Origin of the sequence: Pseudomonas sp. Marseille-Q1929, from assembly GCF_017316265.1 — a bacterium.
Taxonomy (GTDB): Bacteria; Pseudomonadota; Gammaproteobacteria; order Pseudomonadales; family Pseudomonadaceae; genus Aquipseudomonas.
Window position 1 is genome coordinate 1 of record NZ_JAFLWU010000007.1, and the last position, 111,281, is coordinate 111,281.

111 protein-coding genes and 1 pseudogene (1 of these 112 running past the window's edge) are annotated in these 111,281 nt (G+C 60.9%); 56 read left to right on the forward strand and 56 right to left on the reverse strand.

Annotated elements, in window-relative coordinates:
* Positions 1 to 103: 103 nt before the first annotated feature.
* On the reverse strand, positions 104 to 1,072 hold the full coding sequence (locus tag J1G37_RS10595) for a polyprenyl synthetase family protein (protein ID WP_192300610.1): 969 nt from the start codon (positions 1,070 to 1,072) through the stop codon (positions 104 to 106).
* Positions 1,073 to 1,311: 239 nt separating this feature from the next.
* On the opposite strand from J1G37_RS10595, the gene rplU reads away from it, so the two are divergent.
* The 7 genes from rplU to J1G37_RS10630 all read left to right on the forward strand — a co-directional run bounded on the left by rplU (position 1,312) and on the right by J1G37_RS10630 (position 6,890).
* Positions 1,312 to 1,626, forward strand: a complete 315-nt coding sequence (gene rplU / locus J1G37_RS10600; protein WP_003176051.1) for a 50S ribosomal protein L21 — start codon at positions 1,312 to 1,314, stop codon at positions 1,624 to 1,626.
* 34 nt (positions 1,627 to 1,660) lie between these two features.
* Complete coding sequence (rpmA, locus tag J1G37_RS10605) at positions 1,661 to 1,918, forward strand: 50S ribosomal protein L27 (RefSeq protein ID WP_003176049.1); 258 nt, start codon at positions 1,661 to 1,663, stop codon at positions 1,916 to 1,918.
* A gap of 193 nt (positions 1,919 to 2,111) precedes the next feature.
* Positions 2,112 to 3,335 (forward strand): Obg family GTPase CgtA, encoded by a 1,224-nt coding sequence (gene cgtA / locus J1G37_RS10610; RefSeq protein WP_017735024.1) that lies wholly within the window; start codon positions 2,112 to 2,114, stop codon positions 3,333 to 3,335.
* Between the two features lie 110 nt (positions 3,336 to 3,445).
* Positions 3,446 to 4,564 (forward strand): glutamate 5-kinase, encoded by a 1,119-nt coding sequence (gene proB / locus J1G37_RS10615; RefSeq protein ID WP_207041818.1) that lies wholly within the window; start codon positions 3,446 to 3,448, stop codon positions 4,562 to 4,564.
* Positions 4,565 to 4,580: 16 nt separating this feature from the next.
* On the forward strand, positions 4,581 to 5,045 hold the full coding sequence (locus J1G37_RS10620) for a CreA family protein (protein ID WP_015885841.1): 465 nt from the start codon (positions 4,581 to 4,583) through the stop codon (positions 5,043 to 5,045).
* A 101-nt stretch (positions 5,046 to 5,146) separates the two neighbouring features.
* On the forward strand, positions 5,147 to 5,629 hold the full coding sequence (locus tag J1G37_RS10625; RefSeq protein WP_017735027.1) for a glutathione peroxidase: 483 nt from the start codon (positions 5,147 to 5,149) through the stop codon (positions 5,627 to 5,629).
* 157 nt (positions 5,630 to 5,786) lie between these two features.
* A complete protein-coding gene (locus tag J1G37_RS10630; RefSeq protein WP_207041574.1) occupies positions 5,787 to 6,890 on the forward strand; it encodes an NADH:flavin oxidoreductase in 1,104 nt (367 codons plus the stop codon).
* 41 nt (positions 6,891 to 6,931) lie between these two features.
* Here J1G37_RS10630 and J1G37_RS10635 read toward each other — a convergent pair whose 3' ends face one another.
* The 3 genes from J1G37_RS10635 to cysZ all read right to left on the reverse strand — a co-directional run bounded on the left by J1G37_RS10635 (position 6,932) and on the right by cysZ (position 9,200).
* Complete coding sequence (locus J1G37_RS10635) at positions 6,932 to 7,111, reverse strand: hypothetical protein (RefSeq protein WP_207041576.1); 180 nt, start codon at positions 7,109 to 7,111, stop codon at positions 6,932 to 6,934.
* A gap of 106 nt (positions 7,112 to 7,217) precedes the next feature.
* On the reverse strand, positions 7,218 to 8,396 hold the full coding sequence (locus J1G37_RS10640; RefSeq protein ID WP_207041578.1) for a glycosyltransferase family 1 protein: 1,179 nt from the start codon (positions 8,394 to 8,396) through the stop codon (positions 7,218 to 7,220).
* Between the two features lie 54 nt (positions 8,397 to 8,450).
* Positions 8,451 to 9,200, reverse strand: a complete 750-nt coding sequence (gene cysZ / locus J1G37_RS10645; protein WP_207041580.1) for a sulfate transporter CysZ — start codon at positions 9,198 to 9,200, stop codon at positions 8,451 to 8,453.
* On the opposite strand from cysZ, the gene J1G37_RS10650 reads away from it, so the two are divergent.
* Both J1G37_RS10650 and trxB read left to right on the forward strand, forming a co-directional pair.
* On the forward strand, positions 9,199 to 9,354 hold the full coding sequence (locus tag J1G37_RS10650) for a hypothetical protein (protein ID WP_207041582.1): 156 nt from the start codon (positions 9,199 to 9,201) through the stop codon (positions 9,352 to 9,354). The two genes, cysZ and J1G37_RS10650, sit on opposite strands and share 2 nt — an antisense overlap.
* Before the next feature lie 128 nt (positions 9,355 to 9,482).
* Complete coding sequence (trxB, locus tag J1G37_RS10655; RefSeq protein WP_207041584.1) at positions 9,483 to 10,427, forward strand: thioredoxin-disulfide reductase; 945 nt, start codon at positions 9,483 to 9,485, stop codon at positions 10,425 to 10,427.
* 189 nt (positions 10,428 to 10,616) lie between these two features.
* Here the strand turns inward: trxB and J1G37_RS10660 are convergent, their stop codons facing one another.
* The 6 genes from J1G37_RS10660 to J1G37_RS10685 are packed head-to-tail and all read right to left on the reverse strand — an operon-like array spanning position 10,617 to position 13,550.
* Entirely contained in the window at positions 10,617 to 10,955 is a 339-nt protein-coding gene (locus J1G37_RS10660) for a HopJ type III effector protein (protein ID WP_207041586.1), read from the reverse strand.
* Entirely contained in the window at positions 10,948 to 11,244 is a 297-nt protein-coding gene (locus J1G37_RS10665) for a DUF1244 domain-containing protein (protein ID WP_010206472.1), read from the reverse strand. The genes J1G37_RS10660 and J1G37_RS10665 overlap by 8 nt, the downstream gene beginning before the upstream one ends.
* A gap of 23 nt (positions 11,245 to 11,267) precedes the next feature.
* Positions 11,268 to 11,639 carry a dihydroneopterin triphosphate 2'-epimerase gene (gene folX / locus J1G37_RS10670; RefSeq protein WP_003176029.1) on the reverse strand — a complete coding sequence of 124 codons (372 nt, stop codon included), beginning with the start codon at positions 11,637 to 11,639 and terminating at the stop codon, positions 11,268 to 11,270.
* A gap of 2 nt (positions 11,640 to 11,641) precedes the next feature.
* Positions 11,642 to 12,202 carry a GTP cyclohydrolase I FolE gene (gene folE / locus J1G37_RS10675; protein ID WP_207041588.1) on the reverse strand — a complete coding sequence of 187 codons (561 nt, stop codon included), beginning with the start codon at positions 12,200 to 12,202 and terminating at the stop codon, positions 11,642 to 11,644.
* Between the two features lie 20 nt (positions 12,203 to 12,222).
* Entirely contained in the window at positions 12,223 to 12,933 is a 711-nt protein-coding gene (folM, locus tag J1G37_RS10680; RefSeq protein ID WP_207041590.1) for a dihydromonapterin reductase, read from the reverse strand.
* A gap of 56 nt (positions 12,934 to 12,989) precedes the next feature.
* The gene (locus J1G37_RS10685; RefSeq protein ID WP_207041592.1) at positions 12,990 to 13,550 is read right to left on the reverse strand and encodes an antibiotic biosynthesis monooxygenase; all 561 of its coding nucleotides are present in this window, start codon (positions 13,548 to 13,550) and stop codon (positions 12,990 to 12,992) included.
* A 212-nt stretch (positions 13,551 to 13,762) separates the two neighbouring features.
* Between J1G37_RS10685 and J1G37_RS10690 the strand changes: the two genes are divergently transcribed.
* Entirely contained in the window at positions 13,763 to 14,722 is a 960-nt protein-coding gene (locus J1G37_RS10690; protein ID WP_207041594.1) for a MerR family transcriptional regulator, read from the forward strand.
* 2 nt (positions 14,723 to 14,724) lie between these two features.
* Here J1G37_RS10690 and J1G37_RS10695 read toward each other — a convergent pair whose 3' ends face one another.
* Positions 14,725 to 15,330 (reverse strand): hypothetical protein, encoded by a 606-nt coding sequence (locus tag J1G37_RS10695; RefSeq protein ID WP_207041596.1) that lies wholly within the window; start codon positions 15,328 to 15,330, stop codon positions 14,725 to 14,727.
* A gap of 60 nt (positions 15,331 to 15,390) precedes the next feature.
* Entirely contained in the window at positions 15,391 to 15,858 is a 468-nt protein-coding gene (locus J1G37_RS10700; RefSeq protein WP_207041598.1) for a PAS domain-containing protein, read from the reverse strand.
* 129 nt (positions 15,859 to 15,987) lie between these two features.
* On the opposite strand from J1G37_RS10700, the gene J1G37_RS10705 reads away from it, so the two are divergent.
* Positions 15,988 to 16,443 carry a flavodoxin gene (locus tag J1G37_RS10705; RefSeq protein WP_207041600.1) on the forward strand — a complete coding sequence of 152 codons (456 nt, stop codon included), beginning with the start codon at positions 15,988 to 15,990 and terminating at the stop codon, positions 16,441 to 16,443.
* Here J1G37_RS10705 and J1G37_RS10710 read toward each other — a convergent pair.
* Positions 16,424 to 17,320, reverse strand: a complete 897-nt coding sequence (locus J1G37_RS10710) for a LysR family transcriptional regulator (RefSeq protein WP_207041602.1) — start codon at positions 17,318 to 17,320, stop codon at positions 16,424 to 16,426. The two genes, J1G37_RS10705 and J1G37_RS10710, sit on opposite strands and share 20 nt — an antisense overlap.
* A gap of 98 nt (positions 17,321 to 17,418) precedes the next feature.
* Here J1G37_RS10710 and J1G37_RS10715 point away from each other — a divergent pair, with 98 nt between their 5' ends.
* From J1G37_RS10715 to J1G37_RS10750, 8 genes are all read left to right on the forward strand, one after another.
* Entirely contained in the window at positions 17,419 to 17,790 is a 372-nt protein-coding gene (locus J1G37_RS10715; RefSeq protein WP_124526449.1) for a CidA/LrgA family protein, read from the forward strand.
* On the forward strand, positions 17,780 to 18,466 hold the full coding sequence (locus tag J1G37_RS10720; protein ID WP_207041604.1) for an LrgB family protein: 687 nt from the start codon (positions 17,780 to 17,782) through the stop codon (positions 18,464 to 18,466). Before J1G37_RS10715 ends, J1G37_RS10720 begins: the two co-directional genes overlap by 11 nt.
* Before the next feature lie 151 nt (positions 18,467 to 18,617).
* Complete coding sequence (locus J1G37_RS10725) at positions 18,618 to 19,400, forward strand: class II aldolase/adducin family protein (RefSeq protein WP_207041606.1); 783 nt, start codon at positions 18,618 to 18,620, stop codon at positions 19,398 to 19,400.
* A complete protein-coding gene (locus J1G37_RS10730; RefSeq protein WP_207041608.1) occupies positions 19,400 to 20,302 on the forward strand; it encodes an alpha/beta hydrolase in 903 nt (300 codons plus the stop codon). The genes J1G37_RS10725 and J1G37_RS10730 overlap by 1 nt, the downstream gene beginning before the upstream one ends.
* A gap of 255 nt (positions 20,303 to 20,557) precedes the next feature.
* Entirely contained in the window at positions 20,558 to 21,469 is a 912-nt protein-coding gene (locus tag J1G37_RS10735; RefSeq protein WP_207041610.1) for an SDR family oxidoreductase, read from the forward strand.
* A 484-nt stretch (positions 21,470 to 21,953) separates the two neighbouring features.
* On the forward strand, positions 21,954 to 23,744 hold the full coding sequence (locus J1G37_RS10740) for a DUF1302 domain-containing protein (RefSeq protein ID WP_207041612.1): 1,791 nt from the start codon (positions 21,954 to 21,956) through the stop codon (positions 23,742 to 23,744).
* Between the two features lie 26 nt (positions 23,745 to 23,770).
* The gene (locus tag J1G37_RS10745; protein ID WP_207041613.1) at positions 23,771 to 25,129 is read left to right on the forward strand and encodes a DUF1329 domain-containing protein; all 1,359 of its coding nucleotides are present in this window, start codon (positions 23,771 to 23,773) and stop codon (positions 25,127 to 25,129) included.
* A gap of 255 nt (positions 25,130 to 25,384) precedes the next feature.
* On the forward strand, positions 25,385 to 27,886 hold the full coding sequence (locus tag J1G37_RS10750; RefSeq protein WP_207041615.1) for a LuxR C-terminal-related transcriptional regulator: 2,502 nt from the start codon (positions 25,385 to 25,387) through the stop codon (positions 27,884 to 27,886).
* Here the strand turns inward: J1G37_RS10750 and J1G37_RS10755 are convergent.
* A complete protein-coding gene (locus tag J1G37_RS10755) occupies positions 27,883 to 28,758 on the reverse strand; it encodes an AraC family transcriptional regulator (protein WP_207041616.1) in 876 nt (291 codons plus the stop codon). The two genes, J1G37_RS10750 and J1G37_RS10755, sit on opposite strands and share 4 nt — an antisense overlap.
* 138 nt (positions 28,759 to 28,896) lie before the next feature.
* On the opposite strand from J1G37_RS10755, the gene J1G37_RS10760 reads away from it, so the two are divergent.
* Positions 28,897 to 29,799 (forward strand): DMT family transporter, encoded by a 903-nt coding sequence (locus tag J1G37_RS10760; RefSeq protein WP_207041617.1) that lies wholly within the window; start codon positions 28,897 to 28,899, stop codon positions 29,797 to 29,799.
* A gap of 101 nt (positions 29,800 to 29,900) precedes the next feature.
* Here the strand turns inward: J1G37_RS10760 and norR are convergent, their stop codons facing one another.
* Positions 29,901 to 31,424, reverse strand: coding sequence for a nitric oxide reductase transcriptional regulator NorR (gene norR, locus J1G37_RS10765; RefSeq protein WP_207041618.1), 1,524 nt, complete (start codon positions 31,422 to 31,424; stop codon positions 29,901 to 29,903).
* Positions 31,425 to 31,571: 147 nt separating this feature from the next.
* Between norR and hmpA the strand changes: the two genes are divergently transcribed.
* Positions 31,572 to 32,753: an NO-inducible flavohemoprotein gene (gene hmpA / locus J1G37_RS10770; RefSeq protein ID WP_207041619.1), complete on the forward strand. Its 1,182-nt coding sequence runs from the start codon at positions 31,572 to 31,574 to the stop codon at positions 32,751 to 32,753.
* Positions 32,754 to 32,979: 226 nt separating this feature from the next.
* Positions 32,980 to 33,486 carry a disulfide bond formation protein B gene (locus tag J1G37_RS10775; protein ID WP_124526437.1) on the forward strand — a complete coding sequence of 169 codons (507 nt, stop codon included), beginning with the start codon at positions 32,980 to 32,982 and terminating at the stop codon, positions 33,484 to 33,486.
* Between the two features lie 473 nt (positions 33,487 to 33,959).
* Here J1G37_RS10775 and J1G37_RS29175 read toward each other — a convergent pair.
* Positions 33,960 to 34,251: pseudogene (locus J1G37_RS29175) on the reverse strand (hypothetical protein).
* A gap of 27 nt (positions 34,252 to 34,278) precedes the next feature.
* On the opposite strand from J1G37_RS29175, the gene cyoA reads away from it, so the two are divergent.
* The 8 genes from cyoA (at position 34,279) to J1G37_RS10815 (ending at position 41,104) form a co-directional block, all read left to right on the forward strand.
* On the forward strand, positions 34,279 to 35,220 hold the full coding sequence (gene cyoA, locus J1G37_RS10780; RefSeq protein ID WP_026136523.1) for a ubiquinol oxidase subunit II: 942 nt from the start codon (positions 34,279 to 34,281) through the stop codon (positions 35,218 to 35,220).
* Between the two features lie 3 nt (positions 35,221 to 35,223).
* Positions 35,224 to 37,242, forward strand: a complete 2,019-nt coding sequence (gene cyoB / locus J1G37_RS10785; RefSeq protein ID WP_207041620.1) for a cytochrome o ubiquinol oxidase subunit I — start codon at positions 35,224 to 35,226, stop codon at positions 37,240 to 37,242.
* A gap of 3 nt (positions 37,243 to 37,245) precedes the next feature.
* A complete protein-coding gene (locus J1G37_RS10790; RefSeq protein WP_017734786.1) occupies positions 37,246 to 37,872 on the forward strand; it encodes a cytochrome o ubiquinol oxidase subunit III in 627 nt (208 codons plus the stop codon).
* Entirely contained in the window at positions 37,872 to 38,213 is a 342-nt protein-coding gene (gene cyoD / locus J1G37_RS10795) for a cytochrome o ubiquinol oxidase subunit IV (protein WP_010206434.1), read from the forward strand. Before J1G37_RS10790 ends, cyoD begins: the two co-directional genes overlap by 1 nt.
* Before the next feature lie 11 nt (positions 38,214 to 38,224).
* Positions 38,225 to 39,112: a heme o synthase gene (gene cyoE / locus J1G37_RS10800; RefSeq protein ID WP_003194050.1), complete on the forward strand. Its 888-nt coding sequence runs from the start codon at positions 38,225 to 38,227 to the stop codon at positions 39,110 to 39,112.
* A 146-nt stretch (positions 39,113 to 39,258) separates the two neighbouring features.
* Positions 39,259 to 40,353 carry a pyridoxal phosphate-dependent aminotransferase gene (locus J1G37_RS10805; protein WP_207041621.1) on the forward strand — a complete coding sequence of 365 codons (1,095 nt, stop codon included), beginning with the start codon at positions 39,259 to 39,261 and terminating at the stop codon, positions 40,351 to 40,353.
* Between the two features lie 95 nt (positions 40,354 to 40,448).
* Positions 40,449 to 40,793, forward strand: coding sequence for a toxin (locus tag J1G37_RS10810; protein WP_207041622.1), 345 nt, complete (start codon positions 40,449 to 40,451; stop codon positions 40,791 to 40,793).
* Positions 40,790 to 41,104, forward strand: coding sequence for a helix-turn-helix domain-containing protein (locus J1G37_RS10815; RefSeq protein ID WP_207041623.1), 315 nt, complete (start codon positions 40,790 to 40,792; stop codon positions 41,102 to 41,104). Before J1G37_RS10810 ends, J1G37_RS10815 begins: the two co-directional genes overlap by 4 nt.
* Before the next feature lie 58 nt (positions 41,105 to 41,162).
* On the opposite strand, the gene J1G37_RS10820 is transcribed toward J1G37_RS10815, so the two are convergent.
* The 4 genes from J1G37_RS10820 to J1G37_RS10835 all read right to left on the reverse strand — a co-directional run bounded on the left by J1G37_RS10820 (position 41,163) and on the right by J1G37_RS10835 (position 42,985).
* The gene (locus J1G37_RS10820; protein ID WP_017734783.1) at positions 41,163 to 41,867 is read right to left on the reverse strand and encodes a hypothetical protein; all 705 of its coding nucleotides are present in this window, start codon (positions 41,865 to 41,867) and stop codon (positions 41,163 to 41,165) included.
* A gap of 71 nt (positions 41,868 to 41,938) precedes the next feature.
* Entirely contained in the window at positions 41,939 to 42,442 is a 504-nt protein-coding gene (locus tag J1G37_RS10825) for a hypothetical protein (protein ID WP_207041625.1), read from the reverse strand.
* A gap of 37 nt (positions 42,443 to 42,479) precedes the next feature.
* The gene (locus J1G37_RS10830; RefSeq protein WP_135309690.1) at positions 42,480 to 42,734 is read right to left on the reverse strand and encodes a Txe/YoeB family addiction module toxin; all 255 of its coding nucleotides are present in this window, start codon (positions 42,732 to 42,734) and stop codon (positions 42,480 to 42,482) included.
* Positions 42,731 to 42,985, reverse strand: a complete 255-nt coding sequence (locus J1G37_RS10835; protein WP_207041627.1) for a type II toxin-antitoxin system prevent-host-death family antitoxin — start codon at positions 42,983 to 42,985, stop codon at positions 42,731 to 42,733. Before J1G37_RS10835 ends, J1G37_RS10830 begins: the two co-directional genes overlap by 4 nt.
* A 230-nt stretch (positions 42,986 to 43,215) precedes the next feature.
* Here J1G37_RS10835 and J1G37_RS10840 point away from each other — a divergent pair, with 230 nt between their 5' ends.
* Positions 43,216 to 45,240, forward strand: a complete 2,025-nt coding sequence (locus tag J1G37_RS10840; protein WP_207041629.1) for a c-type cytochrome — start codon at positions 43,216 to 43,218, stop codon at positions 45,238 to 45,240.
* Here the strand turns inward: J1G37_RS10840 and J1G37_RS10845 are convergent.
* Entirely contained in the window at positions 45,237 to 46,487 is a 1,251-nt protein-coding gene (locus J1G37_RS10845; protein ID WP_207041631.1) for an aspartate aminotransferase family protein, read from the reverse strand. The two genes, J1G37_RS10840 and J1G37_RS10845, sit on opposite strands and share 4 nt — an antisense overlap.
* 186 nt (positions 46,488 to 46,673) lie before the next feature.
* Between J1G37_RS10845 and J1G37_RS10850 the strand changes: the two genes are divergently transcribed.
* Positions 46,674 to 47,690 (forward strand): amino acid ABC transporter substrate-binding protein, encoded by a 1,017-nt coding sequence (locus J1G37_RS10850; protein WP_207041633.1) that lies wholly within the window; start codon positions 46,674 to 46,676, stop codon positions 47,688 to 47,690.
* A 64-nt stretch (positions 47,691 to 47,754) separates the two neighbouring features.
* On the opposite strand, the gene J1G37_RS10855 is transcribed toward J1G37_RS10850, so the two are convergent.
* The 8 genes from J1G37_RS10855 to J1G37_RS10890 all read right to left on the reverse strand — a co-directional run bounded on the left by J1G37_RS10855 (position 47,755) and on the right by J1G37_RS10890 (position 55,482).
* Entirely contained in the window at positions 47,755 to 48,768 is a 1,014-nt protein-coding gene (locus J1G37_RS10855; protein ID WP_207041643.1) for a sensor domain-containing diguanylate cyclase, read from the reverse strand.
* Positions 48,769 to 48,885: 117 nt separating this feature from the next.
* Positions 48,886 to 49,209 carry a helix-turn-helix transcriptional regulator gene (locus J1G37_RS10860; protein WP_207041645.1) on the reverse strand — a complete coding sequence of 108 codons (324 nt, stop codon included), beginning with the start codon at positions 49,207 to 49,209 and terminating at the stop codon, positions 48,886 to 48,888.
* Between the two features lie 10 nt (positions 49,210 to 49,219).
* Positions 49,220 to 49,561: a type II toxin-antitoxin system RelE/ParE family toxin gene (locus tag J1G37_RS10865; RefSeq protein ID WP_207041647.1), complete on the reverse strand. Its 342-nt coding sequence runs from the start codon at positions 49,559 to 49,561 to the stop codon at positions 49,220 to 49,222.
* A gap of 191 nt (positions 49,562 to 49,752) precedes the next feature.
* Complete coding sequence (locus J1G37_RS10870; protein ID WP_207041648.1) at positions 49,753 to 51,630, reverse strand: alkaline phosphatase D family protein; 1,878 nt, start codon at positions 51,628 to 51,630, stop codon at positions 49,753 to 49,755.
* 114 nt (positions 51,631 to 51,744) lie between these two features.
* A complete protein-coding gene (locus J1G37_RS10875) occupies positions 51,745 to 51,930 on the reverse strand; it encodes a hypothetical protein (protein ID WP_207041650.1) in 186 nt (61 codons plus the stop codon).
* 121 nt (positions 51,931 to 52,051) lie between these two features.
* Positions 52,052 to 54,295: an ATP-binding protein gene (locus J1G37_RS10880; RefSeq protein WP_207041658.1), complete on the reverse strand. Its 2,244-nt coding sequence runs from the start codon at positions 54,293 to 54,295 to the stop codon at positions 52,052 to 52,054.
* Positions 54,292 to 54,906, reverse strand: coding sequence for a biliverdin-producing heme oxygenase (locus J1G37_RS10885; RefSeq protein WP_207041660.1), 615 nt, complete (start codon positions 54,904 to 54,906; stop codon positions 54,292 to 54,294). The genes J1G37_RS10880 and J1G37_RS10885 overlap by 4 nt, the downstream gene beginning before the upstream one ends.
* Positions 54,907 to 55,101: 195 nt before the next feature.
* On the reverse strand, positions 55,102 to 55,482 hold the full coding sequence (locus J1G37_RS10890) for a response regulator (protein WP_207041663.1): 381 nt from the start codon (positions 55,480 to 55,482) through the stop codon (positions 55,102 to 55,104).
* Positions 55,483 to 55,691: 209 nt separating this feature from the next.
* Between J1G37_RS10890 and J1G37_RS10895 the strand changes: the two genes are divergently transcribed.
* Complete coding sequence (locus J1G37_RS10895; protein ID WP_207041664.1) at positions 55,692 to 56,066, forward strand: cytochrome c family protein; 375 nt, start codon at positions 55,692 to 55,694, stop codon at positions 56,064 to 56,066.
* A gap of 255 nt (positions 56,067 to 56,321) precedes the next feature.
* Here the strand turns inward: J1G37_RS10895 and J1G37_RS10900 are convergent, their stop codons facing one another.
* From J1G37_RS10900 to J1G37_RS10910, 3 genes are read right to left on the reverse strand one after another with little or no spacing between them, the layout of a single operon-like run.
* Positions 56,322 to 56,861, reverse strand: a complete 540-nt coding sequence (locus tag J1G37_RS10900) for a hypothetical protein (RefSeq protein WP_242551529.1) — start codon at positions 56,859 to 56,861, stop codon at positions 56,322 to 56,324.
* A gap of 8 nt (positions 56,862 to 56,869) precedes the next feature.
* Positions 56,870 to 57,154 (reverse strand): colicin E3-like toxin immunity protein, encoded by a 285-nt coding sequence (locus tag J1G37_RS10905; protein ID WP_207041665.1) that lies wholly within the window; start codon positions 57,152 to 57,154, stop codon positions 56,870 to 56,872.
* Between the two features lie 15 nt (positions 57,155 to 57,169).
* Positions 57,170 to 58,333: an S-type pyocin domain-containing protein gene (locus J1G37_RS10910; RefSeq protein WP_207041666.1), complete on the reverse strand. Its 1,164-nt coding sequence runs from the start codon at positions 58,331 to 58,333 to the stop codon at positions 57,170 to 57,172.
* 334 nt (positions 58,334 to 58,667) lie between these two features.
* On the opposite strand from J1G37_RS10910, the gene J1G37_RS10915 reads away from it, so the two are divergent.
* Positions 58,668 to 58,883 (forward strand): hypothetical protein, encoded by a 216-nt coding sequence (locus J1G37_RS10915; RefSeq protein WP_207041667.1) that lies wholly within the window; start codon positions 58,668 to 58,670, stop codon positions 58,881 to 58,883.
* 575 nt (positions 58,884 to 59,458) lie between these two features.
* Positions 59,459 to 59,764: a DUF3077 domain-containing protein gene (locus J1G37_RS10920; RefSeq protein WP_207041668.1), complete on the forward strand. Its 306-nt coding sequence runs from the start codon at positions 59,459 to 59,461 to the stop codon at positions 59,762 to 59,764.
* Between the two features lie 136 nt (positions 59,765 to 59,900).
* Here the strand turns inward: J1G37_RS10920 and J1G37_RS10925 are convergent, their stop codons facing one another.
* Both J1G37_RS10925 and J1G37_RS10930 read right to left on the reverse strand, forming a co-directional pair.
* Positions 59,901 to 60,272: a PH domain-containing protein gene (locus J1G37_RS10925; protein WP_124526406.1), complete on the reverse strand. Its 372-nt coding sequence runs from the start codon at positions 60,270 to 60,272 to the stop codon at positions 59,901 to 59,903.
* 27 nt (positions 60,273 to 60,299) lie between these two features.
* Entirely contained in the window at positions 60,300 to 60,980 is a 681-nt protein-coding gene (locus J1G37_RS10930) for an NBR1-Ig-like domain-containing protein (protein ID WP_207041669.1), read from the reverse strand.
* A 152-nt stretch (positions 60,981 to 61,132) separates the two neighbouring features.
* On the opposite strand from J1G37_RS10930, the gene J1G37_RS10935 reads away from it, so the two are divergent.
* A complete protein-coding gene (locus J1G37_RS10935) occupies positions 61,133 to 61,768 on the forward strand; it encodes a LysE family transporter (protein ID WP_207041670.1) in 636 nt (211 codons plus the stop codon).
* Here J1G37_RS10935 and J1G37_RS10940 read toward each other — a convergent pair.
* From J1G37_RS10940 to J1G37_RS10950, 3 genes are all read right to left on the reverse strand, one after another.
* Positions 61,730 to 62,059, reverse strand: coding sequence for a hypothetical protein (locus J1G37_RS10940; RefSeq protein WP_207041672.1), 330 nt, complete (start codon positions 62,057 to 62,059; stop codon positions 61,730 to 61,732). The two genes, J1G37_RS10935 and J1G37_RS10940, sit on opposite strands and share 39 nt — an antisense overlap.
* Before the next feature lie 72 nt (positions 62,060 to 62,131).
* Entirely contained in the window at positions 62,132 to 62,887 is a 756-nt protein-coding gene (locus tag J1G37_RS10945; RefSeq protein WP_207041673.1) for an OmpA family protein, read from the reverse strand.
* Positions 62,884 to 63,699, reverse strand: a complete 816-nt coding sequence (locus tag J1G37_RS10950) for a MotA/TolQ/ExbB proton channel family protein (RefSeq protein WP_207041674.1) — start codon at positions 63,697 to 63,699, stop codon at positions 62,884 to 62,886. Before J1G37_RS10950 ends, J1G37_RS10945 begins: the two co-directional genes overlap by 4 nt.
* Before the next feature lie 242 nt (positions 63,700 to 63,941).
* Here J1G37_RS10950 and J1G37_RS10955 point away from each other — a divergent pair, with 242 nt between their 5' ends.
* A complete protein-coding gene (locus J1G37_RS10955; protein ID WP_207041675.1) occupies positions 63,942 to 64,994 on the forward strand; it encodes a flagellin in 1,053 nt (350 codons plus the stop codon).
* A gap of 164 nt (positions 64,995 to 65,158) precedes the next feature.
* Positions 65,159 to 68,401 (forward strand): tetratricopeptide repeat protein, encoded by a 3,243-nt coding sequence (locus J1G37_RS10960; protein ID WP_207041676.1) that lies wholly within the window; start codon positions 65,159 to 65,161, stop codon positions 68,399 to 68,401.
* Between the two features lie 146 nt (positions 68,402 to 68,547).
* Here the strand turns inward: J1G37_RS10960 and J1G37_RS10965 are convergent, their stop codons facing one another.
* The 7 genes from J1G37_RS10965 to motA form a co-directional block, all read right to left on the reverse strand.
* Positions 68,548 to 69,240, reverse strand: coding sequence for an RNA polymerase sigma factor FliA (locus tag J1G37_RS10965; RefSeq protein ID WP_207041677.1), 693 nt, complete (start codon positions 69,238 to 69,240; stop codon positions 68,548 to 68,550).
* 221 nt (positions 69,241 to 69,461) lie between these two features.
* Positions 69,462 to 69,863, reverse strand: coding sequence for a hypothetical protein (locus J1G37_RS10970; protein WP_207041678.1), 402 nt, complete (start codon positions 69,861 to 69,863; stop codon positions 69,462 to 69,464).
* Complete coding sequence (locus J1G37_RS10975) at positions 69,856 to 71,568, reverse strand: flagellar biosynthesis protein FlhF (RefSeq protein WP_207041679.1); 1,713 nt, start codon at positions 71,566 to 71,568, stop codon at positions 69,856 to 69,858. Before J1G37_RS10975 ends, J1G37_RS10970 begins: the two co-directional genes overlap by 8 nt.
* On the reverse strand, positions 71,565 to 73,661 hold the full coding sequence (gene flhA, locus J1G37_RS10980; RefSeq protein ID WP_207041681.1) for a flagellar biosynthesis protein FlhA: 2,097 nt from the start codon (positions 73,659 to 73,661) through the stop codon (positions 71,565 to 71,567). The genes J1G37_RS10975 and flhA overlap by 4 nt, the downstream gene beginning before the upstream one ends.
* Positions 73,658 to 74,827, reverse strand: a complete 1,170-nt coding sequence (gene flhB, locus J1G37_RS10985; protein ID WP_207041683.1) for a flagellar biosynthesis protein FlhB — start codon at positions 74,825 to 74,827, stop codon at positions 73,658 to 73,660. Before flhB ends, flhA begins: the two co-directional genes overlap by 4 nt.
* 61 nt (positions 74,828 to 74,888) lie before the next feature.
* Positions 74,889 to 75,746 (reverse strand): flagellar motor protein MotB, encoded by an 858-nt coding sequence (gene motB, locus J1G37_RS10990; RefSeq protein WP_207041685.1) that lies wholly within the window; start codon positions 75,744 to 75,746, stop codon positions 74,889 to 74,891.
* Complete coding sequence (motA, locus tag J1G37_RS10995) at positions 75,743 to 76,603, reverse strand: flagellar motor stator protein MotA (RefSeq protein WP_207041687.1); 861 nt, start codon at positions 76,601 to 76,603, stop codon at positions 75,743 to 75,745. Before motA ends, motB begins: the two co-directional genes overlap by 4 nt.
* A gap of 250 nt (positions 76,604 to 76,853) precedes the next feature.
* Here motA and J1G37_RS28965 point away from each other — a divergent pair, with 250 nt between their 5' ends.
* A complete protein-coding gene (locus J1G37_RS28965; protein ID WP_242551530.1) occupies positions 76,854 to 77,159 on the forward strand; it encodes a transposase in 306 nt (101 codons plus the stop codon).
* Between the two features lie 26 nt (positions 77,160 to 77,185).
* Positions 77,186 to 77,992 carry an IS3 family transposase gene (locus tag J1G37_RS11000; protein ID WP_347402340.1) on the forward strand — a complete coding sequence of 269 codons (807 nt, stop codon included), beginning with the start codon at positions 77,186 to 77,188 and terminating at the stop codon, positions 77,990 to 77,992.
* 133 nt (positions 77,993 to 78,125) lie between these two features.
* Here the strand turns inward: J1G37_RS11000 and J1G37_RS11005 are convergent, their stop codons facing one another.
* A complete protein-coding gene (locus tag J1G37_RS11005) occupies positions 78,126 to 78,944 on the reverse strand; it encodes a pyruvate, water dikinase regulatory protein (protein ID WP_017739558.1) in 819 nt (272 codons plus the stop codon).
* A gap of 178 nt (positions 78,945 to 79,122) precedes the next feature.
* On the opposite strand from J1G37_RS11005, the gene ppsA reads away from it, so the two are divergent.
* The 8 genes from ppsA to J1G37_RS11045 all read left to right on the forward strand — a co-directional run bounded on the left by ppsA (position 79,123) and on the right by J1G37_RS11045 (position 87,218).
* Positions 79,123 to 81,498 carry a phosphoenolpyruvate synthase gene (gene ppsA / locus J1G37_RS11010; protein ID WP_124526656.1) on the forward strand — a complete coding sequence of 792 codons (2,376 nt, stop codon included), beginning with the start codon at positions 79,123 to 79,125 and terminating at the stop codon, positions 81,496 to 81,498.
* A gap of 106 nt (positions 81,499 to 81,604) precedes the next feature.
* On the forward strand, positions 81,605 to 82,594 hold the full coding sequence (locus J1G37_RS11015) for an alpha/beta fold hydrolase (RefSeq protein ID WP_207041689.1): 990 nt from the start codon (positions 81,605 to 81,607) through the stop codon (positions 82,592 to 82,594).
* A gap of 187 nt (positions 82,595 to 82,781) precedes the next feature.
* Positions 82,782 to 83,273, forward strand: coding sequence for a ribonuclease E activity regulator RraA (gene rraA, locus J1G37_RS11020; protein ID WP_207041691.1), 492 nt, complete (start codon positions 82,782 to 82,784; stop codon positions 83,271 to 83,273).
* Positions 83,274 to 83,297: 24 nt separating this feature from the next.
* Positions 83,298 to 84,293, forward strand: a complete 996-nt coding sequence (locus J1G37_RS11025; protein WP_207041693.1) for a zinc transporter ZntB — start codon at positions 83,298 to 83,300, stop codon at positions 84,291 to 84,293.
* Positions 84,294 to 84,379: 86 nt separating this feature from the next.
* Positions 84,380 to 84,625, forward strand: a complete 246-nt coding sequence (locus J1G37_RS11030) for a hypothetical protein (RefSeq protein ID WP_005790375.1) — start codon at positions 84,380 to 84,382, stop codon at positions 84,623 to 84,625.
* 2 nt (positions 84,626 to 84,627) lie between these two features.
* Positions 84,628 to 85,452: a mechanosensitive ion channel domain-containing protein gene (locus J1G37_RS11035; protein WP_207041695.1), complete on the forward strand. Its 825-nt coding sequence runs from the start codon at positions 84,628 to 84,630 to the stop codon at positions 85,450 to 85,452.
* Positions 85,453 to 85,539: 87 nt separating this feature from the next.
* Entirely contained in the window at positions 85,540 to 86,130 is a 591-nt protein-coding gene (sigX, locus tag J1G37_RS11040; protein ID WP_124526653.1) for an RNA polymerase sigma factor SigX, read from the forward strand.
* Between the two features lie 107 nt (positions 86,131 to 86,237).
* Positions 86,238 to 87,218, forward strand: coding sequence for an OmpA family protein (locus J1G37_RS11045; protein ID WP_207041697.1), 981 nt, complete (start codon positions 86,238 to 86,240; stop codon positions 87,216 to 87,218).
* A 60-nt stretch (positions 87,219 to 87,278) separates the two neighbouring features.
* On the opposite strand, the gene cobA is transcribed toward J1G37_RS11045, so the two are convergent.
* The 8 genes from cobA to J1G37_RS11085 form a co-directional block, all read right to left on the reverse strand.
* Positions 87,279 to 88,022 carry a uroporphyrinogen-III C-methyltransferase gene (gene cobA / locus J1G37_RS11050; protein WP_207041698.1) on the reverse strand — a complete coding sequence of 248 codons (744 nt, stop codon included), beginning with the start codon at positions 88,020 to 88,022 and terminating at the stop codon, positions 87,279 to 87,281.
* A gap of 10 nt (positions 88,023 to 88,032) precedes the next feature.
* Entirely contained in the window at positions 88,033 to 90,741 is a 2,709-nt protein-coding gene (locus J1G37_RS11055; protein ID WP_207041699.1) for a nitrate reductase, read from the reverse strand.
* Positions 90,741 to 91,058 carry a nitrite reductase small subunit NirD gene (gene nirD, locus J1G37_RS11060; RefSeq protein WP_017739567.1) on the reverse strand — a complete coding sequence of 106 codons (318 nt, stop codon included), beginning with the start codon at positions 91,056 to 91,058 and terminating at the stop codon, positions 90,741 to 90,743. Before nirD ends, J1G37_RS11055 begins: the two co-directional genes overlap by 1 nt.
* Positions 91,055 to 93,508 (reverse strand): nitrite reductase large subunit NirB, encoded by a 2,454-nt coding sequence (nirB, locus tag J1G37_RS11065; RefSeq protein WP_207041700.1) that lies wholly within the window; start codon positions 93,506 to 93,508, stop codon positions 91,055 to 91,057. Before nirB ends, nirD begins: the two co-directional genes overlap by 4 nt.
* Before the next feature lie 233 nt (positions 93,509 to 93,741).
* Complete coding sequence (locus tag J1G37_RS11070; protein ID WP_207041701.1) at positions 93,742 to 95,412, reverse strand: bifunctional protein-serine/threonine kinase/phosphatase; 1,671 nt, start codon at positions 95,410 to 95,412, stop codon at positions 93,742 to 93,744.
* Positions 95,412 to 96,623: a nitrate/nitrite transporter gene (locus J1G37_RS11075; protein ID WP_207041702.1), complete on the reverse strand. Its 1,212-nt coding sequence runs from the start codon at positions 96,621 to 96,623 to the stop codon at positions 95,412 to 95,414. The genes J1G37_RS11070 and J1G37_RS11075 overlap by 1 nt, the downstream gene beginning before the upstream one ends.
* Before the next feature lie 211 nt (positions 96,624 to 96,834).
* A complete protein-coding gene (locus J1G37_RS11080) occupies positions 96,835 to 97,410 on the reverse strand; it encodes an ANTAR domain-containing protein (protein WP_207041703.1) in 576 nt (191 codons plus the stop codon).
* Positions 97,411 to 97,423: 13 nt separating this feature from the next.
* A complete protein-coding gene (locus J1G37_RS11085) occupies positions 97,424 to 98,650 on the reverse strand; it encodes a CmpA/NrtA family ABC transporter substrate-binding protein (RefSeq protein WP_207041704.1) in 1,227 nt (408 codons plus the stop codon).
* A 270-nt stretch (positions 98,651 to 98,920) separates the two neighbouring features.
* Between J1G37_RS11085 and J1G37_RS11090 the strand changes: the two genes are divergently transcribed.
* The 5 genes from J1G37_RS11090 to J1G37_RS11110 all read left to right on the forward strand — a co-directional run bounded on the left by J1G37_RS11090 (position 98,921) and on the right by J1G37_RS11110 (position 102,180).
* Positions 98,921 to 99,832 carry a secretin N-terminal domain-containing protein gene (locus J1G37_RS11090; RefSeq protein ID WP_207041706.1) on the forward strand — a complete coding sequence of 304 codons (912 nt, stop codon included), beginning with the start codon at positions 98,921 to 98,923 and terminating at the stop codon, positions 99,830 to 99,832.
* Between the two features lie 15 nt (positions 99,833 to 99,847).
* Positions 99,848 to 100,063, forward strand: a complete 216-nt coding sequence (locus J1G37_RS11095; protein WP_124526644.1) for a FliM/FliN family flagellar motor switch protein — start codon at positions 99,848 to 99,850, stop codon at positions 100,061 to 100,063.
* Positions 100,064 to 100,228: 165 nt separating this feature from the next.
* Positions 100,229 to 100,615, forward strand: coding sequence for a winged helix-turn-helix domain-containing protein (locus tag J1G37_RS11100; RefSeq protein ID WP_207041708.1), 387 nt, complete (start codon positions 100,229 to 100,231; stop codon positions 100,613 to 100,615).
* Positions 100,608 to 101,069: a transglycosylase SLT domain-containing protein gene (locus tag J1G37_RS11105; protein ID WP_207041710.1), complete on the forward strand. Its 462-nt coding sequence runs from the start codon at positions 100,608 to 100,610 to the stop codon at positions 101,067 to 101,069. The genes J1G37_RS11100 and J1G37_RS11105 overlap by 8 nt, the downstream gene beginning before the upstream one ends.
* 85 nt (positions 101,070 to 101,154) lie before the next feature.
* Positions 101,155 to 102,180 carry a quinone-dependent dihydroorotate dehydrogenase gene (locus J1G37_RS11110; protein ID WP_207041712.1) on the forward strand — a complete coding sequence of 342 codons (1,026 nt, stop codon included), beginning with the start codon at positions 101,155 to 101,157 and terminating at the stop codon, positions 102,178 to 102,180.
* Between the two features lie 122 nt (positions 102,181 to 102,302).
* Here the strand turns inward: J1G37_RS11110 and J1G37_RS11115 are convergent, their stop codons facing one another.
* On the reverse strand, positions 102,303 to 102,518 hold the full coding sequence (locus J1G37_RS11115) for a ribosome modulation factor (RefSeq protein WP_002553055.1): 216 nt from the start codon (positions 102,516 to 102,518) through the stop codon (positions 102,303 to 102,305).
* 532 nt (positions 102,519 to 103,050) lie between these two features.
* Between J1G37_RS11115 and rlmKL the strand changes: the two genes are divergently transcribed.
* Positions 103,051 to 105,315, forward strand: a complete 2,265-nt coding sequence (rlmKL, locus tag J1G37_RS11120) for a bifunctional 23S rRNA (guanine(2069)-N(7))-methyltransferase RlmK/23S rRNA (guanine(2445)-N(2))-methyltransferase RlmL (protein WP_207041714.1) — start codon at positions 103,051 to 103,053, stop codon at positions 105,313 to 105,315.
* 140 nt (positions 105,316 to 105,455) lie between these two features.
* Complete coding sequence (locus J1G37_RS11125; protein WP_207041716.1) at positions 105,456 to 107,882, forward strand: diguanylate cyclase; 2,427 nt, start codon at positions 105,456 to 105,458, stop codon at positions 107,880 to 107,882.
* Between the two features lie 148 nt (positions 107,883 to 108,030).
* Here J1G37_RS11125 and dacB read toward each other — a convergent pair whose 3' ends face one another.
* Entirely contained in the window at positions 108,031 to 109,491 is a 1,461-nt protein-coding gene (gene dacB / locus J1G37_RS11130) for a D-alanyl-D-alanine carboxypeptidase/D-alanyl-D-alanine-endopeptidase (protein ID WP_207041718.1), read from the reverse strand.
* A 237-nt stretch (positions 109,492 to 109,728) separates the two neighbouring features.
* Between dacB and J1G37_RS11135 the strand changes: the two genes are divergently transcribed.
* On the forward strand, positions 109,729 to 110,073 hold the full coding sequence (locus tag J1G37_RS11135; protein ID WP_124526637.1) for a YggL family protein: 345 nt from the start codon (positions 109,729 to 109,731) through the stop codon (positions 110,071 to 110,073).
* A 37-nt stretch (positions 110,074 to 110,110) separates the two neighbouring features.
* On the opposite strand, the gene J1G37_RS11140 is transcribed toward J1G37_RS11135, so the two are convergent.
* Positions 110,111 to 111,281, reverse strand: the 3' portion of a protein-coding gene (locus tag J1G37_RS11140) for a benzoate/H(+) symporter BenE family transporter (RefSeq protein WP_207041719.1). Its footprint extends 20 nt past the window's final position; only the last 1,171 of its 1,191 coding nucleotides appear in the window; its start codon lies off the right edge, out of view; its stop codon occupies positions 110,111 to 110,113.

Sequence of the window (111,281 nt, forward strand, 5' to 3'; positions counted from 1 at the left end):
GCTTGGCTCGGTCTAATGTGGGAGCTGGCTTGCCTGCGATAGCTTTAGTGAATTCACTAAAGCTATCGCAGGCAAGCCAGCTCCCACATTAATCAATGCTGAATCAGTGCGTACGCGCCACCGCAAACTCACTCAGCTCAACCAGGGCATCCCGGTATTCACTGGCTGGCAGGGCTTCCAGGCACTGGATGGCGCGGGCCACGTAGTCACGGGCCAACTGCGCGGTGTAGTCCAGCGAGCCCGAGGCTTCCACGGCTTCGCGGATGCTTTCCAGGTCTTCGATCCCGCCTTTCTGGATCGCCTTGCGCACCAGGGCAGCCTGTTCTGGCGTGCCTTCGCGCATGGTGTAGATCAGCGGCAGGGTCGGCTTGCCTTCGGCCAGGTCGTCACCGACGTTCTTGCCCAGGGTTTCGGCGTCGCCACGGTAGTCGAGCAGGTCGTCGACCAATTGGAACGCCACGCCCAGGTGATCGCCAAAGGTGCGCAGGGCTTCGGCCTGTTCGGCGGTGGCGCCACACAACGCGGCAGCACTGTGGGTGGAGGCTTCGAAGAGCATCGCGGTTTTGCCGCGAATCACTTCCATATAGGTTTCTTCGGTGGTGCTGGCGTCGCGCACCTTGGACAGCTGCAACACTTCGCCTTCGGCGATGATGCGCGTGGCCTGCGACAGAATCTTCATCACCGGCATCGAGCCCAGTTCGACCATCATTTCGAACGAGCGCGAATACAGGAAGTCGCCGACCAGTACGCTCGGGGCGTTGCCCCACATGGCGTTGGCGGTCTCGCGGCCACGGCGCATGCCGGACATGTCGACCACGTCGTCATGCAGCAGGGTAGCGGTGTGCAGGAATTCGATGGTGGCGGCCAGCAGGCGCAGGTCATCGCCTTCGCGGCCCAGGGCCTTGCCACACAGCAACACTAATAAAGGACGCAGACGTTTGCCGCCGGCCGACGTAATGTAGTCGCCAATTTTGGAGACCAGCGGCACTTTAGAAGTCAGCTGCTTCTTGATGATGCCATCGACGGCGCTAAAATCGTCCGCGACCGCGCGGTAGAAGGCTTGGGGTTGCATCAGCGACAGTCGCTCCAGAAGGGTTGCGCGGCATGCTAGGACCCTCACCCCCGGGTGTCAAGGCGCGATGGACGGCCCCTTGCAAGCCTTCTTTAGCTTGCGTACAATCGCGCACCCTGAACTTCCTGGGCAGCACCTGCCTTACGCAATTGCATTCGGGACGTCCATCCCATGCAGCCATGCCAGCCAATACCTCTTCTTATAAAGAGCTGGGTGAGCAGGATTATCGGAGAAATACCATGTCGTACGCAGTAATTGTTACTGGTGGCAAGCAATACAAGGTCGCCCCAGGTGAATACCTGAAGATCGAAAAACTGGAAATCGCTACCGGCGAATCCGTTACTTTTGATCGCGTTCTGTTGGTCGCCAATGGCGATGACGTGAACATCGGCGCTCCAGTTGTTGCTGGCGCTACCGTTGTGGCTGAAGTGATCTCCCAAGGTCGTCACGATAAAGTCCGCATCATCAAGTTCCGTCGTCGTAAGCACCACATGAAGCGTATGGGCCACCGCCAGTGGTACACCGAGATCAAAATCACCGGTATTCAGGCTTAATTTCAGCCTAATTCCTCACTAGGAGAATTGACTCATGGCACACAAAAAAGCTGGTGGTAGTACCCGTAACGGTCGCGATTCAGAAGCCAAACGCCTTGGCGTCAAGATGTATGGCGGCCAGAAAATCATTCCGGGCAACATCATCGTGCGTCAGCGCGGCACCCAATTCCACGCCGGTTACGGTGTAGGCATGGGTAAAGATCACACTCTCTTCGCGAAAATCGAAGGCGTGATCAAGTTTGAAGTAAAAGGCGCGTTCAACCGCCGTTACGTGAGCGTTGTCGCAGCTTAATTGCGAGATCGCTGGAAAAGCCCTGTCTTGCGACGGGGCTTTTTCGTTTGTGGAGTGAGTCTCTTGCAAAGCTGTTTGTAATGAGCTCAAGCGCTGGATATGCGGTCGCTGATTGAGGTCGCTGCGCTCATTTTTGCAAGAGTCTTATGTCTTGGTTTCTTAAGCTCGTCCGTGCGGCGAGAGGCGTTTTGTTATGAAGTTCGTTGATGAAGTTTCCATCCGAGTAAAAGCAGGCGACGGCGGTAACGGTTGCATGAGTTTCCGTCGCGAAAAGTTCATCGAAAACGGTGGCCCAAACGGCGGTGACGGCGGTGACGGCGGTTCCATCTACATGATGGCCGACGAAAACCTCAACACCCTGGTCGACTACCGTTACACCCGGCACTTCGATGCCGAGCGTGGCTCCAACGGCGGCAGCACCGACTGCACCGGTAAAAAAGGCGAAGACCTGGTACTGCGTGTACCGGTCGGCACCACCATCATCGACTCGGCCACCCAGGAAGTGATTGGCGACCTGACCAAGGCCGGCCAGAAACTGATGGTTGTGCAGGGCGGCTGGCACGGTCTGGGTAACACCCGATTCAAGTCCAGTACCAACCGTGCACCACGCCAGACCACGCCGGGCAAGCCGGGCGAGCAGCGTGACCTCAAGCTGGAAATGAAAGTACTGGCTGACGTTGGCCTGCTGGGCTTGCCTAACGCCGGTAAAAGTACCTTCATCCGCTCGGTGTCGGCCGCCAAGCCGAAAGTCGCCGACTACCCGTTCACCACCCTGGTGCCAAACCTGGGCGTGGTCAGCGTCGACCGCTGGAAAAGCTTCGTGGTCGCCGACATTCCAGGCCTGATCGAAGGTGCTTCCGACGGCGCGGGCCTGGGCATTCGCTTCCTCAAGCACTTGTCCCGCACCCGTTTGCTGCTGCACCTCGTCGACATGGCGCCGCTGGATGACACCAGCGCACCGGACGCCGCCGAAGTGATCGTCAGCGAGCTGACCAAGTTCAGTCCGGCCCTGGCCGAGCGTGATCGTTGGTTGGTCCTGAACAAGTGCGACCAGATCCTCGAAGAAGAGCACGAAGAGCGCGTCAAGGAAATCGTCGATCGCCTGGAGTGGGAAGGTCCGGTCTACGTGATCTCGGCCATCGCCAAAGAAGGCACCGAGCGCCTGACCCGCGACATCATGCGCTACCTCGAAGACCGCGCCGACCGCCTGGCGGCCGACCCTGTGTTCAAGGCTGAGCTGGCCGAACTCGATCAGCAGATCGAAGACGAAGCCCGCGCCCAGTTGCAGGCCCTGGATGACCAGCGTGCCCTGCGCCGCAGTGGCGTGAAGTCGGTCCATGATATCGGCGACGACGATTGGGACGAAGAAGACGTGGATGATGAAGACGGTCCGGAAATCATTTACGTGCGCGACTGATCCGTTGCGATAAACTTGAACGCCGCTCCTTAAGAGCGGCGTTTTAGTATCCGGGTTTAACGTTATGGGCCGCGCTGGGTCGCGCAGCCCTCAATCTAAGGTTGAAGATGATGCGGAGCAAAGTGACAGGTGCGCAGCGCTGGGTCGTAAAGATCGGAAGTGCGCTGCTGACGGCGGATGGCAAGGGGCTCGATCGTGCAGCCATGAGCGTCTGGGTCGAGCAGATGGTGGCCTTGCATGAGGCTGGCGTCGAGTTGGTGTTGGTGTCGTCCGGGGCCGTTGCCGCCGGGATGAGCCGCCTCGGCTGGACCGCGCGACCCAGCGCGATGCACGAACTGCAAGCCGCCGCCGCCATCGGCCAGATGGGCCTGGTGCAAGCCTGGGAATCCAGCTTTGCCGAGCACGGCCGCCACACGGCGCAGATCCTGCTGACCCACGACGACCTGTCCGACCGCAAGCGCTACCTCAACGCCCGCAGCACCTTGCGCGCGCTGGTGGAGCTGAAAGTCATCCCGGTGATCAACGAAAACGACACCGTGGTCACCGACGAAATCCGCTTCGGCGACAACGACACCCTGGCCGCCCTGGTGGCCAACCTGGTGGAGGCCGACCTGTTGGTAATCCTCACCGACCGCGACGGCATGTTCGACGCCGACCCGCGCAACAACCCCGACGCCCAGTTGATCTATGAAGCGCGCGCCGATGACCCGGCGCTGGATGCCGTGGCCGGCAGCGTCGGCGGTGCCCTGGGCCGTGGCGGCATGCAGACCAAGTTGCGCGCTGCGCGCCTGGCCGCACGTTCCGGCGCCCACACCATCATCGTCGGCGGGCGTATCGAGCGTGTGCTGGACCGGCTCAAGGCCGGCGAGCGCATCGGCACGTTGCTGTCGCCGGAACGCGGCATGCTGGCGGCGCGCAAACAGTGGCTGGCCGGTCATCTGCAAACCCGTGGCACCCTGGTGCTGGACGAGGGCGCGGTATCGGCATTGTCCCAGGGCAACAAGAGTTTGCTGCCGGTAGGCGTCAAGTTGGTGCAGGGCAGCTTCCGCCGTGGCGAGATGGTGGTGTGCGTCGCGCCCGACGGTCGTGAGATCGCCCGTGGCCTGGCCAACTACAGCGCCCTGGAAGCGCAGAAAATCATTGGGCAGTCGTCTGACGCGATTGTGAGTCTGTTGGGTTATATGGCGGAGCCGGAACTGGTGCACCGCGATAACCTGATCCTGGTTTAAACGTAAGGAATACACGATGCGCGTGATGAAGGGATTACTCGGCCTGCTCCTGGCCATGCCGTTGCTGGCCTCGGCTGAAGAAATCGGCCAGGTGTCGACCGTGTTCAAATTCGTCGGCCCCAACGACCGGATCGTCGTCGAAGCGTTTGACGATCCCAAGGTCGATGGGGTGACCTGCTACCTGTCGCGTGCCAAGACCGGCGGCGTCAAAGGCGGCCTGGGCTTGGCCGAAGACCGCGCCGAAGCTTCGATCGCGTGCCGCCAGGTGGGCCCGATCCGCTTCAAGGGCGAGCTCAAGGATGGCGACGAAGTGTTCAAGGAACGCACCTCGCTGGTGTTCAAGACCATGCAGGTGGTGCGCTTCCTCGACAAGAAGCGCAATACCCTGGTTTACCTGGTGTACAGCGACCGCCTGATCGAAGGTAGCCCGCAGAACGCCGTGACCGCGATTCCGATTTTGCCGTGGCCGACCGCTCAGTAGTCTACAGGCGGGTTTTGTAATCGGCGTCTATGATTGCAGGCTTGCGGGTTGTAATCTCGACGAGCCGCTTTGCTAAGAACATGGGATATCTGGAGTTCGTCATGAGTGCTTTCCACGACCTGAAACTCAAAGCTTTGGACGGACAAGAGCTGCCACTGGCGCCCTTCAAGGGCCAGGTGGTACTGGTGGTCAACGTGGCCTCCAAATGTGGCTTGACCCCGCAATACGCGGCGCTGGAGAACCTCTACCAGCAATACAAGGACCAGGGTTTTACCGTGCTTGGCTTGCCGTGCAATCAGTTTGCTGGCCAGGAACCGGGCAGCGAAGAGGAAATCCGCGAGTTCTGCAGCCTTAACTACGGCGTGACGTTCCCGTTGGGCAGCAAGCTCGACGTCAACGGGCCGGATCGTCACCAGCTATACCGGCTGCTGGCGGGCGAGGGCGCCGAGTTTCCTGGGGATATCACCTGGAACTTCGAAAAATTCCTGCTGGGCAAGGATGGGCGCGTGCTGGCGCGTTTCTCCCCACGCACGGCACCGGACGATCCCACCATCGTCCAGGCCATCGAAAAAGCCTTGAGCTGAATGGATCTGATCGTTCCCGCGCTCCGCGTGGGAACGCCTCCCCGGACGCTCCGCGTCCAGCTTTTACACCTTAATCACCCAGATCAATAGTGCTATCCAGCACGTTGCACGCTCCATATTATCCGCATCATAAATCCTGTTGACGTGGAGTACACCCATGCCTGTCCAAGCCTTGTTCAAACCCTTCCAGCTCGGTGCTCTGCAACTGTCCACCCGTGTGGTCATGGCGCCGATGACCCGCTCGTTCTCGCCGGGCGGCGTACCCAATTCCAAAGTCATCGAATACTACCGTCGCCGCGCCGCTGCAGGTGTGGGCCTGATCATCACTGAAGGCACCGTGGTGGGTCATCAGGCGTCCAACGGCTACCCCAACGTCCCGCACTTCTATGGCGAAGCGGCTTTGGCCGGCTGGAAGAAAGTGGTTGATGCTGTGCACGCCGAAGGCGGCAAGATCGTCCCGCAGTTGTGGCATGTCGGCAGCGTGCGTCGCATCGGTACCGAGCCTGATGCCAGCGTGCCGGCGTACGGCCCGATGGAAAAACTCAAGGACGGTAACGTGGTCGTCCACGGCATGACCACCCAGGACATCCAGGACGTGATCCATGCGTTCGCCCAGGCCGCCAAGGATGCCCAGAGCATCGGCATGGACGGTGTGGAGATCCACGGTGCCCACGGCTACCTGGTGGACCAGTTCTTCTGGGACGGCAGCAACCAACGTACCGACGAATATGGCGGCAGCCTGGCCAACCGCTCACGCTTTGCCATCGAGCTGATCCAGGCCACCCGCGCCGCCGTCGGCCCGGACTTCCCGATCATCTTCCGTTTCTCCCAGTGGAAACAGCAGGACTACACCGCGCGCCTGGTGCAAACCCCCGAGGCGCTGGACGAGTTTCTCAAGCCGTTGTCTGCCGCGGGTGTGGATATTTTTCACTGCTCCACGCGCCGTTTCTGGGAGCCTGAATTCGAAGGGTCCGATCTCAACCTGGCTGGCTGGACCCGTCAGCTCACCAGCAAGCCGACCATCACCGTGGGCAGCGTCGGCCTGGATGGCGAGTTCCTGCAGTTCATGGTCAACACCGACAAGGTCGCGCAACCGGCCAGCCTCGAGAAGCTGCTGGAGCGCCTGAATAACGACGAGTTCGACTTGGTGGCGGTAGGTCGTGCGCTGCTGGTCGACCCGGATTGGGCGTTGAAGGTGCGCGAAGGCCGCGAGGGCGACATCCTGCCCTTCAGTCGTGAGGCGTTGACGACTCTGGTGTGAGGGGCTGGGCTCCCTGTGATTACACAGGGAGCTTTATGGCGTTAGTACTGCGGCCCCTTGTACAGCTCTTTTGTGTGATCGGTTTTGTTCGGGTCTTTATGCCCCGGTTGGCCGTAGACAGGGGGTTCTGCTCGGGATTTATCCAGCCATTGTTGCTGACGCGTCCATTCGGCGTTTGGCATGTTGACGCCATTGCGTACACCCATTCCGTAAGCTGACATATACCGTACCTCAATTATTGAAAGCCCTGCTCAGATAGCAGGTATCAGTAATTGGTATTCAGCATTAAGCAGTTCCTGACTTAAATATAAGGAAAGAATTAGGGTTTCATCGCACGTAAGGCTGTGTAGGAAGCGCAAAGTTTTCGCCGCATACACCCCGTAATTGACGTTCGAACTGTTCGATAATCGCAGGCCACCCCTGGCGGCTCGCATGCTGGCGCGCATTAAGGCGCATACGGCGAAGGCTTTCGGCGTCCTCCAGCAGCCAGTTGGCCGCCTCGCAAAACGCGTTCTCATCCCCCGGCATTGCCAGCACGCCGTTGTAGCCATGGCGAATATGCTGGGTCGCGGCCGCTTGGTCATAGGCCACCACGCCCAATCCCGATGCCATCGCTTCCAACACCACGTTGCCGAAGGTTTCGGTCAGGCTGGGGAACAGGAACACGTCGCCTGACGCGTAGTGCCGCGCCAGTTCCTCACCGCGCAAGGTGCCGCAGAAGATCGCTTCCGGAAGTTCTTTCTCCATCGTCGGACGTTGTGGGCCATCACCGACGATGATCAGCTTCATCTGCCGCAGAGGGTAAGTGTCCTGCAGCGTTTCGAAGCAGCGCTTGAGCAATCCCAGGTTTTTCTCCTGGGCCAGCCTGCCCACATAGAGCACGGCGGTTTGCTCACTGTTCAGCGCCCAACTTTCCCGCAATGCATTGTCGCGTTTGGCAGGGTGGAACAACTGGCTGTCCACCCCGCGAGACAACATGGCCAGACGCTCGAAATGCTTGCGCTCCAGCTCCAGGCGCTGGCTGGCGCTGGGCACCAGGGTCAAGGTCGAGCGGTTGTGAAACCAGCGCAGGTAGTGCGTGACCATTCGGCTCAGCATGCTCAAGCCATATTGGTTCGAGTACTGCTGGAAATTGGTGTGAAAACCGCTGACCACACTGATCCCCAGGCGCCGCGCGGCACGCAGGGCGGATAAGCCCAGTGGCCCTTCCGTGGCGATGTACAGCACGTCCGGCCGCCGGCGAGTCCAACGGCGCAACAATTTGTGCATCGACGACTGGCCCCACTGCAAGCCCGGATAGCCCGGCAACGGCCAGCCCCGGCACAGCAGCAATTCGTCATCGCTGGCGCGACTCTGATCGCTGCCTTGGCGCGGGCGCACCAGCTCGATTTGATGGCCGCGCGCGCGCAAACCGTCGCACAGGCGGCCAAGGGTATTGGCCACCCCGTTGATTTCCGGCGGGAAGGTTTCAGTAATCAGGGTGATGTGGAGCGAGGCTGTCGTCATGACCCACAGTGTCGCCGTGGGCCGTGTCGTCATTGTGTCATTGGGATGATGGATTTATGACTTGGCCATCGTCTCTGCCCCTTGCTCACGTACCCAGAACAGCGTGGCTCCAGCCACCGCTGCCGGCATCATCAGCAGGTTGACCACCGGCACCAGAAGCACCAGGTAGACGATGCCGCCGAAACTCATGCTCTGCCAACGCTTCTGGCGCAGCCAGGCGAGCATTTCGTTCCAGCCCAGCTTGTGGTTATCCGCCGGGTAGTCGATGTACTGGATTGCCATCATCCAGACCCCGAACAGCAGCCACAGCGGTGCGGCGATCAGGTTGACCACCGGAATGAACGACAGGATAAACAGACCGATGGCCCGCGGCAGGAAGTAGCCCAGCTTGCGCATTTCCCGGGCCAATGTGCGTGGCACCATGGCGATCAGTTCGCCCCAGCTGAACGCCGGGAAGTCATCGGTGCCGCGCACCACCACTTCGACTTTCTCCGAGAGAAAACCGTTGAACGGCGCGGCGATGATATTGGCCAGCATGGTGAAGGTGAAAAACACCATCAGCGTGACCAGCACCACAAACAACGGCCACAGCAAGTAATTGAGAAAACCCAGCCAGCTTGGCAGCGTCGGCATCAAATGATCGACCCACAGGCTGAACTGATGGCCGGCGAAATAGATCAAGCCGACGAACAGCACCAGGTTGATCGCCAGCGGCAGCAAGACAAACAGGCGCAGGCCAGGGCTGAGCACCAGTTTGAGGCCTTCACGCAGGTATTGCGGGCCGGAAAGAGCGGGGGCAGGCATGGACAACTCCGAGCAAAGGGACGAACGCGCCGACCTTACCGGCTTTGCCGCGCAGGCGAAAGCGGCGACATCAGCAGTAACAAAGGCGTCGATCAACCACGCCAACTGCATAGAGACCGCCTATGAGCTGGATTGTTATTCCGTATTTCCTTAATCTTGCCCCCCTCTATACGCTGCACCCATTATTTTTCAGGACGTGCGAGTTCAAGCCTTCCCCAAGTGCTTCGCGGTCCTTTTTTATTCCAGCCGCCTTGTTGTCCGGGTGGTCGATAGGAGTGAGTCATGTCTGATACCCGTCATTCGCGAGTGATTATTCTCGGTTCCGGCCCTGCCGGTTACAGCGCTGCCGTCTACGCGGCCCGCGCCAACCTCAAGCCGCTGCTGATCACCGGCATGCAGGCGGGTGGTCAGTTGACCACCACCACCGAAGTCGACAACTGGCCCGGCGACGTGCACGGCCTGACCGGCCCGGTGCTGATGGAGCGCATGAAAGAACACGCCGAGCGCTTTGAAACCGAGATCGTCTTCGACCACATCAATAAGGTCGATTTCTCGAAAAAGCCTTACAGCCTGACCGGCGACAGCGGCGTGTACACCTGTGACGCACTGATCATCGCCACCGGCGCCAGCGCCCGTTACCTGGGCCTGCCGTCGGAGGAAGCGTTCATGGGCAAGGGCGTTTCCGCCTGCGCGACCTGCGACGGTTTCTTCTACCGCAACAAGCCAGTGGCTGTTGTCGGTGGCGGTAACACTGCCGTGGAAGAAGCGCTGTACCTGGCCAACATCGCCAGCACTGTGACCCTGGTTCACCGCCGCGAGACCTTCCGCGCCGAGAAGATCCTGATCGACAAGCTGCACGCCCGTGTAGCTGAAGGCAAGATCATCCTCAAGCTCAACGCTACCCTGGACGAAGTCCTGGGCGACAACATGGGCGTGACCGGTGCCCGCCTGAAAAACAACGACGGCAGCTTCGACGAGCTGACAGTCGACGGCGTGTTCATCGCCATCGGCCACACGCCGAACACGTCGCTGTTCGAAGGCCAGTTGGAATTGAAAGACGGTTATCTGATCGTGCAGGGCGGCCGTGAAGGCAACGCCACGGCCACCAGCGTTGAAGGTATCTTCGCGGCCGGTGACGTGGCAGACCACGTGTACCGCCAGGCCATCACCTCGGCCGGCGCGGGTTGCATGGCGGCACTGGATGCCGAGCGTTACCTCGACGACTGAGGTGAGCGGTAAAACAAAAAACCGGCCGTGAGGCCGGTTTTTTTATGCTCGCGATTCAAGCAATACCCAGGTCTTGAGGTGTTAACCCAATCCCTGTGGGAGCTGGCTTGCCTGCGATAGCGGTGTGTCAGTCACCACCGCCATCGCGGGCAAGCCCGGCTCCCACATTGACCGGGTTTCCAAATCGAATCAGCGGCGAGTCAGGGGTTGTGCGGTGAACGTCACACCGGCCAGGCCATGGGCGATCAATGCACGGATGTTGCCGTGGTCACTGCCCTCAGGCGTCGCCACCACCGAACGGTAATGCTCACCAAACGCCAGCAGCGCTTCCTGATCGCTCAAGCCTTCCAGCACGGCCAAACCCAGGGTCTTGCACGAGCCCTCGTTCTGCCCGGCGGCATTTTCCACGTCACCATTGGTAAAGGCTTGCGGCTGGTAGTCATAACCTGCGGCAACAAAGGCCAAGGTGTCGGCAAACACATGTTCGCCGCTATTGAGGCTGTTGCGCAGGGTGTTCAGGTCAGTCATGGGTTTTTCCTTTGGCGAACGCCGCCTGTTGGTCGGCGCTGGCTTCTTTCTGGTATTGGGCTTTCCACTCGGCGTACGGCATGCCGTACACCACTTCACGGGCGTCATCGAGGCTCAGCTCGATCTGGCGTTCATCGGCCTCGGCCTTGTACCACTTGGACAAGCAGTTACGGCAGAAACCGGAGAGGTTCATCAGGTCGATGTTCTGCACATCCTTGCGGCTGTCCAGGTGGGCCACCAGCCGGCGGAAGGCGGCGGCTTCGAGTTCGAGGCGTTGTTGGTCGTTCATAGGGCTCACGCAAATCTCAAGGGTTAGCGGCTGGCCGCCAGGGTAATCGACACCGATTCGGCAAAGCGCAGCGCATGGGGCTTGTCCACTTCGACTTCGGCGTACAGCACCGATTCATTGCTCATCACCAGGTCCAGCAGCTCCTGGGTCAGGCGCTCCAGCAGGGCAAAGCGGTTGCCTTCGACGTGGGCAATGATGGCCTTGGTGATGGTGCGGTAGTTCAGCGCGTGGTCGATGTCATTGTCGCGCACCGCCTCTTGGGCGGCATACAGGATGGTCAGGTTGATCAGCACATCCTGCTTGTTGAGGATCTCGTCCTCGTTGATGCCGATGTAGGTGCGCAGGCACAGGTCCTTGACCCGGATGCGCGCCATGCCTGGTTGAAGTTGTGGCATTGCTACTTGCTCCGTCCGATCAGTTGCAGGAACTCCATGCGCGTGGTGTTCGACTCGCGGAACGCGCCGAGCATCACCGAGGTGTTCATGGTTGAATTCTGTTTCTCCACGCCGCGCATCATCATGCACATGTGCTTGGCTTCGATCACCACCGCCACGCCGGCGGCCTGGGTCACTTGCTGGATGGCGTCGGCGATTTGCCGCGTGAGGTTTTCCTGGATCTGCAGGCGCCGCGCATACATGTCAACGATACGCGCCAGCTTCGACAGGCCGAGCACCTTGCCGGTCGGAATATAGGCCACGTGGGCCTTGCCGATAAAGGGCAGCAGGTGGTGCTCGCACAGCGAATACAACTCGATGTCCTTGAGGATCACCATCTCGTCATTGTCGGAAGTGAACAGCGCGCCGTTGACGATGTCATCCAGGTTCTGTTCGTAGCCGTGGCACAGGTACTGCATCGCCTTGGCCGCGCGCTTGGGGGTGTCGAGCAAGCCTTCACGCTCCGGGTCTTCACCCAGGCTTTTGATGATCTCGCGGTAGTGTTGGGGCAGGGACAAGGTCATACAACATCCTCACAAACGGCTTACTTGATATGCCGCCCGCCGTTGACGGTCAGGGTGGTACCGGTGACATAGGGGTTGTCCAGCAGGTAACGCACGCTCTGGTAGATCACCTCGGGCCCGGGCTCAATGCCCAATGCCGATTTGGCCAGCACCTTGGCGCGGTAGGCGTCGTCGTCGCCTTCGTTGAACATCACCATTGCCGGGGCGATGCCGTTTACCTTGATCAACGGCGCGAATTGCGCAGCGAACGACAGCGTGAGGCTGTCGAGCCCGGCCTTGGTGGCGCAATAGGCGATGTGCTGGCGGCTGCCCTTGCGCACCACGTCATCGCTGATATGCACGATGTCGGCCGGTGTCGAGCGTTGCAGCAAGGGTGAACAATGCAGGTTGATCAGGTAGGGCGCAAGCATGTGTACGCTGAACATGTCGGTAAAGGCGCGGCTTTCGTCGCCGGGTGTTTCGGCGACCCACGCCGAGGCGTTGTGGATGATCGCGCGCAGGCTCTGGGTGTGGCTGTTAAGTTCGGCGATAAAGGCCATGACGCCGGCTTCGCTGGAGAAGTCGGCAAACACACCGATCGCCCCGCGCTCGCGCAGGGCCTGCACGCCAGGGCGTTCGCTGCGGTAGCTGAAAATCACCGAATGGCCGTCGTCGAGCAAGCGCTGGGCGCAATGCAGGCCGACACGCTGGCCGGCGCCGGTGATCAGGATCGGGGCGTGTGTTGCAGTCATGGGGGGCTCGATTCGCTGGCAGGCTCAAATCATACCAGCGCTGCGCCCCCCTGTACTCACGCGGCGGCTTCGCTGGCCTTGCGCGGTGCGGGCACGGGATGCAGCCAGTTGGCCAGCAGGTGGGTCGACAGCGGAATGAACAGGTAAACCATCAGCGGCGTCAGTGCCAGGGTGCTGACCAGCACGCGCGGGACCAGCTCCAACTCAGCGAGCAACGGGCCCAGCACAAAGTTGAAGATCAGCGACACAGGGAAAAACGCCAGCCAGATCGCTACGGCCTGTTTCCAGCGGGGTGGCCTTGCGCCGACTGCGCCGAACCAGCCATCGATGCCACTCACCCGATGCTCCGACGGGTCGGCGAACAGCTCGCTGCCACGGCCCAGCCAGGCACTGCGGGATGCGGAAAACTCCCAGGCATGCAGGGTTTTTTCGTCGGCAAAGCGGAAGATGATCTGGAATTCGTCATCATTGGGCGGCGGCGCAAGCACGCCTGAACCCAGGTAACCCGGGAAGTCCGTGGCCAATTGCTCGCCTTCGCGCAGCCAGGCCATCAACTCTTCGTAGCGACCTTTGGCCACGCGGCGCGCAACCATCAGGGTGACGGGTGAGGTAGACATTGTGTATCTCCAAATATACGGGTGCGCTGGGCCGGGTAGGCGGCGCACGAACATAGCGGCGGGGTAGTGCCGCTATGTAAAAACAGGCAAGGATTATTCCTGTTTTGCAGAAATACGCCAGTGGCATTGGTCCGAAGCTTGAGGCGCTTGAAAAAGACAGGTCTAAAGGCGTTAAATGAGGGCCCCGATCACCGTTGGTTTTTTAGCCTCAAATGCCCGTGATTACTGCTTCGCTTGATAGCACTTTGCATCTGGATGCGACTGATTCCGACGAGCTGTTTCCGATTCGTGAAGTGTCGAGATTGACAGGCATAAACCCCGTCACCCTGCGTGCCTGGGAGCGTCGTTATGGCCTGATCCAGCCCACACGCACCGAAAGCGGGCACCGCCTCTACTCCAAGGCCGATATTGAGACGGTCAATCGCATCCTCGACTGGATCGAGCGCGGCGTGGCCGTGAGCAAGGTCGGCAAGCTCCTCGCGCGTGATGATCAGCAGGCGCAAGCCGTGCGCGCTGAGCGTGATTTGGCCGGGGAGGGCGAGTGGCCTCAGTGGCAGGCGCGGGTGATGCAGGCGGTCAGTGCGTTCGATGATCGCCAGCTGGAGCATGTGTACGGGCAGGTTTTTGCGACGTACCCCCTCAGCGTGGCGTTCCAGGACATCCTCATGCCCCTCTGGCAGGATCTGCTGCGCCATCAGGGCCGCTTTGGCCAGGCCAGTGAATGGTTGTTCTTCGATGCCTTCTTGCGGGTGCAGGCCTTGCAGCGATTGCAGGTAGCCTGTGCGTCGTCGGCACCACGGGTGCTGCTGGCCGCCCTGCCCGGCGAGTGTCGTAAACTGGAGCTGCTGGTGGCCGCGCTGTTGATCAGTCGCGACGACCTGGTGGTGAAGGTGCTCGCGATGGGCCAGCCGGTGGATGAGTTGATGCTGGTGTGTGAAAAAAACCGTCCCCAGGCGTTGATCGTGTATTCCAACCACTCACATGGCCACGACCTGCCCAATCGCCTGAACCGCTTGGCGATGACCCTGGAATGCCCACTGTTTCTGGCGGGTGCGGCGTCGGACTTGGCCGAGAAGGACCTGGCCGGTTCATCCGTGGGTTGCCTGGGCAATGACGGGCGCCTGATGCAGCGCCGCCTGCAGCAGTTTCTCAGTGGGCGCCTGGATACCTGAGGTCAGGCGTGCACGTGGGGGTGGACCAACCGGTGTTGGTGCAGGATGAATTGGCGCAGGCGCTCGATCTCATCCGCATCGCTCTGGTTCAGGCGATAGGCGAACAAGCCGCGCGCGGTTTCCCGCTCCAGCGTGCCGCGCAGGGCAATGCGTTCGTAACCGGAAGGGCTGAACCACAGGGCAAAGGTCTTGGGCGCTTTGACCCGGCCACGGATTTCCACCAGCACACCCTTGAATGACACTTCGTGCACCCACAGTGCGCCTGGCGTGCCCTTGATGTTCTCCAGTGCCACTGGCGCTTCAAGCGCCAGGCGCCACGGGCGGATCATCGGGCCGTCTTCGAAAATGCTCGGCACGCCCAAACGCAGATGCACCGCATGAAACTCATCCTCCACCAGGTGCAGTGGGAAGGTCAGTTGCTGGTTATCGAACTGCGCCTGGATCGTGACGTGGTCGTGAGCGGCCAGCCGGGTGAGCAAATCGCGGATCTGCGCCCCACCGTTGACGGTCAGGCTCGACGATGCATCCCGCAGGTTGAGCTGGGGGTTGTGCTGCATGTTCTGAATGAAGTCCAGCTCATCCTGGGTCAGAAGCGCGTCGCGGTGCATTGATCGTGCTCAATGAAAGGGGTGTTAAAGTGCCATTATCCTCTCTACTGACCCCAATTTCTAAATTTTGTTAGATCCGCTCGTCGCTTTGAGGGCGGCCAGCTCGGCCTTGACCTCGGCCAGCTCGTTTTCCAGCTGGGCCACGCGCTGCTGGGCCTTGACCTGAAGGGTGACGTCTTTTTGCACGCCGACGAAGTAGGTCTGCTTGTCGGCCGCGTTGTACACCGTCGACAGCGACAGTTCGTTAAAGAAGTGCGTGCCGTCCTTGCGATAGTTGCGCAGGATCTCGCGGCACGCACCGCCGCTGTCCAGCGCCTCACGAATGGCCATCAGCCCCGGTTGATCGCGGTCACCCGACTGCAAGAATCGGCAGTCCTGATACAGGATGTCGTCCAGGGTGTAGCCGGTCAGCCGTTCGAATGCCGGGTTGACGTAGATCAGCGGCTTATCCTTGCCTTCCCGTTCGGCGACGACGATGCCGTCGTTGGAGGCGTTGACGACCAGTTGCATCAGTTTGGCGTTGATCATTGAGCGGTCCATGGCTTGTTTTTGGAGCTTGGAGTCTATGGCAACTTCTGAATGTTGCACGCTGCCCACTGAAATATTTGCATCTGCTGCTAATATCCCACGCTTTCGCTCAACTACAGGATCAGATTGATGAAAGTCGCCATCCTTTCCGGCTCGGTCTACGGCACCGCTGAAGAAGTCGCCCGCCATGCCGCCGGTCTCCTCAACGCCGCCGGTTTTGAAGCCTGGCATAACCCGCGCGCCACCCTGGCAGACGTGCAAGCCTTCGCGCCCGACGCGTTCCTGGCGGTGACTTCGACCACTGGCATGGGTGAGTTGCCCGACAACCTGCAGCCACTGTATTCGAGCATTCGCGACCTATTGCCCGCCGCCTGGCGCGGCCTGCCAGGCGCGGTGATCGGCCTGGGCGACGCCAGCTACGGCGACACCTTCTGCGGCGGTGGCGAGCAACTGCGTGAGTTGTTCGGCGAGTTGGGCGTACGCGAAGTACTGCCGATGCTGCGTCTGGATGCCAGCGAAAGCGTGACCCCGGAAGCCGACGCCGAGCCGTGGCTGGCGGAACTGGTCACTGCACTGCGCGGTTGACCGGGTATTCACGCAACAGCGCCAGCCAGGCCTGGGCGGCCCTCGACAGATAAGCGCCGTCGCGCCAGATAAAGGCAATGTCCCAGCGCAGGAAGTCTGGCGCCTTGAGCGTCAGGCGCACCACGCCCGGCCGCACCAGCCCACGGGCGACGACGCTGGGCAGCAGCACCACGCCCTGGCCAGCGGCGACCAGCGCCACGAGAAAGTCCGCCTGGCCGCTGCGGCCAATTTCCTTCGGCGTAAAGCCCACGTGCTGACAGGCCTGCATCAGCCGGTCATTCAGCACAAAACTGCGCTGGTACATCAGGAACGGCGTGTCCGCCAATTCCTCAAGACGCACCTGGGCGTTTTCCGCCAGCGGATGGTCCATGGGCAGCAAGGCATCCAGCGGCTCATCGCAGAACGCTTGCCAGGCAAAGGCCGGGTCGCTGGGCATCAGGCTGCCGCCGACGTCCAGTTCACCGTTGAGAATCCCTTGTTCAATCGTACGACTGCCGCCTTCCAGGAGCTGGATGGTGACGTTGGGGTAACGCCTGCGGTATTCGGCAAACAGCCCGGCGAACAACGTATCACCGGCCAGCAGCGGCAAACCCAGGCGCAGTTCGCCGCGAGCCAGTTGCTGCATGTCGTCCAATTCGCTGAGCAACTCGGTCTGCAGGCGCAGCATCGCCTCGGCGCGTTGCAACACCACGGCGCCGGCGGCGGTCAGGCGGATATGTGAGCCAGTGCGCTCCAGCAGCGGTGTGCCGAGGCTTTGCTCCAACTGCGCCACTTGTTTGCTCACGGCGGACTGGCTGATGTGCAAGGTTCTGCCGGCCTGGGTAAAACCACCGCGATGGATGACTTCGACAAAGCTGCGCAGCTGTTTGAATTCCATGGTCATGATTCCGGTTTGGAATAGCTTGCAGTCTAACAATTCGCTGTGGGTATGGGGGTTGCCTCTTTAAAATGGGCGCCTGCGAGGAATCCAAGCCCATGAAACGTTTCACCCGTCTGTTGATTGAATTGGTCGTACTGCTGGCCATCTATTTCCTTGGCTGCCAACTGGCCGTTTGGCTTGCGTGGCCGATTCCTGGCGGGGTGGTCGGGCTGGGCTTATTGCTGGCGACCTTCGCCAGCGGCCTGATCAAACCCGCTGCCCTGCAATTGGGCGCCGGTGTATTGATGGCCGAGATGCTGCTGTTCTTTATTCCGGCCTTGATGAGCCTGTTGGACTACGGCGGCCTGGTGCGCAATGACGGCTGGCGCATCCTGCTGGTGATCGGCCTGAGTACCTTGGCGGTGATGCTGGTGACCGCGTTTACCGTGGAATGGGTGTGCCGCTGGAGACTGCGCCATGAAGCTTGAGCTGATGCCCCTGTTCTGGCTCGCCCTCACCCTGGGTGCGTATGTCTTCAGCCGCTGGCTGTACCGGCGCACCGGGCGCTACCTGTTGTCGCCGTTGATCCTCGTGCCGGTGCTGTTACTGGCGGTGGCCGTGCCGATGAACACCGCCTATGCCGAATACGCGGCCGACACCCACTGGCTGATGCTGGTCCTCGGCCCGGTCACCGTGGCCTTTGCCGTGCCGATCTGGCAACAACGGCGCTTGCTCGCACGCCACTGGTCGGCGTTGCTGCTGGGCATGCTGGCGGGCAGCATCGCGTCCATCGCCACCTCGTTTGGCCTGGCCAAGGCGCTGGCCCTGGACAGCGCAGTGACGATGTCGCTGGTGCCGCGTTCCATCACCACGCCGTTCGCCATGCCGGTGTCGTCCGACCTTGGCGGCGTGCCAGAGCTGACAGCCGTATTCGTGATGTTCACCGGCGTGTTCGGCGCCATGCTCGGTGGCGTGTTGCTCAAATGGTTGCCGTTGCGCACGCCACTGGCCCGTGGCGCCTTGTTTGGCGTGGGCGCCCACGGTGCCGGGGTCAGCCGGGCGCGGGAAGTAGGCGGCGAAGAAGGTTCGGTCGCAGGCCTGGTGATGGTGTTGACGGGGCTGCTCAACCTGTTCGCCGCGCCTTTATTGGCGGCGCTTCTCTGACGCCGTGCGCGTGGATTTCAACTATTCTCATGGCTGACTCGTTCGGTCATCAAGCTGGCTGCGAAGGCGACTCCCTTCCGTCGTGAGGTCTGACTAGACTGGCCCATCACTCAAAAAAACAATAAGAAAGTGCGCCAAGGAGGTCGTTGCCGTGAGCCTAGCCCCTGTTTTATCGCCACAAAATGTCCAAGCCCAGGTCAGTGCTGCCGAATGGCAAGCCCGTGTCGACCTGGCAGCCTGCTATCGCCTGGTGGCGTTGCACGGCTGGGATGACCTGATTTTCACCCACATCTCGGCCAAGGTGCCGGGCACCGATGATTTCCTCATCAACCCCTACGGGCTGATGTTTCACGAAATCACCGCGTCGAGCCTGGTCAAGGTCGATCAAGCCGGCAACAAGCTGATGGACGGCCCCTACGAGATCAACCCGGCGGGCTACACCATCCACAGCGCCATCCATGAAGTGCGCCACGACGTCACCTGCGTGCTGCACACCCACACCGCCGCCGGTGTCGCGGTGGCGGCGCAGAAGCAGGGCGTGCTGCCGATCAGCCAGCAATCGATTTTCGTGCTGGCCAGCCTGGCCTATCACGCCTACGAAGGCGTGGCGCTGAACCACGAGGAAAAGGCGCGTTTGCAGGCCGATCTGGGTGACAACAATTTCCTGATGCTGCACAACCACGGCCTGCTGACCTGCGGCAGCACCATCGCCGACACCTTCTTGATGATGTTCACCTTCCAGCGTGCCTGCGACATCCAGGTGCTGGCGCAAAACGGCGGCGCCGAGTTGATCCCCATCGGCTCGCAGATTCTGGCTGGGGCCAAGGCGATGGTGGCAGCCGTGACCAAGAGCGCACAAGGCATGGGGGGCGCGCTGGCCTGGCCGGCGTTGCTGCGCAAGTTGGACAGCATCGATCCTGGGTATAAAACCTGATGCCACTCGCCGAGATCCCGCTCAGAGCCTGGCGCAAGCGCGGCCAGAGTTTCGTCTTCCGTGGCCGCACCCTCCGCTATTGGGTGGCGGGGCAGGGCGAACCGTTGCTGCTGATCCATGGTTTTCCCACCGCCAGTTGGGACTGGCATTACCTGTGGCAGCCCCTGGCCCAGCGCAACCTGGTGATTGCCTGCGACATGCTCGGCTTTGGCGACTCGGACAAGCCCCTCGATCACGAGTACTGCCTGCTGGAGCAGGCCGATGTGCAACAGGCACTGTTGGAGCACTTGAGTGTGGATCAGCCGGTGCATGTGCTGGCCCATGATTACGGTGACAGCGTCGCCCAGGAATTGCTGGCGCGGCATTACGAAGGGCGCTTTCTGATGGCCAGTTGCGTGTTTCTCAATGGCGGCCTGTTCCCCGAAACCCATCGGCCTGCGCTGGTGCAGAAACTCTTGCTCAGCCCTCTTGGCTGGATGATTGGCCGCGCCTTTGGGCGCAATGCCTTGTCCGACAGCTTCCGCCAGATCTTCGGCCCGGATACCCGCCCCAGCGAAAGCGCCCTGGATGATTTCTGGAGCCTGCTCAACTGCAACGATGGCACGCGCATCCTGCACAAGCTGATCGCCTATATCCCCCAGCGTCGCCGCTTGCGTGATCGTTGGGTGGAGGCGATGCAGCGTCTGGATGTGCCGCTGCGGGTGATTGACGGCGAAGCTGATCCGATTTCCGGTGGGCATATGGTGGAGCGTTATCGGCAACTGGTGCCGGAGGCGGATACGGTGCTGCTGACGAATATCGGCCACTACCCGCAGATCGAGGCGCCGGTGCAGGTGCTCAAACATTACCTGGCGTTTCGCGAGCGGATCGCCGGGCCGGTGCCCTACATGGTCTATTCCTGAATTCACACAGTTCAACTTGATCGTTCCCACGCTCTGCGTGGGAATGCCGCCGGTGACGCTCCGCGTCACGCCTTCAAGAGCTGACGCAGAGCGTCCAGAGATGCATTCCCACGCAGAGCGTGGGAACGATCACATAGGCGGAGCCATCATCCCCCAGCCTTATCGCGCACCATTCAGCCCTGGCTGACTTTATTGTGACCAAAGCCCCCGTGCCTGACACTCAACCCATTCCCATTGTCGCCAGCGGAGTTCGGTATGAGTGAGTCAGTGCAGTTCCAGGATAAGGTCGTGATCGTCACCGGTGCCGGCGGCGGGTTGGGCCGGGCCCATGCGCTGTTGTTCGCCCGGCACGGAGCCAAGGTGCTGGTCAATGACTTGGGCGGCTCGACCCAGGGCGAAGGCGCCAATTCCTCGGCGGCCGACCGCGTGGTCGCCGAAATCCGCGCCGCTGGCGGTATTGCCGAAGCCAACCATGACTCCGTCACCGACGGTGACAAGATCGTGCAGCACGCGCTGGAAGTGTTCGGTCGCATCGACGTGGTGGTCAACAACGCCGGGATCCTGCGCGACAAGACCTTCCACAAAATGGACGACAGCGACTGGGACCTGGTTTACCGGGTGCATGTCGAAGGCGCCTACAAAGTCACCCGCGCCGCCTGGCCGCATATGCGCGAGCAAGGCTACGGCCGGGTGATCTTCACCGCCTCCACCTCGGGCATCTACGGCAACTTCGGCCAGTCCAACTACGGCATGGCCAAGCTCGGCCTGTATGGCTTGACCCGCACCCTGGCGCTGGAAGGGCGCAAGAACAACATCCTGGTCAACGCCATCGCCCCCACGGGCGGCACGCGCATGACCGAAGGCCTGATCCCGCCGCAGGTGTTCGAGCGCCTCAAGCCGGAGCTGGTCAGCCCGCTGGTGGTGTACCTGGGCAGCGCGGCGTGCGAGGAAACCGCCGGCCTGTTCGAAGTGGGCGGCGGCTGGATCGGCAAGACCCGCTGGGAGCGCAGCCTCGGGGTGGGGTTTGACCCGGAAGCCGGCTTCTCGCCCGACGACGTGGCCGCGCATTGGCAGCAGATCTGCGACTTCGAAGGCGCCGCCCACCCCAAGGACAACATCGAAGCCCTGAAGGAAATGATGGCCAACTTGCAGAAGTACAGCCTTTGATCGTTGCTTGAACAACAGTGAATCGTGCGGGGCGCTGAGGGCGCCCCGTTTTATTCCGGGCATAAAAAAGGCCGCTGCATAGGCAGCGGCCGAAGTAAGACGTTGGATCAAGGAGCAACAAATCCACGTCAGTGAACACCGGTAACAGATTGAAAACAGGCATCAATCCAGCTGAGTCTGGCTGTTCTTCCGGTTGCGGAAGCGGGCGGTTTGCCCTGAGAGCGCGCTAAGAATAGTCGGTTGTAACAAAATGAGTAATAGCGCTTCAGGACAAGGACTGTTACCGATACGGCAACAGTCGCCAGGCGCGCCATCCATTGGCCTGATAAGCCGCCATCCATTCGGTCCATACCCCCGCCCAAACCTGCTGCCAGCACGGCTGCTCATCCTTTCGAGCGACAACACGAATCCCTCCTTGGTGCGCTTATCGCTCCTGATGCGCGGCAGTAGGGTGAGGCCTTCTGTCACTCACCGGGGAAGACGCATGACAAAAACAACAATGCGCGCCATCTTCACGCCTCAGGCGCTGGCCGCTGCGGTTGCACTGGGTTGCTGTGCGCAGGCGCAGGCTGTTTCATTCAACATTGGCGAGATCGAAGGGCAATTCGACTCCTCGCTGTCGGTCGGCGCGAGTTGGGGCATGCGCGATGCCGATAAAAAGCTGGTGGGCACCGTCAATGGCGGCACCGGGCAAGCGTCTACCGGGGATGATGGACGACTGAACTTCAAGAAGGGCGAAACCTTCTCCAAGATCTTCAAGGGCCTGCACGACCTGGAGCTCAAGTACGGCGACAGCGGCATGTTTGTCCGCGGCAAGTACTGGTACGACTTCGAGCTGCAGGACGAAGACCGCGAATTCAAACAGATCAGCAACCACCACCGCGACGAAGGCGCGCGCTCATCCGGCTACCAACTGCTGGATGCCTTCGTCTATCACAACTATTCCATTGGCGACCAACCGGGCAACGTGCGCCTGGGCAAGCAGGTGGTCAGTTGGGGCGAGAGCACCTTTATCGGTAACTCCATCAACAGCATCAACCCCATCGACGTGTCGGCCTTCCGCCGCCCCGGCGCGGAGATCAAGGAAGGGCTGATCCCGGTGAACATGCTGTTCGGCTCCCAGAGCCTGACCAACCAACTGACAGTGGAAGGCTTCTACCAGTTGAACTGGCAAAACACCGTGCTGGATAACTGCGGCACCTTCTTTGGTGGCGACGTCGCGGCTCATGGTTGCAACGGCAACTACACCGTGGGCAACCCGGCGATTGCACCGTTGCAACCGGTGGCCGCTGCGTTCGGGCAGGGTTTTCAAGTGACCCGTGAAGGGGTGATCGTGCAGCGCGCCCGGGACCGCGAAGCCCGTGACGGCGGCCAGTTCGGCGCAGCCTTGCGCTGGCTGGGGGACGACACCGAGTACGGCCTGTACTTCATGAACTACCACAGCCGCACGCCGACCGTGGGCACCATCACCAACAACACCAGCCTGGCCAGGCTCGGCGCGATCTCTGGCGCAGCCAACGGCATCGCGCCCGGCACCGGCTCAGGGCTGGTCCAGAGCTTGATGCTCGGCCGTGGCCAGTATTACCTCGACTACCCGGAAAACATCCGCCTGTTCGGCGCCAGTTTCTCCACCACCTTGCCCACCGGCACGGCGTGGACCGGTGAAATCAGCTACCGCCCGAATGCCCCGGTGCAGCTCAACACCACCGACTTGACCCTGGCCCTGATCAACCCGGTCGCCGGCCAACTGGCCTCGCCGATCCGCAGCAACTTCGGCGACGACAACAAAGGCTACCGCCGCAAGGAAATCACCCAGATCCAGAGCACCATGACCCAATTCTTCGACCAGGTGCTGGGCGCCGAACGCCTGACGTTGGTCGGTGAAGCGGCCTTCGTCCACGTCGCCGGGCTGGAAGACAAATCCAAGCTGCGTTACGGCCGCGACTCGGTCTACGGCGCCTACGGGTTCCAGGGTGACACCGACGGTTTTGTCACGGCCAACTCCTGGGGCTACCGCGCCCGGGCGATCCTCGACTACAACAACGCGATCTTCGGGGTGAACCTCAAGCCCAACCTGTCGTGGTCCCATGACGTCGCCGGCTACGGCCCCAACGGCCTGTTCAACAAAGGCGCCAAGGCCATCAGCGTCGGCGTGGATGCGGATTACCGCAGCACCTACACCGCCAGCCTGAGCTACACCGACTTTTTCGGCGGCGACTACAACACCCTCACCGACCGTGACTTCCTCGCCCTCAGCTTCGGCGTGAACTTCTGATCTGGCTAAAAGAAGGACAAGACTCCATGCGTAAGACACTTGCTGTATTGGCTCTGAGTTTGCTGGCGGCCCATGTCATGGCCGCCGTATCGCCGCAAGAGGCTGACAAGCTCGGCACCAGCCTCACCCCGGTGGGCGCCGAAAAAGCCGGCAACGCCGACGGCTCGATCCCGGCCTGGACCGGTGGAATCCCCAAAAACGCCGGCGCGGTGGACAACAAAGGCTTTCTCGCCGACCCATTCGCCAATGAAAAACCCCTGTTCGTGATCACCGCTGCCACCGTCGACAAGTACAAGGACAAGCTCTCCGAAGGCCAGGTGGCGATGTTCAAGCGCTACCCCGAGACCTACAAGATCCCGGTGTACACCACCCATCGTACGGTCAACCTGCCGGCGGACATCTACGAGTCGATCAAGCGCAGCGCGCTGAACGTCAAGCCGATCAACGACGGCAACGGCCTGGAGAACTTCACCGGCAACCGCTACTACGCCTTCCCGATTCCGAAAAATGGCGTGGAAGTGCTGTGGAACCACATCACCCGCTACCACGGCGGCAATCTGCGCCGCATCATCACCCAGGCGACGCCACAGACCAACGGCAGCTACACGCCGATCCGCTTCGAAGAAGAAGTGGCGGTGCCGCAACTGATCCCGGACATGGACCCGGCCAAGGCGGCCAACGTGCTGACCTTCTTCAAGCAATCGGTGACCGCGCCCGCGCGCCTGGCGGGCAACGTGCTGCTGGTGCACGAAACCCTCGACCAGGTGAAGGAACCGCGCCTGGCGTGGATCTACAACGCCGGCCAACGCCGCGTACGCCGTGCGCCGCAAGTGGCGTATGACGGGCCGGGCACCGCGTCCGACGGCCTGCGTACGTCCGACAACTTCGACATGTTCTCCGGCGCCCCCGACCGCTATGACTGGAAACTCGTGGGCAAGAAGGAGATGTACATCCCCTACAACAGCTACAAGCTCGATCAACCGACCCTCAAGTACGACGACATCATCAAGGCCGGCCATATCAACCAGGACCTGACCCGCTACGAACTGCACCGCGTGTGGGAAGTGGTCGGCACGGTCAAGCCGAGTGAGCGGCACATCTACGCCAAGCGCCACATGTACATCGACGAAGACAGCTGGCAAGTGGCGCTGGTGGATCACTACGACGGCCGTGGCCAACTGTGGCGGGTCGCTGAGGGCCACGCGCAGTTCTACTACAACCACCAGACCCCGGCCTACACCGTGGAAACCCTGTACGACATCATCGCCGGGCGCTACATCGCGCTGGGCATGAAGAACGAGGAGAAGAGCAGCTTTGTGTTTGGTTTCAATGCCAAGGCGGCGGACTACACCCCGGCAGCATTGAGGGCTGAAGGCGTACGCTGATGCTTTGACGTTCAACGCCACAACCTTGTGGGAGCCGCTTTATGTGGGAGCTGGCTTGCCTGCGATAGCATCACCTCGGTGCAACTGACAAACCGAGGTGTCTGCATCGCAGGCAAGCCAGCTCCCACATTGGGTTGTGTACACCTTGAGTTTTATGGTCACCAATCACGCCGCTGAATCTTTCTTCAACAACCGCCAACCACAGGACTAGGGTACGCATCAGGTTGCATAACAATAAAAAAGCAGGATGCAGCAATGACCGCCATGACACGCTGCCTGGACCGTCCTGGATTCATGCCCCGGCTGTCCGCCCACCATCTGCTGCGCCCGCGCCTGGCCGCGCCGTTGTTGGCGGCGCAGGCCCGGGTCAAGCTGCTCTGCGCCCCCGGCGGCAGCGGCAAGAGCGCGTTGCTGGCCGAGTGCGCCTTGCAGGCGCCCAACGGTTGCCCGGTGTATTGGCTGCCGCTCAATGGCATCACCCTCAGCCCGCTGGAACTATGCCAGCGCCTGGCCCTGAATCTGGGCCTGCCGTTTACCGATGAAGCCACGCTGCTGCTCGACCTCGCTCGTTGGCAGGCCCCGGCGTGGTTGTTCCTGGATGATTTCAGCCGCCTGCCCGCGCCCGAGTTGGATGCGTTGCTTGACCGCCTGCTCACGGCCAGCAGCCCGGCGTTGAGCTGGTGGCTCGGCGCCCGTCGGCGGCCGATCTGCAACTGGCCGCGTTTGCTGCTCGACGATGAGTTGCTGGAGTGCAGCAGCAGCGAGTTGGCGTTCAACGGCGCGGAAATCCAGCTGCTGTTGAGCCCCGGGCACAGCGTGGACAGTGTCATGCAGTTCAGCGCCGGCTGGTGCGCCGGTGTGCGCATCGCCTTGCTCGGCGACGGGCACCCGGACAAGACCCTGCTTGATTACCTGCAACACGAACTGTTCAGCACCTTGCCCGCCGAACTCGTCGAGGCCTGGCGTGTGCTTGCCCATCTGCCGCGTTTCAACGCCGGCTTGTGCGAGCACCTGTTCGGTTTTGGCGACGGCGATCAGTACCTGCATGATTTGCAGGCCCTTGGCGCCTACATCCAGCCGTGGGAAGACGCCGCCGACTGGCTGCAAGTGTTCCCGCCCCTGGCGCACTTGCTGCGCGATGAGCCCTGGCCGGCCAAGCGCTCCTGGCACCGGCGCGCGTGCCAGTGGTTCACCGCCGAAGAGGACTGGCAAGCAGCGTTCGAACAAGCGTTGCTGGCCGAAGAGTACGAGGTGGCGGTGAGCCTGTTGCAGCACTTCAGCTTCGAGGACCTGTTTCGCCAGCAAAACGCCGTGCTGCTGTTGCGCCTGCATGAACAACATGGCGATGAATTGATGCTCGGTTCGGCGCAATTGGTCGGCTTGGTCACGGCGGCCTTGCTGTTTGCCGGGCGCTTCGACCAGGCGGCGCAGTGCATCGATCAATTGGCGCGTTTTGCGCCGCAACCCACGGCGGCGCAACAGGCGTATCTGCTGGGGCGCTGGCAGGCGCAGTGGGGCTGGTTGCTGCATCTGCGCGGCGATGCCGATGGCGCGCGCGGGCATTTCCTCGAAGCCTTGCAAGCGTTGCCCGACAGCGCGTGGACGTCGCGCCTGATGTGCCTGTCGGGGCTCACCCAGCAAGCCTTGCTGCGCGGCGAGCTGGACGTGGCCCAGGCCTTGAGCCGCGAGGCGCTGTGCCTGGCCCGCGCCCACGGTTCGTTAGTGCTGGAGGCGTTGCTGGAGTTGGATCACGCTCAGTTGCTGGAGCAGCGCGGCGCACCTTACCGCGCGCAAAGCCTGTTGGAAGGGGTGCAGGCGATGTTGCTCAAGCAGCGCCTCAAGGCCGGGCCGCTGGTGGGGCGTATCGCCTTGCGCCGTGGGCATCTGGCGTTGCGCCAAGGGCAGGACGTGCTGGCCGCCGAGTGTTTCGGCGCCGGCTTGCCGATGTGCCTGCACAGCCAGGACAAACGCGTGCTGTACGGTTTTCTCGGCCTGGCGCTATTGGCGGCCAACCGCGGTGATTATGCCCAGGCGTTTGTCCAGTTGCGCGACGCCGAGCGGCTGATGCAGCAGCGTCTGGTGCCGGAATCGGTGTATCGCGCGGTGTTGCTGTTGGTCAGTGGGCACTTCTGGTTGCAGCAGGGCCGCGCCGAGTTGACGGTGGAAGCGGTGCGCCGGGTGTTGCGCCACTTCCGTGGGCCGCAGGCCAAGCAGGCGCCGCCGGCGACGTTGGAGTTGATACCGCGCCTGGAATATCTGTTGGTGCTGGCCGAGGTGAAACTGGGTTGTGCCGAGCAACCGTTGCAGCGCTTGAGCGCCTTGCTGGCGACTGTCCAACAGCGCGGCATGTTGTGCCTGGAAACCGAACTGCACCTGGTGCTCGGCGAAGTAGCCTGGCAACTCGGCGACTCGACTCAGGCGCGGCGTTCGTTGCAGGCCGGTTTGGAACTGGCGGCACGTTGCCAGGTGCAGCAGGCGATTCGCGAGCTGCGTTTGCGCTCGCCGGGGTTGTTGAGTGACGTGGGGCTTGAAGCGCCAGTGTCGCCCGCCGGCACGGCGGAAAACCCCCTGAGCCAGCGCGAACTGGAAGTGCTGCAATTGATCGCCCAGGGCAGCTCCAACCTGGAAATTGCCGAGCGCCTGTTTATCTCCCTGCACACGGTCAAGACCCACGCGCGGCGCATCCACAGCAAGCTCGGCGTGGAGCGGCGCACACAAGCGGTGGCCAAGGCGAAGACGTTGGGCCTGATGGTTTAGGCGCAGAACGCCTGGCGGTACTCGCCGGGCGTGGCGCCCATGGCTTGGCGGAAGCGGCTGGTGAAGTGGCTGGCGCTGGAAAAACCGCACATCAGGGCGATCTCGCCAAGGGGCAGGGCGCCGCCACGCAGCAGCGCCTGGGCGCGGGTCAAACGGCGCGCCAGCAGGTATTGATGGGGCGGCAGGCCGAAGCTTTGGCGGAACATCCGCGCAAAATGGTATTCCGACAGCGCGCACAACCCGGCCAATTGGCCGAGGCTGATGGGGTCTTCGAGGTGCTGGTCGATGTACTCCACCAACAACCGCCGCTGGTACGCCGCCAGCCCGCCTTTCAACCGCAGCCCGTCGCGTGCGCCGACCTGGCTGAGCAGGGTGTGGCTGAGCATTTCATGGGCCAGGCTGCTGGTCAGCAGGCGTTCGGCGGGTTCGTGCCAGTTGAGGGCGATCAACTGGTGGAAACGCCGGGCTTGGCTGGCGTCCTCCAGGAAGGTGCTTTCGCGCAGTTGCAGCGCGCGCGGTTCGCGGTCGAGCAAGGTGACGCAACCGAGGGCGAACTGTTCCGGGCTGAAATACACGTGGGCCAGGCGGATCTCGCCATTGATCACCCAGGCTGACTGGTGTTCGGCCGGCAGGATGCACAGCTTGTCAGGCCCGCCCTTGGTGCCCGGCTGGTCGCGGCGAAACGTGCCGGTGCCACCGCCGATGTAGCAGGACAAGGTGTGATGGCTCGGCGCCTGGTAATCCTGAGCGTCGTGATGGTTGCTCCACAAGGCCGCAGACAAGCCGTCACCGAGCTCGGCGCAGGCTTCAAGGCGTGCGTTGGGCGAGCGGTTAAGGGCTTGGAAGACTTGCAGGGATTCCAGTTCGGGCATGGTGAGCACTCGTTGACGCCTTGCATCCTACTCCGCGGCGCTGGCGCTGTGATCCCGCCGGCCGACAAAAGCGCAAGAATCTGCAAGAGGTTTGCCCGGGATGAGCGCGACACTGAGGCTCAATCGATGGAGCCCGCTATGAACCTTTCCCTGTATTTACTCACCGTGATGATCTGGGGCACCACCTGGATTGCCCTCAAATGGCAGTTGGGCGTGGTGGCGATCCCGGTGTCCATCGTCTATCGCTTTGGCCTTGCCGCGCTGGTGCTGTTTGCGTTGTTGCTGCTCAGCCGCAAGTTGCAGGTGATGAGCCGGCGCGGGCACCTGATCTGCCTGGCCCAGGGCCTGTGCTTGTTCTGCGTGAATTTCATGTGCTTCTTGACGGCCAGTCAGTGGATCCCCAGCGGCCTGGTGGCGGTGGTGTTTTCCACGGCCACGTTGTGGAACGCGCTGAACGCCCGGGTGTTTTTCGGCCAGCGCGTGGCGCGCAACGTGTTGATGGGCGGCGGCCTGGGTTTGCTGGGGCTGGGCTTTCTGTTCTGGCCGGAACTGGCCGGGCACACCGCCAGCCCGCAGACGTTACTGGGCCTGGGTTTGGCGTTGCTCGGGACCATGTGCTTCTCGGCGGGCAACATGCTGTCGAGCCTGCAACAGAAGGCCGGGCTCAAGCCATTGACCACCAACGCCTGGGGCATGGCCTATGGTGCGGCGATGTTGGCGACCTATTGCGCGGTGCGCGGGATTCCCTTCGAGATGGACTGGAGCGCGCGGTACATCGGCGCGTTGTGGTACCTGGTGATCCCGGGCTCGGTGATCGGGTTTACCGCGTACCTGACCCTGGTCGGGCGCATGGGGCCGGAGCGTGCGGCATATTGCACGGTGTTGTTCCCGGTGGTGGCGCTGAATGTGTCGGCGTTTGCCGAGGGCTATCAATGGACCGGGCCGGCGTTGGTGGGGTTGGTGTTGGTGATGTTGGGGAATGTGTTGGTGTTCAGAAAGCCCAAGCCCGTTACCCCGGTCCTCAAGGCACAGCAAATCTAATGTGGGAGCTGGCTTGCCTGCGATGGCGGTGGGTCAATGCCACATGTGCTGGCTGACACACTGCCATCGCAGGCAAGCCAGCTCCCACAGTTACCGGGTCATCATTTGAGACCGAGGCGCTTGGCCATCCGCCCGAGGTTGGCGCGGTCCAGGCCGAGTTCCCGCGCCGCACTGGCCCAATTGTGCTGGTGACGCTCCAGGCACGCGCTGATGATCTGGCGCTGAAAGTGCTCGGTGGCCTGGCGCAGGTCGCCGGTGACCGCGGGGATCACGTCGGCCGATGCCTCGATGGCAGGCGCGGTGACGTCGGGCAAGTCCAGGTCCTGGGCGCTGAGGCTGAGAATCTTCGGCCGTTCGCGACAGTTGCCCAAGGCTTTCAGCGCGCTGCGGCCGATCAAATGCTCCAACTCGCGCACATTGCCCGGCCAGTTATAGGCCAGCAGCGCCGCCTGGGCGTCGCTGGTCAGGCGCAGGCTGCCCAGGCCCATGCGTGAGCGGTTCTGTTCGAGGAAGAAACCGGCCAGCAGCAACACATCCCGCCCGCGTTCGCGCAGCGCCGGCACTTGCAGCGGGTATACGCTGAGGCGGTGGTAGAAGTCGGCGCGGTAGCGGCCGTTGCGCACTTCTTCGGCGAGGTCACGGTTGGTGGCGGCGATCAGGCGCACGTCCACGTGATGCTCCTTGTCCGAACCCAGGCGTTGCAACTGGCCGCTTTGCAGCACGCGCAGCAGCTTGGCCTGCACGGTCAGGGACAGTTCACCCACCTCATCCAGGAACAGCGTGCCGCCGTTGGCCAGCTCAAACTTGCCGCGGCGTTCGTTCAACGCACCGGTGAACGCGCCGCGCACATGGCCGAACAGCTCGCTTTCCACCAGGGTTTCCGGCAGGGCCGCGCAGTTGAGGCTGATCAGCGGTTTGTCCGCACGGGGCGAGGCGGCGTGGATCGCCTGGGCCACCAACTCTTTGCCCACCCCGGTTTCGCCGGTGATCAGCACGGTGAGGTCGCTGCCGCCCACCAGCTTGATCTCTTCCACCAGGCGCTTGTGGGGTTTGCTCTGGCCGATCATTTCCTTGTGCTGCTGGCCGCTGGCCTCACGGTAGATTTCGGCGCGCAGGGTCAGGCGCTCGATCCGTTCGGCGACGTTGACGGTGGCGGCGGCGAGGCTGGCGAAGGCTTGCAGGGCGTCCAGTTCGACCCGCTCGAAGCGCTCGGTGTCGAGGGCGTCGAGGGTCAGCAGGCCCCACGGCTTGTCGTCGACAAACAGCGGGCAGCCCATGCAGTCGTGGACTTCCAGCTGCCCATGCAGGCCGGCGACCAGGCCGTCGTAGGGGTCAGGCAATTCGCTGTCGCTGTCGAAGCGCGTCGGCCCGGGGCTGCTCAGCAGCACCTCAAAACGTGGGTGCTCGTTGACTTTGAAGCGCCGGCCAAGGGTGTCGGGGCTCAACCCGTCCACCGCCAGCGGCACCAGCCATTCACCGTCCAGGCGCAGCAGTGCGGCGGCATCGCAGGGCAGCAGGGCGCGCATGGCTTGCAACAAGCGGCGGTAACGCTCGCCTTCGGGCAGTTCGCGGGACAGGTCGGCGACCAGAGGCAGCAGGGTGGTGAGCAGCGATTGCGCAGTCATAATGACTCCTTGTAGTCCTTGTGACTATAAGGTGTAGGAAGTCATACTGACTACATATTATTCAAGTCATTGAAATATAAGGGTTTATAAGTTGGCACGAATACTGAGTAGGTAAAGGCAATCAGTAAAAAGACCCAGGAGTCTGCCATGCTTAGTGCCCAAGACCGTGCCATCGTCAAATCCACTGTGCCCCTGCTGGAAAGCGGCGGCGAAGCGCTGATCACCCATTTCTATCGCATGATGCTGTCCGAGTACCCCGAGGTGCGCCCGCTGTTCAACCAGGCCCACCAGGCCAGCGGTGACCAGCCTCGCGCCTTGGCCAATGGCGTGCTGATGTATGCGCGGCACATTGATCAGTTGGATCAGTTGGGCGATTTGGTGGCGAAGATCATCAATAAGCACGTGGCCTTGCAGATCTTGCCGGAGCATTACCCGATCGTCGGCGCCTGCCTGCTGCGCGCCATCTCCGAAGTGCTGGGCAGCGAGATTGCCACCCCTGAGGTGATGAGTGCCTGGGGCGCGGCCTATGGCCAACTGGCGGATATCCTGATCGGTGCCGAAACAGCCATCTACGACGAGAAAGCCCAGGCCCCCGGCGGCTGGCGCGGTGCGCGGGCGTTCACGCTGGTCAAGCGCGTGGAAGAGAGTGCCGAGATCATTTCCTTCTACTTTGCGCCTGTGGATAACGGCCCGATCCTGGCGGCGGCGCCGGGGCAGTACATCGGCATGAAGCTGGTGCTGGATGGCGAGGAAGTGCGCCGCAACTATTCCCTGTCGGCCTTGAGCGATGCCGGGCAGTACCGCATCAGCGTCAAGCGCGAAGCCGGTGGGCGGGTGTCCAACTACCTGCACGATCAAGTGCCGGTTGGCGCGACCATCGACCTGTTCCCGCCTTCGGGGGAGTTCACCCTGGCCGCTGGCGACAAACCGTTGGTGCTGATTAGTGGCGGGGTGGGCATCACGCCAACCTTGCCGATGCTCGAAGCGGCGCTGGCGAGCGGGCGGCCGGTGCACTTTATCCACTGTGCGCGTAACGGCGGGGTGCATGCGTTCCGCGATTGGGTGGATGCCTTGGCGGCCAAGCACCCGCAGCTGCAGCGCTTTTATTGCTATGCCGAGGATGATGGCGTGAGTCCGGCAGCGGATAAGGTCGGGTTGCTGAGCCAGGAGCAATTGGCTGAGTGGTTGCCCGAACAGCGCGACATCGATGCCTACTTCCTTGGGCCTAAAGGCTTCATGGGCGCGATCAAGCGCCACCTCAAGGCGTTGGGTGTGCCGGAGAAGCAGAGCCGGTATGAGTTCTTTGGTCCGGCGGCGGCATTGGAATAAGACCTGAAGGTTCACACTGTGCAAAATGTGGGAGCGGGCTTGCTCGCGAAAGCGGTGGAACAGTCACCTGATGCATTGGCTGACACACCGCCTTCGCGAGCAAGCCCGCTCCCACATTTGCATCTGCATTTCTCCAGATTAATCTCCTGTTAACCCCCTTCTGTTTAAACCTCTCTCTGTGTGTAAACTTGCGGCCATTGGCACGACCAGACAAAGGGAAACTGAGATGAGTGACGAATTGCGTTTAGGCAGGGAGCGGCGCTTTCTGGTGTTGCTGGGCATCATCTGCCTGGCGCTGATCGGCGGTGCACTTTATATGCAGGTGGTGCTGGGCGAGGCACCGTGCCCGCTGTGCATCCTGCAACGCTATGCGTTGCTGCTGATCGCGATCTTCGCTTTCATCGGCGCGGCGATGCGCCGTAAAGGGGCGATCACCCTGTTCGAAGGCCTGGTGGTGCTCAGCGCCCTCGGCGGCGTGGCGGCAGCCGGCCATCATGTGTACACCCAGTTCTTCCCCCAGGTCAGTTGCGGCATTGATGTGCTGCAACCGATCGTCGACGACCTGCCCCTGGCCAAGGTGTTCCCCCTGGGCTTCCAGGTCGATGGTTTCTGCAGCACGCCGTATCCACCGGTGCTGGGCCTGTCCCTGGCGCAATGGGCGCTGGTGGCGTTTGTGCTGACCGTGATCCTGGTGCCCCTGGGCATTTACCGTAACCGTCAACGCCAGGCCTGAACCCATCGGGCGAAACGCCCCGGTCTTCCTGAGGGAAGGCCGGGGCGTTTTTGTTTGTAGGGTTTTGTGAAGGGAGCGTGACGCCGGACAATTACGGGTGCGCGCAGCGTGCGACATGTTGTCACACGGAAGCTGCCGAAGGACGTTTCCCGCTCGCGGATTGCCCCATTAAATTTGCCTAAAACGCGCAATTTGTGCTGTCAGTTCGTGGTTTGGGCAGGGGTGTGCAGCTCACGCCTTCCGAGCCTTTGCGTGATGTCCGAATGCCTTGTTTTATGGGGACTTTGCTGCGTTTTGCATGCCCTTACAGAGCGTAAGGGCTGTGACTGATTACGCAATAACACGGCAATTTTTGTGGTTTTTGTTGAGAATCGAACACGATAAGATCGCGAACCTTTGCGGTTTTGGTGAAGGATTGTTGCTGGAATCGATAAAAATTATTTCTTTATAAGACATGGTTTATACATCGCTAGCTAACTACAATCGCCCGCACTGAATGTCCGGTGCTGTTCAATATTTGAGCACTGGAGCGGTCGAGGGGCAGATGGACGGCTCTGTGCGACCCCAAGGTTCCGGCAGCCTTTCAACTATCCGCACCAAATGGAATTGGTCTGTAACAAGGCCTTTAACCACGAAATCGAATAAGAACTCACCGCAGGTCCGTGAAACGCGCCGTTATGGCGTGATGGGCAGGCTCTTATTCAATCGAAGAGAAATGCCAACCCTTGGCAGGGTGAAGTGTTGGCGATCAAAACCCAACTGCATTGCGCAAGCTGCTTTAGAGGTCGTGAGATGAGTAAAAACAGGTACCCCCGATTACTAGGCTTTTTGCCGCTGATTGGCATGCTGTTAATGCTGGGAGGCTGCAAGTGGACCTTGATGGACCCAAAAGGACAGATCGGTCTGGATCAACGAAACCTGATCATCACCGCTACCCTGCTGATGCTGCTGGTCGTGGTCCCTGTGATCATCATGACCTTCGCCTTCGCCTGGAAATACCGCGCGTCGAACACCAGCGCGACCTACGCTCCGAAGTGGTCGCACTCCACCAAGATTGAAATCGCGGTGTGGCTGGTTCCGGTCCTCATCATCATCGCCCTGGGTTACATCACCTATAAGTCGACCCACGAGCTGGACCCGTACCGTCCGCTGGTCTCCGACGTCAAGCCGATCAACATCGAAGTGGTCGCGCTGGACTGGAAGTGGCTGTTCATCTACCCGGACCTGGGTATCGCCACGGTCAACGAGATCCAGTTCCCGGAGAACACCCCGCTTAACTTCCGGATCACCTCCGACGCCGTGATGAACTCGTTCTTCATCCCAGCCCTGGGCGGTCAGATCTACGCGATGGCAGGCATGCAGACTCGCCTGCACCTGATCGCCAACGAAAAAGCTGTAATGGAAGGCATCTCCGCTAACTACAGCGGCGCTGGCTTCACCGGCATGAAATTCAAAGCGATCTCGACAAGCCAGGAAGACTTCAACGCCTGGGTAGCCGAAGTCAAGGCCGCACCTAAACAGCTTGATCAAGCTGAATACGACGCCCTGACCAAACCAAGCCAGAACAACCCAGTCGCTCTGTACTCCACGTATGAGCCGGACCTGTTTCAGAAAATCGTCGACAAGTACGAAGGTATGAAGCCAGGCAAGCCGGTCAAGCACGAGAAGAAAGAAGTGGCCGCGGTTGAAGGTTCTGACACGGGCTCGCATTCAACTGCTGGGGCAGAGGAGTAAACGATGTTTGGTAAATTAAGTTGGGATGCGATCCCGTTCCACGAGCCGATTGTGATGATTACCATCGCCATGATCGCGCTGGGTGGTCTGGGGCTGTTTGCGGCAATCACTTATTTCAAGAAGTGGACCTACCTGTGGACCGAGTGGCTGACTTCGGTTGACCACAAGAAAATCGGTGTCATGTACATCATCGTGGCCATGGTCATGCTGCTGCGCGGCTTTGCCGACGCCATCATGATGCGTACCCAGTTGGCCATGGCCACCGAGGGTTCGCCTGGCTACCTGCCACCTGAACACTATGACCAGATCTTCACCGCCCACGGTGTGATCATGATCATCTTCATGGCGATGCCATTCTTCACCGGCCTGATGAACCTTGCAGTGCCGCTGCAGATCGGCGCGCGTGACGTTGCCTACCCGTTCCTGAACTCCCTGAGCTTCTGGCTGCTGGTTTCCGGCGTGGTGCTGATCAACGTATCCCTGGGCGTCGGCGAATTCGCCAAGACCGGTTGGGTTGCGTATCCGCCATTGTCGGGCCTGCAATACAGCCCTGGCGTGGGTGTGGACTACTACATCTGGGCCCTACAGTTATCAGGACTCGGGACGACGCTGACGGGGGTCAACTTCCTGGCCACCGTGCTGAAAATGCGCGCCCCTGGCATGAAACTGATGGACATGCCGATCTTCACCTGGACCTGCACCTGGGCCAACGTCCTGATCGTGGCTTCGTTCCCGATCCTGGCCGCCACCATGGCGCTGCTGTCGCTTGACCGTTACCTGGATTTCCACATTTTCACCAATGAACTTGGTGGCAATCCAATGATGTACGTGAACCTGTTCTGGGCATGGGGTCACCCTGAGGTGTACATCCTGATCCTGCCAGCGTTCGGTATCTTCTCCGAAGTGATCTCGACCTTTACCGGCAAGCGCCTGTTCGGTCACCACTCGATGGTTTACGCATCGGGCGCAATCTCTGTACTGGGCTTCATGGTTTGGCTGCACCACTTCTTCACCATGGGTTCGGGGGCCAGCGTCAACGCCTTCTTCGGCCTGGCGACGATGCTGATTTCCATCCCGACGGGGGTGAAGCTATTCAACTGGCTATTCACCATCTATCACGGTCGTCTGCGCATGACCAGCCAGGTTCTGTGGACCCTGGGCTTCATGGTGACCTTCGCCATCGGCGGCATGACTGGCGTACTGCTGGCTATCCCGGGTGCTGACTTCGTCCTGCACAACAGCCTGTTCGTGATCGCGCACTTCCATAACGTGATCATCGGTGGTGCGGTATTCGGTTACATCGCTGGTTTCAGCTTCTACTTCCCGAAAGCGTTCGGCTTCAAGCTGCACGAAGGTTGGGGCAAGGCTGCATTCTGGTTCTGGATCTCGGGCTTCTTCGTCGCGTTCATGCCGCTCTACGCTCTGGGCTTCATGGGCATGACCCGTCGTCTGAACGCCACTACCAACCCTGAGTGGGTGCCGTACCTGTACGTTGCCATGTTCGGTGCGGTGATGATCGCTGTGGGTATCGCCTGCCAGCTGATCCAGCTGTACGTGAGTATCCGTGACCGTAAGCAGAACGCTTGCGACTCCGGTGACCCATGGAATGGCCACACCCTGGAATGGTCGACCTCGTCGCCACCGCCGTTCTACAACTTCGCCGTGATCCCGACTGCGAACACCATTGATGCGTTCACCGAAGCCAAGGAAGACGGTACTGCGTACCAGAAGCCGGCCAAGTACGAACCGATCCACATGCCAAGCAACACCGCCACTGGCGTGGTGATGGGTGCGCTGTTGACCGTGTTCGGTTTCGCGATGATCTGGCACATCTGGTGGCTGGCAATCGCGAGCCTGGTTGGCACTATCGGTTACTTCATCGTTCACGCAGCCCGTGACGATCAAGGCTACATGGTGCCGGTCGAAGAGATCGAACGCATCGAAGCCGAGCAGCACGCTCGCCTGGTAGCCGAGAAGAAGATCCCGGCCAACCGTGTTGAAACCTCGTTGGAACAGGCTTAAACCATGTCGAACTTAGTGACCAATGCTGGACACGCCCATGTCGATGACCATGGGCACGATGACCATCACCACGACTCGGGGCCGATGACCGTTTTCGGTTTCTGGCTCTACCTGATGACCGACTGCATCTTGTTTGCGTCGATCTTCGCGGTGTACGCGGTACTGGTAAACAACGTAGCGGGTGGCCCGTCGGGCCACGACATCTTCGAACTGCCTTACGTGCTCGGCGAAACCGCCTTGCTGTTGTTCAGTTCGATCACCTACGGCTTCGCCATGTTGGCCTTCTACAAGGGCAACAAGAAAGGCGTACTGAGCTGGTTGGGCCTGACCTTCTTGTTCGGCCTGGGCTTCATCGGCATGGAGATCAACGAGTTCCACCTGCTGATCTCCGAAGGCTACGGTCCGCACCGTAGTGGCTTCCTGTCCGCGTTCTTCACGCTGGTAGGCACCCACGGTCTGCACGTAACGGCCGGCCTGCTGTGGATGGCGGTGATGATGTATCAGGTCAATAAACACGGCCTGACCAACACCAACAAGACTCGCCTGAGCTGCCTGAGCCTGTTCTGGCACTTCCTGGACGTGGTCTGGATCTGCGTCTTCACCGTTGTTTACCTGATGGGGACTCTGTAATGGCTAATGCACACTCCCATGACCATGACAGCCACGATGCGAGCCACGGCAGCGTTAAGTCGTACGCCATCGGCTTCATCCTGTCGGTAATCCTGACGCTCATCCCGTTTGGTCTGGTGATGTACCCGACCCTGCCGAAATCGATCACCTTGATGATCGTGCTGGCCTTCGCGGTGATTCAGGTTCTGGTTCACCTGGTGTACTTCCTGCACCTGGATCGTTCCAAAGAGCAGCGCGATAACGTGATTGCGTTCGTGTTCGCAGGGTTGGTAATCCTGCTGCTGGTTGGCCTGTCGATATGGATCATGTTCAGCATCCATACGTTCATGATGGCGAAGTGAGGTAAGACCCGATGTCGCTTAAGCACTTTATCCAAATCACCAAACCGGGGATCATTTTCGGTAACGTGCTTTCTGTGGCGGGCGGTTTCTTCCTGGCCTCCAAGGGACATGTCGATCTGGCCATTTTCCTGGCTGCGATGATCGGTACGTCCCTGGTGGTTGCTTCCGGTTGCGTGTTCAACAACTGCATCGACCGTGACATCGATATCAAGATGGAGCGCACCAAGAATCGCGTGCTGGTCCAGGGCCTCATCTCCCTGAAACTGGCACTGATCTATGCGACCGTCCTCGGTGTTGCCGGTGTGGCGTTGTTGTACAAGGTGGCCAACCCGCTGGCGGCGCTGTTTGCCGTGATCGGTTTTGTCATCTACGTCGGCCTCTACAGCCTGTACCTCAAGCGCAAGTCGGTTCACGGCACGCTGGTGGGCAGTCTGTCGGGGGCGATGCCGCCGGTGATTGGTTATGTGGCTGTAACCAATAGCTTCGACATGGCCGCGCTAACGCTACTGGTGATGTTCAGCCTGTGGCAGATGCCGCACTCCTACGCCATTGCGATCTTCCGCTTCAATGACTACCTGGCTGCGTCGATTCCGGTCCTGCCGGTCAAGCGTGGCATCCAGGTGGCCAAGAAACACATCCTGCTGTACATCCTGGCCTTCCTTGTGGCGACCTTGATGTTGACCTTCAGTGGCTACGCCGGCATGAGCTACCTCGCCGTCGCCGCCGCCATGGGCATGTACTGGTTGTACATGGCCTGGACCGGCTACAAGGCGGTGGATGACACCGTCTGGGCGCGCAAGCTGTTCGTGTTCTCGATCTTCACCATCACCGCGCTCAGCGTGATGATGTCCCTGGATTTCCAAGTGCCGAAAGAGCTGTTGCTGACCTACGCTCACTGAGTGGTCACGCAGTGAAAGAGCCCCGCCTTCGAGAGAAGCGCGGGGCTTTTTCTTGGGCGCGCGGTTAAATCGGACTACGCTTTTCTCGTCATACCCCTCTGTACGAGTTGTGCGAATCCATCCCCCGCCTTACAAGGAGTTACCCCATGGTCAGCGTTAGTCGTCGGTCCCTTCTCGCCGTGGGCGCTGCCCTGCCATTGTTGGGGCGCCTGGATTGGGCGGTGGCCGCGCCGAAACCGGCAAAGTCTGACAAGGTGCGGCTCAACTACAACGAAAGCCCCTACGGCCCTTCAAGCGCTGCGCGCGAGGCGATGCAGCGCGGCATTGCCACGGCCGGGTTGTATCCCTACGGGCACATGTACGCGCTGGCCGGATTATTTGCCCAGCAGCAGGGGATTGCCGAGGACCAAGTGGCGGTGTTTGCCGGTTCGATGGCGGCCTTGCGTTATGCGGTGTTGGCGTTCACCAGCGAAAGCCGTGGCCTGGTGATGGCCACGCCGTCCTATGAGGTTCCGCGCCAGGCGGCTGAATCGCGCAAGTCGCCGGTCAAGGAGATCGACCTCAACGCCGAGCACGCCCACGACGTGCCGGCGATGCTGACTGCCGATCCCCAGGCCGGCATGCTCTACCTGTGCAACCCCAACAACCCTACCGGCACCATGACCCCCTCCGAGTCGATCCGCCAGGCCCTGGCGAACAAACCCGAGGGCAGCGTGCTGGTGGTGGACGAGGCCTACATAGACTTCTCCGACGCCCCCAGCGTGATCAGTTGGGTCAAGGACCACGACGACCTGCTGGTGCTGCGCACCTTCTCGAAAATCTATGGCATGGCCGGCGCGCGTGTTGGCCTGGCGGTTGGTCATCCTAAGTTGCTGGAACAACTGGCGGTGTTCGGCGGCGACAACGTCCCGGCCGGTTCCGCCTTGCTCGGCGCCAAGGCCAGCCTGGAAGACGTCAAGCTGCTGCCCCAGCGCAAGGCGCTCAATGCGCAACTGCGCGACGAGACCGTGGCCTGGCTGAAGGGGCGTGGTTTCACCTGCACCGTGTCCCAGAGCAACTGCTTCATGATCGACGTGAAGCAGCCGGCCGAGCAGGTCATCGAACGCTTGGCGGAGCAGGGCGTGATGGTCGGGCGGGTGTGGAAAAATTGGCCGCAGTGGGTGCGGGTGACTGTGGGGAACAAGCAGGATATGCAGCGGTTTCGGCAGGCGTTTGAGGCGCAGGATGTGCGGGCTGTTTGAGCCAATACACAACTGATTTGCTGACAGTTGGGCAGTTCGTCAGAAAACCGAATTTCAGTTTGTAGAACTATAGGCAATTTGCCTATAGTTTGCCTATGCGCTCGATCTTCTTCGAAACCTCATCGTTTACTGCCACCGTCAGTGATTACCTGACGGACGATGAGTATCGGGTGCTACAAAATGAGATGCAGTTGAATCCCCTTGCTGGCGATGTGATGCCTCGTACGGGAGGGTTTCGCAAACTAAGGTGGTCTGATGGCAGGCGCGGTAAAGGCAAGCGTGGCGGTTTGCGGGTTATTTACTATTGGCTCACGACTGATGGTCACTTCTGGATGTTTGCAATCTATAACAAGGACGAATTGGAAAATTTGACTGCCGACCAAGAGAAGGCACTTAAAAAGGCCATAGAGGCCGAACTGAAAAAACGAGGTACCCCATGAAAAAGCGCGATCTATTTGCAGAGCTGATGCAGGGCGTTGAAGAGATGGCAGTGCACCGCGAAGGTAAAATCACTCTTCGGCAAAGCACCGTGGAGGATAAGCCGGCTCCCGAGGTGTCAGCCCAAGAGATTGTGGCGCTGCGGGATAAACTGCACATGTCGCAATCTGTGTTCGCCAGGAGCATACGCACCAGCCCCGGGACGCTGAAAAACTGGGAGCAAGACAAGTCAAAACCCAATGCCCAGGCGGCACTCCTGATTCGATTGGTCGAGAAGTTTCCAGATATGGTGGATCGACTGTCCGCCGTCTGATCGAAAAAAGCCCCGCCTTCATCCGAAGCGCGGGGCTTTTTGTTGGGCGTGACCCAGCTTACTGCTGCGCGATGCTGTAACCCTCAAACGCGCTCTGCTGCTGCAACGCAGCAATCACTGTCTTGCGGCTCAGCGGCTGCTCGGCGCCGGTGTTATCCACAAAGCTTTCCACTTCCAGCTCGGCTTCATCACCTTCACCGACAAAGCTGAAACCGAGGAATTCAAACGCCTCGCGGTCAACGTTGAGCTTCGAGCGCGGTGTACGCAATGGCAGGGTGACGCTGATGCCATCCTTGCTGATCACAAACACTTCGGCTTCTTTCTTCGGGCGTGAGGCCTTGCTCTTGCCGGCGCTCGGGTTGCTGATGGCCTGGTGGCTCTGGTTCAGCACTTTCAACGCCAGGCCGTAGACCAGCTCCTGGAACTCGGGGTCGTCCTTGAAGCTGGACAGGATGCGGCTGATGGAGAACTTGCTGCTCAGGTCTTCCAGGGCGATGCTGTCGGCGGCTTCGGCGTCCTTGAGTTGCTTGAGCTGGCCCATCAGATCGTAGGCTTTATCATCGTCAAAGGCGTCGTGGGCCTGGCGGATGGCCACGCGCAGTTCGCGGATCTGGTCGCTTTCCTTGGAGGTGTGAAACGCGTCCAGCACCATCTCGCTGATGATCTTGGCGGCGGGCACATGCTGTGAAAGATTGATGGCGTTTTCGTATTCAGCTTTGGATTGCAAGGCGACTACGGATTCTTCGTGGTGGGAATCAGACATTGAAATTTCACTACTTCAGTAAACGGGAGACAAAAAAGCGTCGCGCATTTTCAAGGCGCGGGGGGATCAGGTCAAGGCAGCACATTGCCCTCATCGCGGCGCAAGGAGGCAAGCGCCCGCTGCAGCTTGATGGCCCGCCCGCAAAACAGACCTACGGTAAATCCCGAGACCGCGCCAATGGTCGCCAGCATGCTCGGTGTGCTCAGCAACAACGGATGCACCGCCTGCTGGTAGCCGAAGTAATACTTCACCGCGAAGAACAGCTGCGAGATCAGCAGAGTCTTCCAGGTGCCCGCCAGCACCAGGGTTTCGCCATTGGCGTCGAGGCGAGCGCCGTTGGCGTTGAACAGCAACATCCCCACCAGGCTGCCGACCACCGCGCCGCCGGCCCAGGCGCTACTCGACAACAGTGAAGGCGCCAGCGACATCAGCGACCACACCACCAGCACCACCGGCAGGATCAGCAGCGAGCGCCGATTCTCGCGCCCGCCCAGGCAGGCCTTGATGCCGTAGTAGCAAATCCACAGGTAAACGGCGTAAACCCAGAGGGGCGTGCCTTGGAGGATGTCGAGCATCATGTGCGTCCTTGCAGGAATGTCGGGGGACTTTCAGTCAGTAGTGATAACGACACATCAGGATCTGCACTTCATCATCCTCTATGCCATAGACCAGGCGATGCTCTGCCGTAATTCGCCGAGACCAGAACCCGCTCAGGTTGTGCTTGAGTGGTTCAGGTTTTCCAACACCGTCAAACGGGTCTCGCTGGATGGCCTTGATCAGCAGGTTTATGCGCTTGAGCCCTGCCTTGTCGTTTTGTTGAAACCAGAGATAGTCGTCCCAGCCCTCAGGCGTGAAGAGTATTTTCATTCCTCAATCAGGCTCCTCGGCTTGGCTTTGCCCGCGCGCAAGCTGTTGACCGAGTTGATCAAGCGCTCGGCATTTTTGGGCGAACGCAGCAGGTAGGCCGTCTCTTCGAGGGCATTGAACTCTGAGAGGGAAATCATGACCACCGGCTCACCTTTTTGACGGGTCACCATCAAGGGGACGTGATCTTCGTTAACGCGATCCATCGTTTCTGACAGATGGGCGCGGGCATGGGTGTAGTTGATCGTTTCCATGGGTATCTCCTCGCGTGATGGCTGAAACGTACAGAAATGCGTACATGTCTTCAAGGCGCATCCTACGAACGGTCATGTGCGCTGCACTGTCACTGTTTTGCCCCTGACCCACATCAAAACCCCCCGCCCGTAAATCCGTTACAACACCCAAGCCTGATGAACCCATAAAAACGACAACTGACCTGCGCCGAGGGGACCACCCCACGCCAGGTGATTAAAGGACTAACACGATGGCGCTTTCTCTTGCACGCCTGGCCATGCTGGGGGCGACGCTGTGTCTGGCGCTTCCCCTGCACGCCAACCCCGCCGACACCCCGCTGATCGAACACGGCAAGTACGTCGCACAACTGGGCGACTGCATCGCCTGCCACACCGCCAAGCAAGGCCAGGTGATGGCGGGCGGGCTGGAGCTGAGCACGCCGATGGGCACGATCTTTTCCAGCAACATCACACCCGACCGTGAAACCGGCATCGGCAACTACACCTTCGAGCAGTTCGACCGGGTCATGCGCGAAGGCGTCACGCCGAGCGGTATGAACCTGTACCCGGCGATGCCGTATCCGTCCTACGCCAAGATGAGCGAAGACGACATGCGCGCCCTGTACGCCTACCTGATGCAAGGCGTCGAGCCGGTGCAGCAGGCCAACCTCGACGCGGACATGGGTTTCCCGTTCAACCAGCGCTGGGGCCTGGCGCTGTGGAATTTCGCCTTTGTCGATAAACGACCGTTCGCACCTGACCCGGCGCGGGATGAGTCGCTCAACCGTGGCGCGTACCTGGTCCAGGGGCTGGGCCATTGCGGTTCCTGCCACACACCGCGCGGCATCGCCTTCCAGGAAAAAGCCCTGAGTGATGAAGGCAGCAGCGGCCAACACTACCTGGCCGGTGAAACCGTTGAGCACTGGCGCGCCTTGAGCCTGCGCAACCTGTGGACCGTGGAAGACACCGTGCAGTTGCTCAAGACCGGGCAAAATCGCTTTGCCACGGTCGCCGGCAACATGGCCGATGTGATTCACCACAGTACCCAGCATTTCAGCGATGACGACCTCACGGCCATCGCCCGCTACCTCAAATCCCTGCCGCCGGGCAAAGACGACCTGCCGATGCCGTCCGTGGCCCACGCACCCGCTGCGCCGCCGGCGGACCTGTTCACCAGCCGTGGCGGCCTGGGTTACATGCAGTTCTGCAGCGACTGCCATCGCAGCGACGGCGCCGGTGTCAAAGGCCTGTTCCCGCCGCTGGCGGGCAACCCGAGCATTGCGTCCAGCAACCCGACGTCGCTGCTGCATATCACCCTCACCGGTTGGGAAACCGCGCAGACGGCCGCGCATCCTCGGGTCTACACCATGCCCGGTTTCGCCCGCCTGGCGGATCAGGAGATCGCCGAGATCCTCAGCTTTGTGCGTACGCGCTGGGGCAACGAGGGCACGCCCATCAGCGCCGCCCAGGTGAAAAAACTGCGCGACCAACTCAACCCGGCCACCACCGATTCATCGGCGTTCGAAACCCCGCGCCTGGCCGATCTGCTCGCCGCGCCCAACGCCGAGCAAGTGGTGCGTGGTATGCGCCTGCACCTGCAAACCAAGGCGCTGCTGCCGGACAACGTGGGCAACGCGCTCAATTGCACCAGTTGCCATCTCAACGCCGGCACCGTGGCGGACGGCTCGCCATTTGTCGGCGTGTCGGCCTTCTTCCCCAGCTACGCGCCGCGTGCCGGCAAGGTGGTGACCCTGGAAGAGCGCATCAACGGCTGCTTCCGTCGCTCGATGAATGGCAAGCCACTGGCGCCGCAATCGGCGGATATGCAAGCGATGGTTGCCTACTTCGACTGGATGAAAAACAACACTCGGCCCGAAGACAAAGTCGCCGGGCGCGGCGTGGGCAAGGTCGATCCGGCGATCAAGCCAGACTTGGCCAATGGCCAGGCGGTGTACGCCAAGCAATGTGCGGTGTGCCATGGCGACAACGGCCAGGGCCTGGCGCGCGCCGACGGTGAGCTGATCTACCCGCCGCTGTGGGGCGAGCAATCGTTCAATATCGGCGCCGGCATGGCCCGCACTTACACGGCGGCGGCGTTCGTCAAACGCAATATGCCGATCGGCTTCCATGAGAAATTCCCGCTGGGCCAGGGCGGTTTGTCCGACCAGGACGCGGTGGACGTGGCGGCGTACTTCTCGGGGCAACCGCGCCCGGACTTCCCGGACAAGGTCAAGGACTGGCCCAACGGCGGCAAGCCGGTGGATGCCCGCTACTAGGTCAACTGCCGCAGGCACGCCTCAAGGATATCCAGGCCTTCCTCCAGCACCGCGGGCTCAATGGTCAGCGGTGCGAGCAACCGGATGATATGCCGCGACTTGCCGCTGGGCATCAGCAGCAAGCCGGCATCCCGCGCCAGGCCCAGCAATTGGGCCAGTTGCTGTGGGGCGGGTGTGCCGTCGGCGTGGGCCAATTCGATGCCGCGCATGGCGCCGACACCGGTCAGGCGGCCCAGGTAGGGCGACAGGCCTTGCGCCCGCCAGCGTGCATAGCGACTGACGATGGCTTCTTCCTGCTGTGCACCCCAGGTTTTCAGGTGGGCATCGCTCATCGCGTCCAGGGTGGCCAAGGCCGCCGCGCAGGCGATGGGGTTGCCGGAGTAGGTGCCACCCAGCCCGCCCTTGGGCAGGTTGTCGAGCAACGCCTGGCGCCCGACCACCGCACCCAGCGGCACGCCACCGGCGATGCTTTTGCCGAGCAGGATCAGGTCCGGCTCGATACCCAGGCGCGAAAAGGCAAAGCGCTGGCCGGTACGGCCGAAGCCCGATTGGATTTCATCGGCAATCAGCAGGATGTTTTTCTCATCGCAGAAGCGCCGCAGGGCTTGGGCGAACTCCCTGTCCAGGGCGAGGAAACCGCCTTCACCCTGCACCGGCTCGATGATGAAACAGGCCACGTCGTTGACGTCGATTTCCACACTGAACAGACGGTCCATGGCCTTCAGGGCTTCGGCGCAGGTCACGTCGTTATCGGCACTGGGATAGGGCAGGTGATACACCGGGCCGGGTAACACGCCGACCTTTTGCTTGTAGGGCGCCACCTTGCCGTTGAGGTTCAGGGTGGCCAGGGTACGCCCATGAAAGGCGCCGTCAAACGCGACCACTGCCGTGCGGCCGGTGGCGCCGCGCACGATCTTCAAGGCGTTTTCCGCCGCTTCCGCGCCGCTGTTGGTGAGCATGCCGCTGACCGGGTAGTCCACCGGGATAAACGCGGTGAGGCGTTCCATCAGTTCGATGTAAGGCGCGTGGGGCGCGGCGTTGAAGGCGTAGTGGGTCAACTTCGTCGCTTGCTCACGAATCGCGTCCACCACACCGGGGTGGCAATGGCCGAGGTTGAGCACGCCAATGCCGCCGACAAAATCGATATAGCGCTTGCCCGTGCTGTCCCAGACCTCGGCGTTCTTGCCGTGGCTGAGGGTGATGGGGTGGACGATGGAAATCGACTGGCTGATGGTTGGGCGGCTCATGAATCCTCGACTCGGCGGTGGCGGGCGTCTTTTTATCTAAGCTGCGCGCCGGGCCTTGGCACAAACGAAATAAAGTCGCCGGGTCATTCCAAATCGGAACGAGTTGTTGCCGAAAGGTCGTTTGTGGCAATGCGCTCAAGGGCTTGATACTGCCTGACCAATAAGAACCGACAGGGAGAGCAGCGCATGAAATACCTCAAGAACACCTTGGTCGCCATCACCTGCGCTTGGGCGGCGAGCGCCCAGGCGGGCGTGACCCTGGATGCGATCCAGAAAAAAGGCTTTATCCAGTGCGGTGTCAGCGATGGCCTGCCGGGCTTTGGCGTGCCGGACAGCACGGGCAAGATGACCGGCATCGATGTGGACGTGTGCCATGCGGTCGCTGCGGCCGTGTTCGGCGATGCGTCAAAGGTGAAGTTCAGCCAGTTGACCGCCAAGGAGCGTTTCACGGCGTTGCAGTCCGGCGAAATCGACCTGATCTCGCGCAACACCACCTGGACCAGCTCCCGCGACGCGGGCATGGGCCTGGTGTTCACCGGTGTGACCTACTACGACGGCATCGGCTTTCTGGTGAACAACAAACTGGGAGTGACCGGGGCCAAACAGTTGGATGGCGCCACCGTGTGCATCCAGGCGGGCACCACCACCGAGCTTAACGTCGCCGACTACTTCCGCACCCATGGCATGAAGTTCACGCCGATCACCTTCGACACCGCCGACGAAAGCGCCAAGGGCCTCGAAGCCGGGCGCTGCGACGTGCTGACCACCGACCAGTCGGGGCTGTACGCCCAGCGCATCAAGATGGCTCACCCGGATGAGTTTGTGGTGTTGCCGGAGATTATCTCCAAGGAGCCCCTTGGCCCGCTGGTGCGCAAGGGCGATGACGAGTGGTTCAGCATCGTCAAGTGGACCCTGTTTGCCATGCTCAATGCCGAGGAAATGGGCATCACCTCGCAGAACGTCGAAGAACAGGCGAAGACCACCAAGAACCCGGACGTTGCGCGCTTGCTTGGCGCCGACGGCGAGTACGGCAAGGACCTCAAGCTGCGCAAGGATTGGGTGGTGCAGATCGTCAAGCAGGTGGGCAACTACGGCGAAGTGTTCGAGCGCAACATCGGCCAGGGCAGCGTGCTGAAGATCAAGCGCGGGCTCAATGCGCTGTGGAATAACGGCGGTATCCAGTACGCGCCGCCGGTCAGGTAAGTACGCAGATCCAGTGTGGGAGCCCGCTCCCACATAAGCCTCACCCACATTTGATCGTTGTCATCTACTCCGAAACCACATCCTTGCCCGCCGCCTTGGACCGGTACAAAGCCTGATCGGCCCGTGCCATCAGGGCCGCAGGGGACTCGCCGGGTTGACGTTGCACCACCCCCAGGCTCAGGCTCACTTTGAAGCTGCCCAGGGTGGGCATTTGCGCGATTTTTTCGCGAATGCGCTCGGCCAATGCCCTTGCCGTTTCCAGGTCGCCTTGTGGCAGCACCACCATGAACTCATCGCCGCCCCAGCGCGCCAGCAAGTCTGCAGGGCGTAGGCAGGCCTCCAGGGTTTCGACCACCTGCACCAGCGTCTGATCGCCCACGGCGTGGCCGTGCCGGTCGTTGATCGGCTTGAAATCATCGATATCCATGGCCACCAGTGCCAGCGGCAAGCGGAAACGCTCGGCGCGGTCGCACTCCTCCAGCAACACTTTTTCCAGGCGGTAGCGGTTGGCCACGCGGGTGAGTGTGTCGCGCTCGGCCAGGGAGCGGTTTTCGTCCAGTTGCAGTTGCAGCTGTTGGTTGACCCGTGACAGTTCACGGGTGCGCTCGGCCACCAGGGCTTCAAGGGATTGATTGCGCCGTTCCAACTGCTCGAGGGAGCATTTGCGCGTATGAATATCGCGATGGGCGCCAACCATACGCGCGACCGAACCGTCGGGGTTGCGCGCAACGATGTAGCCACGGTCTTCGATCCACAGGTAGTTGCCGTCTGCTTTTCGGCAGCGGTACTCGGCTTGGTAGTAAGGGGCGTGTTGGTGGATGTAGCTATCAAACACCGTCATCACCCGGGGGTAATCCTCTGGATGGATCACGTTTTCCCAGGTGAATACGCTGTTTTCCAGGGAGTGGCGGGGGTAGCCGAGCATTTCGTACCAGCCGGGGCTGCGGTACACAAAACCGGTGTCGGCATTCCAGTCCCAGATCCCGTCGCTGACCAGCTCCATGACGGCGTGCAGCATGTCGGCGTTCAGGTCGGAAAAGTCATTCTTCATCGGCTTGCTGCTGGATGTATCGTCCATTTGCGCTTCCTGCGTGGGCTGGCTACCAAGGCCAGTCATGGTTGACGCCGATACTCCGTGGCTGGGCGCTACTGTACATCGCGGCTTGCGGGGTTTGAATAGGGTGGGGGAGGTGCTTTAGTGGGGGTGGCGATGGGCTATCATCGTGTCTGTGTCGGAGTCGGGCACCAGGCGTACTTCCACACGTTGGCCCAATGCTCGTGCCGCACTCGCCAGAGTGGCCAGTGTCATGCCTGCATCATTTTGGTCCAGTGCGCGGTCTACGGCCGTGCGGCTGGTATGCATGCGTTCCGCCAGGGCTTTTTTGCTGACCTTTTGCGACTTCATGACCTCTGCCAACTGCCAGGCGATAACGCGCTTCAATGCGCCAGCAGAGACTTCTTCGATCAGGCCATCCTCGTTGAGGAAATCATCGAAGTTGGAGCCAATGTGTTTGTTCATGGAGTGTTCCTCATAGCTTGCTTTTGCGCTGTCTGGCGGTAGCTAATTCGACCAGCGGTGTTTTCTGAGTCTTTTTGATGAAGCCGTGCAGTAACACGATTTCGCTATCAACCAACGTGAAAATGACCCGCGCAATGTTTTCACCGAGGTCGGTTCGGATTTCCCAGAGCCGATGCTCCAGCTTTCGAACCAGCGGCATCCCCAGCGGCCATGCAAACTGGACCGACTTGATGTCCGTACCGATGCGTTTTCTTGATTCTCTGGGCAGTTCCATCAGCCATTCACGCACGGGCTCGTTGCCAGCCTCCGTTCGGAAAAAAGCGACGCTCAACACGAGATGTATGTCGTTCACAGAGGGTGCACCAAAATAGGTTCATATGGCAATCGGCGATTGATGGAGCTTTTCGCAAAGAGCGGTAAGAGCCTGGCACTTTTTTTGTGAACGGCGGGGGTTGGGGTTTTTAAAGAGTTTTCATAAAAAACAAGTATTTATGATTGTTCTGAAAAGAAGGTAAGAGGGTAGCTTTGCATGCGTAGGAAAGCTTACTGCGGCGCCACCATCCTCGTCCGTGGCTTCCCATCCGCGTTGTGCTGGTAGATCGCCTCAGGCTGGCCTTGTTCGTTGAAGAACACCTGGCCAATCCCCGCCGAGTTCCACAACCGTTCACCCGCTTCGGCGTGTTCCGGAATATGCGGTACCACCTGCATGGTGCGCCGCCGTGTGAACCAGTTCAGCGGCGAGCGCGGTGAGTAGAGCCAGCGGTTGAGGCGGTCGAACCATTCCAGCAAACGTGGCGGGAATTCGTTCTTGATGCCGCTGCTGGTGATTTGCCAGATCTTCGGGCCGGCGTTGCGGTGGCGGATCAGCACTTCGTAGACAAACGAGTAGTGCACGTCCCCCGAGAGGATCACGTAGTTACCCGGCGTGCGGGAGTGGCGGAAAATATTGAGGATCACCTGGGCCGCGCCGCGATGGGCCATCCAGTTTTCGGCGTCTACCAGCAGCGGGTAGCCGCACCAGCTGAACACTTTCTGCACGGTCTCGATCAGCTTCACGCCAAAGATCGGCGCGGGCGAGACGATGATGGCGCTCGGATGATCCAGCAGTTCCTGTTGCAGCTCGCTCAAGGCTTCCCAGTCCAGCAGGCCGGAAGGTTGGGTGAGGTTGAACTCGCTGCGCCAGCGGCGGGTGCGGGTATCGAGCACCACCAGGGCGGGCGTGGTCGGCAGTACGTAGTGCCAGTGCTGGAATTTCAGCAGGGCTTCGAGCAGCGCATCCTGTTTGTTCGCGTCGAGATGATTGCCCTGGGCGTCGGCGGTGAGTGTCTGGACCTGGCCCAGCAACTCGCCGAAGGCATCCGGCTGGTTGCCCCAGCCCTGGCACAGCAGATAGGCCAGCAGCGCGTTACCAATGATGCGCTTGGAGAACGGGTGGCCGTAGGCGGTTTCTTCCCACTGGGCGCTGAGGTTCCAGTCGTCGGTGATGTCGTGGTCGTCGAAGATCATCAGGGTGGACAGGTGGGCGAATACCCGTGCAACGCCTGGCAGGCCATCGCGGAAGCGCTCAATCTGCACCAGTTCGCGGGTATAACGCTGTTGTTCTTCAGCGTTCAGTTGCGGCGGTTCTGGGCTGATCAGCGTCCAGGGCGTGGGCGACCACGCCAGCAAGTACATGGCGATGACCTCGGCGAAGGTCACCAAGTGGTTGTCGGCGGTGCTACTGGTGAAGATCGGCTTCTTTACGCCGCCAAAAAAACGCTCGCGCAGGGTCTCGTTGCTGTCCAGCGCCGGCAGCAGGTCGGCGCGATGGTAGTAGCTGGCGCGATGCCCGTAGAGGCGGGCGCTGTCCTCTACCACGGCACCGTCAAGGTATTCGTCGAACAGGCCCAGCCGCTCGATCAGCGCATGAATCGCCCGCAGCATTGGCCCTGCGACATCGTCGGCGTAGATCTGGTCGCCGCTCATCATCAACAGGGCAGGGCGCTCGGCCGGGGAGTGGGCGCTGGCCAGCAGGCGGTCTACGCACAGCAGGCCTTCGCCGGCGCGGTGGTGCGGTTTACGGCAAGAGCCATGCACCAATTGGTGGATACGGCTGTGGAGAATGAAGTTCGGGGTCGCGCCATACAGCAAGTGCGGTGCCCACTCGGCAATGCCGCAGCCATCGATCAGCAGGTCGTAGCCGATGACCTCATCCTGGGGCAGCGCTTCGTCCAGGCGTACGTCGATCAGGTGGATAAAGGCATGGCGCCCGACGGCTACGACTTGGCATTGGTCCTGGCCCAGCGCGATTTCCAGGAGTTGCCCGGTGACGTGCAGCCTGAGGGTCAGCGACAGTTGGCGACTGCCTACCAGCCAAAACACCAGGCGTTGGGGGTCGAGTCGGCGCAGGAGCGGGCCCGCGAGGACGGCCGGTTGAAACATAAGGATGAAGGCCCTGTGCAAGGTAAACACGCAGGTTAACCCAGCAGATGTCAGTAATTTGTCGAGGCGATGGGCAGGGGGGCGCTTGCGGCGGCGCCCCTCTTCAGGCCGTCGTCAGATGACCCTTCCACCGCCCAAGCTGTCTATGGAACGCTTTTTTTGGGTGTTTGCGCCGCTGAAACCGATGCTAGCGTTCTGAGCGGGCTGCGGCGGTTGGCTAGGTGTGTTTGGCGCAGGTGTGTGGTTGGCTTGCTGGATGTTGTTCACGAAGTTTGCGGTAGAGCTCAAAAAAATATCCATGACGTATTCCTCTTAAGGCAAGGACGCGTCGTGATGGGTTTGCATCCACCACGACGTCAGCGGAACCTACAGAGCCTGAGCCGGCTAGCCTATAAACGCCTCATCTCAAAACGTTACGCCATCAGGTATGGGAGTCCCCACTCACCTTGGGCACCGTAAAGCGGAACTCACTGCCACGCCCAACCTCACTTTCAGCAACAATCTTGCCGCCATGGGCCTGGATGATCCCTTGGGTGATATACAGCCCCAAGCCACTGCCGGTGGGGTTGTTTTCGGTCTGCGTCCAATAGCGGTCAAACACGTGTGGCAGTTGTTCCGGCGCGATGCCTTCACCCGAGTCGCGCACCGAAAACACGATCTCTTCGCCGTTGCTCATGGCGCTGATGCCGATATTGCCCTGGCGTGGGGTGAACTTGATGGCATTGCCGATCAGGTTGGACAGCACCTGGAACAGGCGCTCCGGGTCGGCATTGATCTGCAGGCCAGGCTCGGTGTTGAACGACAGGTCGATGCCTTTCTCCATTGCCAAGGGCGCTAGCAGGGAATAGGCCTCTTCAAAAATCTGGCTGACATCCAATGCCACCGGCTTGACCACGTAGCGGCCGGCCTCGATCTTCGAGGTGTCGAGCAAATCTTCCAGCAACACATTCATCCGCCCGGCGGCCTGTTGCATGGTGTCGATGGCTGAGGAAATCCGCCGCGAGGTATGTGGGCCATCGGAGCTGAACGCCTTTTGCATCATGCCGCAGAGCATGGAGATGACGGTCATCGGGTTGCGCAGGTCGTGGGAAACCACCGCGACCAGCTCATCCCGCGCACGCACGGCCTGTTGTTCGCGCAGCACCTGGCGTGCCAGGTCGTTTTCCATGGCGGAACGGCGCAGGTCGTTGGCGGCGAAGCGGTCGCCATGGCTCCACTTGGTGGAGATGCCGGCCATTTCCACCTTCCAGATCTCAAACGAGGTGCGTGGGCGAAGGCGCAGGCCGGCGTCGGAGTTTTCCAGGTCCAGTGGTTTTTTCGGGTCACCGCTCCAGTTGATGTTCTCTTTCACTTCCGGGCGGAACCACAGCACGCCGTTATCCACAGGCTTGGGCAGGCTCATGGCCAATACCCCACTGGCCACCTGCTGGAACTCGGCCGCCGGCGGGTAAACCGACGCCAGGTTATGGCTGGAAAACACCGGCTCGCCGCCTTCTTGCAACCACTTGTGCAAGGCGCGGATCTGCGCCGGCTCCGGGCAGTTGCCGTAGCGGTGCAGTTGCTTGTCTTCGATGATCGCCACGCCGCCGGACAGGGTCAGGTCCATCAGCAACTGGCCTTGCTGGGCCAGGCCGTCGAACACGTTTTCCTGCGACGCTTTCATCGCTTGATCCAGCAGGGCCAGGGCCTCGACTTTCTCCTCGCGCTGGCGGCTCAGGTCCAGGGCTTCCATGGCACTGATCTGCAACGACAGCACCTGGCCAATGGTCTGGCAGGCGGTCCGCAGGTCGTTGGGCACCAACAGTGGCTCGCGGTTGCCGCAACTGATCAAGCCCCAGAGCTTGTCGCCCTTCATCAGCGAGATGCTCATGGACGACAGCACGCCCATGTTCTGCATGTACTGGCAGTGAATCGGCGACACGCTGCGCAGGGTAGCGAAGCTCAAATCCAGTGGCTGGCCGGTGTCCGGGCGCAGCTTGGGCAGCAGCGGCACCGGCTCATACGCCGCGTTGGGGATGATGCGCAGCCAGTTGGTGCGATACAGCTCGCGGGCTTGCTCGGGGATGTCGGATGCCGGGAAGAACAGCCCGTTGAAAAGCTCCATGCTTGGTGCCGACGCTTCGGCGATCACCTGGCCATGGCCTTCGTCTTCGAAGCGATAGATCAGCACGCGGTCGTAACCGGTCATGGCCTGGATTTCATTCACGCTGATTTCGTACAGCGCTTGCAGGGTTTTCGCCGCCTGCAAACGTTGCAGCATCTTGCCCAGGTCACTGGTGCGACCGTTCAACGCCCGTGGGCGGAAATCCTTGAGCAGCGGTTCGAACTCCAGCACCAGCACGTTTTGATGGCGGTGCAGCAAGCCTTCGAATGGCGCCTCGTTGAAGCTGACATGCAGTGGCGGCGCGTCGAAAAACGTATTGTTTTCGGCCATGGTCGCGACGGCGTTGGCGGGCTCCGAGCCCAGCAGCGCATGCAGCGGTTGGCCCAGCAGCGTTTCGGGCGCGTGGCCGAACAGGGTGGCGACGTTGGCGCTGACCTGGATGATCGTAAGGTCAGGCTCCGATAAGGTCAGCAACACGCCATGGGGCTGGATCGCCCCCGGAAAGCGAATGGGCTCGTCGGCACAGTTGGCAAGCAGCTCTTCAAAATCTTCGGGTTTCATAGCAGTACCTCCTGGCTGTCGAGCCATTGCTCAAAACAGCTGAATGTTGAACGGGCTGCTTCTACCGCGCGCTGTTTGGCACACGCATCCAGCGGCTGGCGGCCCAGGTAATCGAGAAAATCCTTCCAGCGCCGACCGGTCTCGGCGCCGTATACATTGAGAAACGCGCCGCCGTTGCTGGCGTCCAGGTCCAGGCGCTGGGCCATTTCCCAGCGCAATACCTGGCCGCCGAGGGTCGCGCCTTCCAGTACATACAGGGCGCCGAGGCACGCAGCAGGGGTGTCGAGAGACGGGAGTGCGCAGCAGCGGGGCAGGGCATTGATGGCCGGGTTATCCAGGCCCAGGGCGTGAAGATCGCTCACAAGGGTCGGTGTCTTCACACGCAGTACCTGGTCGAAACCGTCAGGGATCAGGGCACCTTCATACAGTGCCGCTTCCATTGGCTGATAAAAGCCGTAATACGCCTGAAGCAAGCGCCCGTACCAGTCGGCATCCAGGCGTTCGCAGAAAAACGGCAGGCGTTTCTCCAGCGCGACGTGCAGCAAGGCAGTGCCTGTGCGCAACGCTTCCAGCAAGGTGGGCGCACCAACGTCATGGGCCTGTGAATGCATTCAGTAAGCTCGAACTGTGGGCCTTGCGGCCATGAATGACGCGTGGAAATGGGCGACGATTCTACACACCTCAAAGCCGTCAGCTGTGCGCACAAGGCGAAAAGGCTGACCAGCGGATCAGAAAAGTCGCTCCATGCCTCATTAATGACCGTAGAGCGTGTCGCGAAGTTCGGTTTCAGTGATGTCGTGAAGCTATCAATGCATGGATGGCCCCTGCGGAGTCAGCGCCGTTTGTACCTGTTCAAGCAAATGCTCGGCGCTCCACGGCTTCGGCAAAAACCGCACTGAACCGCCCAGTTGCGCCGCCAACTTGGTGTTGCCGGACGTCAGCAACACCGGCACCCCCGGCCAGCGATGCGCCACCACCCGGCTCAGGTCATAGCCGTTGAGCAACCCCGGCATCTGAATATCACTGACAATCAGGTCCACCGGCTCATCGCCGCGTTCCAGGTAAATCATCCCTTCATCCGCCGAAGGAAACGACGTCACAAGCGCCCCGAATTCCTCCAGCACATCCACCATTAACGAACGAATGATCTCGTCGTCTTCCAGCACTAAAATCGATGGCTGAGCCATGATCCTTACTCCACCATCAGGGTTCATAGGGGTGGAGTAGAACACGCCTGCATAGGTTCGATTGGATGTGTTTGAGGCGATGGGTGGTCATAAGAATATGTTTTCTGAAGACTCCGCCCGCTTCACGGCCCCCGTGCAAGTGATCTGGATGGGCATGCGTTCCTGACAAACAGGCATAATCGCCCGCGACACCTGATGGGGAGCCCTGCATGAAGTACACCTTGATCACCCTCGCCCTGATCCTCGGCGCCAGCCCCGCCTTTGCGGCCGGCGATGCCGAGGCGGGCGGCAAACTCTTCACCAAGACCTGCGGCGGCTGCCACAGCGTCGGCGAAGGCGCGCGGGGCGGGTTTGGCCCGGAACTGAACGGCATCATCGGCCGACCCGCTGGCACCACCACCGACTATCAATACTCCGACGCGATGAAAAATTCCGGCGTGGTCTGGACCCGTGACAAACTCGCTGCCTATATAGAAGCACCGAAGAAGGTGGTGAGCGGCACGCGGATGATCTTCTGGGGCATCAGTGACCAGGAAAAGATCGACAACATCCTGGCCTACCTCGAAACCTTCCAGCCCAAGTAATCACTCGCGCACATTCCTGAACAACATCAACCGCGCGTCGTGCTGCGCGACAGCCACCCCGAAATCGAAGAAGTCTACGACGCCCAACTCGCCCGTCTGGAGTTCTGACTCGGGCCTAATCTCCTGTGGGAGCGGGCTTGCCCGCGAAGGCGGCGTGTCAGTTGATACAAGTGCTGGCTGATCCGCCGCTTTCGCAGGCAAGCCAGCTCCCACACTTTGATCTGCGCCGGGCTCGGGAAATGACTGCACCGTCAATCAACTGTGGGAGATGTCGAGGCCCGGCGAAGCGGGGGCTAGCGGGTTGATCGACTTTGGCGTTTGGCTTTGTGTCTTCGTCGCAAGAGCGTGCGCATAGACCACACCGTTGAAGGTGTGGGTGCTGTTGTCGTAAAAGGTTTGCATGCGCTCAGGTGTCAGTTGAGGGTTAACTTTTTGCAGCAGGCCGGCGGCGTCGACCCACAAGCCGCTGTAGTAACTGTTTTCATCCGTTCTCACGTAGTCCTGCTTGTCGCTTTCATGGAGCGCGACCATCCAGAAGATGGGATCGGGGCGATCCAGGCGGGCGTTGGCTTCGCTGAACACTGCGCCCCATGGTTGGCCGACTTTGGACAGAAGAAAGCGATACAGCGGCGTGTAATCAAAACCGTGTCGATGGTGGCTGTGCATTGAGCTGCGGTGGGACTGTGCGGCCTTTTCGCTTTTGGTGTTTCGTTCGTAACGATAAGCGCGGTAGCTGCCGTGGTGTACGCCGTGGGTGCGGGTGTTGACGGAGCGGTAGAGGAGGGGCTTTTTCATGGTTGGCCTCATGGGTTCTTGGGTTGCTTGGGTGGTGGTGGCCAGGCGCCTTGATAGCGGAAGGAGATTTGGTAGTCGAAGCGGGTTGGGTCGATCATGTGTTTGAAGTGTGGTTGGAGCGTTGTTATCCAGTTTGGAATAACGTTAAACACATCGGCATAGATCGCGGTTTCCTCGCTCAAATCCAGCGCCTCAAAAAAACTATCGCCATCGTCGATGTCTGCTGAATACTCATCCGCCTTCAAGTCATTGCTGTGCTTTTCGTACCATCGCAATCTGATTTTCATAACCATTCTTCTGCTTCCTCTTTATCTGTAAATTCGGCGTTCCGGTTTTGCAGGACCTCGACGCTCTGCGGTGTATGGATCAAATGCGCCGAGGTGTTCCAAATCACTGTTTCGATAGACTTCCAACTCTCCTTTCTTGGCATCCCACTCAAATATTTTCCTTCCCTTTGCGTCTATCCAGCGTTCACGTAAACCGCCCCCACCTTTTCTTGGTGTCACGGGTCTTTGGGGAATCAGTCCGGGAAAGCCCGTCATGTCGTCGATTTGGGGGGCCGGGAAGTAATCGTGGTCTGGGTTTCTGAGCCCTTTGCGAGGTGTGTTAACAACCACATACAACGGCCCAACCCCCGACTCCACCGGGAACACCAGAATAAAATCCCGATACTGCGGCGGATAAACCGGGTTCACCAAAATCTGCGCAGCCTTCTGCGTCGGCGGATAAATCCAGATCACCGGTGCTTGCGGCGCCGCTTCCAACGCTGGGATTCCCAGGGTGTCCCCCGGATCAACCGCAGGCGTCCAGATCAGCTCCACTCCCTCGCCCAAATCCGCCACAAACCGATCACCACGGCTTTGGAACTGCACCACCTCGATCATCTGCCAGTCGGCGTTGCGGCCGGTGTAAAACCCATAGCCCTTGAGCGTACCGTCCTCCAACTGCTCGATATGCAAACGCATCTGCGAGCGCGCCCGTTGCATCGAGCGCAATTGCTCATCGGTGTAGAGAGCGCTATCGCCCAACGCTGCTGGCCACGCCAGCCCGACCAATCCTGCTAGCAAACCACTCGCTACCGTGCCTGTTGCAACAGCCGCCGACTCCACAACCGCCGTACGTAACGCCAACGATCCCAAGCCAACTGGCAGTGCACTGCCACTGATCTTGCTCAAGGCAACCGCGCCCCGGTCATCCATCTCACGACCGCCCAAAAGGCTGAAATGGCCGTACTCCTCGATCAGCTCAAGTGGCACGTAACCGGTTGGATCGTTGTAGAGAATAAGCCCGTCGGGCAGTTGGCAGGGTTTGAGGAATGTGCAACCGGGAGGTTTGGTGGGCGCAGGTTTTGCGGGTGGGGGAGGGACGAGCAATTCGATGGGCGGCGAATAGGGCATCCGTTTTGGTTGCGGGGTCAGGATGCGGCGTTTGAGTTGTTGTTCTTCGGTGATGGGATACGCGCGTTCTGACATGGCCGGCTCACTTCCTTGTGTAGGGGGGAGTGAGCCTACGAGGGGTGAGTAAGCGACTGGAATCAGTGTTGTTCGATGGTTTTTGTGGGAAAGGTCAGCTGGCTTGTTGCGACATTGAAAGTGCTTATTTGAGCGCTTTCATCTGCATGCGGGAGGCGTGTGCGCTTTGGGCTTCAGGCAAAACGTGTATGCAAGTAGGACCACTCTGATTTTCGTCTGGCCTCATCTTTGCCGACGAGGCGTTTGCTACGGTCGCGTGGTTGGTTTTTTCGATTCTAGGGCATGTTCTCGGATTATCACGAGTCCGGATAAATCTGGTTTTGGAGTTCTTCATATGGTGATCAAAGAGGTTGGATTTGCTGTCCTGGTGGTAGCTGTAGCGGCTGGATTGTTTAACGGTGTGGTGGTTGCAATATCTGCGTACTTTGGGCCGTTTTATGAAAGTGATGCGGAGCAGAGTCGGAATTTTGGGCTTTGGTGGGTGGGAAATGGTGTGGTGGTTGTGGGCGCGTTGGTAGGGCGCGTATTGCTGATGGATGGGAGAGGATGATGGGGCCGTTTAGTGGTGTTGGGATTCAGCTTTGCAAAATTGGGCGACGGAGACGGGTTCGGTTCATGTTTAGGATCTTGCTGAAAAAGCGGCGGGAGATTCAGAGCCAAGAAGCGATGGAAGCACTAGTGCGTCAGGCTCAGGAGTTGGGGATGGGGTATGACTTGAAGGAATACAGACGCTGACCCTGTTTCGTGTGCATGGCTGAAATTTTTAGCCATAACCTCCCGCTTTCTGACTGTTGCTCGTTCGAGCTATCTTTTCTCGTCGCTTCCACCCCAGCGACCGGACTTGAGAATCCGAGAAACAATAGGCGCATAGGCGCCACCATCCATTAGACTGTTGGTGCTTTTTTGTGCCCGCATTGTCTGTGTCATGGCGGCTATGCGTGGGAGACCTTCGGGTCTGCCGGGTTCCTATTGTCCCGGTTTCTCAGCCCGCGCATAGCTGCCACCCATTCGCATGAGAAACGAACGTGGCAGCTCTACATTAGGAGCTAAGGCAATGACCGTTTCTGATAGGCCTCACCCACACATCACTGCAATCCACACCCCCGTCCCGTGCGGAGGTGCCCAATGATCAACCCACCGCTCAACAAAACCCTCGGCATCATCACCTTCTCCACCTGCGGCACACCGCCCAACCATCGCCACCTATTCCGCATCAACTCCGGCGTCCCCATCCGCGAAGCCCTGGAGCATGCCTCCGAGCTGTTGCACTGTTCCAAACTGCTGGCGCTGGACGCAGCGATGGACAAGAGCGCCGACCGCTATGCTTGGGCTGCGCATTATTTGGGGGAGATGGCGAAGGCAGTGGTGGATGATTTGGCGAATGGGATGTTGCCGAATGGGGTTGCTGAGGAGGATGGGGTTGTTGTGTAAGGCTGGAGACTGAGGGTGTGAGGGCGGGCGCCTTCGCGGGCAAGCCCGCTCCCACATTTTGATGCGGTACGGCCGTTTAACTGTGTAGGCAGTAAAAAAGACCTTGGGGCGCCGAGGTCTTTTTTTTGCCCGCTGATCAGGCCAGCAGGTGTTTGGAAATCAACCGGGAGATTTCCACAATCGACGTCTTGCCGGTGAATTCAAACTTCACTTTCCCCAACGACGAAAAGTAAATCTCCAACTCCGAATCCAGGTCAAACGTCCCGGACGTTTCCACCGAGTAGGCGACGATATTTTTGTACGGCAGCGACGTGAAGTCTTTCTTGCTGCCGGTAATCCCCTGCACGTTCACGGCGATGATGCGTTTGTTGGTGAAGACCACGCCGTCGCGCATGGACTTGTACGCGTCGATCACTGTTTCGCCGTCCAGCAGCAAGGCCGATACGCGTTCGGCGTATTCGTTGTTTTGTTTGAGTTTGAAGAAGCCTTTGTTGTTGAAGTCGATCACAGGGCAATCCTTTTAGTGGGGCAGCGCTCAGCGCGCCATGACGTTGACGATGACATGCAGGATAAACGCGGGCCCATAACAGGGCTGGCCGTTTTCATCTTCTATGCGCCAGATGGACGTGACGGTGCAGGTTTCCTTGGGCGCGGCGAAGGTCACCGAGAGGTGCACCGGCTGGCCGGGCAGGGTGTCGGCAACGGGGATTTCGTGGGTGAGGCTGCGTAGGTGGCTGTCCATCACCACTTCCAGTGGGGCACCAGTGTCGGTGCGGCGCGCTATGACGTACTCGCTGTCTACCCGCACCAACCGGCGGCCGCGCCAGGGGCGGCTGCCGAGGTTGTGAATTTCCCAGGTTTTTTGGAAGGTCTCGCCGGGTAGCACCACGGTTTGGTCGGGGGTGGTGACGTCGGCGTTGAAGACAACGATATCGCTGGGGTCGTGCAGGCCGATGGCACGGTTGGTGGTTGCCATTGAATGGATATCAACCGGTGCGCCTGCCAGGTCGGCGAAGTAGCGGAACAGCAGCAGTGGCGAAACCTGGAGTGCCTTGGCGAGTTTGATCAGGGTGCGTACTGACGGATCTTGGGAGGCGCCGCCGGCCAGGCCGTAGAGGTAGGTTCGGGAGATACCTGATTCTTTGGCTAACGTGGTCATGGATTTGCCCAGCTCTCGGCTGCGTCGGGCAATCAGCGCCCTGAGGGTGATGTTCATGGACCACCTTTGTTCGTCAAAAAGGACAGCGTGCATGCCGCCACGGTTAGTCGGCCATGCAGACTGCAAACCGCTGCTAGTTTCGTTGTTTCCCACAGCGTTGCGAATACGGCGTGTGTTGCATTCCTTTACATCTGCCTTGAAGAGTCACCATGACACCTTACTTCACCGAAGGCCTGGTGCTGGGCCTAGGCCTGTTCGCTGCCCCTGGCCCCAAAGACACCTTGGTCATCCGCCAAGGTGTCAGCCGTGGGCCAATCTGGGGTGTGGTCGCTATCTGCGTACTCGCCGATATCCTGTTGATCGCGCTGGGCATCACAGGTCTAGGTTCGCTATTGGAAAGCAAGCCAACGCTGGTCGCACTCTTGCTAATCTCCGGCGCGGCCTACCTGTTGTGGTTCGGCGCCCAGCGTCTGTTGGCCTGCCTGCGTGATCAGTCCATGCCGGACACCCAACGCGGTCAATCGCAACGAGGACTGTTGCGGACGGCGGTTGTGTTGGGTTTCGCCAATCCTTACGCTTGGCTCGATACCGTCGTGCTGATCGGCTCCATCGGCGCAGCGAAGCCCTTGAACCAGCAAGCACTCTTCGCGACCGGAGCCATGACCGCGTCGCTGCTGTGGTTTGTGTTCTTGGCGTTGGGGTGTCAGCGGTTAACCCGACTGTTTCACACACCTGCTGTGTGGCGCTGGCTGGACGCAGGCGTGGCGGTGTTGATGGTGTATCTGGCCAGTATATTGATCAGCGATTCACTGGATGTCTTTAAGGTAGTCCTTGAGGGTAGTTAGTGGCGCGGGCAACTCATCGAATTGACGAGCGTTTTGCACGTCAGTCGCCAACCTTTGCAGCTCACGCCCCAACACCGTATCAGCCCCACCCAGGGCATTCAACGCCTGCCCCACACACTCCTCCACCTTCCCCAACACCCCAACCAAATCCCCCTGCCGCACCAACAACCCAAACACCTCCCGGTCATACCCGTCCATCACCGGATCATCACGCAAAACCGGGCTGCCACCGTCCACCTCATGCACCAGCTTAAGTGCAAAAAGCGCCACAGCTTCCAGCGTCAATTCCATGGTCTCGGTTCCTCAACAGTCGGGGGGAGGGCGATGATCACTGTTCTTCAGCGCAAAAAACAACCCCGGCCGTCACCGCTCCAGGATCAATTCCACCCGACGGTTACGCGCGCGGCCTTCAGGCGTAGCGTTATCCGCCAGCGGCCGTGTGTCGGCATAGCCGATGGCGGCGAGGCGTCCGGGCTGGATGCCGTTGGCTTGCAGGTAGCGCACCACGCTGCCGGCGCGGGCGCTGGAGAGTTCCCAGTTGGAGGGGAAACGGGCGCTGCGGATGTCTTGGGTGTCGGTGTGGCCGGCGACGATGAGTTTATGCGGGACGCTGTCGAGCACCGCGATGAGCTTGTGCAGCACAGCGAGGCCGCCGAGGTTGAGGTCGGATTGGCCCGAGGGGAACAGGATTTCGCTGCTGATGCGAAAGCTCACGCTGCTTTCATTGGTGACCACTTCGATGTCGTTGCCCAATTGATCCAGCGGCAGTTCGTTGAGCAGGTCTTGTGTCGTCGGCTTCGCGGGTTCAGGTTCAACGATCGCAACTGGCTCGGGAGCGGCAACCGGCTCTGGCTCTACAGCCGGTACCAACAGCAACGCCCCCGGAACCTCCACCGACGTCAAACCCTTCATCGTAAACACCGGCGGCCCACTAAACGAGCTGCCATGCCGCGTACGTTCATGCCCCTTGCCCGCCAACGCCAGCATCGCCATGGTCACCACCAGCAGCAACGTCATCATGTCCAGGTACGTCATCATCCACGTCTCACCCGCCGCGTCCTCCACCGGCGGCATGCCGCTGGCAATCGCTGCGGCCTGGATGCGCGTAACGGGCCTCACGTGCGCGGTTTCCAACTGAGCCGCAGCGGAACCCGCAAAGGCTCATCCCGCAGCTCATTCTGGTAATGCGCGACAAAGGATTTAAGCGTCTCGCGCATCAACCCCGGGCTACGTTTGTTGGCCATCATCGCCACGCCTTGCAGCACCATGTTCATCACCACCACGCGCTGTTCGGTGCGCCGCTCCAGCTTCACCGCCACCGGTTTGCACAGCAGGTTGGCGAGCAGCACGCCGTACAGCGTGGTCATCAGGCCCACCGCCATTTGCCGGCCGATGGTCACCATGTCGCCGTCGCCGAGCACGAACATCAGGTTCACCAACCCCACCAACGTGCCGAGCATACCGAACGCGGGGGCGTAGCTGGCCATCACGCGAAACAGTTGCGCCTCGGCATGTTCCTTGGCGCGCAGGCGGGCGATGCGCCATTGCAGCAGGTCGAGGATGTCGTCCAGCGGGGTTTTGTCGATCACCAACTGCACGCCGGAACGCAGGAAGGGATTTTTCACACCGTCGAGCACTTCTTCCACGGCACGCAGGTCGCCGTCGATCCACAGCCGCGAAAGGCTCACCAACTCGTCGATGTCTTCCTGGGTGTACTCACGCTCATGCCGCACCACGGTCTTGATCAGGCTGAAGATGCGCAGCACTTCGCGCAGCGGGTAGCTGATGAAGGTCGCGGCAAAGGTGCCAACCACCACAATGCCCAGCGCCGGCAGGTCGACGAACAGGCCGGGTTGTTGCGCGCTGAACACCAGCAACACGGCCAGCAGTAGCAGGCTGGCGAGCATGCCGATCAGGGTTGAGGGGTTCATGCAGCACTCCAGTTGTGGGCCAAGGCGGGCTTTATAACGCGCGGGGTGCGGATTCAAATCGGCTAATACAGGCACTTTCTCTGGCGAAATCGGGGGGCTGCGCAAATTTTTTCAACGGCTGCCTAAAGACGGCTAATCGGTTCGCCGATGTTCGCTTTGTCTGTACGGCAACGGCGTGGAATGTCCTCGGCGCCGGGCCCGAACTCTGTCCCAAGCGGCTCACCCACGAAAGGAACTGCACCATGTCAGTCATCAATACCAACATCACGTCCATGATCGCCCAGCAAAACCTGAACTCCTCGGAGAGCAGCCTGAGCACCTCGATCGAGCGCCTGTCGTCCGGCCTGAAAATCAACAGCGCTTCCGACGACGCCGCAGGCCAGGCGATTGCCAACCGCATGACTTCGCAGATCACCGGCCTATCCCAGGCCAGCAGCAACGCCAGCGACGGCATCTCCCTGGCGCAGACCACCGAAGGCGCGCTGGACCAGGTGAACGACAACTTGCAGCGCATCCGTGAGCTGTCGGTACAAGCGGCCAACGGCACCAACTCCCAGTCCGACCTGCAATCGATCCAGGACGAGATCACCCAGCGCCTCGACGAGATCGACCGTATCTCCTCGCAAACCGCATTCAACGGCGTGGACGTGCTGTCCAAAGACCAGACCATCACCATCCAGGTCGGCGCCAACGATGGCGAAACCATCGACATCAAGCTCAGCGAAATCAACGCCGACACCCTCGGCCTGAGCAGCTTCAACGTGAACGGCTACGACACCACCCTGACCGCCAGCACCCTGTCGGACTCGTCGGGCACCGCGATCACTTCGACCAACACCAGCTATGTCGACAAGTCCGGCACCACTGTTACCGGCGGCACCCTGTCCACCGACGCCGATGGCGACTACTTCCTGACCGTCGGCGGCAAGACCTACGCGGCCGAAGTGACCCTGACCACCGACGGCACCACCACCTCGGCGAGCATCAGCATCGACACCGACAACGCGGTGAGCAAGAAGTCCACCAACACCCTGACCACCCTCGACAACGCCCTGAACACCGTGGACTCCATGCGTTCGGACCTGGGTGCGGTGCAAAACCGCTTCGACTCGGCGATCACCAACATTTCCACCACCACCACCAACCTGACGTCCGCGCGTTCGGGCATCCAGGACGTGGACTACGCCACCGAAGTGTCGGCCATGACCAGCGCGCAGATCCTGCAACAAGCCGGTACGTCGGTATTGGCCCAGGCCAACTCGATGCCGCAACAGATGCTGTCGCTGCTGCAATAAGTACTCGCAGGTACAGAAGGGGCCAGCGCACGCTGAGCCCCTTTTTTTATGCGCGCAATCCGCGCTAATCACCCCGCCAGGGCAGGCTTATCCGGGCTTTGGTGACGGGCTTGTCGCGCTAGCATTTGCCCCAGACTATTTATCCACAAGGCGAATGCCCGTTCATGCCCAAACCCCAGCGCCCCAAGACCCCACAAGGGTGGAAAGACCTCGGCAACCAACAATTGCACAGCGCCCCCGAGCAAGCCCTGGCCAGTTTCGAGCAGGCCTTGCGCTTGCTGCCAGACGAGCCCCAGGCCCTGGAACTGGTGGCCAAGGCCGCACAAAAGCTCGGCCAGGCCGATCGCGCCTTGGAGCTGGTGCTGAAAGCGCTGGCGATAGACCCGGATTTCGCCATCGGCCACCACCGGCTGGCTACGCTGTACTTCGAGAAAGGCCAGTTCGCCCTGGCGCTGGCGCATGTGCAACAGGCACTGGAACTGGCGCCGCAGGATTGCCGCATGCTCTCGCGCCAAGGCTTGATCCTCAACCGCCTGGAGCGCCACGGTGAAGCTATCGCGGTGTTCGAAAAGCTGATCGAACGTGAGCCCGGCGACTACAGCCACTGGAACAACGCCGCCAACCTGTACAAGGATCTCGGCCAATTGGGCAAGGCCGACACCTACTACCAAAAGGCCGTGGCGCTGGCCAAGCGCAAGGACGTGCTGCCTTACTCCAACCGCCTGACGTCATTGCACTACGACCCCGAGCGCAGCCGCGACTACATCTTCGCCGTGTGCAAGGAGTGGCAATCGCGCTTCGGCCCCAAAGTCGTGCCGTCGCGCCCCGAGACGGACAAGACCGCCAACCGCCGCCTGCGCATTGGCCTGGTGTCCGATGGCCTGCGCCAGCACCCGGTGGGCAATATGATCGTCGGCGTGCTGGAAAAACTGCCGCGCCACCGCTTCGAACTGTTCGCCTACAGCACCAGCCAGGTCTGCGACCACCTGACCCGGCGCATCCAGGCCAGGGTGCAGCAGTGGCTGGCGATCAAGCACATGGACGACGGGGCCCTGGCCCAGCGTATCCGCGAGGATCGTATCGATATCCTGATCGACCTGTGCGGCCACAACGCCGGCAACCGCATGGGCGCCATGGCCTTGCAGCCGGCGCCGTTGCTGGTGAAGTGGGTCGGCGGCTTGATCAACACCACCGGCCTGGACGCCATCGACTACCTGCTCACCGACCGCATCGAATCCCCCGTTGGCGAGGACGCCTACTACACCGAAAAACTCATCCGCCTGCCCGACGACTACATCTGCTACGACCCGCCGCCCTACACGCCGGACATCAAGCCGTTGCCCGCATTGGCCAACGGTTACATCACCTACGGCTGCTTCAACAACCCGACCAAGATCAACGATCAGTTGCTGGCGCGCTGGGCCGAGGTGATGCGCGCCACGCCGGGCTCACGCCTGTTGCTCAAGGGCGGCGCGTTCGGCAACCGCGAGTTGCGCGGCCATGTGCACGGCTTCATGGCGGCCCAGGGCATTGCCGAAGAGCGCGTGTTGATCGAAGGCCCGGTGGGCCACAAAAGCCTGCTCGACACCTACAACCGCATCGACATCGCCCTCGACCCCTGGCCGTATTCCGGCGGCCTCACCACCTGCGAAGCCTTGCTGATGGGCGTGCCGGTGGTGACGTTCCCCGGTCCGACGTTCGCCGGGCGCCACTCGGCCACGCACCTGATCAACGCCGGGTTGCCGGAATTGGTGGTGCACAGTTGGGAGCACTATCAGCAACGCGTGATCGAACTGGCCAGCGACCTCGGCAGCCTCACCCGTATCCGCAGCCATCTGCGCGAGGTGCTGATGGGCTCGCCGGTGTGCGACAGCCAGCGTTTTGCCAACCATTTCGATACGGCCATGCGCGCCATCTGGCAGCGTTATTGCGCGAGCAAACCGCGAGCCGCGTTGACGTTGGACGCGCAAGGGCAGGCCCGTTTCGACGGCGACGACGCTGCCGTCGAACTGCACCACCCGGCCACGCCGCCAGAGGACGAAGGTTTCCGCTTCCAATTCCAGGGCAAAGTCGTGACCCTCGACCACGGCGGTACGTTGATCGCGTCGGCGCAGTTCGTGGCCCTGCAAAAAATGGCGGCGTTTTCCACCGTCGCCTTCGACCCCGCCAGCCGCATCAGCAATGCGCGGCAACTGGCCCAACTCGGTGAGTTGCACTATTACCCCCACGCCGCGCTGGGCAGTGGTCATCCGGCCACGCTGTATGCCTGTCTCGATCCGAGCATGAGCGCCACGCTGGCCCCGCTGGTGACTGCAAACGTGTTGGCCAAACTGGCGTTGCCGACCCTCAAGCTCGACGCAATCAACGGCCTGCCCGCGGTGGATTGGCTATTGCTCGACAACCTCAACGACAGCCTCGCCGTGATCGAACACGGCCAGCGCAGCCTCGCCGATACGTTGCTGGTGCAAGCCCGAGTCAACTTCGCGCCGACCCATGACCAGCAGGCCGATGTGGGCTTGATCAGCCGCTGCCTGGCCCGGCGCGGTTTCAGTTTTTACCGCTTGAACAACTTGCAACATCAACCGCAGACCTCCCATCTGGTATGCGCCGACGCGCTGTTCCTGCCGGATGTGACGCGCATGGCCGCGCTGTCGGACAATCAGCGCCTGAAACTGGCGTTTTTGTTGCACACGGTCTATGCCGCTCACGATGTGGCGGGTGAACTGCTCAAGGCCATCGACGCTGATCTGGCCGCCCAGTACCTCAAGCACTGTCAGAACCCGCAACTGCCGGAATTGCCCCGCGAGCCCATGGAGGAACCCCAGGTCACGTTCCCGGCAGACGTCGCCGCGTACGTCAAAACCCTCTACACCCAGGCCTCGGTGATCCTCGAATACGGCAGCGGCGGCTCGACCCTGCTGGCGGCGAACCTGCCGGACAAAACCGTGATCTCGGTGGAGAACGACGCCCATTGGGCCGCAGACATGCAAACCTGGATCGCCAACGCCACGCTGCCCTCACGACCATTGATCTACCCGGTGAACGTGGGCGAAACCGGCAAATGGGCACGCCCGAAAAACGCCCGGCACTGGAAGAAATTCCACACCTACCCGTTGAAGGTCTGGGATGAGCCGTTCTTTGAGCAGCCGGATGTGATCCTCATTGACGGGCGCTTTCGCATTGCTTGTTTTGTGACGGCGTACTTGCGGGCTACCAAACCGATGATCGTGCTGTTCGACGATTACCTGGATCGACCGCACTACCATGTGGTTGAACGCTTGGTGAAGCCCAGCGAATTTGTCGGGCGCATGGCGCGGTTTGACCTGCAACCGCTGACCCATCTGCCGCGTGAAGAGCTGACCTGGTTGGTGGCGAGCTTCAACGAAGTGGCCTACGCCGAAGCCTGAGTGGGTGTGAAATGCAATCCAAATGTGGGAGCGGGCTTGCTCGCGAAGGCGGTGGTTCAGCCAAAGGTGTGTTGACTGACCCACCGCCTTCGCGAGCAAGCCCGCTCCCACATTTTGATCTCTGGTGACCCCAGGAATGTGGCGGCCTAGTCCTTCATGCTGACGTGCAACCGCGCAATCGCCTGGGCATGCAACTGACACACCCGACTCTCACTCACCTCCAACACCACCCCAATCTCACGCAAGTTGAGCTTCTCGTGATGACACAGCGCAAGCAGTAGCCGCTCCCGCGCGGGCAGGGCGTCGATGGCGCGGGTCAGGTCGGCGCGGTTGCGCTCGTTGAGCAGTTCGGCAAATGGCGTTTGCAGGCGCGAGCTGGAGCCTTCGCTGTGTTCTTCGTCGATATCGTCGAAGGGCAGCATCTGGCTGCCGTTGGTGTCGTCGAGCACCTTCTGGTATTCGGCCAGCGTCAGGCCCATGGCCGAGGCCACTTCGCGCTCCTTGGCCGGGCGGCCGAGGTTCTGTTCGACGCGGTGCATCGCCTCTTCCACCGCCCGCGCATTGCGCCGCACGCTGCGCGGCACCCAATCGCGGGTGCGCAACTCGTCGATCATCGCCCCGCGAATGCGCTGGGAGGCGAAGGTGGCGAAGGTCGCGCCGACGTTCAAGTCATAGCGCGTCATGGCATCGAGCAAGCCGATGCTGCCGGCCTGGATCAAGTCGTCCAGCTCAATATTGGACGGCAACCGGGTCTTCAGCCCGAGCGCCTGGCGCCGGACCATGGGCAGGTACTGCTGGAGCACTTCCTGCTGGTTTATCTTGCCCTGTGCCGTATACATCGTGTGCGCCTGCGAAAGACAGAAAATCCACGGGATTATTACTGCTGGGGCGGATGCCCTAAGCGCAGAACAGGTAGGCGGCAGGCCACATATTCCCTGCTTAACGCAATTCCAATGTGGGAGCTGGCTTGCCTGCGATAGCGGTCTGTCAGTTGATAGATATGTTGCTGACCCACCGCTATCGCAGGCAAGCCAGCTCCCACACAAGCCAGTTTCCACAGTTAGGTTTCATTGATCAGGAGGAGGCGCATGCCTAGGTACCGCTGGGCGGCTTCGCGCAAGTTGCTGAGCAAGCCCTCCTGCGGCAACCCCGCATGCAACGCCAACACCTGCCCCGGCCCGCCATAGTCATGCAACAAACTCAACGTATTGAACGCCCGCTCAAACGCCCCCAAGTCACTGCCCACCCAAATCCCCCAGCGCGATTGCGCCAAGTCTTGGTGATACTTATCCACAGCCCGCACCCGCCAACGCGCCGGGTCGCCAACCCAGCGCTGGCCTTGCCGATGCCAGCGCGCCAACGCCTGCTGCGCCAGCAGCGCTTCGGGCGCCGCGCCGAACAGCAGCAACGTGCGCTGATTGAGTTGCGCCCACTGGCGCAACCCGGCGGCCTGGTCATGCATGCTCGAAGCTGTCCATGACAGCGGCCAAGTGCAGCAAACCGTCAAGGATTTCCCGCGCCTGCCCACGGGGCTTTTTCGGCAATAAGCCGAGCAGTTGCGCACGCGCCTGGAACGCCCAGTCATCCGGGGCCTGGACCAGCCGCAGGGCGCTGGCGGCGAAGCCGGCGGCCAGGTAGTGGCGGGGTTCGGCGTGCAGGTGCGGGTGCAGGTCGAGCAGCCGCGTGGAACCGCGTGCGGTCAGGTCGGTCAGTTCGTCTTGTTTCAGTTGGTGCAGCAGTTCGGCGGCCTGTTCATTCAGATCGTGCTGTTCCGTGACCAGCCAATAACGCTGGCTCAGATGCTGGCCGCTGTGACTGTCTTGCAAGGTGGCAAACCAGGCGCGTACAGCGGTGCCTTTAAAGGCCACCGGCAGATGGCTCAAGGTCACCCGCGCATTGCGGTTGCGGTAGCGCAATACGCGGATGCCGAAGCATTCGCCGCGTTTGGCAAGGGTGCCCAGGGGATGTCGCTGCGCTTCAAACACCGCCCGTTGGCTCGCCTTGCCAGGGGTGATCCACGTGGCGCTCGAGGGTGCTGCGGGCTCACCGAGAAAACCCTCCCAACACGCCTGCGGCTGCGCCATCAACGGCCATAGCTGCGCCAGCAAGGCAAAGCCCTCGACGTGCGTGATCAGACTGTCGCGCAAGGCCAGCAGCACCTTGCGCTGGCACAACAGGCTGCGTGCCAGGGCATCGAGGTGCGGGCGGGTGGCGCTGGCGGGAGGCGCCGCAAACCGCGACGGCCGGGAAATATCCAGCGCCTGCTGCAAGAAGTCCGACGCGCCGGGCAATTGCAAGTCTTCCGGCACCTGTTGGCCCGTCGATAAATAATTCAGGCGCAAGCGGTGGCGGATCACGGTCTCCAGCACCGGCCCCAGCCGCGCTGCCTCGTCGCACTTGCTGATGATGCAATCGTCCAGCCGACACCCGGCCGCCTGTGCGGCAGCACGGTAGGTGTGCACCACTTCATCCAGGGTGTCGCCGTGGCTGGCGGCATTGAGCACCAGCATCAGGCGCACGCCGCGCAACTGTTGGATGTGCGCGAGCAAGCGTTGATCGCGTTGGCTCATGCCCACGGTGTCGATGATCACCAGGCGCTTGTCGGCGAATCTACCCAGCAACGGATCGAGTGCAGCCTGCGGCGCCAGCGTGTGCAGTTCGACGCCGAGCAATTGCGCATAGATATTCAGCTGCTCATGGGCGCCGACCCGAAAGCTGTCGGTGGTCACCAGTGCCACTTGGCCCGGACCATGGCGCATCACATAACGCGCCGCCAACTTCGCCGTGGTGGTGGTCTTGCCCACGCCGGTGGGCCCGACCAGGGCAATCACCGTGGGCGCCTTGAACAGCTCGGCTTCATCGCCCAACAGGTTCAATTGACTGTTGAGCCGTTGCATCAGCCAGGCCTTGAGCCGCGCCGGCGTGGCATCGGGCAAGTGCGCGGGCGTACGGCCAAGCAAGTCCTCGCTGAAACCGCCACTGAAACCCGCTTCCAGCAGCCATTCCAGCAACGGCGGTGCGCTCGCGGTTTCTTCACCCTGGGCCATGATCTCCACGCCCGCGTCGGTCATGCGGCTGGACAAGATCAACGCGTCTGCACCCAAGGCCGCGCGCACCTGGTTCATCGCCTCGCGGCTGTTGGCGCCAATAAAACGTTGCGCACTCACTTAGGCTTGCCTCCGATCACGTGGGTCATGCGCAGGGTACGGTCGTCGGGGATTTCGCTGAGGGCGATCACCGTGAGCTGGCGCAAGCGCCGACGCAGGAAGCGCGACAGCACCGGGCGCAGTTTGTTGGGCACTACCAGCACCGGCGGTTCGCTGCTGTTTTCCTGGCGCTTGAGGGTCAGGCTGGTCTGTTGCATCAGGTTGTCGGCCAGGCTCGGCTCCAGCGCGCCGCCGTTGCCCACGGCCTGCATCAGCACCTGCTCCAGGTTGAAATCCAGGCCGATGACTTTCAGTTCGGCCTGGTTGCCAAACAGCTGGTTGACGATGGAACGGCCGAGGGCAATGCGCACCACGGCGGTCAGTTCTTGCACGTCAGGCGGTTGCAACACGCCGCCGTGTTCGGCGAGGGCGTCGAGGATGGTGCGCATGTCGCGGATCGACACGTTCTCTTCCAGCAGGTTTTGCAGCACCCGTTGCAGCACCGTGAGCGTTACCAGCTTGGGCACCACTTCGTCGATCAGGCCCTTGCTGTCGGGGCCGAGCTTGTCCAACAGCTTTTGCACTTCGCCACGGCCGAGCATGTCCTTGGCGTGCTGGTGCAGCAGGTGGTTGAGGTGGGTGGCGGTCACGGTGCTCGCATCGACCACGGTGTAGCCGTAGATCTGCCCGTGTTCGCGCAGGTTGGCGTCGATCCAGATCGCCGGCAGGCCAAACGCCGGGTCCACCGCCGCCGTGCCTTCCAGCGTGTGGGTGACCTTGCCCGGGTTGATCGCCAGCCACTTGCCGGGGAACACTTCGCCCCGGCCGATTTCCACGCCCTTGAGGCTGATGATGTAGGTGTTGGCGGCCAGTTCCAGTTTGTCGCGCACATGCACCACGGGCGGCAGAAAGCCCACATCCTGGGCGAACTTCTTGCGCAGGCTCTTGATGCGCGTGATGAGTTCGCCTTGCTGGCGGGCGTCCACCAGTTGGATCAGGCGGTGGCCGACGCGCAGGCTCAGGGTGTCGACCAACTGCACGTCGTCCCACGAGGCTTCGCTGCCTTGGGAGGCGGATTTGGGCAACAGTGTCTGCGTGGGCGAGCCTTCCGGCGCCAGCGCTTCCTGCTTGGAAAACCACCAGCCCAGGCCGCCCAGCAGCCCGGTCAACATCAGGAACACCAGGTTCGGCATGCCCGGCACCAGGCCGAGCAAGCCCATGACGCCGGCGGTCATCATCAGCACTTTCGGGCGGCTGAACAGCTGGCCCATCATCTGCTGGCCCACATCCTGCTCGGTGTTGACCCGCGACACGGTCACGCCGGCGGCAATCGAAATCACCAGGCCGGGGATCTGCGCCACCAGGCCATCGCCGATGGTCAGCATGGTGTAGGTGTGCGCCGCATCGGCAAACGCCATGCCGTGTTGCAGGATGCCGATGGCCAGGCCGCCGATGATGCACACGCCCATGATCACCAGGCCGGCTACGGCGTCACCGCGCACAAACTTGCTGGCGCCGTCCATGGAGCCGAAGAAATCGGCTTCCTGGGCTACCTCTTTACGGCGCTGGCGCGCTTGCGGTTCACCGATCAAGCCGGCGTTGAGGTCGGCGTCGATTGCCATTTGCTTGCCGGGCATCGAGTCCAGGGTGAAGCGCGCACCGACTTCGGCGATACGTCCGGCGCCCTTGGTGATTACCATGAAGTTGATGGTCACCAGGATCAAAAACAGCGCCAGGCCCACGGCAAAGTTGCCGCCCACCAGGAACTCGCCAAACGCCTCGATCACCTTGCCGGCCGCGTCGGGGCCGGTGTGGCCCTCCATCAAAATCACCCGCGTCGACGCCACGTTCAGCGACAGCCGCAGCAGTGTGGTGAACAGCAGCACCGACGGAAACGCCGAGAAATCCAGCGGCTTCTCGGTGAGCATGCTGACCATCAGCACCATGATCGCCAGGGCGATGTTGAAGGTGAACAGCAGGTCGAGGATGAAGGTGGGCAGCGGCAGGATCATCATCGACAGGATCAGCACGATCAGCACCGGGCCGGTCATGACTTTCAGGTCGGTGGTGGCCAGCCAGGAGTCGGGGCCGAAGAATTCGGTGATGCCTTTCATGCGTTCGGTTCATCCTCAGGTGTCGGGTTGCGCGGGCCGCGCTGGTCCATGCCCGGCGGTACGCTCAGGTTCGCCGGGGTCGGCGGCAGGTCGCCGCCGTGTTCGCTGACGCGCTTGAGGCGGATCGCCCAGGCGACGACTTCGGCGACCACGGTGTACAGCTCGATGGGAATTTCACGGTCCAGATCGACGTGGAAATACAAGGCCCGCGCCAGTGGCGGCGCTTCCAGCATCGGCAGGTGATGCTCGGCGGCGATCTCGCGGATGCGCAGGGCCACGTCATCCGCGCCCTTGGCCACCACGCGCGGCGCGCCGTTCTTGTCTTTCTGGTAGGACAGCGCCACCGCGAAGTGGCTGGGGTTGGTGACGATCACGTCGGCCTTGGGCACCTTGCTCATCATCCGCCGACGCGCGCGGGCCTGTTGCACCTGGCGGATCTTGGCCTTGATATGCGGGTCGCCGTCGGCGTTCTTGTGTTCCTGGCGTTGCTCTTCCTTGGACATGCGCAGGTTCTTGGCGTAGGTCCACAGCTGGTACGGCGCGTCCATGCCCACCACAATTATCAGCGCGGCCACGCACATCGCGCAGGCACTGGCGGTCAGGCTCATCACCGTGGCCAGGGCTTTGGGGGCGGGCATGTTGGGCAAGGTGAGCAGTTGGTCGAGATGGCTTTTGAGGAAGAAATACGCGACGGTGCCGATCAGCGTGGCCTTGGCGACGGCCTTGGCCAACTCCACCAGCACCTGCACCGAAAACAAGCGCGCCAACCCGCTGATCGGGTTGACCCGCGAGAACTGCGGGCGCACCGCCGCCAGGGTAATCACCAGGCCGCCGAGCAAGGCCGGTGCAGCGAGGGCGGCAAAGGTCATCAAGGCAAAAAACGGTGCCAGCGCCAGCAAAGTGTTCTGGCTCAGTTGCCAGAGCACCGTGAGCATGCGCGCGGTGTCGAACAGCTGTGCGCGGTCAAACAGCAACGCCTGTTCCATCACCTGGCCGAGGCTGTCATACAGGTGCCCACCCATCAGCCACAGCCCGCCGGTGCCGGCCAGCAGCATGACAAAGGTGTTCATTTCGCGGGAACGCGGGACTTGCCCTTCTTCGCGGGCCTTTTCGATGCGGCGCGGTGACGCCGCTTCGGTCTTGTCTTCTTTGCTGGTCTCGGCCATGGCGCCATTTTGCGCGGGCGCGGGGGCGGGCGATTAGGCGAACATCACGCACAATTGCCGGTTATTGCGTGGATGGTTGCGGCGCGCTGGGCTCCGTGCCGAACTCGTCCTGGGACAAGATCCGCTCCGCAACCCGACGATCCAGCACGATGATTTCAATCCGCCGGTTGGCCGCGTCGAAGGGCCCGGCACCCTTGAACGGAATGCGGTCGGCCATGCCGGACACACGCAGCAGCTTGTCGGAATCCAGCCCACCCGCCACCAACTCTTGTCGCGAGGCCTTGGCGCGGTCGGCGGACAAGTCCCAGTTGTTGTAGCCAGCATCGCCCCCGGGGTAAGGGTGGCTGTCGGTGTGGCCGCTGATCTGGATGCGGTTGGGCAGTTCGTTGAGCACCGGGGCAAAGGTCTTGAGCAGCTTGCGCAGGTACGGCGCGACGTTGGCACTGCCCAGTTCGAACATCGGGCGTTTGTCGGTATCCAGCAGTTGCACGCGCAGGCCTTCGGGGCTCAGTTCAATCGCAATCTGCTGCTTGAGTTCGCGCAGCTGCGGGTCGCGGTCGACGGCGGCGTCGAGGCGCTGCTTGAGGGATTCCAGGTGGCGACGTTCCTCGCCGGACAGGCGCGGCGTGTGGCGCAGCTTTTCCCCTTCGACGCTGCGCGGGTCGGGGCCGCCGCCGGGGATCGCGCTGGCACTGTTGGCGCTGCGTTCGCCTTTGCTGATCGCCACCAATAGCGGGGTGCTGAAGTATTCGGCGATGGCTTCCTTGTCGTTTTTGCTTGCGTTGGACAGCACCCACAGCACCAGGAACAGCGCCATCAGCGCGGTCATGAAGTCGGCGAAGGCGATTTTCCAGGCGCCGCCGTGGTGGCCGTGCTTCGCGGCTTTTTTGCGGCGGATGATGATCGGGCGCTCGCTCATGCGCCGCCGCCGCTGCGTACGTAGGTTTCCAGTTCCAGGGCACCGGGGCGTTCGCTGCTGTGCAGCGCCTTGCGGCCGAATTCCACGGCCAGTTGCGGCGGCATGCCTTGCACGCTGGCCAACAGGGTCACGCGGATGCATTGCAGCATCTTCACCGACTCGGCGGCCTGGCGCTCGATGCGGCAGGCCAAGGGCGCGACCAAGCCGTAGGCCAGGTAAATGCCGAGAAAGGTGCCGACCAGCGCGTGGGCGATCATCTGGCCCATCAAGTCCGGGCCGACGTTGACCGCACTCAACGCCTTGACCACGCCCATCACCGCCGCAACGATGCCAAACGCCGGCAGGGCGTCGCTGACTTTATAGAGTGCATCCGAGGGCAGGCTGGCTTCGTGTTCGAACGCCTCGATCTCGTGCAGCATCAACTCATCGAGTTCGTGGGCCTGCATCGCGCTGCTCACCAGCAGGCGCAGGTAGTCGGTGAGGAACAGGATAATCAACGGGTCGCTGACCAGCCGCGGGTAGGGCGCAAACACGGCGCTTTGCGCCGGGTCTTCAATGTCCCGCTCCAGCGACAGCATGCCCTCGCGGCGCGCCTTGCTGAGCAGGCCGTACATCATCGCCATCAGCTCCAGGTACAAGCGTTTGTCGTAGCGGGTGCTGCGTTTGAAGCGCGCGATGGCGCCGAACGTGGCGCGGATCGCCTTGCCATTGTTGGCCGCAATAAAAGCCCCGACGCCGGCACCGCCGATCATCAACAGCTCCATCGGCTGGTACAGCGGGCCGAGGCTGCCACCGGACAGGACGAAGCCACCGAACACCGACAGCAGTACAGCGATAAGCCCGGATACGATGAGCACGTGGTCGTTTCCTTAATTTATGCAATGGGTGACTTGCGGAATATCGGCAACGGGGATGGGCGAATTGAGAGGTTCTTCGATCCAAAGAACACCAAAAATCCAATGTGGGAGCTGGCTTGCCTGCGATAGCGGTGTATCAGCTGGCATCTGGGTGGCTGACCCACCGCCATCGCAGGCAAGCTGAACTGGCCTAATGAATTTGGACACATCAATAGGGCGCTATGATGGCGCCCAAACCTGAGGTGTGCAGATGATGCGAAAGTCCTATTCCAGCGAGTTCAAACTCAACGCCGTAAGCATGGTGATTGATCAAAACCTGCCTGTTCCCGAAATTTGCGCCAGTTTGGATATCGGCCCTACGGTTTTGCGTCGCTGGGTCGAGCAGGTGCGCAAAGAGCGCGCCGGATCAACGATGGCTGGTACAAAGGCGATTACTGCCGACCAAAAGAAAATCCAGGAACTCCAGGCCCTGCTCAGGCAGAAAGATCGGGATATCGAAATCCTAAAAAAGGCCAGTGTTCTCCTGCTTTTGGACTCCAAAGATCATTCCCTCTGATCAGCGAGCTAGGCGAACAGTACGGTATTACAGATTGTTGTCGTGTTTTCGAAGTCAACCGCAGTAGCTACTACGCCTGGCGTCAGCGTCAGGGGAAAACCAACCTGGAGCGCGAAGCGCTCAAGGTCGTTCTAGTTAAGTATCACAAGGCTTCAAGAGGATCGGCAGGAGCTCGAACCCTCTCTGAGGACCTGCGAGGTGCAGGCCATCAGGTTGGGCGTTACATGGCTCGTAGCTTGATGAAGGAAGCTGGGATTACCAGCCGGCAACGCAGGCCACATAAATACAAGTCGTCAGGCGTTGAGTCTTTGGTGGCTGAACATGAGCTGGAACGTGAGTTTTACGTCGCAGACATCAACAAGGTCTGGTGTGCGGACATCACCTATATCCAACTCGGCAAGCGCTGGCTCTATTTTTCTGTGGTGCTGGATCTGTTTGCGCGTCGAGTGGTGGGATGGTCGTATTCACTGGTTGCCGATGCGACGCTGGCAAGTGAGTCACTGCGCATGGCTGTTGAGCTGAGAGGGCGACCAAAAGGTGTGATGTTTCATTCTGATCAAGGCTGCCAGTACACCAGCCATAAATTCAGGGCTGAACTGCAGGCGCACGAGCTGAAACAGAGCATGAGTCGAAAAGGCCAGTGCTGGGATAACGCCCCGATGGAACGTTTTTTTGGCAGTTTGAAGTCCGAATGGGTGCCCGAGGGAGGTTATAGCTCTGAGTACGAGGCCCAGGTAGACATCAACCGATATGTGGCGCGATACAACAGCGTAAGGCGCCACAGCTACAACGGATACCACTCGCCTATAGCAGCAGAAAAGCTAGCGGCGTGAGAACCGAAAACAATGTCCGAAATTACTGGACCAGTTCAAGCCAGCTCCCACATTTGACCGTATTCCAAGGTTAGAACTCGGTCAAAATGTGGGAGCGGGCTTGCCCGCGAAGAGGCCAGCCCAGGCAACACAATTACTTGAACCGACGCTCCACACCCTTCTCCACCAAAATCTTCGCGGAAATCTCTTCCACCGAAAAGTGCGTGGAATTGATATGCGCAATATTCTCGCGACGGAACAGATTTTCCACTTCGCGCACTTCGAATTCGCACTGTGCATAGCTGGAGTAACGGCTATTGGGCTTGCGCTCGTTGCGGATCGAGGTCAGGCGGTCCGGGTCGATGGTCAGGCCGAACAACTTGTGCCGGTGTGAGCGCAAGGCCGCAGGCAGCGTCAGGTGCTCCATGTCGTCCTCGGTCAGCGGGTAGTTGGCCGCGCGGATGCCGAATTGCATGGCCATGTACAGGCAGGTCGGCGTCTTGCCGCAGCGGGATACGCCCACCAGGATCAGGTCGGCCTTGTCGTAGTAGTGCGTGCGGGCGCCATCATCGTTGTCGAGGGCAAAGTTCACCGCCTCGATACGCTCCATATAGTTGGAGTTGTGCCCAATGGAATGGGACTTTCCTACCGAGTAAGAGGAGTGTTCACTCAGCTCTTGTTCCAGTGGCGCAAGGAACGTCGAGAAGATGTCGATCATGAAACCATTGGAAGTCGCGAGGATCTCACGAATGTCCTGATTGACAATGGTGTCGAAAATGATCGGCCGAAAGCCGTCTTTTTCAGCCGCCAGATTGATTTGTTGTACCATGGCCCGCGCTTTATCCACGCTGTCGATATAAGGCCGCGTGAATTTGGCGAAGGTAATGTTTTCGAACTGCGCCAACAGGCTTTGACCCAATGTTTCGGCGGTGATGCCGGTGCCGTCGGAGATAAAGAAAGCAGATCGTTTCATTTGAGCCCTGGGCCTTAAGCTGATGACGAATCTTGGATATGATAGGCGCGATTTTGCCGTCCCGCAGTGGGCCGCATTCTCACTTATTTTCCAGGTCCAGGCCACAAGCGCTGGCGAAAGCTCCTACTGAGCAGCCGGCGTCCTGAGCTTTTCCAACACAGTTAGTGGAGAGATCACCTTGGTAGAGTACGTAGTTTCCCTCGATAAGCTCGGCGTCCATGATGTAGAGCACGTGGGGGGCAAGAACGCATCCCTCGGCGAGATGATCAGTAATCTTGCAGGCGCTGGTGTATCGGTGCCGGGTGGTTTTGCCACCACGGCCCAGGCTTACCGCGATTTCCTCGAACTGAGCGGCCTCAACGCTCAGATCCACGCCGCGCTGGACGCACTGGACGTCGATGACGTCAACGCCCTGGCCAAGACCGGCAGCCAGATCCGCCAATGGATCATGGACGCCGAGTTCCCCGAGAAGCTCAACGAAGAAATCCGCACCGCCTTCGCCGAACTGTCGGCCGGCAACCCGGACGTGGCCGTTGCCGTACGTTCCTCGGCCACCGCCGAAGACTTGCCGGACGCCTCGTTCGCCGGCCAGCAAGAAACCTTCCTGAACATCCGCGGCGTGGAAAACGTGATCCGCGCGGCCAAGGAAGTGTTCGCCTCGCTGTTCAACGATCGCGCGATTTCCTACCGTGTACACCAAGGTTTCGACCACAAGCTGGTAGCCCTGTCTGCCGGTGTGCAGCGCATGGTGCGTTCGGAAACCGGTACCGCCGGCGTCATGTTCACCCTCGATACCGAATCCGGTTTCCGTGACGTGGTGTTCATCACCGGCGCCTACGGCCTGGGTGAAACCGTCGTACAAGGCGCGGTGAACCCGGACGAATTCTACGTCCACAAGCACACCCTTGAAGCCGGTCGCCCGGCCATCCTGCGCCGCAACCTGGGCAGCAAGGCCATCAAGATGATCTACGGCGACGAAGCCAAGGCCGGCCGTTCGGTGAAAACCGTTGACGTCGACAAGGCTGATCGCGCGCGTTTCTGCCTGACCGACGCCGAAGTCAGCGAACTGGCCAAGCAAGCGATGATCATCGAAAAGCACTACAAGTGCCCGATGGACATCGAGTGGGCCAAAGATGGCGACGACGGCAAGCTGTACATCGTGCAGGCCCGCCCGGAAACCGTGAAGAGCCGCACTTCGGCCAACGTCATGGAACGCTACCTGCTGAAAGAAACCGGCACCGTGCTGGTGGAAGGCCGTGCCATCGGCCAGCGCATCGGCGCAGGCAAAGTGCGGATCATCAAGGACGTGTCCGAAATGGACAAGGTCCAGCCAGGTGACGTGCTGGTCTCCGACATGACCGACCCGGACTGGGAACCGGTGATGAAACGCGCCAGCGCCATCGTCACCAACCGTGGCGGGCGTACCTGCCACGCGGCGATCATCGCCCGTGAACTGGGGATTCCTGCGGTCGTGGGCTGCGGCAACGCGACCCAACTGCTCAAAGACGGCCAGGGCGTCACCGTTTCCTGCGCCGAAGGCGACACCGGCTTCATCTTTGAAGGCGAGCTGGGCTTCGACATCAAGCAAAACTCCATCGACGCCATGCCTGACCTGCCGTTCAAGATCATGATGAACGTCGGCAACCCGGACCGCGCCTTCGACTTTGCGCAGCTGCCGAACGCCGGGGTGGGCCTGGCCCGCCTGGAGTTCATCATCAACCGTATGATCGGCGTGCATCCCAAGGCCCTGTTGAACTACGACGGCCTGCCGCTGGACATCAAGGAAAGCGTCGACAAGCGCATCGCCGGTTACAACGACCCGGTGGGTTTCTACGTCGAGAAGCTGGTGGAAGGCATCAGCACCCTGGCGGCGGCGTTCTACCCGAAAAAGGTCATCGTGCGCCTGTCGGACTTCAAGTCCAACGAATACGCCAACCTGATCGGCGGCAAACTCTACGAGCCGGAAGAAGAAAACCCGATGCTGGGTTTCCGTGGTGCCTCGCGTTACATCAGCGAAGCGTTCCGCGATTGCTTCGAACTCGAATGCCGCGCCCTCAAGCGCGTGCGTAACGAGATGGGCCTGACCAACGTCGAGATCATGGTGCCGTTCGTGCGCACCCTGGGCGAAGCGAGCCAAGTCGTGGACCTGTTGGCTGAAAACGGCCTGTCCCGTGGCGAGAACGGCCTGCGCGTGATCATGATGTGCGAACTGCCGTCCAACGCCATCCTGGCCGAAGAGTTCCTGGAATTCTTCGACGGTTTCTCCATCGGCTCCAACGACCTGACCCAGCTCACCCTGGGCCTGGACCGCGACTCCGGGATCATTGCGCACCTGTTCGATGAGCGAAATCCTGCGGTGAAGAAGCTGCTGGCCAACGCGATCCAGGCCTGTAACAAGGCCGGCAAGTACATCGGTATCTGCGGCCAAGGCCCTTCCGACCACCCGGACCTGGCCAAATGGCTGATGGAGCAGGGTATCGAAAGCGTCTCGCTGAACCCCGATTCCGTGCTGGAAACCTGGTTCTTCCTGGCGGAAGGCCAAGCGTCCGCCTGAGGTCGGTACGTCAAAAGTGCCGGTCACTCGCTGAGGGTGGCCGGCATTCTTATCTGTACAGGGCGGGCCTCCTCTTGGACGCCGCCCTTTTTTGTGCAAGAGCATTATGCAAAGCAGCAGCAACCTGTTTCCCGTCGCCCTGATCAGCGCTGAACGTCGTGGCGACCTGAGTGAAGATGTCTATCGCCTCAAACCCGGTAACAGCCCCGACGGCACCGTCGAGCTGGCGGTTACCCGTTTGGGCCAGGCCGATGTCCCGGAAAACCGGGGCATCCCCGTTATTTTGTTGCACGGCAGTTTTTCCAACCGACGCTTCTGGTATTCGCCCAAGGGGCTCGGCCTGGGTGCCCATTTGGCACGCCAGGGGTTTGACGTGTGGATCCCGGAGATGCGTGGGCATGGCCTGTCCAAGCGCAATCATGACTACGCGCGCAATCGTGTCGCTGATTATGCGCGCTACGATTTGCCGGCGATTGGCGCGTTTGTGCGTGAGCAAAGCGGGCAGATCCCGCATTGGGTCGGTCATTCGTTGGGCGCCACCAGCTTGGCTGCGGCCCTGGGTGGGCACCACCTGGGCGCGCCGGCAGCGGCTTCGGTGGCATTGTTTGGCTGCCAGGTCAGTCGCACGCATTGGCCGTTGAAACTGCCGCCGCTGGAGTGGACTGGCCGCATGCTGTTGAAACGCTTCGGCGAGATTTCCGGCTCACGGTTCAAGCGCGGTCCGGAGGACGAACCCGCGGGCGTGCTGATCGAAGCCATGCGCTGGAACGGCCTGTTTGGGCGTTTTGGCGAAGGTAAGAATGATTGGTGGAAAGGCCTGGCCGACGTCGAGGTGCCGCTCTTGGCGGTCAGTGCTGCCGGCGACCATCAGGACCCGGACTGGGCCTGTCGCAAGCTGTTCGAGCAGGTGGGCTCCGAGCATCGCCAGTACCTGTGCCTGGGGCGCCAGCAGGGTTTCAGCGGGGATTTCGGCCACGTAGAGATGCTGGTCAGCAAAGCGGCGCAAGCTGAAGTGTGGCCGTTGGTGGCACAGTGGTTGAAGGATCCGCTCACACCTTTGTCCGGGGCCTCGGCCGCGGCCGTCGCCCAGCTTTGATGGGCGCTCAGCCACGGGCGTTTCGCTCCATTACGGTTACGGCTAAGATATGACGCGCCGGACGCTTCTGGTCATATTCAGTCGCGCAGTGGCTATTGCGTTGCGGCGACGCGGGTGGGATGTTTCCCACCGGCTTCGACCGGTACTTCCTTGAAAGACACTTCTTTGACAGAAAGGAATTTTTTCGATGAACCATTACGTGACCCCCGACCTGTGCGATGCCTACCCGGAGCTGGTGCAGGTCGTCGAGCCGATGTTCAGCAACTTCGGCGGCCGAGACTCCTTTGGTGGTGAGATTGTCACCATCAAGTGCTTCGAAGATAACTCGCTGGTCAAGGAACAAGCCGACCAGCCGGGCGCTGGCAAGGTGCTGGTGGTCGATGGTGGTGGTTCCCTGCGCCGCGCGTTATTGGGCGACATGATCGCCGAGAAGGCTGCAAAAAACGGCTGGGAAGGGCTGGTGATCTACGGTTGCATCCGTGATGTCGATGTCATTGCGCAGACCGATCTGGGGGTTCAGGCGCTTGCCAGCCACCCGATGAAGACCGACAAGCGCGGCCTCGGCGACCTCAACGTGGTGGTCACGTTTGCCGGCGTGACGTTCCGCCCGGGTGAATACATCTACGCCGATAACAACGGCGTGATCGTGTCGCCAAGCCCGCTGAAAATGCCTGAATAAACTGCAATAGCCGATGGGGTGAGGATGTTCGAGGAAGAAAACGCGCAATGGGGGCTGGTGCATGCCCTGGTGCTGGACGGTAAGGGCGGTGCGCGTTCGATTGCCCGGACTGAGCTCGACGACTTGCAACTGCAGCCCCAGGAAAGCCTGTGGCTGCACTGGGATCGCAGCCATCCCCAGACGCAGACCTGGCTGCGCAAATCCAGTGGCTTGAGCGAATTTGCCTGTGACCTGCTGCTGGAGGAGAACACCCGCCCGCGCCTGTTGCCGTTGCCGGATGCCGAGTTGTTGCTGTTCCTGCGTGGAGTCAACCTCAACCCGGGCGCTGAGCCGGAAGACATGGTCTCGGTGCGCATCTTTGCCGCGGCCAGCCGCGTGATTTCCCTGCGTTTGCGGCCATTGCGCGCCACCGATGAGCTGTTGGTGCAGTTGGCGGATGGCAAAGGTCCTAAAACGGCGTCAGAACTAATCCTTTATATGGCGCAGTACCTGACCAATAAAGTGCAGGATCTGGTCACCGACCTGTCCGAAATCGTCGATGCCGAAGAAGAAAAACTTGATACCGACGAACGGTATACCCCAGAGCATGGCAGCGTTTTGCAGATCCGTCGGAGAGCGGCTGGGCTCAAGCGATTCCTCGCGCCGCAACGGGATATTTTTGCCCAGCTGACGCGGATCAAATTGCCATGGTTCTGCGACGACGATGCCGACTATTGGAACGAATTGAACAACAGCCTGACCCGCTACCTGGAAGAGCTTGAATTGACCCGGGAGCGCGTGGGGCTTGTGCTGGAAGCCGAAGACCGGCGTTTGAGCGTGCGCATGAATCGCACGATGTACCGTTTTGGCATCATCACCGGGATCTTCCTGCCGATGAGCTTTCTCACCGGCTTGCTGGGTATCAATGTGGGCGGGATTCCGTTCTCCGCCAGCCCCTATGGGTTTGTGATTGCATGCCTGTTGATGGTGTCGGTGGCACTGGGGCAATGGTGGCTATTTCGACGATTGCGCTGGGTTTGACCTGAATATGACCTGAACGTAAGACGGGGCCCATGTGACCCCAAGAATTTAACCCTCGTCTTTTAAAACACTTGCGAGAGGTCTTTATGCACGATCCGTTCGAACAGTCTTTGCGTGACATGCTCAATGCTTCGCCGTCCAACCGTGACGACGATGCCTGCCTGGGCCGCGTGTTGAAAACCGCCAACCGTCAGGTAGGGGCGGGTGATTTGTTCGGTCTGCTCGGGCGTTGGCTGCCGGCGTTGATGATGGCCCTGAACAACGGTTCGGCCCACGTATCTCCGGTTTCCCGCCGTAAACCTCTTGCTCGCACTGCTGATAAGGCTGATTGAATATGGAACTTGATCTCTGGACCCAGAGCCTGGTCACCGCGATGACCGCATTGTGGACCAAGGTGGCGAACTTCATTCCCAACCTGTTTGGGGCTCTGGTCCTGGTATTGCTGGGTTTTGTCGTGGCCAAGCTGCTCGACACCCTGCTGTCCAAACTGCTCGCCAAACTCGGCCTCGACCGCCTGATGGCAGGCACCGGCCTGACCAAGCTGCTGGGACGTGCCGGGCTGCAAGTGCCGATCTCGACACTGATCGGCAAGATCGTCTATTGGTTTGTTTTGCTGATTTTTCTGGTTTCTGCGGCTCAATCCCTTGGCCTTGAGCGAGTTTCAGCTACGCTCGACATGCTGGCGCTGTATTTGCCGAAGGTTTTCGGCGGCGCGCTGGTGCTGCTGGTAGGCGTTTTGCTGGCGCAACTGGCCAATGGCCTGGTGCGCGGAGCCGCTGAAGGGGTGGGGCTGGACTATGCCGCTGGCCTGGGGCGAATTGCCCAGGGCCTGGTGATCATCATCAGTATTTCGGTCGCGATCAGCCAGTTGGAGGTCAAGACTGACCTGCTCAACAACGTGATTGTGATCGTTTTGATTACCGTTGGTCTGGCCGTTGCGCTGGCCATGGGCTTGGGAAGCCGGGAAATTGCCGGCCAGATTCTTGCGGGAATCTATGTGCGTGAGTTGTATCAGGTTGGGCAACAGGTGCGTGTAGGCGAGGTCGAAGGGCAAATCGAGGAGATCGGCACAGTCAAGACGACGGTGCTGACCGATGACGGCGACCTGGTGTCGTTGTCCAATCGGATTCTCCTGGAACAGCAGGTCAGTAGCCGCTAACCCGGCAAACCCTGCTAATGTACGCCGCCGCAAACCCGGCTGACCGGGCTGTAGCGGACATTGACCTGACTGTCGGCACGACTTGTTTTGAATAAAGCCCAAACGCTGTCCACGCGCTATGACCCCCGTGAGCTCTCTGATGAGGAGTTGGTCGCGCGCTCGCACACGGAGCTGTTTCACGTAACTCGCGCGTACGAAGAATTGATGCGCAGATATCAACGCACTCTGTTCAACGTTTGTTCAAGGTATTTAGGGAACGATAGAGATGCGGATGATGTCTGTCAGGAAGTGATGCTCAAGGTGCTGTATGGCTTGAAGAACTTCGAGGGCAAATCGAAGTTCAAGACATGGCTATATAGCATCACGTACAACGAGTGCATCACGCAGTATCGTAAGGAACGGCGAAAGCGTCGCTTGATGGACGCCTTGAGTCTGGACCCCCTTGAGGAAGCGTCTGAAGAAAAGACGCCAGCACCCGAGGACAAGGCTGGACTCGATCGCTGGTTGGTGTATGTGAACCCGATTGACCGCGAAATCCTGGTGCTACGATTTGTCGCAGAACTGGAATTTCAGGAAATCGCTGACATCATGCACATGGGTTTGAGTGCTACAAAAATGCGTTACAAACGTGCTCTAGATAAATTACGTGAGAAATTTGCGGGCGAGACTGAAACTTAGTGCGTGGCAAATATCTCTTACGTGTAGGCAAGTTCTGTTAGACTTGTCGCCGAGTTGTCCCCCGGTTTGTGGGACTGCTTTACAATCACCAGATGGGGATTTAACGGATGAAACTGAAAAACACCTTGGGCTTGGCCATTGGTTCTCTTATTGCCGCTACTTCTTTCGGCGTTCTGGCACAAGGCCAAGGCGCAGTTGAAGGCGAGCTGTTCTACAAGAAGCAGTACAACGATAGCGTCAAGCACATCGAAGACGGCTTCAATCCTGGCGCTCGCATCGGTTACTTCCTGACCGACGACCTGTCCTTGAACCTGTCCTACGACAAAACCAACCACACCCGTTCGAACGACGGTACTGGTAACCAGAAGATCAAAGGCGATACCGGCAGCCTGGTTGCCCAGTATCACTTCGGTCAAGCTGGCGTAGACAGCCTGCGTCCATACGTTGAAGGTGGTTTCGGTCACCAGAGCCGTGGCAACGTCAAAGCTGACGGCCACAGCGGTCGCGATCAGACTACTTTCGCTACCGTCGGTACTGGCGTGAAGTACTACTTCACCAACAACCTGTACGCTCGTGCCGGTGTTGAAGCTGACTACGGTCTGGACAACGGCAAGTGGGATTACTCCGCACTGGTCGGCCTGGGCGTAAACTTCGGCGGTAACGCTGGCGCAGCTGCTCCAGCTCCTACCCCAGCACCAGCTCCAGAACCAACTCCAGAGCCAGAAGCTCCAGTTGCTCAGGTTGTTCGTGTTGAGCTGGACGTTAAGTTCGACTTCGACAAGGCCGTTGTTAAGCCTAACAGCTACGGCGACGTGAAAAACCTGGCCGACTTCATGAAGCAGTACCCAGCTACCAACGTAGAAGTTGCTGGTCACACTGACTCCGTAGGTCCAGACGCTTACAACCAGAAGCTGTCCCAGCGTCGTGCTGACGCTGTTAAGCAAGTCCTGGTTAAAGACGGCGTTGCTGCTAACCGCGTAACTTCCGTAGGTTACGGCGAATCCCGCCCAGTTGCTGACAACGCAACTGAAGCTGGTCGTGCTGTTAACCGTCGCGTAGAAGCGTCGGTTGAAGCCCAAGCTCAGTAATTACTGAGTGGTAGAAAAAAGCCCGGCTTAGGCCGGGCTTTTTTTCGCCTGCGATTTGCCTCAGGCGCTGGCCGCTACCGCTACATCGGCGGCCTGCCCGCAGGCCGCAACCTTGCCGATCACCAGGATGGCTGGGCTTTTCAAGGCAAAGGCCTGGGCGTCTTCATGCATCCGTGACAGCGTACTGCGACACTCGCGCTGCTGGGGCAACGAGGCGTTTTCGATCATCGCTACCGGCATATCCGCGGCCATGCCACCTTCCAGCAATTGCTGGCGAATCTCTTCCAGCTTCGCCACGCCCATATACACCACCAACGTCGTCCCACCCTCCGCCAACGCCCGCCAGTTAAGGCTGCTGTCGTCCTGGGTATGCGCCGTCACCAGCGTCACGCCCCGGCTGACACCACGCAATGTGAGGGGCACCGAGCAATTCGTCGCACCTGCCAGGCCGGCGGTGATGCCGTTGACCAACTCCACCTCGACCCCACGCTCACGCAACCACATCGCCTCTTCGCCACCCCGGCCGAAAATGCACGGGTCGCCGCCCTTGAGCCGCACCACGCACTTGCCCTGGCGCGCATAGCGCAGCATCAGGCGGTGGATAAAATCCTGTGGCGTCGAGCGACAACCGCCGCGCTTTCCGACAGTAATCACCCGTGCAGCGGCACAGTGTTCCAGCACCACTGGGTTGACCAGATCATCAATCAGCACCACATCGGCTTCATTCATCGCCCTTACCGCCTTGAGGGTCAGCAACTCCGGGTCGCCGGGCCCTGCACCCACCAGCCAGACTTTTGCGCTCATGTTCTTCCCCTCACACACTGATTGCGATTGGCTGCGGATTGCTGGCCAATAGACGCTTGATTTCCGGTACACAGGAGCCGCATTGCGTGCCGCAACCCAGCTCCCGCTTGAGCCCATCCAGGTCCAGGCCATGGGCAATGCCAGCGCACACGGCGTTCTCGCTGACGTTCTTGCAGTTACACAACACCTTGCTGCTGGCCGCCGCGCCCCCCGGCGGTGCGCTGAGTGGCGCCAACAGCCAGCGCCGCAGTTGATCGTCGGTTCGCCCCTCCAGCCACAGACTTTGCAGCCAGTGACGCGCCAGGGTTTCCCCGGCCAGGCGCAGCGCCGTGATCCGGCCTTTTTCGATTTTCACGCGCTTGCCAATGGAACGGCGCGGGTCGTCATAGGCCATCACCGGGCCGTCGTTGAGGCCAAGCAATTGGTCGATACGCGTCAGCAGTTGCAAGTCGGGCGCTTCGCCATGTGCCGCACGCAGCAGCAGGGCCGGGCGCTCGCGTCCGGCCAGGCTCAGGCTGACGTAGGCAAATTCCTCGCACAGCGGGCGCAACGCTGCAAAGTGTTGCTGCACATCGCCCTCAATCAAGGCGAACAACTGCCACGGCAGGCTAACGGCCTCCAGGCGCACACCGCTATGCTTGAGTTCCGGCTGTTTCGACAGCGGGTCGAACGCCGGCTGGGTGAGGGCGTTCACGCCGCCTTTGAGAAAACGATCACCCCAATGCATCGGCAGAAACGCCTGGCCAGGGCGTACGCTGTCGTCAGCGCTGACCGCAACGATGACTTGGCCACGACGGCTTTTCAGGTTGACTAGATCACCGTCTTTCACGCGATGACGGCGCATTTCGTCTGGATGCAGGCTCAACAATGCCTCGCTGACGTGTCCGAATAACTGCGCGGCGGTGCCGGTGCGGCTCATGCCATGCCACTGGTCACGCAAGCGGCCGGTGATCAGGGTCAGGGGGAAGCGCGCGTCACGCTGTTCCTTGGCCGCGCGGTAAGGGTCGGCGACGAACTGCGCGCGCCCGTTGGCGGTGGGGAAGTGGCCGTCGGTATATAAGCGTGGTGTGCCGGCTTGTGCACCTGTAGGAAACGGCCATTGCTGTGGGCCGATGCTGTCGAGCAAGGCGTGGCTGATGCCCGACAAGTCGAGATCGCGCCCGTGGGTCAGCAGTTTGTATTCATCAAAAATCTGCGCTGGCTGTTCGAAGGCAAACAGGCTGTCCTGCCCCGGGCGCAAACGACGCTCCAGGCGTTGTGCGAAATCCACGGTAATTGCCCAATCCGGCCGCGCTTCCCCCGGTGGGACGATCGCGCGGCGGACGTGGGAAATACGCCGTTCGGAGTTGGTCACCGTGCCTTCTTTCTCCCCCCAACTGGCGGCGGGCAGCAACAGGTCGGCATAGGCCGCCGTTTCAGTGGTGTGAAAGGCTTCCTGCAACACCACAAAAGGGCAGGTCGCCAGGGCCGCGCGCACGGCGTTCTGGTCCGGCAGCGATTGTGCCGGGTTGGTGCAGGCAATCCACACCGCCTTGATCTTGCCCGCCTGCATCTGCTCGAACAGTTCGACAGCGCTCAGCCCAACGCTGGCGGGCAAAGACGCCACACCCCAATATGCCGCGACCTCTGCGCGATGCTCAGGGTTCGCCGCCTCACGATGCCCCGGCAGCAGGTTCGACAAACTGCCCGTTTCGCGCCCACCCATGGCATTCGGCTGACCCGTCAGGGAAAACGGGCCACAACCCGGCCGTCCAATAGTCCCGGTGGCCAGGTGCAGGTTGATCAGCGCGCTGTTTTTTGCGCTGCCGGCGGTGGACTGGTTAAGGCCCATGCACCACAGCGACAGGAAACTGCTGGAGGTGCCCACCCACTCTGCGCACAAGCGCAGTTGCTCGACGCTGATCCCGCACAGCTGTGTGACCATCTGCGGCGTGTAGTCATGTACCAGGCGTTTCAGCTCGGCCAAACCCTCGGTGTGGGCCTGGATAAACCTGCGGTCGATCCAGTCTTCCCACAGCAATAGATGCAAAATCCCATGGAACAACGCCACATCCGTGCCAGGCAGAATCGCCAGGTGCAGGTCAGCCAAATCGCAGGTGTCTGTACGTCGTGGATCAATCACCACGATTTTCATCTGCGGGCGGCGTGCTTTGGCTTCCTCCAAACGTCGGAACAGTACCGGATGGGCGTAGGCCATATTGCTGCCGACGATCATCACGCAGTCACTGCTTTCCAGGTCTTCATAGCTGCACGGTGGCGCATCCGCGCCCAGGCTGCGTTTGTAGCCGACCACCGCCGAGGACATGCATAGCCGTGAGTTGCTGTCGATATTGTTGGTGCCCACCAAGGCCCGGGCGAGCTTGTTGAAGCTGTAGTAGTCCTCGGTCAGCAGCTGCCCGGAGATGTAGAAGGCCACGCTGTCCGGCCCGTGTTTGGCGATGGTGTCGGCGAACACGTTTGCCGCGTGATCCAGGGCTGTGTCCCAGTCAGTGCGCGCCCGGGCCATGCCTTTGCCCAGGCGCAACTCCGGGTACAAGGCGCGGGCGGACAGGTCGCCGGTCAGGTGCAGGCTGGAGCCCTTGCTGCACAACTTGCCGAAGTTGGCCGGGTGGTTCGGGTCGCCCGTCACCCCGAGGATCTGCGCACCGTCATGCTCGATCAGCACGCCGCAACCCACGCCGCAATAGCAGCAGGTGGACGCGGTGGTCTGGCGGTTCATCACACGGCGTCCCGCAGGGCCAGCAGCACCCGGCCGTTTTCCACGCGGGCCGGGTGATGGTGGGCGCAACCGATGTCCGGCGCCTGGGCTTCGCCGGACGCCAGGTCGATCTGCCAGTTGTGCAGCGGGCAGGCCACCCGCTTGCCGTAGATCAAGCCTTGGGACAACGGGCCGCCCTTGTGTGGGCAGCGGTCGTCGAGGGCGAAGACTTCGTCATCACTGGTACGAAAAATCGCGATGTCGCCCTTGGGGCCCTGGATGATGCGCGAGCCCAGCACGTTGATCTCGTCGAGGGCGCAGATATTCAGCCAGTTCATGCCGGCACCTCCAGTTGTTGGACGGGGATGACATCAAATTCCTTTTTCAGCAGCGGCTGTTCCAGGCGCTCTTTCCACGGGTCTTGTTCGAACGACAGGGAGAATTGCAGGCGTTCGTTGAGGGCCTGGCGGCGGGCGGGGTCTTCCAGCACGGCTCTCTTGATGTGCTCCATGCCGACCCGTTGCAGGTAGTGCACAGTGCGCTCAAGGTAGAAGGCTTCTTCGCGGTACAGCTGTAGGAAGGCGCCGTTGTATTCGCGTACTTCTTCGGCGGTTTTCAGCTTGACGAAGAACTCCGCGACTTCGGTCTTGATCCCGCCGTTGCCGCCGATGTACATCTCCCAACCGGAGTCGACGCCGATGATTCCCACGTCCTTGATCCCGGCTTCCGAGCAATTGCGTGGGCAACCGGACACTGCCAGCTTGACCTTGTGCGGCGACCACATATTGAACAGGTCATGTTCAAGCTCGATGCCCAACTGCGTGGAATTCTGCGTGCCGAAACGGCAGAACTCGCTGCCCACGCAGGTTTTGACGGTGCGGATGGATTTGCCGTAGGCGTGGCCGGACGGCATGTCGAGGTCTTTCCACACCCCCGGCAAGTCCTGTTTCTTGATCCCCAGCAAGTCGATGCGCTGACCGCCGGTGACCTTGACCATCGGTACGTTGTACTTGTCGGCCACGTCGGCGATGCGGCGCAGCTCCGAGGGATTGGTCACGCCGCCCCACATCCGTGGGACTACGGAGTAGGTGCCGTCTTTTTGAATATTGGCGTGGGCCCGTTCGTTGATCAGGCGCGATTGCGGGTCGTCCTTGGCTTCGCCGGGCCAGGTGGAAATCAGGTAGTAGTTCAGCGCTGGGCGGCAAGTGGCGCAGCCGTTGGGCGTGCGCCAGTTCAGGTAGCTCATGGTGCCGGCGATGGTCAGCAGGTGTTGGTCGCGAATGGCCTGGCGGATTTGCCCGTGGTTGAGGTCGCTGCAACCGCAGATGGCTTTTTCGCTCTTCGGTTTGACGTCAGCCGCGCCGCCGACGGTGTTGATCAGGATCTGTTCCACCAAGCCGGCGCAGGAGCCGCAGGAGCTGGCGGCCTTGGTGTGTTTTTTCACCTCATCGACGCTGAACAGTCCCTGTTCCTGGATCGCCTTGACGATGGTGCCCTTGCACACGCCATTGCAGCCGCAGACCTCGGCGTTGTCGGCCATGCTCATGGCCTTGTCCTGGCCTTGGTGGCCTACGTCACCCAAGGCGTTTTCGCCGAACATCAGGTGGTCGCGGATCTCACCAATGGCGTGGTTCTCACGAATCTGGCGGAAATACCAACCACCGTCGGCGGTGTCGCCGTACAGGCAGGCGCCGACCAGGATGTCGTCCTTGATCACCAGCTTCTTGTACACACCACCAATCGGGTCGGAGAGGGTGATGGTCTCGGTGCCTTCGCCGCCCATGAAATCGCCGGCGGAGAACAGGTCGATCCCGGTGACTTTCAACTTGGTCGAGGTCACCGAGCCCTTGTAAGTGGCAAAACCCAGCTGGGCCAGGTGATTGGCGCAGACCTTGGCCTGTTCGAACAGCGGCGCCACCAAGCCGTAGGCGATCCCGCGATGGCTGGCGCATTCGCCGATCGCATAGATGCGCGGGTCGTAGGTTTGCAGGGTGTCGTTGACCAGAATCCCACGGTTGCACGGGATGCCGGATTTTTCCGCGAGTTCGGTGTTGGGCCGAATGCCGGCAGCCATCACCACCAGGTCGGCGGGGATGATGTCGCCGTTCTTGAATTGCACCGAGCCGACGCGGCCATTGCCAGCGTCATGCAGCGCCTGGGTTTGTTCACACAGGCGAAACACCAGGCCACGGCTTTCCAGTTCGGTTTGCAGCAATTGGCCGCTGGTCTTGTCCAGTTGCCGCTCCAGCAGCCACTCGCCGATATGCACCACGGTCACGTGCATGCCGCGCAACATCAGGCCGTTGGCGGCCTCCAGGCCGAGCAGGCCACCGCCGATCACCACCGCATGCGTGTGGGTCTTGGCGGTGTCGATCATGACCTGGGTGTCGGCGATGTCGCGGTAGCCGATCACGCCCTGCAAGGTGTTGCCGGGGATCGGCAGGATAAACGGCGTGGAGCCGGTGGCGATCAGCAGGCGATCGTATTCGGCTTCGCTGCCGTCTTCGGCGATGACGATGCGTTTGACGCGGTCGATCTGCACCACTTTGCGGTTGAGCAGCAGCTTGATGTTGTTGTCCAGGTACCAACTGAGGTCGTTGAGCACGATCTCTTCGAAGGTTTGTTCACCGGCCAGCACCGGCGACAGCAGGATACGGTTGTAGTTGGTGTAGGGCTCGGCGCCGAACACGGTGATGTCGTACAGGTCGCTGCTCAGCTTGAGCAATTCTTCAAGGGTGCGAACCCCGGCCATGCCGTTGCCGATCATCACTAATTTGAGTTTTTTCATGTCGTTCTCCGCAATGGCTCGACAAATCACGCGCAAACAAAAAAGGCGCCCCCGCTAGTTAGCTAGCGAGGACGCCTTTGTCCTGGTCCCGTTCTCTCGGGAAGCACAGCCCTTCGTCGTTGAAGGGGCGGCTATATGTGTGGTGTTGAAAGGGCTAATGCAGCGGTTGTGCCAAGTTGGCAGATGCCCGGATTTATTGGCCTTGCGCTCGATGCAGCAGAGCTTTTCGCCCTCTAGTGGTGCAGCAGCCAGTACAGCAGCACCAGATTGAGCAGCAACGACACGGCCGCCAGGGTTTGCCAGACCTTGAGCGGTTCGCGCTCCAGCAGCGGCCTTGGGCGTACGCTCAATTCGCGGCGGTCGGCCTGCTCCAGGGCCCGTAGCCACTCCTCGGCCGTTTCATAACGTTGCGCGGGTTGGGCGGCCACCGCGCGTTCCAGGCTGAGGGGGAGCCACTCAGGCAGGTCGGGACGGTAGCGGCTGGCGCTGACGGCCTGGGTGAAGCGCGGCCGTTGAAAGGCTTCGATCTCGCCGTAGGGGAAATGCCCGGTCAGTAGGTAATACAGCGTCACACCAACGCTGTATAAATCCTGTTGAGCCGTAGGGGATTCACCGCCGAACGCCTCGGGGGCGATAAAGCTCGGGGTGCCGGGCAGCAAGTGGGCGCGATCTTCCGAGAGCCCCGGGCAGTAGGCCAGGCCGAAATCCAGCACGCGCAATTCGCCGTCGTCGCCGAGCAGCAGATTCTCCGGTTTTATATCGCGATGCAGGATCTGCCGCCGATGCAGCATGCCCACCGCCCGCACCAACCGCTCGGCGATGGACAACCATTGCGCCAGGGGCAATGGACCTTGCTGCTGGAACAGTTGCGCAAGGGTTCGCCCCGGATATTCACGCATCACATAGTACAAATGCTGACGCGCGCTGGCGGCGTGGACCTCAGGAAACGCACGCCCGGCTACGCGGCGCAGGAACCATTCCTCCGACAGCAAGGCCTGCCCGGCATCGCTGTCGTCGTCGCGGTTGAGGGGCAGGGTTTTCAACAACCATGGCTGCTGATGGGCGTCACGTACCCGGTACAGCAATGACTGTCGGCTATGTGCCAGCACGCCTTCGACCTGCCAGCCTTCAAAGGATTGCCCGGCTTTTAACGGCGGCGGCAGCGGCCACTGCTGCAACTGTACCAGCGCATCGCCGAGGGTCGCGGCGCCGAGGGTGTCGATACGCACCAGCAAGGCGCTGGCGTTGTCCTGGCTGCCGGCCAGGTGCGCGGCATTCACCAGGGTATTGACCGCCACGTCGAGGTCACTTTGCTCGCGCAGGATCGTGCTGATGCTGTGGTCGCCCAAGGTGGCCCACACACCGTCGCTGACCAGCAGGAAGCACTCGCCCTCACGCAGTTCGCCGTCGCGGAAATCCAGCACCAGGTGTTGATCCAGGCCGAGGGCGCGCTTGAGCACATGCTGCATGCCCGGTTGCTCCCACACATGCTCTTCGCTGATACGTTGCAACTCACCGTCCAGCCAGCGATACACCCGGCAATCGCCAACATGCGCCAGGGTGAAACGCTGGCCGCGAAACACCAGGGCGCTGAGGGTGGTCAGCAGTGGCTGGCCGCCGCCATTGGCTTGCAGCCAGCGATTCTGCGCGAGCAGCAAGCGTTCCAGCGCCTGGGCCACGCCCCAGGTTTGCGGCGTGGCGTAGTAGTCGAGGGCCAGCGCCTGCAAGGTCGAACGGGCGGCCAGGCCACCGTCGGCGCATTGGCTCACGCCGTCGGCCAGCGCGCACAGGTAGCCTTTGCTCGCGGCCAGTTCGGCCACGGGCGTGACCACTCGCAGTGCGTCCTGGTTTTCCGGGCGCGGGCCGATGGCGCTGGCCTGGGCGATGCTCAGTCGCAGGCTCATCAGACGCGCGCGGCCGTCACGGCGGCCGAGCCCCAGGTGGTGCGCCAGCGACGTTTGACGCCGTGCAGGCCGAACCAGGCCAGCACGCCGAGGCTGGCGAACAGCCACAGGGCCAATTGATAGCTGCCGGTGCTCTGTTTGATCGCGCCCATTCCCGCTGCGAGGGCAAAGCCGCCGATACCACCGGCCATGCCAATCAAGCCGGTCATCACACCTATCTCACGACGGAAACGTTGCGGCACCAATTGGAACACGGCGCCATTGCCTGCGCCGAGGCCGAGCATGGTGCAGACGAAAAGCGCCAGGGCCGCGTAGGAACTCGGCAGGTTGAAGCCTACTGCGGCAATGCAGACCGCCGCCACGCCGTACATGCCGAGCAGGGTGCGAATCCCGCCGAAACGATCGGCCAGGGCGCCGCCCAATGGGCGCATCAGGCTGCCGCCGAACACACAGGCGGCGGTGTAGTAGCCGGCCGTCACCGCGCTCAGGCCGTACTGGTCGTTGAAATAGCCGGGCAGGGCGCTGGCCAGGCCGATAAAGCCGCCGAAGGTCACGCTGTAGAAGAACATGAACCACCAACTGTCGCGGTCGCCCAGGGCCTTGAAGTAGTCGGCCATGGCTTTGGCTTTGGGCCGTTCCGGGGCGTTGCGCGCCAGCCAGGCGAAGACGATCAGGGTCAGGATCAAGGGAATCAGGGCAAAACCGAATACATTGCTCCAGCCAAACGCGGCTGCCAGTACCGGCGCCAGCAACGCCGCAAACACGGTGCCGGAGTTACCCGCACCGGCGATGCCCATGGCTTTGCCCTGGTGTTCAGCGGGATACCACTGGGACGCCAGTGGCAAGGCGACCGCAAACGACGCGCCGGCCATGCCGAGGAACACACCCAGCAGCAGGGCTTGTTCGTAGCTGTGAATCCCGAGTTTCCAGGCGCCGAACAACGCGACGATCACGATTACCTGGCCGATCAGCCCGGCGGTCTTGGGCGACAGCTTGTCGGCGAGCATGCCCATCAAAAAGCGCAGCACCGCGCCGGCGAGGATCGGTGTCGCGACCATCAGGCCGCGTTGTTGCGTGGTCAGGTGCAGGTCGGCGGCAATCTGGATCGCCAGCGGGCCCAACAAATACCAGACCATGAAGCTCAAATCGAAATACAGGAACGCGGCAAACAGGGTCGGGGTGTGCCCGGATTTCCAGAAGCTTGATTTCATCACGCACCTCAACGGTTGGGAGTCTTATAAGAAGGCCTGGTGATGGAGCTGCCGGCGAAGGCCGCCCCACCGGCCCCATGCTCTGGGGCCAAAACGCAAAAACGCCGCCACCGGGTTTGCGAGAGGCAAACCGGATGTGCGACGTCTTTGTCGTGGAGGGGCAACCGCCGTTGGTTACCTGTAGGGATCCTTTAGCAAGAGCTGAGCCAGATCAGCCGAGCAACTCGCTCATGGCGATAATCTGCTCCGCCACCTGGATCAGTTTCTGCTGGCGACTCATGGCCTGGCGGCGCATCAGGGTGTAGGCCTCTTCCTCATTGCAGGCCTTCATTTTCATCAGCATGCCCTTGGCCAGTTCGATGCGCTTGCGCTCGGCCAACTGCTGGTCACGGGCCTGCAACTGCGCGCGCAAGGACTGGTCGCTCTCGAAGCGCGCCATGGCCACATCGAGGATAGGTTGCAGGCGCTGGGCCTGGATGCCTTCGACGATGTAGGCGCTGACGCCGGACTTGATGGCCTGGCGCATTACATTCGGGTCATGCTCGTCGGTAAACATCACGATGGGCCGGGGCTGGTCACGGCTGACCAGCACCACTTGCTCCATCACGTCGCGCCCGGGTGACTCGGTATCGATCAGGATCACGTCCGGGCGCACCGTTTCGACGCGCGCAGGCAGGTCGATGGTCAGGCCGGACTCATCGATCACCTCGAAACCGGCCTCGATCAGCGCCGCCTTGAGCCGCCCGACTTTGCGCGGGGTGTCATTGATCAACAGGATTCGCAACATATCGGTCTTCCTGTCAGCGCAAGGCCTGGCGGCTGGTGGGATCGTTCATCGCGTGCAGACGGAAGCTGCGCGCATAGGCGGCGGGGTCGCGGCCATCCCAGATCTTGCCGTCGATCAGTTGGCTGCTGCGCATGTCCTGGGCGATCGGGGGAACGCCGACGGCGCTGGCGGCCTCGCGGTATAGCGTCAATTGCTGCACCTGGCGGGCAACCCCCAGGTAGTCCGGGTCTTCGCGCAGCAGGCCCCAGCGGCGGAACTGGGTCATAAACCACATGCCGTCCGAGAGGTACGGCAGGTTCACCGCGCCACCGGCGAAAAACCGCAGGGCATGGGGGTCTTGCCATTGGTTGCCGAGGCCATCGTCATAGCTGCCCAGCAGGCGCGGCTCGATGCAGTCGAGGGGCGCGTCGAGGTAGTCGCGGGCGCTCAGCAGTTGTGCGGTGGAGCGGCGGTTTTCCTGGCTCTGCTCGATAAAGCGGCTGGCTTCGAGGATGGCCATCACCAGCACGCGGGCGGTGTTGGGGTATTGGTCGACAAACGCCTGGGTGCAGCCGAGGACTTTCTCCGGGTGGTCGGGCCAGATCGCCTGGGTGGTGGCCAGGGTAAAGCCCTGGTTTTGTTTCACCGCGCTGGCACACCAGGGTTCGCCGACACAAAAACCATCGATACGCCCGGCTTGCAGGTGCGCGACCATTTGCGGCGGCGGTACCACCACGCTGTTGACGTCCTGCAACGGGTGGATGCCTTGGCTCGCCAGCCAGTAATACAGCCACATGGCATGGGTGCCGGTGGGAAATGTCTGGGCGAAGGTCAATTTTGTGCGGCTTTGGTGCACATGGCGATCCAGTGCATCAGGAGTGACCACGCCCTGCTGTTGCAGGCCGTGGGACAGGTTGATGCTCTGGCCGTTCTGGTTGAGCCCCATCAGCACTGCCATGTCGGTGGGCGCTACGCCGCCGATGCCCAGGTGCACGGCATAGATCAGCCCGTACAGGCTGTGGGCGGCGTCCAGTTCGCCGCTGACCAGTTTGTCGCGCAGGGTGGCCCATGACGCCTGGCGCTTGAGGTTGAGGGTCAGGCCGTAGGGTTGGGCAAAGCCCTGGGTGGCGGCAACTACCAGCGAGGCGCAATCACTCAGGGCCATGAAGCCCAGGTCGAGACTGCTTTTTTCCGGCGCGTCACTGCCGTTGACCCAGGCCAGTGGGTCTTTTCTCTGGCGGTTATCTGCCGGTTCGTTCATCAATGCCTGCCTTTTCTCTCAAAAAAAACGTCGTTCCCTCGGATGGCGCTAGAGACCATTGCAGGGTAACGACGCCTTTGTCCGTAGGCCCGTGCCTTCGTTGGCGCGCGCTCTGATGAGTGTGTGTAGCAATGCACATGCCATGGCCAGGGGTGGACGCGTGCCGTCAGTTTTCCGTCAAGATTGAAAATTGGCTGACTCTCAGTATGGCCGCTTTGTCACGCCAGGCCGCCGAGAAAAACCAAGGTGAATAGTGCTTTCCCTGCAAGGATGACCCGCCACCGGCTGTGCAGCTGGTTGTTATGCGCTGCGTTATCGCTGGGCACCTGTGCGGCGAGGGGCGAGCCCTACCGGGCGCAGGAGGAGAACCTGCAGCGGTTTTTCACCGCGCTCTCGGTGCCATTGGGCTTGTCGGTTGTCCTCAGCCGCAAAGTCGCTCGCCTGCACGTCAGTGGGCTGTTTGATTTTGACGCACCGCAACAGGTCCTGGAGGTACTGGCCCTGCAGGAGGGCCTGATCTGGCATCGGGATGGGCAAGTCCTCTATCTCTACGAAGCCGATGAGGTGAGGAACTCGGCCGTTGTGCTACGGCACATTTCCGTCGACAGGCTGCGGGGGCTGATGCGTCGTACGGGGCTGGATGAGTCCGGCTATCCCTTGCGTAAAAGCGGGGAGCGCCTGTTCTCCGTCACGGGGCCGCCAAGCTATGTCGATCAAGTGCTGCGCCTGGCGCAACTGATGGATCGGCCGCCTGCCCAACCGCGTGTGGCGCTGCCCTCCGTTGGCGTGGTGCAGGTGTTCAATGTTGATGTGGCCGATCGTTATTACGGCGTGGGTACGGACATGATTTCCGTGCCCGGGATGGCTTCAATGATCGAAGCCCGGTTGTCCAGCGAGCACAAAACTCAACTGGCTGACGGCAGCCTTACGTTTGTTGCCTATCCAGACACCAACAGCCTGCTGATCCAGGGCAAGCCCGATCAGGTGAGTCTCATCAAGCAGTGGGTCGCGGAGCTGGATGTGCTCACCCGGCCGGATGAGGTTTCGTTGTGGCAGGTAGGCGCCGATCACAACGAACTCAAGACCCTGGCCGCCCCTCCAGGGCCATCACCCTTGACGGCGGAGCAGCATGAGCGTGTGCAGCGCGCGTTCATGCAACGGGGTCGCGAAATTTCTCCATGAATAGGGCGCTTGTCCATGCACCTGGAAATACTTCTGCAAGAGCAACTGATCAGTCGCAAGCGTCTGGCGGCGTTTGCAGTAGGGAAGGTGTTGCCGCTGACACCTGACGTCATTCGCTGTGTGGAGGTGCGGGTCAATGGTCAGTTGATGGCGTTGGGAGAGTTGGTGCAATTGGAGGATCGGTTGGGGGTCGAGTTGCATGAGGTTTATCACGATTGGGTCGCCCGGTAGGGCCAGATAAAGAATTGTCCTACTGAGTAGCTGCGAAAAACGCCGGATGAATGGGTTTTTCCCTAGGGCGAGGTGTAGGACTGTTTTTTATAGTCGTGACGTTGGCGGGTGAGCCCGTACAGGAAATAAGGAATTCAATGTCAGTCGTTGGATACAGAGGTGCGTATGGCGGTCGTGATTGACGGGTCAGCGACGTCCCTCGTTTTTGCCCACTGGACCTTACATGGCGATGGCCGGTTGACGGGGGGCGGGACAGACGTTCAGTTGCCACCCAAGGAGGGCCAGGTGCTGCGATTGCTGCTGGGGTCGGGTGGCACGCTGATGACCAAGGACCGCTTGCTGGAACTCGCATGGCCCAGGGGCGAGGTGGCCGAAGAGTCGCTGACGCGTTGCATTTACTCGTTACGCAAGTACTTGAAGGCCGACAAGGTGTTTATCAAGACGATCTATGGCAGGGGGTATCGGTTTACTTGTCCGGTGCAGGTGGGAAGTGCTGATGCGAGGCCGGTAGCTCATGTGTGTGCGGCTTGTGGTCAGGTCAACAATGTTTAAAGCCTGGGGGAAAGGCCTGCTTTTGAGCCTGTTGATGGGTAGCAGCCCTGCATTGGCCTACTGCTGGGACGAAGTGGCCAGCCGTTATGACCTTGAGCCGGAGCTGCTGCAGGCCATCGCTGCTGTCGAGTCGGGTTACCGCGCGCAGACCATCAACACCGCTAACCGTAATGGCACGCGGGATATCGGCTTGATGCAGATCAACAGCATTCATCTGCCCCGTCTGCTGAAGCTGGGCATCACGGAAGAGCGGTTGTTGAGCGAGCCCTGTCTCTCGGTGGAGGTGGCAGCGTCGATTCTTACCGAGTTCATCCAGCGCTTTGGTTACAACTGGACTGCCGTCGGCTCCTATAACGTCGGTGGGGGGGCAGGCCCCAAGCGTGAGGCCTTGCGCATGCAATACGCGCAGAAGATCTGGGCGCGCTACGAAGAGCTGGTTGCCAATCGCCCATGACGATTGGCGGCACGCCTCGCATGCAGCCCGCCACCCCGGCTATAATCGTCGCCACCTTTCGCCGCCATCCGAGTCTAGCCCGCCCATGTATACCCTGGCCCGCCAGCTGTTGTTCAAACTTTCCCCGGAAACTTCCCACGATCTGTCCCTGGACCTGATCGGTGCCGGTGGCCGCCTGGGGCTCAATGGCCTGGTATGCAAGGCACCGGCAAAAATGCCGGTATCGGTGATGGGGCTCGACTTCCCCAACCCGGTCGGGCTGGCGGCTGGCCTGGACAAGAACGGTGCGGCCATCGATGGCTTTGCGCAGCTGGGTTTCGGTTTTGTCGAGATCGGCACCGTGACCCCGCGCCCACAGCCTGGCAACCCCAAGCCGCGTATCTTCCGCCTGCCGGAAGCCGAAGCGATCATCAACCGCATGGGCTTCAACAACCTGGGCGCGGATCACTTGCTGTCGCGGGTTCAGGCGGCGAAGTACAAGGGCATCCTTGGGATCAATATCGGCAAGAACTTCGATACGCCGGTGGAACGTGCGGTGGATGACTACCTGATCTGCCTGGACAAGGTCTACGCCCACGCCAGTTACGTCACCGTCAATGTCAGCTCGCCCAACACCCCGGGCCTGCGCAGCCTGCAGTTCGGTGACTCACTCAAGCAATTGCTCGAAGCCTTGCGCCAGCGCCAGGAAGACCTGGCCGTGCGCCATGGCAAGCGTGTGCCGTTGGCGATCAAGATTGCCCCGGACATGAGCGACGAAGAGACCGTGCTGGTGGCCCAGGCCCTGGTGGACTCGGGCATGGATGCAGTGATCGCGACCAATACCACCCTCAGCCGTGTTGGCGTCGAAGGCCTGGCCCATGGCGACGAAGCGGGCGGCCTGTCGGGCGCGCCGGTGCGTGAGCAGAGCACCCATATCGTCAAGGTACTGGCCGCCGAACTGGCCGGGCGCTTGCCGATCATCGCGGCCGGTGGCATCACCGAAGGCCAGCACGCTGCCGAGAAGATCGCTGCTGGCGCCAGCCTGGTGCAGTTGTACTCCGGGTTTATCTACAAGGGGCCGGCGTTGATTCGCCAATCGGTGGATGCTATCGCGGCACTGCCAAAGGCCTGAAACCACCCAATAAAAAGGGCTCCATAAAGGAGCCCCCTGGGCCGAAGCCCGCCGCCCGGATAGGACGTGCGTGGTTAAGTCGTTATCGCTTCAACAGTGTATGTCGGAATTAAGTGCCCTGATTAGCCGACGGCGTGAAGTTCGTTGAGTCTGTGGATTCCCGCAGTGCCAGTCATACCGTCCCAGTTGTCGCCGCGTCCTTCTCGCCAGCCGTTGATCCAGGCTTGGCGTACCGACGGTAGAGTAAATGGGCAAAGCTCACGGGATTTGCCATGAACGCCATATTGATATCCGCGTAAAAATGCTCTTTCCAACGGATCACGCTTAAGTCTTCTCATAGGGTGTTTCCCTCACTTGTTGACTGTCTTGATATCCTTCGGCCCCGTCTGGTGCCGGGCAGAGTTTTTCTGCCGTTGGTGGGCTCGCTGCCGGCGTGGCGAGCCTATGTGTCGGCGTCGTTACGGCGCCAACCTGTGTTGAGTTCTAACCAATAGGTCACATGGATTCAATGATCGTTTTGTCATAAGCACGTAACGATAATGATGCTATAGCCATAAGCTGGGATGGCTTTTCGCCCCATTTACCTGGCAAAGCCAGCTATGATGCACCCTGCAAAGAGGATGGGTTTAATCCTTTAGTGAGAATGTCCGCCCGTTGCAGTCGGTTACTATTCGACGAAGGGTCGGAATATTTCCTTTTGTTACGCCACATTATCTATCTGCCCCGTCAACCACGGCCTAAAGGCCCGGCAGGCGGGGTGGGACGGCACATTCGTGCCACGCGAGCACTCTTCAAGAAAAGTGCTTGATTGAAAACCGAGCCGGCGATGCGTCGCCCGTTCATTTATTGCTGAAAAGCCTGGAATGCCCCATGTCGGACCGTTTTGAACTCTTCCTCACCTGCCCCAAGGGCCTCGAAGGCCTGCTGATCGAGGAAGCCGTCGGGCTTGGCCTTGAGGAAGCCCGCGAGCACACCTCGGCCGTGCGCGGCATGGCCGACATGGAAACCGCCTACCGCCTGTGCCTCTGGTCGCGCCTGGCCAACCGCGTGTTGCTGGTCCTCAAGCGCTTCCCGATGAAGGACGCCGAAGACCTCTACCACGGTGTGCTGGATATCGAATGGGCCGAGCACATGGTCCCCGACGGTTCCCTCGCCGTGGAATTCAGCGGTCACGGCTCGGGCATCGACAACACCCACTTCGGCGCGCTGAAGGTCAAGGATGCGATTGTCGACAAGCTGCGCACCCCGACCGGCGAACGTCCGTCCATCGACAAGATCAACCCGGACCTGCGCATTCACCTGCGCCTGGACCGTGGCGAGGCGATCCTGTCCCTCGACCTCTCCGGCCACAGCCTGCACCAGCGCGGCTACCGCCTGCAGCAGGGCGCCGCGCCGTTGAAGGAAAACCTGGCGGCCGCGATCCTGATCCGAGCCGGCTGGCCGCGCATTGCTGCCGAAGGCGGCGCGCTGACTGACCCGATGTGTGGCGTGGGCACCTTCCTGGTGGAAGGCGCGATGATTGCTGCCGACATGGCGCCGAACCTGAACCGTGAGCTGTGGGGTTTCACCACCTGGCTCGGTCACGTCCCGGCACTCTGGAAGAAACTGCACACCGAAGCGTCGGAACGTGCCGCTATCGGCATGAACAAGCCGCCGCTGTGGGTGCGTGGCTATGAAGCCGACCCGCGCCTGATCCAGCCTGCGCGCAACAACATCGAGCGCGCTGGCCTGAGCCATTGGATCAAGGTCTACCAGGGTGAAGTCGGCACCTTCGAGCCGCGCCCGGACCAGAACCAGAAAGGCCTGGTGATCTGCAACCCGCCGTACGGCGAGCGTTTGGGTGACGAAGCCAGCCTGTTGTACCTCTACCAGAACCTCGGCGAGCGTCTGCGCCAGGCGTGCATGGGCTGGGAAGCGGCGGTGTTCACCGGCGCGCCGGACCTGGGCAAGCGCATGGGCATCCGCAGCCACAAGCAGTATTCGTTCTGGAACGGCGCGTTGCCGTGCAAATTGCTGCTGATCAAGGTCAACCCGGACCAGTTCGTTACCGGCGAGCGTCGCACCCCGGAGCAACGCCAGGCCGAACGCGAGCAAGCCGCCTACGATCAAGCCCCGGTGGAACCACAAGAGCGCCAGTACAACAAGAACGGCAACCCGATCAAGCCAGCCCCGGCGCCGGTGGTCGAGCAGGCGCGCCTGAGCGAAGGCGGGCAGATGTTCGCCAACCGCCTGCAAAAGAACCTCAAGTTGCTGGGCAAGTGGGCCAAGCGTGAAGGCGTGGATTGCTACCGCGTGTACGACGCCGATATGCCGGAATACTCCATGGCCATCGACCTGTATCACGATTGGGTCCACGTCCAGGAATACGCCGCGCCGAAATCCATCGACCCGGAAAAAGCCTCCGCACGCATGTTCGATGCCCTGGCTGCGATTCCCCAGGCGCTGAACATCGACAAGAGCCGCGTCGTCGTCAAACGCCGCGAGCGTCAGAGCGGCACCAAGCAGTACGAACGCCAGAGCGCCCAGGGCAAGTTCACCGAAGTCAGCGAAGGCGGCGTGAAGCTGCTGGTCAACCTCACCGACTACTTGGACACCGGCCTGTTCCTCGACCACCGCCCGATGCGCATGCGTATCCAGAAAGAAGCGGCGGGCAAGCGTTTCCTCAACCTGTATTGCTACACCGCTACCGCGAGCGTGCATGCAGCCAAGGGCGGCGCGCGCAGCACCACCAGCGTCGATTTGTCGAAGACTTACCTGGACTGGGCGCGTCGCAACTTCTCCCTCAACGGTTTCTCCGACAAGAACCGTCTGGAGCAGGGCGATGTGATGGCGTGGCTGGAAGCGAGCCGCGATGAGTTCGACCTGATCTTCATCGATCCGCCGACCTTCTCCAACTCCAAGCGCATGGAAGGCATCTTCGACGTGCAGCGTGACCACGTGCAGTTGCTCGACCTGGCCATGGCCCGCCTGGCACCGGGCGGCGTGCTGTACTTCTCGAACAACTTCCGCAAGTTCGCGCTGGAGGACAACCTCAGCGAACGCTACGCGGTCGAGGAAATCAGCGACAAGACCATCGACCCGGATTTCGCACGTAACGCGAAGATCCACCGGGCGTGGAAAATCACCGCGCGCTGATCGCTGTCAATAAAAGCCGCAAGCCTGGAATATTCCAGCCTTGCGGTTTTTTTACGCTGGTCAAACCCAGGCCCTATGGCTATAACTTAACGCCTAGCCAAAGTGACACCCCCCGCACGCTGGCGTTGTGAGTGTTGCCTATGCCGTTGCAAGCCGTTCGCCCGAAAATCCTTGGTTTTATCAGTGAGCAGGCATCGGCTTGGCTGGTGGCATTGGTGGTGTTATTGGCGGGGGCTGCGCTGACGCTGATCGTTGCGTGGGCGGCGTCCAACCTCTATCAGCAACAGCTGCGCCAGCGCTTTCAGTTGCTGGTCAATGAACGCTACAGCCGCCTGCAAGAGCGCTTTGAGGACCAGGAGCAACGCCTGGGTAGCCTGCGGCGTTTTTTCGTCAATTCCGGCGACGTATCCCGTGACGAGTTCGATGGTTTCGCCCAACCCCTGCTGCTGCGCACCCGTGCCTATTCCTGGGCGCCGCGGGTGTTTCGCGATCAGCGCAACGCGTTTGAGCAGACGGTGTCACGCCAACTCGGCAAGCCCTTTGTCATTCGCGAGCTGGACGCCACGGGTGAGTTGGCCCCTGCGCCCCAGCGTGATGAGTACGTGCCGGTGCTCTACAGTCAGACCCAGAGCCTGCTCGGTTCGCCTTTGGGCTTTGATTTACTGGCCCAGCCCCTGCGCCGTTCAACCCTTGAACGTGCGCTGAAGACCGGCAAGATGGCGGTGTCGCAACCCATGCAGTTGGTGGGGGTGGAACCGTCCTATGCCGCCGGCGTATTGCTGGTAGCACCCGTCAGCAAGTTGCCGGACAGCCAGCAATCCCAGCCCGAGGCCTATGGCTTTGTGATGGCCGTGATCAGCATGCGGCAGTTGGTGGCCGATGGGTTGCCCAAGCCAAACCGCGACAACCTGGTGATGCAGATCATCGACACCTCCGACACCCAGAAGCGGGTGCTGTACGCGTCGAGCAATACGCCGGGCAGCAGCGACCTGGCTGCCGCGCGCCGGTTGACCCTGGGCGATCACGTCTACGCCCTGAGCCTGCAAGCGAGCCAGGTGTTCGACCAGGCCAACCACTCCTCGATGAACACGATCCTGACCATGGGCGGCCTGCTCAGCCTGCTGCTCAGCGCGTTGTTGTACGTGCTGGTCAGCCAGCGTCAACGCGCGTTGAAACTGGTCGAACAGCGCACCGAGCAATTGCGCCTGCGCGAGCTTGAGTTACGCGGCGCCCATGGACAGTTGCGCAGCGTGCTGAACGCGGCGACCCAGGTGGCGATCATTGCCACTGACCTGCGCGGCGTGATCAATACCTTCAATGCCGGCGCCGAGCAGATGCTGGGGTTCAAGTCCGATGAAGTGCTGGGCCGCTTGACCCTGGAAAGCCTGCACCTGGCACCTGAGTTGGAGGCGCGCGCCGCCAGCCTGAGCCAGATCATGGGCAAGCGCATCCCGCCGAGCCAGGCAATGCTGGTAGAAAGCCCCGACCACGAGCACGAGGCCCGCGAGTGGACCTTGAAACGCCAGGATGGCAGCCAGTTGACAGTGAATATGTTGGCCACGGTGTTGCTGGATGACCATGGCTTGTGGGTGGGCCACTTGGCGATTTACCTGGATGTCACCGAACAAAAACGTGTCTACGAAGCCTTGGCTGCACGGGATCGCCTGCTGAAAAAGCTCAGCGCCCATGTCCCTGGCGGGATCTTCCAGTTCACCCTTGAGCCCAAGGACAACTGGCGCTTTATCTACGCCAGCGATGGCATACGCGATATCTATGAGATCGAACCGGGGGTGCTGCAACAGGACGCCAGCAAGGCGCTGGACCGTATTCACCCACTGGATATCGAGCGGGTGCGGGCTTCGATTCGCTTGTCGGCGCTGCAATTGAGCCATTGGCGTGAAGAATACCGCGTGCAGTTGCCGCACCGGGGCGTGCGCTGGATTCGCGGCGAAGCCACGCCGGAAGAGTTACCGGGAGGCGGTACGTTGTGGCATGGCTATGTATCGGATATTTCCGATTTGAAACGGGTCGAGGAAGAACTGCGCGCCTTGTCGATTACCGACTCGTTGACGGGGATTCATAATCGTCGGTATTTCCAGGATCGCCTCAAGGCCGAGATGGTCCGGCTCAACCGGGTGTCGGGGTCGCTGTCGCTGATCATGCTGGACATCGACCACTTCAAGCGGATCAACGACCAGCACGGGCATGGCGTGGGCGACGGTGTGTTGCAGGAGTTGTGCAAGCGCATCAGCGTACGCCTGCGGCGTAGCGACGTGTTCTGCCGCCTGGGTGGGGAAGAGTTCATGGTGCTGTGCCCCAACACCGATGGCGAGCAGGCCTACAGCCTGGCGATGGAGCTGTGGCAATCGTTGCGCAGCGAGCCGATGGAGCCGGTCGGTATTGTCACCGCCAGCTTTGGCGTGGCCAGTTGGCGTGTTGATGAAGGGATTGATGGGTTGTTGCTGCGTGCTGATTCGGCGGTGTATGTCGCCAAGCAGGCGGGGCGGGATCGGGTCGAGGCCTGTGGGAGTGGGCTTGCTCGCGATAGCGGCAGGTCAGTCAACTGATGGGTGACTGATCGATCGCCATCGCGGGCAAGCCCGCTCCCACATTTTGATTGGATTCACCCCCATTTTGCTTTGTGAACCCAATCCACTGTGGGAGCTGGCTTGCCTGCGATAGCGGTATATCAGTCTGACACTCTGCCTTCCAGGTTCAGAGCACGGGCGCAGCCGCCGCCAGTTTCGGCTGGCGATACAGGTCCAGCAGCACCTGATCCAGCACCGACGAGGCGCCCCACGGCTTCGGATCGTTGAGGATTGCCACCACCGCCCAGGTATTGCCGTTGTTGTCGCGGCTGAACCCGGCAATGGCGCGCACGGTGTTCAAGGTGCCGGTCTTCACGTGGGCCTCGCCGCGCATGGCGGTGGTCTTCAGGCGTTTGCGCATGGTGCCGTCGGTGCCGGCGATCGGCAGGGAGCTGATGTATTCAGCCGCATACGGGCTTTTCCACGCGGCTTGCAGCATCGCGGCCATTTCCCGGGCACTGACCCGTTCGGCGCGGGACAGGCCGGAGCCGTTTTCCATCACCAGGTGCGGCGCGGTTATGCCTTTTTTCGCCAGCCACTGGCGCACGACGCGCTGGCCGGCCTTGGCGTCGTCGCCGTCGGCATCGTTGCGAAACTGTGCGCCTAGGCTCAGGAACAACTGCTGGGCCATGGTGTTGTTACTGTATTTGTTGATGTCGCGGATGATTTCCGCCAGGTCCGGCGAGAACGCACGGGCCAGGACCTTGGCGTCTTTCGGCACCGGCGCCTGGATATCGCGGCCCTGGATGCTGCCGCCCAGCTCCTGCCAGATCGCGCGCACGGCGCCGGCGGTGTAGGTGGCGTGGTCGAGCAGCGACAGATACGTCTGCGAGCTGCAGCCATCGGCCAGTTGGCCGCTGACGGTGACCGTCACGCTGCCATCGGCGGCGGTGACCGGGTTGTAGCGCACGTCGCCGGTGCACTGCTTGGTGTTGGATACCTTGACCTGATTGTCGATGCGGATACTGGCAATCGGCGGCTCGACCGACACGATGACCCGGCCCGAGTCATTGCGGGTCACGAAGCGCAGGGCCTTGAGGTTGACCAGCAGAGCGTCGGGCTTGACCAGGAAGGGCTTGTTCTCGTCGTTGCCGTCGTCATTGAACTCGGGCAATAGCGGTTGTTTGAAGAAGGCACGGTCCAGCACCAGGTCGCCGGTGACTTGCTGCACACCGTTGGCGCGCAGGTCGCGCATCAGCAGCCAGAGTTTTTCCATGTTCAGCTTGGGGTCGCCGCCGCCCTTGAGGTAGAGGTTGCCGTGCAACACGCCACCGCTGAGGGTGCCGTCGGTGTAGAACTCGGTTTTCCACTGGTGGTTGGGGCCGAGCATCTCCAGGGCCGCGTAGGTGGTGACCAGCTTCATGGTGGAGGCCGGGTTGACCGAAACGTCGGCGTTGAAGATGGTCGGCGTGCCCGGACCGTTCAGCGGGATCATCACCAGGGACAGTGCGTTGTTTTGCAGCTTGGCTTTTGTCAGTGCCTGCTGGACGTTCGGCGGCAGGGTGTTGTTGACGGTGGCGGCGGTGGCAGAGAAGGCCAGCGGCAGGAGAAGACCGGCAAGGAGCAATGGACGCAAAGATTTGATCATAAAGAATAAAACCCTACTGCTGAGGAGGGTGAAAAAGGCGAGGGGTAAATAAGAAAAATCCCTCATTGGTCACGAAAGTGTCGGCATTATGCCCCAAGGTGGGGCCTCTTGTAGCTGAACGATAGCTGGAAATCGGCGTTTTTTTGCAGGCAATTTGCCGCCCGTCCCAGAGAGTCGGGCAATCGCCGCCTTAAACTGCTAAAGTGCCGCCCGTTATTACTTAAGAGGATTGTTCCAATGGCGACTAACCGTTCCCAGCGTCTGCGCAAAAAACTGTGCGTTGATGAATTTCAAGAGCTGGGTTTCGAACTGAACCTGGACTTCAGCGAAGGCCTGAGTGAAGAAGCTATCGACGCTTTCCTCGAAGCATTCATCAACGAAGCCATGGAAGCCAACGGTCTGGGCTATGTTGGCGGCGACGACTACGGTCTGGTTTGCCTGCAGAAGCGCGGCTCGGTTTCCGAAGAGCAACGTGCGGCTGTTGAAGCCTGGCTGAAAACCCGTTCCGAGCTGACCAAGGCTGAAGTCAGCCCGCTGCTGGACGTGTGGTATCCGGAAAAGCCGATCAACGCGGCTAAGTGATACTTAAAAAAACGGCGACCCGAGGGTCGCCGTTTTTTTATGCCTTGCGCCAATTCAGAATCAACAGCGTCAACACCCCCGCGACAATCCCCCAGAACGCCGACCCGATGGAAAACAGCGTCAAGCCCGACGCCGTGACCATAAAGGTGATCAGCGCCGCTTCCCGTTCCTTCGGCTCATTCATGGCGATACTCAGGCCATTGATGATCGAGCCAAACAGCGCCAATGCCGCAATCGACAGCACCAGTTCCTTGGGCAAGGCGGCGAACAGTGCCGCCAGCGTTGCGCCAAACACCCCGGCAATCCCGTAGAACACCCCGCACCAGACCGCCGCCGTGTAGCGCTTGTTGCGGTCTTCATGGGCGTGGGGCCCGGTGCAGATCGCCGCGCTGATCGCCGCCAGGTTGATGCCGTGGGAGCCGAAGGGCGCGAGCACCAGCGAAGCCAGGCCGGTGGCGGTAATCAACGGGGAGGCCGGCACGTTGTAGCCGTCGGCCCGCAGCACCGCGACGCCCGGCATGTTCTGCGAGGTCATCGCCACCACGAACAGCGGGATGCCGATGCTGATGGTTGCCGCCAGGGAGAAGTGCGGGGTAGTCCACACCGGCGTCGCCACTTCCAGGTGAAAACCACTGAAATCCAGCAGCCCCATCAGCCCTGACAGTACGCTGCCGATCACCAACGCAGCCAACACCGCATAACGCGGCGACAGGCGCTTGATGATCAGGTAGGTGAAAAACATCCCCAGTACCAGGCCGGTGCGGTGTTGGGCGGCGACGAAGATCTCGCTGCCGATCTTGAACAGAATCCCTGCGAGTAAGGCCGCCGCCAACGACGCCGGGATGCGTTTGACCAGCTTTTCAAAGCTGCCGGTCAGCCCGCAGATTGTCACCAGCACCGCGCAGGTAATGTAGGCGCCGATGGCTTCGCCATAACTCACCCCGCCCAGGCTGGTGATCAGCAGCGCGGCGCCAGGCGTGGACCAGGCAATGGTGATAGGCGTGCGGTAGCGCAGCGACAAGCCGATGCTGCACACCGCCATGCCGATGGAAATCGCCCAGATCCACGAGGAAATCTGTGCCGTGGTCAAGCCGGCAGCTTGCCCGGCCTGGAACATCAGCACCAGGGAGCTGGTGTAGCCGGTCATCATGGCGATAAAACCGGCGACGATGGCCGAGGGTGAAGTGTCGGCCAGCGGGCGCAGCGGC

Excerpts from the sequence above, each read along its gene's own strand:
- J1G37_RS10820 (WP_017734783.1), bottom strand. The coding sequence starts at position 41,867 with ATGTCTGATTCCCACCACGAAGAATCCGTAGTCGCCTTGCAATCCAAA.
- J1G37_RS10935 (WP_207041670.1), top strand. The coding sequence starts at position 61,133 with ATGACACCTTACTTCACCGAAGGCCTGGTGCTGGGCCTAGGCCTGTTC.
- J1G37_RS11055 (WP_207041699.1), bottom strand. The coding sequence starts at position 90,741 with ATGAACCGCCAGACCACCGCGTCCACCTGCTGCTATTGCGGCGTGGGT.
- J1G37_RS10760 (WP_207041617.1), top strand. The coding sequence starts at position 28,897 with ATGAACCTTTCCCTGTATTTACTCACCGTGATGATCTGGGGCACCACC.
- J1G37_RS10705 (WP_207041600.1), top strand. The coding sequence starts at position 15,988 with ATGAAAGTCGCCATCCTTTCCGGCTCGGTCTACGGCACCGCTGAAGAA.
- J1G37_RS10690 (WP_207041594.1), top strand. The coding sequence starts at position 13,763 with ATGCCCGTGATTACTGCTTCGCTTGATAGCACTTTGCATCTGGATGCG.
- J1G37_RS10890 (WP_207041663.1), bottom strand. The coding sequence starts at position 55,482 with ATGGCTCAGCCATCGATTTTAGTGCTGGAAGACGACGAGATCATTCGT.
- J1G37_RS10805 (WP_207041621.1), top strand. The coding sequence starts at position 39,259 with ATGGTCAGCGTTAGTCGTCGGTCCCTTCTCGCCGTGGGCGCTGCCCTG.
- dacB (WP_207041718.1), bottom strand. The coding sequence starts at position 109,491 with ATGATCAAATCTTTGCGTCCATTGCTCCTTGCCGGTCTTCTCCTGCCG.
- J1G37_RS11015 (WP_207041689.1), top strand. The coding sequence starts at position 81,605 with ATGCAAAGCAGCAGCAACCTGTTTCCCGTCGCCCTGATCAGCGCTGAA.
- motB (WP_207041685.1), bottom strand. The coding sequence starts at position 75,746 with ATGAGCGAGCGCCCGATCATCATCCGCCGCAAAAAAGCCGCGAAGCAC.
- J1G37_RS11080 (WP_207041703.1), bottom strand. The coding sequence starts at position 97,410 with ATGTTGCGAATCCTGTTGATCAATGACACCCCGCGCAAAGTCGGGCGG.
- cyoB (WP_207041620.1), top strand. The coding sequence starts at position 35,224 with ATGTTTGGTAAATTAAGTTGGGATGCGATCCCGTTCCACGAGCCGATT.
- J1G37_RS10750 (WP_207041615.1), top strand. The coding sequence starts at position 25,385 with ATGACCGCCATGACACGCTGCCTGGACCGTCCTGGATTCATGCCCCGG.
- J1G37_RS11110 (WP_207041712.1), top strand. The coding sequence starts at position 101,155 with ATGTATACCCTGGCCCGCCAGCTGTTGTTCAAACTTTCCCCGGAAACT.
- J1G37_RS10715 (WP_124526449.1), top strand. The coding sequence starts at position 17,419 with ATGAAACGTTTCACCCGTCTGTTGATTGAATTGGTCGTACTGCTGGCC.
- J1G37_RS10650 (WP_207041582.1), top strand. The coding sequence starts at position 9,199 with ATGGACAACTCCGAGCAAAGGGACGAACGCGCCGACCTTACCGGCTTT.
- J1G37_RS10915 (WP_207041667.1), top strand. The coding sequence starts at position 58,668 with ATGGTGATCAAAGAGGTTGGATTTGCTGTCCTGGTGGTAGCTGTAGCG.
- J1G37_RS10595 (WP_192300610.1), bottom strand. The coding sequence starts at position 1,072 with ATGCAACCCCAAGCCTTCTACCGCGCGGTCGCGGACGATTTTAGCGCC.
- J1G37_RS10635 (WP_207041576.1), bottom strand. The coding sequence starts at position 7,111 with ATGTCAGCTTACGGAATGGGTGTACGCAATGGCGTCAACATGCCAAAC.
- nirD (WP_017739567.1), bottom strand. The coding sequence starts at position 91,058 with ATGAACTGGCTGAATATCTGCGCCCTCGACGAGATCAACGTGCTGGGC.
- J1G37_RS10735 (WP_207041610.1), top strand. The coding sequence starts at position 20,558 with ATGAGTGAGTCAGTGCAGTTCCAGGATAAGGTCGTGATCGTCACCGGT.
- J1G37_RS10660 (WP_207041586.1), bottom strand. The coding sequence starts at position 10,955 with ATGACTGACCTGAACACCCTGCGCAACAGCCTCAATAGCGGCGAACAT.
- J1G37_RS10955 (WP_207041675.1), top strand. The coding sequence starts at position 63,942 with ATGTCAGTCATCAATACCAACATCACGTCCATGATCGCCCAGCAAAAC.
- J1G37_RS10970 (WP_207041678.1), bottom strand. The coding sequence starts at position 69,863 with ATGCATGACCAGGCCGCCGGGTTGCGCCAGTGGGCGCAACTCAATCAG.
- cobA (WP_207041698.1), bottom strand. The coding sequence starts at position 88,022 with ATGAGCGCAAAAGTCTGGCTGGTGGGTGCAGGGCCCGGCGACCCGGAG.
- J1G37_RS11070 (WP_207041701.1), bottom strand. The coding sequence starts at position 95,412 with ATGAGCCTGCGACTGAGCATCGCCCAGGCCAGCGCCATCGGCCCGCGC.
- J1G37_RS11100 (WP_207041708.1), top strand. The coding sequence starts at position 100,229 with ATGGCGGTCGTGATTGACGGGTCAGCGACGTCCCTCGTTTTTGCCCAC.
- J1G37_RS11025 (WP_207041693.1), top strand. The coding sequence starts at position 83,298 with ATGTTCGAGGAAGAAAACGCGCAATGGGGGCTGGTGCATGCCCTGGTG.
- J1G37_RS10835 (WP_207041627.1), bottom strand. The coding sequence starts at position 42,985 with ATGGAAACGATCAACTACACCCATGCCCGCGCCCATCTGTCAGAAACG.
- flhB (WP_207041683.1), bottom strand. The coding sequence starts at position 74,827 with ATGGCCGAGACCAGCAAAGAAGACAAGACCGAAGCGGCGTCACCGCGC.
- J1G37_RS10885 (WP_207041660.1), bottom strand. The coding sequence starts at position 54,906 with ATGCATTCACAGGCCCATGACGTTGGTGCGCCCACCTTGCTGGAAGCG.
- J1G37_RS10620 (WP_015885841.1), top strand. The coding sequence starts at position 4,581 with ATGCGCGTGATGAAGGGATTACTCGGCCTGCTCCTGGCCATGCCGTTG.
- J1G37_RS10710 (WP_207041602.1), bottom strand. The coding sequence starts at position 17,320 with ATGGAATTCAAACAGCTGCGCAGCTTTGTCGAAGTCATCCATCGCGGT.
- proB (WP_207041818.1), top strand. The coding sequence starts at position 3,446 with ATGCGGAGCAAAGTGACAGGTGCGCAGCGCTGGGTCGTAAAGATCGGA.
- J1G37_RS11035 (WP_207041695.1), top strand. The coding sequence starts at position 84,628 with ATGGAACTTGATCTCTGGACCCAGAGCCTGGTCACCGCGATGACCGCA.
- J1G37_RS10745 (WP_207041613.1), top strand. The coding sequence starts at position 23,771 with ATGCGTAAGACACTTGCTGTATTGGCTCTGAGTTTGCTGGCGGCCCAT.
- J1G37_RS10830 (WP_135309690.1), bottom strand. The coding sequence starts at position 42,734 with ATGAAAATACTCTTCACGCCTGAGGGCTGGGACGACTATCTCTGGTTT.
- J1G37_RS10700 (WP_207041598.1), bottom strand. The coding sequence starts at position 15,858 with ATGATCAACGCCAAACTGATGCAACTGGTCGTCAACGCCTCCAACGAC.
- J1G37_RS10840 (WP_207041629.1), top strand. The coding sequence starts at position 43,216 with ATGGCGCTTTCTCTTGCACGCCTGGCCATGCTGGGGGCGACGCTGTGT.
- J1G37_RS10640 (WP_207041578.1), bottom strand. The coding sequence starts at position 8,396 with ATGACGACAGCCTCGCTCCACATCACCCTGATTACTGAAACCTTCCCG.
- J1G37_RS10625 (WP_017735027.1), top strand. The coding sequence starts at position 5,147 with ATGAGTGCTTTCCACGACCTGAAACTCAAAGCTTTGGACGGACAAGAG.
- cysZ (WP_207041580.1), bottom strand. The coding sequence starts at position 9,200 with ATGCCTGCCCCCGCTCTTTCCGGCCCGCAATACCTGCGTGAAGGCCTC.
- J1G37_RS11030 (WP_005790375.1), top strand. The coding sequence starts at position 84,380 with ATGCACGATCCGTTCGAACAGTCTTTGCGTGACATGCTCAATGCTTCG.
- J1G37_RS11125 (WP_207041716.1), top strand. The coding sequence starts at position 105,456 with ATGCCGTTGCAAGCCGTTCGCCCGAAAATCCTTGGTTTTATCAGTGAG.
- J1G37_RS28965 (WP_242551530.1), top strand. The coding sequence starts at position 76,854 with ATGATGCGAAAGTCCTATTCCAGCGAGTTCAAACTCAACGCCGTAAGC.
- J1G37_RS10900 (WP_242551529.1), bottom strand. The coding sequence starts at position 56,861 with ATGAAAAAGCCCCTCCTCTACCGCTCCGTCAACACCCGCACCCACGGC.
- J1G37_RS10665 (WP_010206472.1), bottom strand. The coding sequence starts at position 11,244 with ATGAACGACCAACAACGCCTCGAACTCGAAGCCGCCGCCTTCCGCCGG.
- rpmA (WP_003176049.1), top strand. The coding sequence starts at position 1,661 with ATGGCACACAAAAAAGCTGGTGGTAGTACCCGTAACGGTCGCGATTCA.
- J1G37_RS10880 (WP_207041658.1), bottom strand. The coding sequence starts at position 54,295 with ATGAAACCCGAAGATTTTGAAGAGCTGCTTGCCAACTGTGCCGACGAG.
- J1G37_RS10730 (WP_207041608.1), top strand. The coding sequence starts at position 19,400 with ATGCCACTCGCCGAGATCCCGCTCAGAGCCTGGCGCAAGCGCGGCCAG.
- J1G37_RS10855 (WP_207041643.1), bottom strand. The coding sequence starts at position 48,768 with ATGGACGATACATCCAGCAGCAAGCCGATGAAGAATGACTTTTCCGAC.
- cyoA (WP_026136523.1), top strand. The coding sequence starts at position 34,279 with ATGAGTAAAAACAGGTACCCCCGATTACTAGGCTTTTTGCCGCTGATT.
- J1G37_RS10960 (WP_207041676.1), top strand. The coding sequence starts at position 65,159 with ATGCCCAAACCCCAGCGCCCCAAGACCCCACAAGGGTGGAAAGACCTC.
- J1G37_RS11005 (WP_017739558.1), bottom strand. The coding sequence starts at position 78,944 with ATGAAACGATCTGCTTTCTTTATCTCCGACGGCACCGGCATCACCGCC.
- J1G37_RS10905 (WP_207041665.1), bottom strand. The coding sequence starts at position 57,154 with ATGGTTATGAAAATCAGATTGCGATGGTACGAAAAGCACAGCAATGAC.
- J1G37_RS10870 (WP_207041648.1), bottom strand. The coding sequence starts at position 51,630 with ATGTTTCAACCGGCCGTCCTCGCGGGCCCGCTCCTGCGCCGACTCGAC.
- J1G37_RS10860 (WP_207041645.1), bottom strand. The coding sequence starts at position 49,209 with ATGAACAAACACATTGGCTCCAACTTCGATGATTTCCTCAACGAGGAT.
- rplU (WP_003176051.1), top strand. The coding sequence starts at position 1,312 with ATGTCGTACGCAGTAATTGTTACTGGTGGCAAGCAATACAAGGTCGCC.
- J1G37_RS10720 (WP_207041604.1), top strand. The coding sequence starts at position 17,780 with ATGAAGCTTGAGCTGATGCCCCTGTTCTGGCTCGCCCTCACCCTGGGT.
- J1G37_RS10685 (WP_207041592.1), bottom strand. The coding sequence starts at position 13,550 with ATGTCTACCTCACCCGTCACCCTGATGGTTGCGCGCCGCGTGGCCAAA.
- J1G37_RS11085 (WP_207041704.1), bottom strand. The coding sequence starts at position 98,650 with ATGAACGAACCGGCAGATAACCGCCAGAGAAAAGACCCACTGGCCTGG.
- J1G37_RS11075 (WP_207041702.1), bottom strand. The coding sequence starts at position 96,623 with ATGAAATCAAGCTTCTGGAAATCCGGGCACACCCCGACCCTGTTTGCC.
- J1G37_RS10875 (WP_207041650.1), bottom strand. The coding sequence starts at position 51,930 with ATGGATATTTTTTTGAGCTCTACCGCAAACTTCGTGAACAACATCCAG.
- J1G37_RS10815 (WP_207041623.1), top strand. The coding sequence starts at position 40,790 with ATGAAAAAGCGCGATCTATTTGCAGAGCTGATGCAGGGCGTTGAAGAG.
- J1G37_RS10790 (WP_017734786.1), top strand. The coding sequence starts at position 37,246 with ATGTCGAACTTAGTGACCAATGCTGGACACGCCCATGTCGATGACCAT.
- J1G37_RS11045 (WP_207041697.1), top strand. The coding sequence starts at position 86,238 with ATGAAACTGAAAAACACCTTGGGCTTGGCCATTGGTTCTCTTATTGCC.
- J1G37_RS10740 (WP_207041612.1), top strand. The coding sequence starts at position 21,954 with ATGACAAAAACAACAATGCGCGCCATCTTCACGCCTCAGGCGCTGGCC.
- folX (WP_003176029.1), bottom strand. The coding sequence starts at position 11,639 with ATGCCACAACTTCAACCAGGCATGGCGCGCATCCGGGTCAAGGACCTG.
- J1G37_RS10895 (WP_207041664.1), top strand. The coding sequence starts at position 55,692 with ATGAAGTACACCTTGATCACCCTCGCCCTGATCCTCGGCGCCAGCCCC.
- flhA (WP_207041681.1), bottom strand. The coding sequence starts at position 73,661 with ATGAAAGGCATCACCGAATTCTTCGGCCCCGACTCCTGGCTGGCCACC.
- nirB (WP_207041700.1), bottom strand. The coding sequence starts at position 93,508 with ATGAAAAAACTCAAATTAGTGATGATCGGCAACGGCATGGCCGGGGTT.
- J1G37_RS10930 (WP_207041669.1), bottom strand. The coding sequence starts at position 60,980 with ATGAACATCACCCTCAGGGCGCTGATTGCCCGACGCAGCCGAGAGCTG.
- J1G37_RS10910 (WP_207041666.1), bottom strand. The coding sequence starts at position 58,333 with ATGTCAGAACGCGCGTATCCCATCACCGAAGAACAACAACTCAAACGC.
- J1G37_RS10850 (WP_207041633.1), top strand. The coding sequence starts at position 46,674 with ATGAAATACCTCAAGAACACCTTGGTCGCCATCACCTGCGCTTGGGCG.
- J1G37_RS10775 (WP_124526437.1), top strand. The coding sequence starts at position 32,980 with ATGAGTGACGAATTGCGTTTAGGCAGGGAGCGGCGCTTTCTGGTGTTG.
- cyoD (WP_010206434.1), top strand. The coding sequence starts at position 37,872 with ATGGCTAATGCACACTCCCATGACCATGACAGCCACGATGCGAGCCAC.
- J1G37_RS11135 (WP_124526637.1), top strand. The coding sequence starts at position 109,729 with ATGGCGACTAACCGTTCCCAGCGTCTGCGCAAAAAACTGTGCGTTGAT.
- J1G37_RS10940 (WP_207041672.1), bottom strand. The coding sequence starts at position 62,059 with ATGGAATTGACGCTGGAAGCTGTGGCGCTTTTTGCACTTAAGCTGGTG.
- trxB (WP_207041584.1), top strand. The coding sequence starts at position 9,483 with ATGTCTGATACCCGTCATTCGCGAGTGATTATTCTCGGTTCCGGCCCT.
- J1G37_RS10845 (WP_207041631.1), bottom strand. The coding sequence starts at position 46,487 with ATGAGCCGCCCAACCATCAGCCAGTCGATTTCCATCGTCCACCCCATC.
- norR (WP_207041618.1), bottom strand. The coding sequence starts at position 31,424 with ATGACTGCGCAATCGCTGCTCACCACCCTGCTGCCTCTGGTCGCCGAC.
- J1G37_RS10825 (WP_207041625.1), bottom strand. The coding sequence starts at position 42,442 with ATGCTCGACATCCTCCAAGGCACGCCCCTCTGGGTTTACGCCGTTTAC.
- J1G37_RS11105 (WP_207041710.1), top strand. The coding sequence starts at position 100,608 with ATGTTTAAAGCCTGGGGGAAAGGCCTGCTTTTGAGCCTGTTGATGGGT.
- rraA (WP_207041691.1), top strand. The coding sequence starts at position 82,782 with ATGAACCATTACGTGACCCCCGACCTGTGCGATGCCTACCCGGAGCTG.
- hmpA (WP_207041619.1), top strand. The coding sequence starts at position 31,572 with ATGCTTAGTGCCCAAGACCGTGCCATCGTCAAATCCACTGTGCCCCTG.
- J1G37_RS11095 (WP_124526644.1), top strand. The coding sequence starts at position 99,848 with ATGCACCTGGAAATACTTCTGCAAGAGCAACTGATCAGTCGCAAGCGT.
- folM (WP_207041590.1), bottom strand. The coding sequence starts at position 12,933 with ATGACTGCAACACACGCCCCGATCCTGATCACCGGCGCCGGCCAGCGT.
- J1G37_RS10920 (WP_207041668.1), top strand. The coding sequence starts at position 59,459 with ATGATCAACCCACCGCTCAACAAAACCCTCGGCATCATCACCTTCTCC.
- J1G37_RS10630 (WP_207041574.1), top strand. The coding sequence starts at position 5,787 with ATGCCTGTCCAAGCCTTGTTCAAACCCTTCCAGCTCGGTGCTCTGCAA.
- rlmKL (WP_207041714.1), top strand. The coding sequence starts at position 103,051 with ATGTCGGACCGTTTTGAACTCTTCCTCACCTGCCCCAAGGGCCTCGAA.
- J1G37_RS11115 (WP_002553055.1), bottom strand. The coding sequence starts at position 102,518 with ATGAGAAGACTTAAGCGTGATCCGTTGGAAAGAGCATTTTTACGCGGA.
- folE (WP_207041588.1), bottom strand. The coding sequence starts at position 12,202 with ATGACCTTGTCCCTGCCCCAACACTACCGCGAGATCATCAAAAGCCTG.
- J1G37_RS11090 (WP_207041706.1), top strand. The coding sequence starts at position 98,921 with ATGACCCGCCACCGGCTGTGCAGCTGGTTGTTATGCGCTGCGTTATCG.
- J1G37_RS10950 (WP_207041674.1), bottom strand. The coding sequence starts at position 63,699 with ATGAACCCCTCAACCCTGATCGGCATGCTCGCCAGCCTGCTACTGCTG.
- cgtA (WP_017735024.1), top strand. The coding sequence starts at position 2,112 with ATGAAGTTCGTTGATGAAGTTTCCATCCGAGTAAAAGCAGGCGACGGC.
- J1G37_RS10965 (WP_207041677.1), bottom strand. The coding sequence starts at position 69,240 with ATGTATACGGCACAGGGCAAGATAAACCAGCAGGAAGTGCTCCAGCAG.
- J1G37_RS10695 (WP_207041596.1), bottom strand. The coding sequence starts at position 15,330 with ATGCACCGCGACGCGCTTCTGACCCAGGATGAGCTGGACTTCATTCAG.
- J1G37_RS10755 (WP_207041616.1), bottom strand. The coding sequence starts at position 28,758 with ATGCCCGAACTGGAATCCCTGCAAGTCTTCCAAGCCCTTAACCGCTCG.
- J1G37_RS10810 (WP_207041622.1), top strand. The coding sequence starts at position 40,449 with ATGCGCTCGATCTTCTTCGAAACCTCATCGTTTACTGCCACCGTCAGT.
- cyoE (WP_003194050.1), top strand. The coding sequence starts at position 38,225 with ATGTCGCTTAAGCACTTTATCCAAATCACCAAACCGGGGATCATTTTC.